The sequence below is a fragment of the Burkholderia reimsis genome (genome assembly GCF_003294055.1).
Taxonomy (GTDB): Bacteria; Pseudomonadota; Gammaproteobacteria; order Burkholderiales; family Burkholderiaceae; genus Burkholderia; species Burkholderia cepacia.
Map to the genome: position 1 here is coordinate 55,843 of NZ_QMFZ01000026.1, position 80,878 is coordinate 136,720.

An 80,878-nucleotide genomic window follows, 5' to 3' on the forward strand; every position below is an offset into this window, starting at 1 on the left:
CAGCGCGGCAGCCGAGCCGCTCGCGTGCGCAAGCTGCAGGAACTGGTTGAGCTTGCCGGAGATCTCGATGTCGTCTCGCCGCGTCAGCTCGGCGGACAGCGAGCGATACAGGTACGCGCCGGTCAGCGCGAACACGAGCGCGGCGACGACGGCGAACGCCAGCGTCAGGCGCCGCAGCAGCGAATACGAGGCCGGGCTGCTGCGCGTCACGAACGATCCTCGAGCACGTAGCCCATCCCGCGGATCGTGTGGATCAGCTTCTTCTCATGGGCGTTGTCGATTTTCGCGCGCAGGCGCTTGATCGCGGCATCGACGACGTTCGTGTCGCTGTCGAAATTCATGTCCCAGATCTGCGACGTGATGAAGGTGCGCGTCAGCACTTCGCCTTCGCGCTCGGCGAGCAACTGCAGCAGCGCGAATTCCTGCGCGGTCAGGTCGATGCGGGTGTCGGCGCGCCGCACGCGGCGGCGGATCAGGTCGACTTCGAGATCGGCGACATGCAGGATGTCGCGCACGTTGCGCGGCGCGCGTCGCAGCAGCGAGCGGATGCGCGCGAGAAACTCGGCATACGCGAACGGCTTGAGCAGGTAGTCGTCGGCACCCAGCTCTAGCCCGGCGACCTTGTCCTCGATCGCCTCGCGCGCCGTGAGCAGCAGCACCGGCGTCTGCTTCTGCGCGCGCAGGCGCCGGAGCACCTCGAAGCCATCCATTTCCGGCAGCATCACGTCGAGCACGACGAGATCGAAATCCTCGTGCAGCGCAAGGAACAGCCCGTCCTTGCCGGTTTCCGCAATGTCGACCGTGTAGCTCGCCTCCATCAGCCCTTTCCGGAGGTACGACGCCATCTTGGGTTCGTCTTCGACTATCAGTATCCGCATGGTGAGGCAGGCTGTCCGTGATTCCAGCCGGTCAGTGTAACGCGTGAGCATAGGGCGCCGAGCGTGCGCGAAGAATGACCGCCGGATGACGGAATGGTCATGAAGCGCTTGCGCCGCGTCGCCCGCGTTTCGTGAAAATCCGGTCATGTTTCGGCCATGTCGTCGTCACCGCGACGGCGCTAAGCTGCGGCCGTCTTGTCCCCCGGCACGCGCTGTCACGGCGCCGCGCCGGCCCATCCGGTCGTTGCCTGCCTGATTCCGCATCCATGTCGTACTGGCGCAAATTCCTCCTCGTCGTGCTGCTGGCGCTGAGCCTGCCGATCCAGTCGTTCGCGACTGTTTCGATGCAGTGCGAACGCGTTGCCGTCGCGCCGATGGAAGCGGCGTCGCACACGATGCCGAGCGCGCAGGACGGCCATCACGACGCCGACAGCCACGCCCGGCATGCGCCGGCGTGTTCCGCGTGCGTGTCCTGCTGCGTCGGCGCCGGCATGTCGGGCGCGCCCGCCGTCCCCGCCGCGGCCGGCGTTCGCGCGGCGATCGTCTCGCCGCCGCCCGCGGCCGGGGTCGTGTCGTTCCTGACCGGCGGCATCGACAGGCCGCCGCGCCGGCTTCTCGTCTAGATCCCGCCCGCGGCCCCGACCGGCCGTGCTCCGCAATCCGCTCCGGCGGCGGTATCCCGTCCGCCGCACGACACACGACGAGACCCATTCATGCGATTGATTACTGCGGCGCTGCTTGGCGCGGCGGCCCTCGTGCCGTCGCTCGCGCCTGCGCACACCCCGCTGCCCGATCCGGCGGACGCCGCCGCGGCGGTGCCGGATGTCACCGTGACGTCCGTATTCGACGGCTACCGGCCGTATCGGGACGACGAAGGCCCGGGCTGGAAACAGCTGAACCGCGAAGTGACGGAACGGCCCGCGAAGGGGCGCACGACCGGTCGTGCGGCTGGCGGCGCTACCCGTTCGATGCACGAGGAGGCCGCGCGATGACGATGCTGTCGATCTCGCCGAGGATCGGCGCGGCCGCGGCCGCGCTGGCCTTCCTCGCCGGCTGCACGACGTTTTCGAAGGACGGCGGTTTCGACGCGGTGTCGTCCGTCGCGTCGGAGCGCATCGGCAAGGACGCGGTCGTGGTCAGGACCGACGCCGACCGTGAAGCCGTCGACACGCGCACGAAGGAACTGCTCGCCAAGCCGCTGTCGATCGACGATGCGGTGCAGGTCGCGCTGCTGAACAACCGCGGCCTGCAGGCGTCGTATGCGGAACTGGGGCTGTCGGAGGCAGATCTCGTCCAGGCTGGCCGGCTGCCGAACCCGCGTTTCGCGTTCAGCCGCACACGCGCGGGCGACGGCGAGCTGACCCTCGGCCGCACGTTCTCGGCGAACGTGTTCGCGCTGCTGACCCTGCCGCTCGCGACGAACATCGAACGCCGCCGCTTCGAGCAGACCAAGCTCGAAACCGCCGACGCGATGCTGAAGGTGGCCGCCGACGCGCGCCGCGCGTATGTCGAGGCCGTTGCGGCCGAACAGGCCGCGAACTATGCAGGGCAGGTGCGCGATGCCGCGAGTGCGGCCGCCGAACTGGCGCAGCGCATGCGGCAGGCCGGCAACTTCAGCCGCCTCGATTACGCGCGGGAACAGGCGTTCCACGCCGATGCGGTCGCGCAGCACGCGAAGGCGCGCCAGCAGGCCGTGGCCGCGCGCGAGAAGCTCACGCGCGCGATGGGGCTGTGGGGCGAACGCACGCGATACGCGTTGCCCGAGCGCTTGCCCGACCTGCCGAAAGCGCGGCCGGACCTGCCCGATCTCGAACGTTTCGCGATGCGCAACCGCCTCGACATCCAGGCCGCGAAGCTGCAGACGCAGGGTGTCGCGTCGTCGCTCGGCCTGAGCAAGGCCACGCGCTTCGTCAATGCGGTGGATCTCGGCTACGTGAACGACTACGAGACCGGCAAGGGTCACGAGCACGGCTTCGAGATCAGCGTCGAGATTCCGTTGTTCGACTGGGGCGGCGCGAAGGTCGCGCGGGCCGAGGCCGTCTACATGCAGTCGGCGAACCGGCTCGCGAAAACGGCCATCGACGCGCGTTCCGAAGTGCGCGAATCGTATGCGGCCTACGTGACGAGCTACGACGTCGCCACCCACTACCGCGACGAAGTCGTGCCGCTGCGCAAGACGATCTCGGACGAGCTGCTGCTGCGCTACAACGGGATGCTCGCGAGCGTGTTCGAGCTGCTGGCCGATGCACGCGAACAGGTCGGCGTGGTGAACGGCTACATCGATGCGCTGAAGGACTACTGGCTCGCCGAAACCGATCTGCAGATGGCCGTCGGGGGCCGGCTGCCGACGCCGGGCGACGTGCCGCGTCCGACGCCATCTGCCCGGCCGGAACCCGCTTCCAGCGCCGACGCTGCGCCGCAGCCGGCTTCCACCCCCGCGGCGCAACCGGCGCCCGCGACGCAAACGCATCCTGAAGGTCATTGACATGGTGTCCCGTCGACAATTTCTCAGCCACTCGGGCGCCGCGCTGCTCGGTGCGGCGATGGTCAGCAAGGCCGGCGCCGCGTCGTTGCCCGAAGCGCCCACGATGACGAAAACCGGCACGCAGCCGCCGCTCGTGCCGCCGAACGGCCGGCCGTACACGCCCGTCGCGACGCTGAACGGCTGGACGCTGCCGTGGCGGATGAAGAACGGCTGGAAGGAGTTCCACCTGACGGCCGAGCCCGTCGTGCGCGAGATGGCGCCCGGCATGAACGCGAACCTGTGGGGCTACAACGGCCAGTCGCCCGGCCCGACGATCGAGGCCGTCGAAGGCGACAAGGTGCGCATCTTCGTGACCAACCGGCTGCCCGAGCACACGACGATCCACTGGCACGGGCTGCGGCTGCCGAACGGGATGGACGGCGTCGGCGGCCTCACGCAGCCGCATATCCCGCCCGGCAAGACCTTCGTCTACGAGTTCCAGCTCGAGGCGCACGGCACGTTCATGTATCACCCGCACGCCGACGAGATGGTGCAGATGGCGATGGGGATGATGGGCATGTTCATCGTGCACCCGAAGGATCGCGGCACGATGCCGGTCGATCGCGACTTCGTGTTCCTGCTCGCCGCGTACGACATCGATCCGGGCAGCTACACGCCACGCGTGAACGAGATGACGGACTTCAACATGTGGACGTTCAATTCGCGCGTGTTCCCGGGCATCGATCCGCTGCCGGTGCGCGCGGGCGACCGCGTGCGGATTCGTTTCGGCAACCTGACGATGACGAACCATCCGATCCACCTGCACGGCTACAGCTTCGAAGTCGCGGGCACCGACGGCGGCTGGATTCCGCCGGCGGCGCGCTGGCCGGAAGTGACGGCCGATGTCGCGGTGGGCCAGATGCGCGCGATCGAGTTCACCGCCGATCGCCCGGGCGACTGGGCATTCCACTGCCACAAGTCGCATCACACGATGAATGCGATGGGCCACCAGGTGCCGAACCTGATCGGCGTGCCGCAGCAGGATCTCGCGAAGCGCATCGGCAGGCTCGTGCCCGACTACATGGCGATGGGCAGCACGGGCGGCGCGATGGGCGGCATGGAGATGCCGCTGCCCGACAACACGCTGCCGATGATGACGGGCACGGGCCCGTTCGGGCCGCTGGAGATGGGCGGCATGTTCACGGTCTGCAAGGTGCGGCAGGGCCTCGGCCGCAACGACTATCGCGATCCGGGCTGGTTCAGGCATCCGAAGGGAACCGTCGCGTACGAGTACACCGGCGAACTGCCGGACGGTTGAGCAGCAGCATGCGGCGGCCGTACCGATGCGGCCGCCGGTTTCCATTCACTCACACGGGAGTCGACACGATGAAGCAGGGACTGGTTTTGATGGCAATGGGTTGGGCGCTGGCGTTTTCCGCCGCGTCGTACGCGGCGGGCGACATGGCCGGCATGGACATGAGCGGTGGCGCGAAGCAGGAAGCCGCGGCAAAGCGGAGCATGTCGCACGGCGAAATCCGCAAGGTCGACACGGCTGCGGCCAGGCTGACGATCAAGCACGGCCCGCTCGAGAACCTCGGGATGGATGCGATGACGATGGTGTTCAAGGTGAAGGACCCGGCGATGCTGTCGCAGGTGAAGGCGGGCGACAAGATCGACTTCGTCGCAGAGGACGTGAACGGCGCGCTGACCGTCGTCGAGCTGAAGAAGCCGTGACGCGAGGCATGAACATGAAGATCACGGCTCTCAGGCGGCTGGCCGCCTTCGCCGCGGCCGGCGCGATCGTCGCGGCCGCGCCGGTCGCCGCCTCGGCGCACGGCAAGCTGGAAAGCGCCGCACCGGCGACGGGCAGCACGGTCGACACGGCGCCCGACACGTTGCGGCTCACCTTCAACGAAGACCTCGAACCGACGTTCAGTTCGGTGAAGGTGTCGGACGCGAACGGCAACGCCGTCTCGCAGGAAAAAGCGAAGATCGATGCTTCGAACCCGCGTGTGATGACCATTGCGATGCCGAAGCTCGCGCCGGGCGCGTACACGGTGCAGTGGGTCGCGATGACGGCCGATGCGCATCGCACCAAGGGCGCCTATACGTTCCGGGTGAAAGGGTGAACGACGGCTTCGTCGGTCTCCTGCGGCTCGTGTCGGTGGCGATCCAGAATGCCGGGTTCGCCGTCGTCGTCGGCGCGCTGCTGGGCAGCCACTGGCTCGCGCGCGGCGCGTCGGCGTGGCAGCACGGCATCGGGCGGCGGCTCGTCGCGACGCTGCGCATCGCGTCCGTCGTATCGCTGCTTGCCAGCATCATCGCGTTCTGGGCGCACTGCGCGCTGATGAGCGACGTGTCGATGCTCGACGCCGGACCGTCCGTCCGCGCGATGCTCGCGGGCACGGGGTTCGGTCATGCGTGGCTGGCCGGCGCCGTATTCATGCTCGTCGTCGTGCTGCTGTCGTTCGTCAGGCGAGCGCACGATTCGCGCTTTCCGTTCGCGATCTGGGCCGCGCTCGCCGGTGTCGCGCTCGCGCGCAGCAACGGCGGGCATCCGGTCGACGCAGGGCTGTTCAGCGTGCCGGTGTGGATCGACTGGCTGCATCTGCTGGCGATCAGCGCGTGGGTCGGGCTCGTGCTCGTGACGGCGTTCGGCGTGATGCCGCGGCTCATCGGCCTGCCCGCGAGCGAACGCACGACGGGCGCATCGTTCGTGCAGTCGCTGTCCGATGCGTCGACATATGCGCTGATCGTGTTGTTCGCGACCGGCGCGTACAACGGCTGGCGCGGCGTCGATACGCCCGCCAACCTGCTCGCGTCGACGTACGGGCAGATCCTGCTGCTGAAGCTCGCGCTGGTGCTGATCGCCGCGGCGCTCGGCGGACACAACCGCTTCTTCGGGATGCCGAAGCTGTTGGCCGCGCTGAAGGACCCGGCCGCCGCGATGCCGGCTGTTTCGCTGCGGCAATTCGGTGCGGTGCTGCGGATCGAGGCGGTCGTGCTCGGCGGCGTGCTGATGGTGGCGGCCGTGCTCGTGTCGAGCGCGTTGCCGGGGACGGTATAGCGCGGCGGACCATGCGCGAAGGCACGCGGGGGAATCGTCGCGAGCACGACGAATTTATTGCCGGACGATTTCCCCGCATTTTCAGGCCCGAAGGTGCGAACGGTGGCGATCGCAGCGTGACGACGACAATTACATCGGCCTGTCTTTCGATTACCAAAAACTGTCATTGAGCGCCGCTAAGCTTTCGCCACCCTCACAACCGGGATTCCCCGTCATGCGCTCGACAATCCGCCTCTTCACCCCGTTATTGCTGCTCCCGACGCTCGCCGCGCCGGTTTTCGCCGCCACCGCCGCGCCCGTCAGCCCGAACTGCGGCGGCAGCACGACGCCGATCGCCGATATCCAGGGGCCGGGCGCGCCGTCGCCGCTCGCCGGCCAGAACGTGTCGATCGAAGCCGTCGTCACCGCCGATTTCGGCGGCACGGACGGCTTCGGCGGCTTCTTCGTCCAGCAGGCCGACGCGCAGCGCCGCAACCAGCCGGGCGTGTCCGAGGGCCTGTTCGTCTATGCGCCGAAAGTGCGCGCGAAAGCGGGCGACCTCGTGCATGTGACGGGCAAGGTCGAGGAGAAGTACGGGCAGACGCAGCTCACGCAGTCGGGCGCGATCGCGGTGTGCGCGAACGGCCAGAGCGTCACGCCCGCGACGCTCACGCTGCCGGTCGACAGCCCGAACGCATTCGCCGCGTATGAAGGGATGCTGGTGCGCCTGCCGCAGACGCTGAACGTCACCGACAACTACGAACTCGGCCGTTACGGCAGCGTGATGCTCAGCAACGGTCGCCTGCGCACGCCGACGAGTGTCGTGCCGCCCGCGCAGGCACAGACGCAGATCGATGCGAACGCACGCAACCGTCTCGTCCTCGACGACGGCTCGAACAAGCAGAACCCCGCGACCGTGCCGTATCCGGCGCCGGGCCTGTCGGCCGCGAACACGCTGCGTGCGGGCTACACGGTGCGCGACGTCGAAGGCGTGCTCGAAGTGCGTTACGGCGCATGGCGCGTGCAGCCGCTGCCCGGCGCGGCCGTGCCGGCATTCGATGCGCGCACGAACCCGCGCACCAACGCGCCCGCGCGCGATCCGAAATCGAACCTGCGCGTCGCGTCGTTCAACGTCCTCAACTACTTCAACGGCAACGGTCTCGGCGGCGGCTTCGACGATCCGAACAACCGCGGTGCGAAGAACTTCCAGGAATTCCAGCGCCAGGAAGCGAAGATCGTCAGCGCGCTGAAGGCGATCGATGCCGACGTGATCGGCCTGATGGAAATCCAGAACAACGGCTATGGCGAACTGAGCGCGGTGCGCCAGCTCGCGGCGAAGCTCGGCAACCACTGGCGCGTGGTCGATCCGGGCGTGTCGCGCCTCGGCGGCGATGCGATCACGGTCGCGATGATCTACGACAGCCGCAAGGTCGAGCCGGTCGGCCGCGCGGCCACGCTCGCAATCGACGACAAGAACCGCCAGCCGCTCGCGCAGTCGTTCCGGCTGGTCGGCGGCAACAAGCAGTCGCTGACGGTCGCGGTCAACCACCTGAAGTCGAAGAACTGCCCGGACGCCACGAACGACGATCTCGACCAGGGTGACGGCCAGGGTTGCTGGAACCCGACGCGCACGCGCGCGGCGGCGAAGGTGGCCGACTGGCTCGCCGGCAACCCGACGGGCGTCGCGGGCCAGGGCGTGCTGCTGATCGGCGACTTCAACAGCTACACGCACGAAGACCCGATCCGCACGCTCGAATCGCGCGGCTACCGCAACCTCGTCGCGCGCTGGATCGGCGCGAATGCGTACAGCTATGTGTACAACGGCGAAGCCGGTTATCTCGATCACGCGCTCGCGACACTGCCGCTCGCGTCGCACGTGAAGGCCGTGCACGAATGGCACATCAACGCGGACGAGCCGCTCGCGCTGCAGTACACGCTCGCCTACAAATCGGCGGAGCAGCAGAAGACGTTCTACGCGCCGGATGCGTATCGTTCGTCGGATCACGACCCGGTGCTGATCGATATCGCGCTGCCGGGCGGCGGGCATTGAGCGCGGGTTGAACCGGCTTCGCGATGGACGACGTGCGGCACGTGCGCACGTCGTCGCGCGGGCGGTGGCGGATGAATCGCACGCCGCTCGCGCATCGACGAACCCGACCGGATATCGGGTAAATAATTCCACTGGAACCGATGCAATTCCGCGAAATCGGTATTTTATGGATGGCGGGGAGGCATAAGCCCGGGATTGAAGAATGATTGAAGTGAATCGAATCTTCGAATCGAGCCTGCATTTCACCGCAATGCATTAATCGGTTGGAGATAATAAAAATGAAAGAAAAATCCTGTCGATCTGAAGGTATTGAGCGTGCTGCATCAATGCAGTAAAGGCTTCGTCGTTGTGCGCGAAAAGTAAAATATTCGGCGCGGCATTGCCGCCAAGACGCACCTTGCACGAATAATCCCGTTTTCTTTCAAATGCCAGACACTGGCGGCCCTTCGCATCATTACGGGATTTTTAATATCGGAATGATCTTTGACAACGCGGCGCAGCACCGCCTATTTTGTCGATGTCGTAAATTTCGGTAATCAGAAAAGAAGTCCAAACTGCAGGGGGCGGTTCAAGCACGATTCTCGCCAGCAGTTTGCTGTGTCTGTATCACGTTCAGTCTCTTGAAGCAGTCCGATCCCAACCGCCTTTGCGCGAGTGGCGGGTGTTGCTGCGCGTCTCGCCAGTGAGGGCGGCCTTTGTGAAGCGGTATCCGAACCAGCCACAAGGAACGAGATGAAACCAGACAGGAGCAGTACCGGCAGCCGCCATGGCCGTCGCGGCCGGATGGCCGGGCTAGGCGCATTGACCGCGATGACACTGGCGCTCGCGGCGTGCGGCGGCGACGATTCGTCGTCCGTCGGCGCATCGAGTCTCGCGCAGACAACGGCCAGCCAGCAGGCCAGCGCGCAAGCGGCCAGCAGTCAGGCGCCTGCGGCCAACCAGCCTTACGTCGACCCGGTCGCCTATTCGATGAACGCGACCGACGGCCTCGCCCCCGCGCAGGTGTCCGAGAAAGCGGCCGTCATGCATTACCAGTGGAAAAACGGCGGCACGACCGTCAACTACACGACGACCACCGGCCACCTGACCGCGCAGGACGCGAACGGCAATGCGGAAGCGTCGATGTCGTATGTCGCGTACACCGCGCCGAGCAAGAACGGCAAGCCTCGCCCCGTCACGTTCGTCTATAACGGCGGCCCCGGCTCGTCGTCGATCTGGCTGCGTCTCGGCTCGTTCGCGCCGACCCGCGTGGCCACGCCCGATCCGGGGTTCGGCAGCAACTGGCCGAACTATCCGCTCGTCGACAACGCCGACAGCCTGATCGACACCACCGACCTCGTGTTCATCGACCCGCCCGGCACCGGGCTGTCGGAAGCCGTGTTGCCGAACACCAACCAGAAGTACTGGGGTTCCGATGCGGACGTGAACATCATGCGCGACTTCATCCAGCGCTACCTGAACGTCAACAGCCGCAGCACGTCGCCGATCTACCTGTACGGCGAATCGTACGGCACGCCGCGTACCGACATGCTCGCGCTGGCGCTCGAATCGGCCGGCGTGCACCTGACGGGCATCGTGCTGCAGTCGGCAATCCTGAACTACTTCGCGGATGCGGTGGAAGCCGTGGCGATCACGCAGTCGACGGAGGGGCTGCTGCTCGAAACCGATACCGTGGCCGGTTACCTGCCCGGTTATGCGGCGGTCGCGGCGTACTTCAACCAGGTTTCGCCGGCACCGGTGAACCAGGATCTGTACGCACTGCAGACGGAACTGTTCACGACGCTGATCTACAACCAGCTGCAGAAGTATTCGCAGTCGTGGGTGTTGAGCCAGCTCGGCATTCCGGATGCGCTCGGCACGCCGGTGTTCCCGAGCGACGCGACGCTCAAGCTGTGGTCGATCCCGTCGAGCCTCACGCAACAGGCGCTGCGCGGCTACTTCAACGCGAATCCATTCGGCACGAGCCTGCTGCCCGGGACGACGATCGGCCGGTATGACGGACGCGTGTCGTTGCCGAATTCCGATCCGCGGCTGCAGAACGACGGCGACCCGTCCGACATCCTGATTTCGCAGCCGTTCACGAACGCGCTCGCGACGCAGATGCCGGATTACCTCGGCTACACCGCCCCGAACGCGACGTACCTGCCGCTGAACGACAACATCATCGGCGTCTGGGACTTCTCGCACGACGGCCAGCCGATGCCCGACACGATCCCCGATCTGCTCGGTGCGCTGCAGCTCAACCCGAAGCTTCGCGTGCTCGCGGAGAACGGTTTCCACGATCTCGCGACGCCGTTCTTCAACACCGAGAAGCAGCTCGCGCGGCTGCAGACGGTGAAGGGCCTGAATCCGAAGCTGCAGGTGAACTTCTTCCAGGGCGGCCACATGATCTACCTGGACGACGTCGCCCGTCCGCAGATGAAGCGGGACCTGAAGACGTTCTACAAGGGCGCGCGGATTCCGACGGCACTGACGCTGCATACGCTGCCGCCGCCGTGGCCGGATGAAAACCCGCCGAGCGTGCCGACCGGCAGCGTCCCCGGCGCGACGGCCGCGACGACGTTGGCGGCGGCCCCGTGAGCGACGGACTCCTTGTCAAAGGAACCCTCTATTCATCCATTGAATGCGAGTGATCATGTCCCTAATCAATTTGATGCGGCGTATGTCCCCGTTGATCGTCCTCGGTGCCGTGATGAGCAGTGCCCACGCGTTGCCGCCGCAGTCGGTGGCGCCGGTGAAGCTGCCGCACGGCGGGCACGGTGTCGACGGTCCGTTCTTTCCTGCCACGCGGGCGGCGCCGGTGCTGCCGTCGACCGGCGCGACGTTGCAGCAGCAGGCGCAGCAGCGTGTCGATGCGCGGCTCGGCGCCAATACGGTGTTGAGCAACGGCGCGGCCGTGACGAAGGCGCAGGCGCAGAGCAGCGGGCTCGGCTTCGTGTCGAAGCACTTCGACGAGATCGATGCGAAGCACACCGGCCGCGTGACGATGAGCGACGTGCGGCAGTTCATCCAGCAGCGGCAGGTGCAGGCGCAGCAGGAACAGCAGGACGAGTGATGTAGCAGGCAGGGCGGCGGCCGGTGCGGCATCGTTCGCACCGGCCGCCGGAAGGTGACAGGCGTTCAGGTTGCGTGGCGCGCGTGGCGCTTCGCGATGGCCGACGGCAACTCGCCGAACATCGCGCGATAGTCCCGCGCGAAACTGCTCAGGTGCCGGAAGTCCCATTGGGTGGCCGCAGACGTCTCGGAATCGCCGAGCCGGAACTCGCGGTATACGTGATTCAGGCACACGGCCCGCAGGTACGCGATGGGGTTCAGGTTCAACGTATCCTGGAACGCGTATTGCGCGGTGCGCCGGCTTACGCGATCCGCTGCCGGTCGCGCCTCGCGCCGAAGCGGGCGCGATAGTCGCGCGGCGAGACGCCGACCTGCTTCGCGAATGCGCGCTGCAACGCGTCGACGCTGCCGAATCCCGACTGCTCGGCGATCCGTTCGAGCGGCCAGTCGGCCCGCTCCAGCAGCGCCTTCGCGCGCTCGACGCGTGCCGCAAGGACGAACTGCGCGGGCGATTGCCCGGTTTCCTTGAGGAAGTTGCGCGCAAACGTGCGTTCGCTCATGTGCATCCGTGCGGCCAGCGCGGCGACGCCGAGGTCGCCGGTCGGATCGTCGGCGATCCCTGTGAGCAGCGTCCGCATGCGCGGCGTCGCGTTGGCCTGGATGTCGAGCCCGACGCTGAACTGCGCCTGCCCGCCGGGACGATGCACGAACAGCACGAGTTCGCGCGCGACCGCGAGCGCGGTCGGCGCGCCGCAGTCCGCCTCGACGAGTGCAAGACACAGATCGATGCCGGCCGTCACGCCGGCCGACGTATGAAACGGCGGATCGCTCACGTAGATCGCGTCCGGTTCGATTCGCGCGTCGGGGCACAGCGCCTGCAGCGTCGCACACTGGTTCCAGTGCGTGGTCGCGCGCTTGCCGTCCAGCCATCCGCCCGCGGCGAGCACGAACGCACCCGTGCAGATGCTCGCGATTCGCCGCGTGTCTGCGATCCGCGTGCGCAGCCACGGCAGCACGCCGGCTTCCGACGCGGCGTGTCGCAGCGCCGCTTCATTGCCGCCGGCGACGACGATCGTGTCGATCTGCCCCGGCAGTGCCGCCAGCGCGGCCGTACCGGCGAGGCGCAGGCCCGCGTGCGTGACGATGTCGTCGCCGTGTTGCGACGCGAGCGTGAGCCGGTACGGCCGCGCATGGTCGGGAAGATGACGGTTCGCGACCGCGAACACTTCCATCGGGCCCGTGATGTCGAGCGACTGGACGCCTTCGAAGCCGACGACAACGATGTCGCGTGCCGAACAGGTTGACTGGGACATGGCGGAAAGTGCGGTGGAGTTGTCCTTGTGACCGCGAGCATGATCCTTGTAATTTTCCGGACGTGCAATCGACGAATACGGATGGACGATGCGGTCAGGGAAGACAGGCGGGGCAGTGCTGCTCGTGTGCGCGATGCTGGGCGCGTGTGCGGCGGGGCTGGCGGCACCGGTGAGGGCGGAGGACACACCGCCGGTCGCACGAGCGCTTGCGGTCGGCGCGCCGAAGGCGGGCCGTGTGCGACCGCTCGTGGCGATCGTCGCGGACAATGCAGGAACGGAGACGACCGATTTCATCGTTCCGTACGCGATTCTGAAGACGTCCGGTGCGGCCGATGTCGTCGCCGTATCGGCCGACGAGGGCGAGGTCGAACTGATGCCCGCGTTGCGCATGCTGGCCGACACCACGTTCGACCGGTTCGACGCGACCGTTCCGGCCGGGGCGGATGTCGTGATCGTTCCCGCGCTGCACGGTGCCGACCGGCCGGCGGTGCTGGCGTGGTTGCGCAAGCAGGCCGTTGGCGGCGCGACGATGGTGGCGATCTGCGATGGGGCGGAAGTCCTCGCGAATGCGGGCCTGCTCCAGCAGCGCACGGCGACGTCGCACTGGTATTCGCGCGACCGCCTGCGTCGCCGCTTTACCGGGACGACGTGGGTCGACGATCGCCGCTATGTGATGGACGGCAACGTCATGACGACGACCGGCGTGTCCGCGTCGATTCCCGCTTCGCTGGCATTGGTGAGTGCGCTGGCCGGGCCGGCCGCGGCGCGCGAGACTGCGCGGCGCGTCGGCGCACAGGCATGGAGCGACGTTCATGACGGCAGCCGGTTCGTGTTGAGCGCGCCGGCGGTGGCGGTCGCATTGACGAACCGCCTCGCGTTCTGGCGGCACGAGACGTTCGATCTTCCGGTCGAAGACGGGTTCGACGAGCTTCCGGTTGCATTGACCGCCGACGCGTGGGCGCGGACCTGGCGCAGCGACGTCGTCGCGACGGCGGGCGCGCGCGTGATCGAGTCGAGGCACGGGCTGCGGTTGCTGGCGCAGCCGGCGAATGCCGGGCACGCGCGCGTGGCGATGCCGGCCGGACGGCGTGGCGAATCGGTGCTTCCGGGAGTGCTCGGAGACATCGCGGCACGCTACGGAGACGCGACATCGGGCTGGGTCGCGCTGCAACTGGAGTATCCGAAGTAGCGGCGCGTCGCGCGCGCTTACTTCACCCACTTTGCGAGCCTGGGATCGGGGTAAGGCAGGAGATCCTGCGACTGGGTCGGCTCGGCCGCCCATTTCTTCCCGTTCCAGTGGAAATCGGCCTGCGTTTCCGTCCCGTGGCCATTCGAGTAGATGACAGCGGTGCAGGCGGCCTGGCCCGGATAGGTCGGGTTTTTGGCGCCGATGCAGGACCCGAGAAATACCAATACGTCGCCGAGGCCGAACCGCTCCTGCATCGCGTAGGTCGCATCGAAGTCCGAGAGCCGGTCAGGGACGGGCGTCGCGTCGCACGCGGCGAGGCTCACGGCGAGCAGCAGCGCGGCGGCCCGGCCGGCACGCCGCCGGTTGCTCGGGCTGTCGGAGGAAGGGGCGTCGGCGTCGGCGCGCTTCCGCGCGCGGGAGTTTGACGGGCAGGGCATGCGGGTTTCGGGTGACGGACACGACGGGCATTGTGCCGAAATTCACTGGCGCCCGCGCTTGCCCGAGACGCCCGAGCGCGCCGCATGTTCGCGTCACGCGGCGGTGTGAGGGGTCAAGCCGAGACCGGGGCCGTGCGCCGGGCGCACAAACGATTCCACAGCATGCCGGCCCGGTTGCCGCTTCCGCAGTATGCGAGCACCGGTTTCGGCAGCGTGTCGACCAGCGCGCCGAATGCGTCGATGTCCGCCTCGCCGATGCGGTCGCGCTCGACCGGCAGGTAGCGCGCGTCGAGGCCCAGTTCGCGGGCCGCCGCGGCGATCTCGTCGAATGCGGGCTGGTCGGCGCCTTCGCCGTCGGGCCGGTTGCAGATCACCGAGCGGAAGCCGGCGTTGCGGATCGCCTTCAGGTCGGCCGGCGTGATCTGCCGCGAAGCGGAAAACCCGTTCGCGGCCGTCGCACGACGCTGCTCGATCGCGCGGCGGAAACAGGCGATCGCGAAATCGACGTCCTGCTCCGTCGTAAAGCGGCCGAAGCTCACGCGCACGGTGCGGCCTGCCGTCTCCGCGTCGAGGCCGATCGCGGTCAGCACGTGCGACGGTGCGCCGCTGGCCGAGTTGCACGCGGAGGTCGACGACACGGCAAGCGCTTCGTCGAGCATGAACGGGAAGAAGCCGGGCGCATTCACCGTCAGGCTCAGCGTGTGCGGGATGCGGCGTGCCGTGGCCGCGTTCTGCGTGACGTCGCCGAGCGCGGCGAGCGCGTTCGTCAGGCGCGCGCCGAGCGCCGCGATCCGCGCGGCTTCGCCGTCGAGCTTTTCCGCGGCCAGTTCGCATGCGACGCCCATGCCGACGATCTGATGCGTCGCGAGCGTGCCCGAGCGCAGGCCGCGCTCGTGCCCGCCGCCGTGGATTTGCGGGGCGATCCGGTTGGCGACGTCGCGGCGCACGAACAGCGCGCCGATACCCTTCGGGCCGTACACCTTGTGCGCGGACATCGACAGCATGTCGATGCCGAGCGCGCGCACGTCGATCGGCGTCTTGCCGAGCGCCTGTGCGGCGTCGACGTGGAGCAGCGCGCCGGCGGCGTGCACGATGCAGGAGATGGCGGCGATATCGGTCAGCGTGCCGAGCTCGTTGTTCACCAGCATCAGCGACACGAGGCCCGTATCGGGGCCGATGGCGGCAGCGACCGCGTCGGCGGTGATCTCGCCGTCGCGCGTGGGCGCCACGAACGTGACCGACATGCCGTGCTTCGACAGGTTCGCCATCGTGTCGAGGATCGCCTTGTGCTCGATGCGGCTCGTGATCAGGTGGCGCTTGTCGGTCGCGTTTTCCGCGTAACCCTTCAGCGCGAGGTTGTTCGATTCGGTGGCGCCGGACGTCCAGACGATCTCGTCGGCATCCGCGCCGATCAACGCGGCGACTTGCGCGCGGGCCTGCTCGACCTTGTCTTTCGCGAGCCGGCCGGCGGCGTGCGAGCTCGATGCGGGGTTGCCGAAGATGCCGTCGAAGCCGAGGCAGGCCGTCATCGCTTCGATCACGCGGGGATCGGCGGGCGTCGTGGCTGCGTAGTCGAGGTAGTGCAGCGTGGTGGGTTCGCTCATGTCCGTCTCTTGCTCTGTTCTTTCAGAATGGGAGAAATGATACGGGGGACAGAAGGGAAAAAGGATCCAAAATGGGTTGGTGTTTGGGCTTATCGTGGAATGTGGTTTTGTTTTTGTGGAGGTTGGGGGAATTTATTTCTTGATCAATGGCGCCGCGTGAGATGGCCCCGTCTCAGGGATGCGGGGGAAACGAGGGATACGTGGCACCGTCCCGCGACGTCTGCGAAACGGGGAAGGGCGCGCGGCGTTTCCCCCGGCTCGATCGGGTGGTCAGAGCGGATCGAGTAGCGTGGCCCGTCGGTGAGTGTCGCGCACCCATGCGTGCAATGCGCTTTCGTACCGGGCAGGGATCGTGATCGTCAGGGTGGTCAGGCGCGTGTCGTTGCCCGGCAATGCCAGATATCGCTGCCACGCTCTCCGTACCAGCTGCGACATGGCGGAATTGGTGATGCCGAGTTCGGCGGCGAGCTTGCGCTGCGACCGGCCCTTGACGAAGATTTCAAACAACGCCCACCGGTTCACCGGCTTGATCCGCGTATCGTGCAGCCTCAACAACCGAAACTGTTCGGCCGTCATGCGTCGAATCGGTGCCATTCAGATGCGCCCGGAAGTTTGCAGGGTGGATATCAAGGCCGCGCCGCAGGACGTCTTGTGATCGTGGAATGCGGCGGGGCGGCCTTCGACATTGAACGCCTCGTCTCCTTCAGCAATCACGCAGGCGCCGTGAAGCGGGCACGAACATGCATCGCCGACACGGGCGACCGCGCGTCCCATCACCTTGCTCGTCGCCGCTCCGGATTCGACCTTGCCGCCGTGAGTGTGCTGGTCGCCTACTCGAATGATTCCTCGCATATAACCCATTCCCAGTGTGATTTGGTGTGGCGGGCGCGTTTGTGCTCAACGCGCCGCGCGTCGGCATGCATCACCATGAATAGCCCTGCATTCCGTAGTTGGTGTCGTGACGACGCCCCCACCACGGCAGGTAAGCGTTGTTCCCGCCACGCGCACGGAACCAGTCCTCGTTCGGATCGATTGGCGTGAGATTGGCCGGTGGCATGACCACGACGGCTGCGGGGTGTTTCGGGTCGGTCGTGCCCGCGACGAGCGCGTTGCCGCCGTAGTGATTGATCCGGCCGATCGCCAGTGCAACGTCGGTCAACGCGCTGCCGGTTCCCATGTCGCCGAGCAAGGCCGCGGTGTTGAACGCCTGATTCTTGTGGTCGTACTCTGGCAGGATTTCGGTGAGTGTCTGCGATAGGCCGACAAGTCGCGCCGATGCGGCGTCGCTACCGGCACCCGCGTCGTGAACGATGTATCTGATATCTGGAATCGCGATCCCTGCGTTGCGCGCCGCCTGGTCGATGGTTGCCTTCCACGCTTGCACTGTTCGTGTCGTGCCGGACTTTTTCGAAAACGCGTCGGCGTTGCCAGTCGCTGCCTTGCCGATCCACGCGAGTGGTTCGCGCTCGGTGTTGAAGGTGGGACCGGCGAGGAACAGAACTACGAGGTTCTCGTTGATCTGCGCATCGGTGGGCGGGAAATTCGGTGCGTCCCAATTCATCACCCACACGCTCTTGTCGGGGTTCGCTTGCAGATAGTCCAGCGCGTTGTTCAGTGATGTGAAGCCGGCGTTTGCACCGCCTTGTGTGATCTGCACATCAGGGGGCGTACTGCGGCTCCATACCTTCGGAAAATGTGGGTTGCCGATGAAAAACGTTTTTCGAATCGAGTCTTGCAAGTAACTTTGAGATTCAGCTGCGTCCAGCCGATCGGGAATGGCAAGCTCGACACGAATACCCGCCAGCTCACGCCAGTCTTTTCGATCGTCAGGACTCACTGTGTAGAAGTACTTTGAGTTTGTCCCATATCGCTTGAAAAGCAGTAGCGGAAACTTGGTCATGTACTTGCGATAGAAGCCCCTGAACGTCTCTGCCCCTCGGTTGCCGTAGACCAGTGCGCCAATTGACCGAAGTGAAGAGAATTTTTCAGGCTTTGTTCTCACCATATCGTCGTTCTTGTTCGGGGTAACAAGTCCTTGCGCCCACAACAGCTGCCACTCTGTTGGGTAGTCCATACGCTGCAATGGATTCAACCAAATCAGGCCAACGACCTGTGCAACGAACGGCTTGTCAGGTTCTTCCGTATGGGTGGCTGAGCGAGTGGCTAGATCGGGAAGCGTCTCTGCTTGGGCTGGCCGTGCCATGGCCGTAGTGAATAGAAAGATCGTGAGCGCCAGCAAGCCGGGCACAGCTACGAATCGTTTCATCCAATCTCCCATTTCCAAGTGTGCCGGGTCCGGTTGTTCGACATGTGCCATTAGCGTGGCCATCAGCGGAATTGTGATTAACCAGACCAGAACGGCGATGGCGACGCGTTGGGATCGAGCAGCGATCAGAGCCTTCATAGCGCCCGTCCAACCGTCGGATAGAGTTGGTCTCCGCGCTCGTCTTGCTATTCGGATGGCTTTGTGGAGTGTCATCCTCGACGGGATTCGGTGTGGCGAGCGCGTTCGTGCTCAACGCGCTGCGCGTCGGCATGCATCACCACGAATAGCCCTGCATCCCGTAATTGGTATCGTGACGACGCCCCCACCACGGCAGGTAAGCGTTGTTTTCGCCGCGTGCGCGAAACCAGTCCTTGTCCGGATCGATCGGTGTGAGTTTCGACGGGGGCGTCACGACGACGGCAACTGGATGTTTCGGGTCCGTTGTGCCGGCAACCAACGCGTTACCGCCGAAGTGATTGATCCGGCCGATCGCCAGCACGACGTCCGTCAATGCGCTACCGGTTCCCATGTCGCCGAGCAATGCTGCCGTGTTGAACGTCTGATTCTTGTGGTCGTATTCGGGCAAGACTTCGGTCAGTGTCTGCGACAGTCCGACGAGACGAGCCGATGCAGCATCACTGCCGGCACCGGCATCGTGAACGATGTACTTGATGTCCGAAACCCCTATCCCTGCGTTGCGTGCCGCCTGATCGACAGTCGCCTTCCAGGCTTGCACCGCTCGCGTCGTACCTGCCTTTTTCGAAAACGCGTCGGTGTTGCCGGTCGCTGCCTTGCCGATCCACGCGAGCGGTTCGCGCTCGGTGTTGAAGGTGGGACCGGCGAGGAACAGTACGACGAGGTTTTCGTTGATCTGGGCGTCGGCGGGCGGGAAATTCGGCGCATCCCAATTCATCACCCACACGCTCTTGTCGGGGTTCGCCTGCAGGTAGTCCAGCGCGTTGTTCAGCGACGTGAAGCCGGCATTCGGGCCGCCTTGCGTGCCCCGCACATCGGGTGGGGTATCGCGACTCCATACCTCCGGAAAATACGGATTGCCGATAAGGAACGTTTTCCTGATTTCGCCCGCCAGGTACGCTTCCGACTCGGCAATATCGAGTCTCGGTGGAATCGCCAGTTCGACATGAATTCCGGCAAGTTCGTGCCAATCCTTGCGGTTATCCGGTTTCACCGTGTAGAAGTACTTCGCGCTCGTGGCATAGCGCGAACGCATAAACCGAGGGAACTTCTGCATATACTTGCGATAGAAGCCCCTGAACGTTTCGGCACCTTCGTTTCCGTAGGCAATTCCAGCGACCGATTGCAGCGTCTTGAACGACTTCGGTTTGGTGCGCACCATATCGTCGTTTCTGTTCGGCGAAACAAGGCCTTGCGCCCATAACGTTTGCCATTCTGTCGGGTAGTCCCGGCGCTGCAAGGGGTTCATCCAAATAAGACCAACGACCTGCGCAACGAATGGCTTGGCAGATTCTTCAGCCGGAACAGCCATACTCGCGTCTTGACCGGCGCGTGGCGCGGCTCGCGCCGGACGAGTCATCGCCGTAGTGAATACGAACACCACGAGCGCCATCAGTCCGGGCAAAATGACTAGTCGTTTCATCCAATCTCCAGTATCACGTACTACTAAGTTCGAATGTGCTGGATACTCTTTCAGCACAAGCATTAGCAAGACCGAGATCAACCACACCACGCTCGTCACGATGATGCGTCTCGGCCATGTGGCGATCAGCGTCTTCATAGCGGTCCCCCTGCCTTCAGAAAGAATTGGCCCTCGCGTTCGTCCGCTATCTTGCCGGGCATATTGCCTTCGCTGTCATTGGCATGTACCCACTCATGCATAGGTAGTTGATCAATCAAACCGTCCAGGAAGTACTCGTAATACTTCCCGACGGAGTTGCTGCCCGGGCTCTCCTCCCCCATCCGCCAATCAGCCTCAATCCGCAGCGCTCTCATCTGTTCTGGCGTCAGGTAACAAGGACCGATCGCCACGTCATACGCAAGCGCCTTTTCCGCATGCTCCGGGTTGGTCATCGTCGTTGAGTGGTTCGTCGGGCTGTTCGTCGTACCTCGATCAAGCCAATCCACGATCTGCTTATCTCGCCAATCCTTGTAGCCGTCAGGTAGAGCGCTTTTGCCGTCTTCACCGATGACGTGACCATCGCTGTCGACCCACTCCGTGTTCAACGTGCGGCGCGCTTCCATCCGCATCAGGGCGCGGTCCTCGTAACGCTGTCCGGCTTCACTTTCGGCCGTACCGTGAGCGTCACCGTCGGTGTTCTTCGCCTTGTAGCGGTCGTAAGGATCGTCGGCCTGTTTGTCCGCGTCGGCCTTGCTCGCATCGCGCCATGCGGATGGCGGATCGTTGCCTTCGTTGAAAGTACTGGTTGCTTCGCCATCCTCGGTCAGAATCGGCTTGTCGAACCTCAACGCCTGCGGCGGAAACGTCTCGTCCAGAGCCGGTGCGTCCGCCAATATCTCCCAACCCTTCGGCGGATCGGCATTCACGCGAAACATGTTCATTGCCGAACTGAACCCGGTCGCGACGAACATGATCGGCGCCGAGAACAGCGTTGCCGCCATCCCCCAGATCGACTCGTTTCCCTTGAGCGCACCAACCAGATTGAACTTCGCCGGCGGCGAGGGCGGATACCAGAAGCCCCGCTTCGTGCCTTTCTTGCCGTAACGCCAGTCGTCTTCCCAATAGCGATAGCGCTTCTGCACACCGACATCGAAGCCGGACGCAAACACGCGTTGCGTCAGGACACCGTGTACGCCGATATCCGCCAGTTCGTGCCTGTCGATGCCGCGCCAGCCGATACCCTGCACAGTGATCGCCGAAATCACCTGATCGTGCGGACAGCAATACGCCGTGACGCGCCCATACGTCGATCCGTTCAGACCGTGGCGTGCACGGTCGGCCTGTGCGGTAAACGACTTGTCGCTCGTCGGCGATACCCGGTTGTTTGCCATGTCGGCATCGACTGTGTCGGGTGACGGTTCATGGTCGGCGCGGTCGCCAATCATGGACAAGAACGTGCGAAGCGTTTGAGTGCGCGCCGCGTAGGTCTGCCGGCCGCGACGGCCCGTGGCGTCCTTCGTCAGACGTTGCGACCACGCGTCCATGAACGTGTCGGATTTGTGCGGGCCTTCGCTGTTTGCCAGGCTGTACGGTGCATTCGCCAACACATAGGCATCCGCGACGCATCGCCCCTTGCGTCCCCACGGATCTTCCACTTCCGGTAACGCGTCACCGAAAAACGCACCTGTGAGGCCGACGATATTCCCCTGGCTGTGACACACGACGGTGATCGGCACGTCGGCGCGCATCTTCCGGATCGACTCGATCAGTTTGGCGAGCCGCAACGCGGCAAGCACGCCATAGGCACGCGGCGGCGCGCGATACAGGGGCCGGTTGGTCGGGTTGATCCCCTGCACGGTTATCCAGCCCATGGCTCGGTCGTCGAGGCCGCCGTGCCAGAGATCGGGCAGGCTCGAACAGCCGTTGGTGAACGGCCCACCTCCCCAATAATCCTTCTCGTTGAGAAAGATCTTGTCGCCGTATTCCTTCAGTTCTTTCAGTGTCGCGCGGTAGCCCCACCGAAAATGGATGACCGGAGAAAACGATGGATCGGGCTTGACGTAGTTTCCCGCCCAAAGCTCCGGATTCAGAAACCCCTCCGGCGTCACGCTCTCGGTGTACTTCGCAGGCGTCAACTGCCCGGCATCGACCCCGTGATACTTCATCTGGTCGTCCAGGCGTCCCAGCCGACGATTCAGGCCCTTGCACAAACCCTCTTCGGACGCCTTGTACCATTCGCCCTCGGAGTTGACGCCGTGGACGAAGATGACGACGCCGGGCAACGGCAGTTGCTTGACGCAGATGAGCCGCTTGTCCTTGTCGAACAGCATCGGCCCTTGGGTTCGGCCGACGACGATAGGCGGTGGGAAAGAGCGCGATGCCGTCGCGTCGGGAGCATCAGTCTTCGTGACCGGCGCATGGGCGTGCGCACTCGCTACCGGCCGAGGATCGAGAATCGAATCGGTCATGATCTTAACCATCCTTCTTGATGAACTGCACCGACAGCGTGTCGAACCGATCGCCATGCACCGCCGGCAGCTCACCGGCCGCGTCGGTGGTCAGGTTCGACGGCGCACCGGCCCCCCTCTGCGTTTGCCCGTCGAACCCTGCCACCGCATCGCCGTCGGTCGAGCGAACGAGTTTCGGCACACGGCCGAGCGGGGCGTGGTCGAACGTCGGCATATCGGTGCTCATGCTGGCCGGGCCGCCCCACGCATGGCCTGCCGACTTCACCGTGAACGTGCCGGGGCACCCGAGTTCGATGTCGCCGCCGTTCAGCTTCAGGTACGCCCCGCCCGACGTGACGAACACGACCTGATCGTTCGCCATGCCGGCAAGCTTGCCGCCGGCCGCGGTCAGCTGGATGTTCTTCGCGGAATCCACCTGCGTGTCGTCGTCCTGCGACTGGATCGTCACCTTCCCGCGATTCGCGATGGCCGACACGCCGCCGCTGTGCGCGAACATCGCGACGCCATGGCCGGCGTGCAGATTGATGCGTTCGCCGCTCGCGACCTGCACGTGCCGCTGGGCAATCTGGTCGATGTTCTCGCCCGCATACATGACATGCGTCCTGGGCGTGACGTGCAGCGATCCTGCCTGTGCGCCGAACGCCATCAAGGCGGACGCGTCGCCGGCCGAACCGGCTTCCGCAAGGTCGGGCTTCCAGTGACGGAACGCCTCGACGATCTTCTCCTGCCCGGCGGTATCCGCGGCCCGTCCGCCGTGCTGGCCGGCATGGTCGCCGAGCGAGTTGAACAGCATCATGCACTGGTCGAGCAACTGAATCAGTTCGTCACGATCGAGCTGACCACCGGTCGCGCGTGTGCGCGCATAGGTCGAGAACAGGATGCCCTGGGCCGCGCGCAAGGCCGCCGCGGCATCGGTGCGCAACTCCGCGCCTTCGCCCCGATCGGCACCGTGTCCATCCTTGCGGGGCTGCGTCAGATAACCCAGGTTCAACTGGGTATGCGCATGCTCGCTCGCCAGCTGCGCGGATATTTGCGACGGCGTATCGTCCAGGCGAAGCTGGTTGTACCGATGGCCCTTGATTTCCTTCGTCTTGATCCCGGACACGTAGCGGTTGCCCGGCAGCGCGCCGGTATGCGTGAACGTCGCGGGCGGGTTCGCGCCGTTGCTTAGCACTCCGATGATGACCAGGCGATCCGGATCGCCCGACAGGCAGCCCAGCAAGACTTCCATCCCGACGCGGGGCAGAAAGAGCGTGCCGAAGTTTCCGCCCGCGAGACTCGCGCCGACGCGTATCGGTGCGCTGTCGCCGGCCGATCCGTTCGTTCCGGCGCCTTGCGCGTGTTCGTGATCGGCGGGATCGAAGCCATGAATCCGTACGCGCACGCGGCCGGCCGCGTCGCAGAATACTTCCTCACCCTGCGTGCCGACGATCGTGCCGGTCAGCAGGTGAGCCGGTGGGAGGTCGATTCTCGGATCGTAGGACGGTGTGAGCGGCACGCCGCGACGCACGCACGTGAAATGGTTTTCATAGCGCGTGTCCGACTGTTCCGGCGCATCGCCCGGCGTGGTCGGGTCGGCTTGCGCGAGGTTCCGGCTGGCCGCGTACAGCATGGTCACGCGGCTCGTCAGGTCTTTGGGAAGGTTGTTCCGGACATCGTGCCGTACCGACGTCACGACGAACTGCCGCTGCTCGGCCGGCTTCATGTCGAGTTCGGGGTCGCCCGTCAGCGTGAACCAGCAACCGACCGGCATGTCGCGAACGTGGCCGATACCGTCGTAGCGCTCCGCCGCGAACTGGTGGGCGAGTATCCGGTCGTGCGTGATGCGGTCGTGATCGTTCCACGAGTCGCCGACGTGCGGAATGTCGATCGCGACGTCGGTCAGCAGCCGGGCCAGGTCGTTGCCGGCGTCGCCTTGATCGATGCTCGTCGCGATCGCGGAATCGTCCATGCGCGCCTTCTTGTAGTCCCACGACGGCCGGCCGGCTTTGCCGGGGGACAGGCGCTGATGATGCGCAAACAACGTCACCGTATCGCGTTGCGCGGTTCCCGAATCGCGCGGATGAAGACGCACGGTGCCGGCAGGCGATTCCGGCAATCGCAGCGGGTCGTCGCAGAATACGAGCGTGTGGATCGGCCGCTCGTCGGTGGAGCCACGCGCGTTGTCGACCGCCCACGCCTTGGCAAAAACGGTGATGCCTTCGCGTCGCAACAGCCGGCGCACGAAACGGGCGTCCGACTCGTTGACCTGCCGCGTCAGTTCGCGCGCCGGATAACGTTCGGCTCGCAATCCCGACAGGTCGAAATCGAACGCGCGCGCGAGTGCGGCGCTGCGTTGCCGCCATTCGTTCAGCAGCGTGCCGAGGATGTCGATGACGTTTCGCGACCGGAAGACGCGGGAATTGATGCGGCGGTCCATCAACGACAGCGCATCGCAGATGCGCAACTGGTACACGGTCAACTCGCCGTCGGATTGGCCGGCCTGCACGTCGTGCACGATCGCATTGATCGCCCGCACGTCGCCCCGGTCGGTCGTCAGCCGGACCGACACCGGCAGGCCGAGAAACAGCGTGGGCGCCAGATGAGCGTGGGTGGATATGCAGGTCAGCTGCCCGTCGATTCCCGACATCAGTCCTTCGCGAATATCGGCGTGATGAAGCGCCAGCAGATGGCCGACCGCGTGTTGCGCCTGCCCGAAGTGCAGCGCGACGGGCCGGGTGTTCCAGTCGACCAGACCGGACGCAAAGTTTCGTAATGCTGTTGCTATCGACATAACGGCAATCTCGTTGCTTTTCTGGCTTGATCTTCTTTGAGCCGGATTCTCGGTGCGGTAAAGCAGTGGTGATCGTGATTTCGGTGCGCAGAATATCAAACAATGGGGGTTTTAAAGATTTATTGGTATTTTGAGATGAAAATCAATTCGCGCTGAAACGGTGTTCGACATTTTTATGGCTTGGCGGAGTATTTTGTTTTAATTGGAAAAGTCTTATATTGGTCCGTCAGGCGTGGTATTTGTCGCTATCCCTTTCTGGAAGGCTGGGAGATGAAGGTTGCGGGCAACTATGCCGAACCGGATTGGGTGTTTTTAACTGGAAATTAGATTTGTCTTAATTCGAGTATGGATAAGGCGGATTTGAAATATAAAAATCGATGTGTGCAGGATCGTGCTCGTGCATTCGGTATGCGCTATCTGCTTGACAGCAGTTTTGCCGTTTTTGGTTTGATAGTGTGGAAGGCGGGCTCCTTCACAGCTCGCCATGGCGCAACTGCGTAAGCGCGAAGATCGAAAACGCATCTTTTGTCATACGAAATGTGTTGCCCGCACGTATCGTCCGGCCTCGCCGGATCGGGCGCATGCCGGGCGTGAGCGAACCAGGCCCCGGTCATCCGGATGTCCATGAGGGATTTCCCTTGAGACGCACAATCGCGCGTCACGTCATCCCCACGGCCGTTCCTTCCGCGCCTTCCCACCGTCACTTCCGCCCACCGCCGCCGATTATTTGCATATCGCGAATGGCGCGTTCGCCGCCCGTTCGATACCCGATCCCTGGCGTTGCACCTATCGTTGTGCCGTCGGCTCGCCGGATTCGATACGTCGAACCGGAGTGGAAGCCGGCGCTTCCCGGCGATTCACATCGCACACAAAAACCATCGGACCTGGCTGATGCGCAGGCGCTCCGTCGCGCGCAGGCGAACCTGTGTCCACGGAGACGGAAATGAAAGCAAACGAGTGGGATACCTCCTATGAGTGGAAAGCGGTCACGCTGCTGGCGCTCGGCTTCGGGCTGGTCGGCCTCGACCGCTGGCTGATCGCGCCGCTGTTCCCTTCGATCATGAAGGACCTCAACCTGAACGCGCAGGACGTCGGCAACTGCATCGGCGTGCTCGGCCTGTCGTGGGGCATCTTCGCGGCGCTGATGGGCGGCATCTCCGACAAGGTCGGCCGCAGGAAGGTGCTGATTCCGGCCATCATCGCGTTCTCGCTGCTGTCGGGTTTCTCGGGGCTCGCGGGCGGGCTGCTCGGGCTGATGGCGATTCGCGGCCTGATGGGTGTCGCGGAGGGCTCGTTCTGCCCGACGAGCTTTGCCGCGACCGCCGACGCGTCGCATCCGCGGCGGCGCGGGCTGAACCTCGGCCTGCAGCAAAGCGGCTTCGCACTGTTCGGGCTCGCGCTGTCGCCGATCATCGCGACGCAGCTGCTCGGTTTCGTGTCGTGGCGCTGGGTGTTTGCGCTCGTGGCCGTTCCCGGCCTGATCCTCGGCGCGATCATGTTCTTCGTGATCCGCGAGCCGAAAGTCGCGAAGGAAGTCGCATCGGAACATGCGCCGGCATCGCTCGGCCATGTGCTCAGGAGCCGCAACATCCTCGTGGCGATGGCCGCACTGTGCTGCGCGATGACGGGCGTATTCGTGCTCGGTGCGCTGCTGCCGCTGTACCTGACCGACTACCTGGCGCTCGGCACGCAGAAGATGGGCCTCGTCGTGTCGGCGATCGGCTTCGGCGGCTTTCTCGGGCAGTTCGGGCTGCCGGGCCTGTCCGACCTGGTCGGACGCCGTCTCGCGAGCATCGTCGGCTTCGCGGGAACGGCCGTGATGCTCTATCTGTTCCGCGGCCTCGGCCCGGAGCCGTTCGCATTGTTCGGGGTGCTGTTCGTCGCGTCGTTCTTCACGCTCGGCCTGGTGTCGCTGCTGTCCGGCCCGGTGGCGACGGAGGCCGCGTCCGTCGGGCTCGTGTCGACGTCGATCGGCGTGGTGGTGGGTGTCGGCGAGATCTTCGGCGGCGGCATCGCGCCGGCGCTGGGCGGCTACGTCGCCGCACACTTTGGCATCCAGAACATTCTGTGGCTGCCGATGTGTGCGGTCGTGCTGGGCATCCTGGTCAGCCTGCTGCTGAAGGAAACCGCGCCGGCCGTGCTGCAGCGCCGCGTGGCCGTGCAGCCGGAACTGGCAGCCGGCGAGCAGTCGCGGTAAGGCCCGCGCGAACAAGGCAGGGCAGGGCATGCGGCATGCGGCGGGTGCCGCCGCCGGCGATTGACATCGATTGGGTGACACAGTGACGCCTCCCGCATGACACAACCCGATATCCGCACGGGTAGACTGCCGGTTTCGCTGTCGAAAAAGGGCGCGACATGGACCGGTTTCTGAGCATCGAGGCATTCGTCAGGGTGGCGGAGGCGAGCAGCTTCGCCGAGGCGGCGCGGCAGCTCGGCGTGACCAGCTCGGTCGTCACGAACCGCATCCAGCAGCTCGAGAAGTTCGTCAACGCGCCGCTGTTTCATCGCAGCACGCGCCACGTGCGCCTGTCGGAAGTGGGCGAGGCGTTTTATCGCGAGTGCGCGGAGGTCGTGGGGCGCGTCAACGAGCTGACGGACCAGATGCGCGAGCTGCGCGCCACGCCCACCGGGCGGCTGCGCATCCAGATGCTGCCCGGTTTCGCCCTCGATCATTTCGGCGCGCCGCTGATGGAATTCAACCGGCGCTACCCGGGCATCCAGATCGACGTCATCGTCAACGACCGTGTGGTGGACCCCGTCGAAGAAGGGTTCGACATCGCGTTCCAGATCTTTCCGCCGATCTCCGAGTCGCTGATCGAACGGCGCCTGTTCACCGTCAGGCGCCTCTTTTGCGCGTCGCCCGCTTACCTCGACGCGCATGGTGCACCACAACATCCGCGCGACCTGCTGCAGCACACCACCGCGCTGTATTCGGGTTATCCGTCGCGCAACCGCTGGACGATGACGCGCGGCGACGAGGTCGTCGAAATGGAGCTGCCGGGCATGATCCGCTCGAACTCCGTCCACCTGCTGCGCGAATACGCGCTGACCGGCGGTGGCGTCGTGTGCCTGCCCACTCTGGTGGCGAGCGATGCGCTCGTCGCGGGCCGCCTGGTACCGATCCTGACCGACTATCAACTCGCGCCGCTGAACTTTGCCGCCGTTTATCCCGCAACGCAGCGACAGGCGCTGAAGGTGAAGGCGCTGGTCGAATTCCTCGCGGAATATATCGGCGACGAATCCCCGTGGGATCGTCCCCTGCTGGAGCGCGGCTGGGTGCGTTGAGCCGTGCGGATTATTCGCGAAACGCAAATGCCGTAATCGCCGTCCGTTGCCTTGTTGCTGCTGTGCGTTGCCCCTAGAGTTGAATCCAACAAGCAGTTCAACTCAGGAGACAGCAATGACCGACACGGCATTCCACACCGTCTTTGGCTCGCTCGACCATTACCGCAAGGGCGAGATCGAAATCACCAGCGGCAGCGCCCGGCACTACGCGTTCTCGAACGTGTTCGAGGTCGCATCGAAATCGGCGCCGTATGAAAAGGTCGTCGCCGGCAAGAACCTCGAATACGTGATCGAAGTGCTGCGGACCGACGGCCAGTCGCCGTGGTTCGCGTGCCCGCACGACGAGTTCGTGATCCAGATGGACGGCGAGGTCCGGATCGACTTCATCAAGCTCGATTCGCCGCCGAAACCGGGGCGCGGCACCGTGAGCGCCGGCGCCCAGCCGGCCGGCCGCAAGATGGGGTATGTCGTGCTGCGCAAGGGCCATCAGGCGCTGCTGCCGGCCGGTTGTGCATACCGCTTCACCGCGAGCCGGCCGGGCGTCGCGCTGGTGCAGACCGTCCTTGGCGAGCTGTCCGTGGAGAAGTGGGCCGAGATCTGCCTGCACTGATTCGTCCGACCTCATTCGACATTCCCAGGAGACACGTTATGGCCACCCTCGACACCCTCGACCTTTCCACAGGCTTTGCCGCCGATCTGGTGCGATCGACCGAAGCCGATGCCGTCACCGGCTACCGCCGCTTCCAGCTCGGCGAATTCGCGTTCCAGCGCGACGAATACTTCGTGAAGATCAGCTGGCCCGCGAAAGGCCGGACCCGCACGCATGCGATGCCGGCGGACGCGTTCCTGCGCGCGATGATGCGCGACGTGGCGTGGGGCTTCTTCTACGGCTGGGTGAATTTCGACCACGTGTTCGGCACGCGCAATCACTACGGCAAGGTGGACATGTATGCGGGCACGTTCAACGGCATCCTGAAGGACGCCGGGGTCGACTACACCGAGACCTTCGAAACGCCCACGATCATGGCGACCTTCAAGGCGATGCTGCACGACTGGACGAACGAAGGCTTCGATCCGTTCGCGGCGCCCGAGGAAACGGGCACGGCGTTCGGGCGCAAGCACGGCGACAACGGCGCGGCGATCGAGCGCACGCGCATCGCGACGCGCCGCATGCCGGGCCTCGAGGGCGACTCGCCGCTGCGCGACGACCTGCCGGTCAACCGCGCGTTCCTCGACGTCGCGCAGGACGAACCGGAGGTGCATGTCGAGCCGGGCTTCGAAGGCGAACTGCACGGGTTCAACCTGTTCAAGTACCTGTCGCGTTCGGACGTCACGTGGAATCCGTCGGTCACGTCGGTCTGCGGGCGCAGCCTGTTCTGCCCGACCACCGAGGAATTCATCCTGCCGGTGTTCCATGGCAACGACCGCGTCGAATGGTTCCTGCAACTGTCCGACGAAATCGTGTGGGACATCGGCGACAAGAACACCGGCGCACCGCGCGCACGCGTCACGATGCGCGCCGGCGACATCTGCGCGATGCCCGCCGACATCCGGCATCAAGGCTATTCGACGAAGCGCTCGATGCTGCTCGTCTGGGAGAACGCGACGCCGGACCTGCCGCAACGCTACGAGAGCGGTGAGCTCGCGCCGTATCCGATCGCGTTCTGAGCAACGCAGCCGCTTCTGCTTCAGCACTGTACCGAGGACGATTCATGCAAACCCAACTCTTCATCGACGGGCGTTTCGTTGACGCCGTCGACCGCGGCACGATCGACGTGCTGAACCCGCACGACGGCTCCGTCATCACGAAGATCGCGGCAGCCGACGCGGCGGATGTCGATCTCGCCGTCGAAGCCGCCACGCGCGCGTTTCCCAAATGGTCGGCCCTGCCGGCCGCCGAGCGCGGCCGGTTGTTGCTGCGCCTCGCCGACGCCATCGAGGCCAACGCGGAGGAGCTGGCGCAGCTCGAATCGCTGGACACCGGCCATCCGATCCGCGATTCGCGTGCGCTCGACGTGCCGCGCACGGCCGCCTGCTTCCGCTACTTCGGCGGCATGGCCGACAAGCTGCAAGGCTCGGTGATTCCGGTCGAGACCGGCTTCCTGAACTACGTGCAGCGCGCGCCGATCGGCGTGGTCGGCCAGATCGTGCCGTGGAATTTTCCGCTGATGTTCACGAGCTGGAAAATGGGCCCGGCACTTGCCGCCGGCAACACCGTCGTGCTCAAGCCGTCGGAGATCACGCCGCTGTCGACGTTGCGCATCGTCGAGCTGATGGCCGAGGTCGGGTTCCCCGCCGGTGTCGTCAATATCGTCCCCGGCTACGGGCATACGGCCGGCCAGCGGCTCGCCGAACATCCGGGGGTCGGCAAGATCGCGTTCACGGGATCGACGGCCACCGGCCGCCGGATCGTCGAAGCGTCGCAGGGCAACCTGAAGCGCGTGCAGCTCGAACTGGGCGGCAAGGGCGCCAACCTCGTCTTCGACGATGCCGACCTCGACGCGGCCATCAACGGCGCCGCATGGGCGATCGTCCATAACCAGGGGCAGGCGTGCATCGCGGGTTCGCGTCTCGTGCTGCACGAACGCATCGCGGATGAATTCCTCGAGCGATTCGTCGCGCTCGCGTCGTCGATCCGCATCGGCAACCCGCTCGACGCCGATACCGAGATGGGGCCGCTGACCTCGAAGCAACACCTCGATCGCGTGCTGTCGTACGTCGACGTCGCGCGCGAGCAGGGCGGCCGCGTACTCACCGGCGGCAGCGCGCCGCAGGACCCGGCGCTCGCCGGCGGCTACTACGTGCGCCCGACGGTCATCGAAGCGAGGAGCGCGGCTGATCGCGTCGCGCAGGAGGAAGTGTTCGGCCCGTTCGTCACGGTGCTGCGCTTCGGCAGCGACGACGAAGCGCTGGCCATCGCCAACGCGACGGAATACGGGCTGGGCAGCGGCCTCTGGACGAAGGACCTCTCGCGCGCGCACCGGATGGCATCGCGGATCAACGCAGGCATGTGCTGGATCAACTGCTACAAGCGCGTCAATCCGGGCAGCCCGTTCGGCGGCGTCGGCAAGTCGGGTTATGGCCGCGAGATGGGCTTCGAGGCCATGCACGACTACACGGAAGCGCGATCGGTGTGGGTCAACGTCGACGGCAACGTGCCGCCGCACTTCAAGCGCTGAGGTTTTCCATGGATCGCTTCGTCTATCAGGGCACGCCTTCCCGCGTGGTGTTCGAATGGGGCGCACTCGCGCGGCTGCCGGACGAGCTGTCGACGCTCGGCGCCCGCCGCGCGCTTGTCTTGTCCACGCCCGAGCAGCGGCCGCTCGCCGAGCGCGTGGAGGCGATCCTGGGCGAGCGTGCGGCCGGCATCTGTGCGCAGGCGGTCATGCACGTGCCGGTCGAGGTCGCGCATGCCGCCCGCGAGATGGCCGGCGAGCTGGACGCGGACTGCTGCGTCGCGATCGGCGGCGGCTCGACGATCGGGCTCGGCAAGGCCATTGCGCTCGAGTCGGTGTTGCCGATCCTCGCCGTGCCGACGACGTACGCCGGCTCGGAAATGACGCCGATCTTCGGGCTCACGGAAGGCCGGCTGAAGCGCACCGGGCGCGACGCACGGGTGCTGCCGCGTACGGTGATCTACGACCCGTCGTTGACGGTGTCGCTGCCGCCGGACATTTCCGCGGCGTCGGGCATCAATGCGATGGCGCACGCCGTCGAGGCGCTCTATGCGGAAGACGCGAACCCGGTGATCAGCCTGATGGCGGAAGAGTCGATCCGCGCGCTCGGTGAAGCGTTGCCCGTGATCGTGCGCGATCCGGAACATCGCGCGATGCGCAGCCGCGCGTTGTACGGCGCGTGGCTCGCCGGAACCTGCCTGGGCGCGGTCGGCATGGCGCTGCACCACAAGCTGTGCCACACGCTCGGCGGCACCTTCAACCTGCCGCACGCGCAGACGCATGCGGCGATGCTGCCGCATACCGCGCACTACAACCATGCCGCCGCGCCCGATGCGCTGCGCCGCGTGGCGCGCGCCCTGGGCGGGAACGACGCAGCCGAAGCCGGCCCGCAGCTGTTCGCGCTGAACGCGCGGCTCGGCATCGCACCGGCGCTTGCCGACCTCGGGATGCCGGAGAGCGGTCTCGACGAAGCGGCCGACCTCGCCTGTCGCAATCCGTATGCGAACCCGCGGCCGATCGAGCGCGCGGCGATTCGCGCGCTGCTTCAGGATGCATGGGAAGGACGCGCGCCGCGGTGAGCGGCTCGCGCGTCAATGGAGACAGACATGAGCGATGACCACCATGACGGCGATGCCGGGTTGACCGGGCAGGTCGCCGCCGGCTTCGACGGCACGCCAGACGCGCGCCTGCGCGTGCGGTGCGTCGTACGGCCTCTTCGCGCGTTCGTCCTCGACCGGAGTTGATCGACATGGCGCGATTTTTTGCGGTGTTTGCGACGGACCAGCCGGGCATGCGCGACGTGCGCGACCGCATGCGGCCGATTCATCGAACCTACCTGCGCTCGGCCGACCAGCACGGCGTGGTCGTGCGGCTCGGCGGACCGACGCTGGACCCGCACGGCGACGCGATGAACGGCACGCTGCTCGTCGTGGAGGCGGACGACATTCACGCGGTGATGCAGTTCGTCGGCAACGATCCGTACGTGAAGGAAGGGCTGTTTTCGCACGTCGAAGTGCGGCCGTGGGACTGGAGCCTCGGCAATCCCGAGCAGCGGGTGTGAGACATGGAAGCCCGACAACTCTGCCGTTTTTCCGATGTGCCCGACGGCGGCGCGCGGGTCGTCGACGAGGCCTGCATCGGACGCCCCGTGATCGTCGTGAGACGCGGCGGGCAGGTGTGGGCGTACGTGAATCGCTGCCCGCACTTCTCGGTGCCGCTCGATTTCGTCCCGGGTAGCGTTTCCTGTTACCGGTCTCAGGTGTTGATGTGCGCCCATCACAGCGCGCTGTTCCGGTTCGACGATGGCGTGTGTATCGACGGGCCTTGCTCGGGTTCGGCGCTGGAGGCCGTGACAGTCGAGGTGGATTCCACCGCGTGGATCATCCATCGGGACGCTTGATTCGGGCGTTTCGATGAGTACGAGCGGGGCCGATTGATGTGGTTGTCATCGAGTTTATCAATCAGTAAAGCTAACAATGATTCAGGCGCTGTTCGATTCCGCCTGAATGAACGCAATTTCCTTTGAAGCACCGAGCGAGCACCCGCCACGTAGCGGGTGGCGGCCTCGCATTTTCATAAAAAAGACGGAGACGACATGAAACTCAGGTTTGGAGCAGTGATGATGCTTGCCGTGGCGCACGGCGCATCGGCGCAGAGCAGCGTGACGATGTTCGGTCTGATCGACGCGGGCATTTCTTATGTCAGCAACGAGGGCGGCGGAAAGAACGTCAAGTTCGACGACGGCATATTCGCGCCCAATCTCTTCGGCTTTCGCGGGACTGAGGACCTCGGTGGCGGGTATCGCGCGACGTTCGCGCTCGTGAACCAGTTCTCGATGGCGAACGGCAGCATCGTCGGGACGGGGATTTTCGGACGCAACGCGTATGTGGGCCTGGAAAGCAACCGGTTCGGCAGCATCACGCTGGGCAACCAGTACGACTTCATGGTGGATTCGCTCTTTTCGAAGGGCAATGCGATCGCACGGGATATCTCGGGGCTGTACGGCTTTCGCAACGGCCCGTTCCAGCGTCTCGCGCTGCCGGACAATCCGACCGGTGCGTTCGATTGGGATCGCACGGCAGGCAGCAAGCCGATCGCGAATTCCGTCAAGTACAGTTCGCCGACGATCGCGGGTTTTTCCGGCGGCGTGATGTACGCGTTCGGCGGGGTGGCCGGCTCGGTCGGCGCGGACAATGCGGTCAGCGCCGGGGTGAGCTACGAGATGGGGGCGTTCGGGATCGGTGCGGCCTACACGAACGAGAAGTACGGTCCCGCGCCTGGCGTGCCGTCCACCAGCGTGCGCAACTGGGGTGTCGGGATGCATTACGACTTCGGCGCCGTGACTGCGAGTGCGCTGGTGACGACCGTGCGCAACGCGTTCAACGATGCCGGCGTGTGGATGGCGGAGACCGGCGGGCTGTGGCACATCAGGCCCGATGTCGTGCTGGGCGCGAAGTACATGTACATGAAGGGCAACGAAGCGGTGAACGACAACCACGCGCATCAGGTCAGTGTGGCGCTTCAGTACCTGTTTTCGAAGCGGACGATGGTTTATGTGTCGGCCGACTGCCAACGCGCGAACAGCGGCGCGAATGCACAGGTCAATGGCGTGCTCGATCCGAACGGGGCTTCAGGTTCAGCGAACCAGACGGTGGCGCGGGTGGGGCTGCATACGGTGTTTTAACGGGGCGGCGGGCGGATCCGGTGCCAAGGTCGGCCCGCCAATGGATTACCCCGCCGCTGCGGCCGCCTCTTTGGCCTTGTCCTGTTCCGCCGCCAGCGCGGCATCTGCCGCCTGCGCGCGCTGGATGGCCGGGCGTGTTAGCACGCGGTCGATGTAGGCGCGAATGCGCGGCGTCTCGGGCACCAGCTTGAACATCGTGGTCCAGTTCAGCGCCGAGCCCCACAGCACGTCGACGGCGGTAAAGCGCTCGCCCAGCAGGTAAGGCCCCTTCGCCAGTTGCGCATCGATTGTGTCGACGACGGTATCGAAGTCGCCGTAGGGCGACGTCGAGTAGGGCGCGGGCGGGCGATTCATCGATCGGTCGACGACGGCCGGCTCGAAACACGAACCATAGAACGTCATCCAGCGCAGATAGGGGCCGCGCAGCGAATCGCCCGGCGCCGGCGACAGGCCGGCTTCCGGATACAGTTCGGCCGCGTACATGTAGACGGCCGCCTGCTCGGTGACGATCACGTCGCCGTGACGCAGCGCGGGAACCTTGCCCAGCGGATTGATGCGCAGGTATTCGGCGTCGCGGTGTTTTCCGGTGGAGAGATCGAACGCGTGTAATTCATAGGCGGCGCCCAGTTCCTCGAGCAGCATCCGCACGCCGGCCGAGCGGCTGCGCGGAGAGTGGAACAGGATCAGGTGACGGTCTTGCGGCATGGCGGGCTCCGGTGGTGCGTTCGTCGGCAGGGATTCGAATGTAGGACGGTTGCGCCCCCTCGTCTTGGAAAAACCCGCTGTGGCGGTGCATCATTGCGCCTTCACCTCAACGGTTCCCCGACCATGGCCGACCTGCGTAACGTGACCGACACGCCCAAGGGCGTGGTCGGCCCGAAGGCGATCAATCAGCGCTTCCGTCTCAATCGCTATTACCCGCGAGCCGAACTGGCCGGGGTGCTGGATCACCACTGGATCGTCGAATGGGATCTGCGCGGCCAGCCGCCTTACGTGCAGCGCACACTGCCGTATCCGTGCGTGAATGTGGTGTTCGACCGGCGGCAGACGGGGATCTTCGGTGTGGTGTCGGGGGCGTTCGAGACGACGCTCGCGGGCGCCGGCAGGGTGATCGGCATGCGGTTCCGGCCGGGCGCGTTCCGGGCGTTTATCGGCAAACCGGTGCATTTGACGACCGACAAGGTGCTGCCGGTGTCGACGCTGTTCGACTGCGGCGATGCGGAAGCCGAAGCGGCCGTGCTCGGCGCCGGGGACGATGCCGGGATGGTGGCGGCGGCCGAGGCGCTGCTGTTGCGGGTGCTGCCGCCGCCCGATCCGCAGGTCGAGCGTATTCATGCCATCTTGCAGATGCTGCAACAGGACATCGGGCTCACGCAGGTGCGCGACCTGGCCGAGCGCGCGGGGTTGAGCGAACGCACGTTGCAGCAGCTCTTTTCCAGCCATGTCGGGGTGACGCCCAAATGGGTGATCCGTCGTTATCGCCTGCACGAAGCCGCGGACAAGCTCGCGGGCGGCGAGGCGGTCGATCTCGCGGAGCTGGCCCAGGCGTTGGGATATTTCGATCAGGCGCACTTCACGCGCGACTTCCGGAAGCTGGTGGGGAAGGCGCCGGCGGAGTATCGGCGCGAGGACGGGCGGGGATGAGTGTGCGGATTCCTGACGGGGGGGCGCTTCGCGTTTCCCGCCGGTTGTTGTCGCGCGGGCAACACGGTAGTGTGTTCGTTGGCCTGCCGCCGTGCCGACGACGAACCCATGATGGGCGCGCCGGCCATCCGTGAATGTCAAACGGCGGGTGTGTTGCCGATCATTCCACCCTATAGTGCACGTCGTTGATCGATCTGCAAGAAACTCGGGAGTTCGTCGTGTTTTACCGGAAATCCACATTGGGTCGCTCGAACTTCGCGTGCGTCGTCGCCCTGACGATGATGCTGGCGCCGGTCGCGGCGCATGCAGCGGCGGAGGCTGTGGACGGCACGGCGCGCATCGCGTCGGCGGTCAGTCACGACACGTCGCCGGCACGACCGATAACCGGCGACGACCCGGTTGCAATCCGGGATGCGCTGAAGAAGCTGCACGTCAATACCCACTCACCTTCGTTGCCCGACCGGGTTCGCGGCCTGGTCTCCAGCGCCGTCGACCGGCATGGCCCGAATCCCGACCTGGCGTCCGTCGATCTGGATCGTGACGTGACGTTCGTGGTGCCGGTGCGGTACGGGCTGAGGTACTCGTCACGCCGGCACCTGTTGACGCTGGACGTCGACCTGTTCGACGCAGAGCGCAACGACCGCGCGGGCATCCTGCTCGGAAAAGTCACGACGGGGCCGCGAGGGCGCGGGCTCGTGATTGCGCCCGAAGCGAAGGCGAAAGGGTACATCCAGCACGTCGACATCATCGAACTCGATTCCGGCCAAGGTAAAAAGACCGCAATTCGTAGCCGCATGCGGCTATCGCCCGCCGAGCACGCACGAGCGGGTGGCGAATTCGCACTCGTTTTCTCCGGGCGGCTGGTTCGGCCTTACCTGACGGAACAAACCGAGCATGTCGATCCGAGTATCGACGAGCCGACCGACATCACGACGAGGATCTCCACGTTGCACATGGATATCCGTGACATCTCGCTGGTGAGTCAGTCGAGCGGCATCGTCGTGTCGAAGAAGCTGCATTTGTCGAAGTAGCGGGTTTCTCGAGCGGAGCTTCAACCGGCCACGAGGCCCCGCATGCGACGAAGGACGATGCTGCGGGGCGCGGACAGTTGCGTCGCCGCCGATCTGCCGCCCGTGCATCCATGAGGCTGCCTCGGCCCTCATGTAAGATGCGCACAGCTTCACCCGGTCTTGAGAGGGGCCGGTTCTCGCGCCACAACGGCAATCAGCCGCACAACAACAAGGAAGCCACGAGATATGCCGGGGATTCCCACAGAAAGCTTTACTGTCTGGCACACGATCCTGTCCGTGGCCCGACACGCACCGTCGCCGCACAACGTTCAGCCATGGCGGGTGCAACTGATCTCGGACGATTACGCCGAGCTGTTCATCGACGGCACGCGCACGCTGCCGAAAGAAGACACGACCGGCGCGTTCCTGCTGTCCGCGATGGGCATGTTCATCGACGCGATCGATCTGCTCGCGGCACCGCATGGCTTGCGCATCGAATGGCAACTGCATCGCCCGGTGCGGGAGTTCGCGGCCATCCTGTCCCGGCCGACGCCGCCGGGGCTGATTCCATTCGCTGCGTTACGGCTCGTCGCCAACACCCACGCGGATGCGTCGCGCGACGATCCGTCTGCGCTGATGCTGGCGCGCCGCACGTCGCGCATTTCGATGGACCCGACACCGGTGCCGGATGCCGCCGTCACGCAACTGGCGGCGCTGGCCGACGAATGGGGGCATCGATATACGCACCTGTCGGGTGCGGAACTGATCGAGCCGATCATCGCGGCGAACATCGACGCCGTGTTCCATGACATGAACGTCGCGGACTACCACGATGAAATCACGGCCTGGTTTCGGTTCACGGAACGCTCGACTGCCCGACATCGCGACGGTCTCGACTGGCGCTGCATGAATCTGTCGCGCGCCGAGTTCTGGATGTCCGCGCGTCTGTCGAAGATCCTGACGTTCAAGCCGACGCGCTTCTATTTCAAGCGCCGGTACCGGTCGCAGCTCGGCCATGTGCCGGCGATCGGCGTGTTGAGCGGCGATTTCTTCAATCCGGAGAAGGCGATCGAGTCGGGCCGCTTCCTGCTGCGCTTCTGGCTGGCGCTGACGAGCCTCGGCCTGTACCTGCATCCGTACGGCAACCTGGTCACGAACCCCGACGCCGCCGCGTGGTTCAGCGCGCATGCCGGAGTCGACCGCGCATGGCTCGTGTTCAAGGTCGGCTACTCGCGTACGCCGCCGCAAAGCCAACGCAGGGCGCTTGCCGACATCCTCGTCGATGCGCCGGTTCCGTCTCACTCGCCGAGATCCGCATGAACACGCTCATTCGCCTTTTTCTCGAAGCCGTTCTCTGGACGCTCTGGTTCCTTCGCCGCGTGATCAGCGTCGACGGACGTCTCTATGTGTTCCTCAACGCGCCGATTTTTCAGCCCTATCTGGCTTATGTCGGCCGCATGCGCGCCCGCGTCGCGTTCCTCAAGGCGAGCACGTCGTGCCCGGCCTACATCGAGTTCCTGAAGGCCGAAGGCTACAAGGCCGGCGGCACATGGCGGCTGTCGGACCTGCCCGCCATGACCAAGGAGAATTACATCAAGCGCTATTCGATCGAGCAGCGCTGCTACGGTGGCGCCATTCCGAAGTCGGGTGTCGTCATCGACGAATCGTCGGGGTCGACGGGGCAGCCGAACAACTGGGTGCGCAGCGCGGCCGAACGCAGCGACGTCAAGCGCATCCTGCAACTGAACTATCAGCTGGTGTTCCGCGACTCCGGCAAGATGCTGCTGAACTGCTTTGCGCTCGGGCCGTGGGCGACCGGCATGAACGTGTCGATGTCGCTCGTCGACGTCGGCATCATGAAGTCGATCGGCCCGGACAAGGCCAAGCTGATCAACACGCTGAAGCTGTTCGGGCCGAAATACCAGTACCTGATATTCGGCTACCCGCCGTTCATCCGCTCGGTGGTCGACGAATGCGATCTCGACCTGAGCGCGTACCACATCGATTTCATCGTCGGCGGGGAAGGGTTGTCGGAAGCGTTGCGCGACCATCTGCTACGCAAGGCGAGCACGGTGATCTCGTCGTATGGCGCGTCGGACCTCGAGATCAACATCGGCGTCGAGACGCCGACGACGATCGGCCTGCGGCGTGCGTTGCTCACGCGGCCCGAGTTGTGCCGCGAGCTGTTCGGCCGCGATACGCCGCCGATGATCTTCCAGTACAACGCGCTCGATTACGTGATCGAAACGAATGACGATGGCGAACTGCTGGTGACTATCGGAAGGCAGTCGGGCGCCGCGCCGAAGATCCGGTACAACATTCGCGATTCGGGTGGGACGTATCGATTCCGCGAGCTGAACAGGCGTCTGTCGGCACATGGCATGCGCCTGCAGGATTTTGCCGCGCGGACCAGCCATTTCCCGTTCCTGTTCGTGTACGGCCGCAACGATTCGAGCGTGCCGTTCTATGGCGCGAAGGTGTTCCCGTCCGACATCGAGCAGGTTCTGTCCGCTTCGCCGGTGCTGCATGACGCGATCAGCACGTTCCAGCTCGCGACGACCGAGGATGCGCAGTTGACGAGTTTCCTGCACCTCCATCTCGAACGGGCGTTGGGCAGTGTAGGGATGCCGCTTGACGATGCGGCGCTGCATGGCGAGTTGTTCGAGGGCATGAAGCGCGTGAACCAGGATTTTCGTGAGGTGTCGAGGTTGTTCGATCCGAAGCAGGTGGTCGTGCATCTGCATGAGCACGATACGGGGCCGTTCAAGGGGCGGGATATTCGGATCAAGAACAGGTATATCGCGTGAGGGCGTAGGTTTCGGGGTGTTTGGAGGGAGGTGAGGAGGACTGACACAGCTCTTCCTGTCGCGTCGCTTACAAGGGCTGGATCGGTGAGGTCATCCGGCTAAAGTGCCGCTCTCCCGACACTTCTTGCGCTACGCGTGCTTTTCGATATAATGAACCATCGTTCGGAATGTCGAACGAGAGAAACCAAGCATCCAGAGTCGGGTTATCCGACGCCAACCTGCCCTCCCGGGCAAGGTGGACGCCCTTGAGGCGATGCGGCCGATTTACGGCAACGAAACGGGAGCAGCATAGCTGGCACCGGTTCGATAACCACTCAACCGGAGCAATCATGCGCCATGATACCGCTGCTTCCCGCCAGACCGTCTGTGAAGACTGGTCGCACCTCCTTCCCGGTTTCACGCTCACGCATACGGTTCATCTCGTTTCGGGATTGAATCCCGGCATCGTGTCGACAGCGGCTGCCGTACTTGAAGGCGAAACCGCCACGGTCGACCGATGGGCCATCGCCCGCTGTGGTGACGTTCTCGAGCAGAAGATCGTTCTCGGGGAAATGACGGAAGGGCAAGCGGTTCGACTGCGCGATCGACTTGCCGCGCTCGATGGCGTGCTGCGCACGAGGATGGAACATCATTTCGTCCGGGCCGGTTCGGCCGCCTCCGGGAATTGAACGGAGGGTAGTGCTTCAATCGCATATGGTGTTGCGCTATCGTAGAATCGACCGTCGTGTTGAGGAGGTAATGTGCCAGTTCTGTATGGTGTAAAGCCTGCGGCGCCGTTTTTTACTGAGCTGGAATCCCGGATTGGTTTCGGTATTCCGGTGGAATATGCGAATTTTCTGAAGAAGTGGAACGGCTTGTTTGTCAGTGGCGCCGATTATCTCGATCTCGATTTCTCGGGTGTCGATAACGGAGTGATCTCCTTTTCGTCATTGTTTGGGCTCGCTGCCAATAATGATAATTTTGATCTGATTGAGCAGAATGAGCGCGTCAGGGATGAGGTCGGGTTCCTGAATGAATTCTTCGTGATCGGCGATGACCCGGGTGGAAATTACTATGCGCTTGCGAAGTTCGGCGATGCTCGAAAGGTTCTTTATTGGGATAGAACCAATCTGCATGCCGGCGACACCGCCAAGCCGGATATCGCAAAGGTGGCCGAATGCGGCAACCTGTACTGTGTAGCAGATGGATTCCCGGCATTCCTGGATACTGTTGTCGCTGGAACGAAGCACATGCAGTTCATTCCCGTCGATGACTGGCCCGGCTAAAAGGCGAATATATCGGCTTCCCGGAACGTAGTCGGTTTTCGTCGAGTTCGACGACGTGGGAATCCTCCTCCGGCGTATGCATTACCGGATGGCGGGGCGCGCAAACCAATTATTGAGTGTCCTGCTTTGCGCGTTGCTTGCGCTCTGTCGAAACGAGGTTGTAGTTGAGCGCGTGCTGAGTTTCATTAGTTTTAGTTGCACGTCGCCATCAGTTCTGGTCTAACGCAGATTTCGTTGGAAAATCAATGATTTCCTCGGCTTGCCCGGCCACACCCAAGCCGGTCGGTGTTTGCGTGCACGTCTTGAATATCGGTACCCTCGTTTTTCCAATAGTTTCGGTTACGGCCGGCCTCGCACAGAGCCTCGGTGTGTGCGAGGCTCCGTCCGAAGACTGGCGAGACGTGGTCTGGGCGCGGTCGTGCTCCGCTCTGGATTCACGACGCAAAGAATCGCGACCGTTTCCTCATCGCAAAGTAAGGCGTTAAGTTCGGCAAGACCGCGCGCATCAAAATTTGCGCGTGTGGCTTGGAGAACTCGTCTATGCGTCAGGCCTTGCGTTCAAACTCCCAGAGCGCAGGTTGGGAGCGGTATGCACCTGACCTGTCCGGAGCGAACACTTCTGGCATGCGCTCGCCCTGTTGCACCATCACGCCGGGCACATGGTGGCCCTGTGCTTTCCAGATACCGGTCTCCGGGCATACCTGACCGGTACGCACTGTCTTCGGCCCTTTGTTCTGAAGTGCCGGCGGATTCCCCTTCGCGGGGTCGAAGTTGCGCGCAAAGTCGGCTAGGTCCTTCGGATACAGCAGATGGTCCCGGAAGGAACTGTCGTCCAGTTCCAGCAGATAGGCAACCGCTGCGGCTTCGATTGCCCAATAGCCAACGTACGTCCCCTTGTCGCCCTTCTGTGCTTCGAGGTGGCCGTCATGCCACACCGCTGCGGCCATGCCCGGATACCAGGCTTCGAGATATTGCGTGATGTCGTCGACACACTCCTGTTTCGCTTCGCGGTAAAGGCTGAAGACGAGCGGCCGATACGGAACATCGTGAAACCAGCTGTCGACGTCAACACGCCCCTCGAGTTCATACGCGAGCAGGTCTTCGTAGAGTGTGTCCTTCCCGCGGTAGGCCGGGTCGAACATCGCGACGATGCGCGGCAGCAAGTCACGCCGATGCAGCAGGTAGCAAAAGCCAATCAGCTGCATCGCGGTCTCATAATCGCCGATTTCACTGAACGCGAGCGGCGGCTGCCGATCATCTGCCTGATGCACGCGCTCGGCTATCGTGAGTTGTTCGAATGCGGAGACCACCGAATCGAATTCGTCTCTTAGCAGGCTGATGTCCGCGCCGCCCGTGTACATGAGCAGAAAGCGACGATAGCTGTCGGAGGCAACAATGCCTCTGGTCAGCGCCTTCCTCTCATTTTCAGTATCGCCGATAGGGGTCAGCCTGTCTTCCCAACTCGCGATGTTTTCAGAAAAGGAGGCCAGCAGCCACTTGAAGTAGTCCTCGCCTAGAAAACGCTGTCGTCGCTTCGAATCAAAATCGCTCATTTCGAATATCTCGTGTCAGGTACGCGATTTTAGCCGCTCGGCTTTGCGCTTGACCGCTTCAGCCACCTCGCCGTCCTTGTAGTGGTGAGTGAATGGTAGTCAGATTCCAAGAGAAGTGATACGACACGTGCAACGCTGATTTCTGCCTCCGCCTTTGCGTCCGTCAGCCGAGTTGTTTCCGGCAAAGGCTTGAGTCCGCAGCCACAGTGGTGTCCTGCATGCAATGTGCGCCCAGGGAAATCCGTGTAGTTCAAACAGTCTTCGCACGGTACATGCAGCGGCACGTACCCTTTCTCGCGCAGCAATCCGAACGTCTTCGGCCAGAGCGGTTCACGCGGCATGACCTCGCTCACCGAGCACGAAAGCTGAGCGTAGCGGAGTGAGTTGTCAGCTCGTGCATGCCCTCCCGTGCTCGACATGAGCATCTCGAGCGTGCTGGATTCGTGCATGCAGACCAGGCGGCAGCCATGCCATGGGCAACGAGTTACATACGGAATACAGTGAGCGCAAAGGGAGGCTTGGCGGGTACGACCGCCAGGCAATTGGTCAGTGCACTCTGGGCAGCGCAGGCCGAAGCGGTTTCCCGACTCGACTCCTGGTAGTAATCGGGGGAACATGGTCCTCGACGCGGAGCCACGAGCGATGTTGCGTGTCGCTTCCTCGGCCATCTCCGATGACATCCCGCATGTGCCTTACGAGAGTAACGTGTGTTTGGCCAAGACCTCCATCGCGTCACCATATGCATTCTGGGTGTGGTTGTGCCGCTGTGCGGGCTCGTCGCTTCACTGGTGATTGCCCGCATGAAGCGCCGCTACATTGACGAGGGTAGCCTGTTCAGGTGTTCGTCTCGTTCGACGGGTGCTGCGGCACCGGGGGCGACGGGGCTTCATTGCTCGAGGAGGGGGGCAATGACACTCCGGAGGGGGCGATGCGAGTAGGGAACAAGGAAACCACGGGGCGGGATGGAGGGGGTTCCGACCGTTCTTGACATGACTGAGCGGAGAAAGAGATGCGCGCTCGCAACAAGCGGCAACATTTCACCTGTTACACGACGTTCTTCAGTTTTGTAGGCAAAAACTTGCTTGTAATTTCGCGCGTTAACGATATGGGGCTTCATGTCGGGGGGCGGCAATGCGCAACCGAACGGTACGAGAGTGGGAAGTTGAATTGGGTGAAAGCTTGAAAGCGCTCCGCCTCCATCGAAACCTCGACCAAGTGACTCTCGCGGCACGAGCGGGCATTAGCGTACGTTCGCTGCGAAATCTTGAAAGCGGAAATGGCTCGTCGCTGCACACGCTTATCGAAGTCGTACGCACCTTAGGCCGCGAGTCCTGGCTCGAGTTGATTGCCCCGGTCCCAACGGTCAATCCTTTGATGATGACGAGAAACGCGAGTCCGAGGCAGCGCGCAAGTAAGCGTCGACGCAAACCCCCATCACAAGCGATGTGACGAGAAGTCAGTTGCGCTCAATGATTCACTGTGGATGGGCGGACGCGGCCAATGTTTGGGCTCGATATGGAAAGTGATAGAAGTCTGCCGGTCCCAATGTCCGTTTTCGATTGCTCAATCCTGAATCGGAGGTCTACGCCATGCGCAAAGAGTTAAAGCCGCAGGCCCTGGTCCTGGACCAACCGACACTGTTGATTATGACGGAGCGCTCCATCGTGGCCATGCATTGCTTGATAAAAGTGGGCACGTGTCGCTCGACACCGGGAATCCGTCGTTCGAATTTCCTCCTCTCCTGGCTAGCCTGCTTGACCCTTACCCTGAGGTTGAAATTGTTCTGACCACTTCATGGCTCGGCACGTTGCCTTTGGAAACGGTCTTGTCATATCTGCCACAACAGCTTGCTAAACGGGTAGTCGGGACAACTCAGGGTATCAGGCCACGTTTCGGTTACGTGCAGGACGGCTCCGCGCGGACATACATCATTCGCTCGTACGTATTTGGGCACCGTCTCAAAAACTGGCTCGCGATTGACGATTCGGTTTACGGTGCGTATCACCTGAACACGAGCGCTCTCAATCTGGAGCCGCATCTCGTCCTGCTCGATGGCCAGCGCGGTATCGGGGATGCGGAGGCACAACAACGGATTCGAGACTGGCTGGCCGAAGCACACGGCTCGAGCAAGAGGTAGCGCGGCGTTAGTCATGCTGAGTCGCAGCGCGAAACCTTGAAGCCTAAGTGAGAGCTATTTGGTCCGCACTATGGCGATAAACCTGCCCGGATGGTAACGAACATCCCGCCCTTTGCGGTCGGTCCTAGGGCGCTGACGCACCGTGACGATTCCGCATCCACGCGCGAGTCTGCCGTTCCGATATGTCATGAGCGTTGCTGCCGGCACAAGGTGTTGGTCGAGAAGCACCGGCCGCAGCAAGGAAAGCGGATGCCGACCGAGCATGAGGCTCATCGAGCTGTAGTCTGCGACGATGCATTCACCTTCCGACGGGGCGCCGAGCACCGGCGTCCCGTCGTCGACGCGCGCATCGGCGAGGATGTCGCGGTCGGGCACTGAGGCGACTGACGCCCAGAGCGCTTCGCGCCGGTTGCTGGAGACGCGCAACAAGGACGAGAACGTCGTTCTCGAGTTTCGCCCCTGCCACCGGCAACTGATGTACGTCGCCTGTCTGTGGTCGCGATGGACCAAACCTGGTGAGTCGGACCTGCTGTCGTTCGCGGCTATCACGGATGACCTTTCAGACCACGCTACGCTAACAATTCGCCAACGCGGCCTGATGATGCTCGATGTTCGCCACTGTGCTTGCGCCTTTGTCGGACTGCAGCTATACCGCGGGAAGAGATAAAAATTGGGGTTCGAACTAACTGCTGGCGATGGTTTGTGCTGTGACCATCTGCCGCATGAGCGTCGTTTTCCGCGGCCTCGCGGCTCTCGTTGGGCGACGAGCGGAAATCCGCGAATCGAAATATTTTTTTCCTATACTGCGTAGGCAGCGACCCGTCTATCGAGTCGCGGAAGGACTGATGTATGATGCGACGCCCTGCGGATGCACTCCAGCTGCGCACGAGAATACCAGACAAGCACCGGTCCAGAATGCAAACCATGTACGCCCATATCGCGGGGGAGTTCCGCGAGCTGACCCTACCATCAGTGCATGAAGAAGTGCTCCCTGGCATCTGTTGGGGAGCGTTCGATGAGCTGATGACCCCCGCTTACTGGCGCGGGCAAGCTTGGCAACACACGGAATCCGGCACCTTCTGCGATTTTCGCCTCGGCCGCTCGCTTGAGGAGGAGGTTGCTGCTTGTCTGCTCGGAGGCTGGGGGATGCCAGCCGAATTGGCCTTGGCTGCCTATTCGCGCGTTCGCGAGCGAAACCTTCTGCGCGCGGGCACCTCTGCGCAAGAGCTCGAAGAAGCGTTGAGCGAACCGTTCATCTTCCAAGGTCGCGAGCGCAAATACCGATTCATACGACAGAAGGCGCGCTATCTGAGCGGCTGCCTGGAGCAGCTGGCCGATTTCACTCCACCCGATGACGACATTGCTTTCCGAGACCAGTTGAATGAGCTGCCGGGCATCGGTCTCAAAACAGCTTCGTGGATTGTTCGCAACCTTCGCCCGCAAAGCGAGGTTGCGATTCTGGACATTCACATTCTTCGAGTCGGCCAACACCTTGGTCTGTTCCCGGAAGATTGGCAGCCAGAGACTCACTATCGGCAGCTTGAAGCGCGTTTCATCGCATTCGCACGCGCAATCGATGTCTCTGCAGCCACGCTCGACGGTCTCATGTGGGACCACATGCGCCGCCTGGCCGCCATTATGCGAAAGACGCGTACGCAGGCCGAGCAACTCGAGCTCTTCGCAGACGACAGCGTCAATATTCACTAATCGAAACCGTGCCGGTCAGTCTTGTACCGGCAATCCGATTGCCGCAGCACCGACCGCGAGTAGTTGCTCCCCCGACGGAAGGGCTGCAACGACTTCGTTGCCGAGTATGCCCAGAGGGCAGAAGCCCAGGCTGAACAGCTCTGCTACAAGCGCAAGAGTTTGAAGCGTAGCGCCGGCGTCGCGCCAAACAAGCGTCTCGCTACGCGCGTACGCGCTCATCGGACGAGCCATGTCAGCGACGAGCGTGAGGAGCGCCCCGTTCGCGCTGGGAAGCACCTGTTGGCATTTGCTGACCCAGGCGTCGTGCACCTCAGACGGAAACGTGAGCTTCTCGAGCATGCACGAATCGGCATTGACGCGAAAAACGGCCGACTTGTCGAATAGCAACACCGAGATTGGATGGATTGCGCCGGCCGATAGTGCTGGACGACGGCTTCGTCGCAGCGCGTCACCTTCTTTCCAAAACCGAGGCGCTAACGCGAAAAGCAGCGCGCCGACCGTCAGCTCCAGCGGAGCTGGCGAGAGTGTGCGAGTGGAGCGGCGTTTCTCGAACACGTCGACAAACGCCCTTCGTGCGGGAGCGGTGAATGGTTCGAACGGCGCGCTTGATTCAACCGGCCATGCATAGTCCAAATACGGACCATCATCTAGCGGTTGTGGGTCTTCAATACGGGTCAAACCCAAGCTCCTCGAGCGTCTCGTAATGCTTTCTGCAGCCGCGGCACATTCCGCAAGCTTCATTGGCGACGTGACAGGAGTGGGCCCACGCGAGCAGGTCAGTTGGAACACCAGACGTCTTGATGAGCTCCGCGCCACTTAACTTGATAGCGGGAGCTTCGAGCGTTATCCCGCCTTCCTGGCATTGCAGCACTGCACTCATGGCTGCGATGAACTCAGGCTTGCCGTCCGCGTGGATGCCATCGGTCCGAAGTGAACCTATCAGGAGTTTGTTCACATTGAGCGTGACGGCCTTCATTGCAGCCAGAGTAACCAGCATCTGGTTGCGAAAGGGCCACCACTCCGATACAGGAGCGAGTGTCGTGGGCGCCAAGCCCGCCATGTCGCCGCTACCCAATGCGCTCAAGTCGGTTTCAATTACGTGGTGCTCGATGTTCAGCGCTTCACACACTGCAGCGGCCGCGCGTACCTCTGCTTGGGCTGCGCGCTGGCCATACGCCACCGTGATGCCGACTTCCGGGCGCACCCAGTAAGCAATGGCGACCGAGTCCATCCCCCCGGACAAAAGAAGTGCAGTCCTCATGCTTTCCACGCCGTGTGATGCAGCGCCGTCACAAAGTCGAAGAACATGTTGCAGTCCGAGCCAACCACCATTTTCAGGTTTTCCTCGTTGACTGCCTGTGCAAGCGCATATACGGGGATGCCCTTCGCGCGAGCGTATCCGACTTCGAATACGGTGCCTGCGTCGAGACCATCGAGAATCGCAAGGACTCGGTCGCATGAGTTCAAGGCTTCGATGTCCTTCGGCCCCACCTCGTGAGCAGGACCTCGACCGACATCATGAACCGGGGAGAATACCTCAAGGCCGAGCTCAGCCAGGCAGCGTCGCGCCTCATCCACGAGCCACCGTTGCCCAAGGTTGAAGAACGGGCTCGCGAGATAAACCTTCCCGGAAACCGTGGACGAAGGCGTGCGCTGAGCCTCTGACAGCTCCTGAGCTGGGGCTGCAGGCAATCCCATCGTTTCCGCGTATTGCGAAACGGCACGTGAAGCAAGTTCAGCCGCGGTAGCAGGGCCGACGCTGTGTACCGCCCATTGCGCTGCAAAGATGGCAGCAAACACGTCACCCGAGCCAATGGTCCATACCATGTCGCTACGGTAGGCAGGAATATGCGCCTCTGCGCCGTCTGTCGTGTACACGTACGCACCGGCTGGCCCCGACTTGACAACAACAACTTCAGCGCCGCGCTGCAACAGCGCCGCTGCCGCCGTCTTCGGGTTCGAGTCCCCCGCCATCGCGGTAATCTCGCTTCGGTTGGCGACAATCGCAAGATGCTCGGCGTGGCTGCCGTTATCCCAGAACGGTTCCGGATGAAATGCGGATTGCGGGTCGTAGACGCACCATTTCGCGTTCACCCTCCCTGAGCCCTCCAGCATCCCGAAACGCAGCACTGCGTCGGCGCTCACTTCGATTGGCTCGTGCGCATGAATACGCGCGAGAGCCGGCCGAATGACAGGCGTCGACATACAGTGCACGTATTCGAACGAAATACCGGCCCGAGCAGCGGTTATGACCAGGTCGAACTTGTACAGCGTTGCCGCAGTCTTAAATTCAGTTTCGACGTCCGGGTGCGCATAGGTGTGCAGCGTCACCTTGTTGACGTGACTGACAAGCGCGGTGGCCGCTCGCCCACCAGAGCCAAAGATTTGGTCCCATACGGGCCAGATGCAGTGTTCGTGATAGACGCCGCCAACGACAGTGATTTCGCTTTGAGTCATGCCAGTCGCACCCGCACTTGGCAGGAGCCACCTTGGATACCTAATACCTCTGCGACGTACCGACGGCCGCTCTGAATGCATTCGATAATCTGAAGCATGGAGCGCGAAGTAATAGACCCGACGATTTGCCCGGAGTTGTCCTGCACGACGAGTCGTTGGGGTGGCCCTGCCATAAACACCACGTTGAGCAGGCTGCCCGGTCCCACGTTACGCAATGCAGCCGGGGACACCGAATTGAGGGACGTCACTTCGTCGATGACACACGGGTCGCCTGCCACGACGCCTCCGCCTCCATCACCTCTCGGCTCCGGCACTGGTGCTTTCGGTTCCGGCCGCCAATCACCACTACCACCACCGCCTCCAGACATACGTCCCCCGCATTATTGGTGTGTAACGTTAAACGCCCATCGGGAATACCCGCATGTAAATCGTTTTACATGCCGACGCCGGCTTATGAATGTCAAAAGCCAACATCGCTTCCGAATCCTCTCGATAGGTGCGTGGACATCAATTCTAGACGGAGTCACTCAATAGTCAAACGAAAGTTTTCCAATGATGTCTTTATTGATTGACATCAACACTGTTGGCGCGCAACAGTAATAGACGCAAAATAATACCAGTTCGCTTCGGGCAACCTGGCATGGGGAGTCGTGATAACCGGTGCTCGAGAACGTGCTTAGTCATCAGCAGTTGAAGTTCTATTTCGCCTACTTTTTTTGGCTCTCTTCATAGTGGTCCAGCACCTTCATGACCCTATCAAGGATGGCCCGGAACTTAGTGAAGTCAATAGTATTCGCCTGCTTCGCCACGACATCCCGTGCAAATGCACCTTTCCCGTAGAACTTGTCTGAGTCGTCGGACTTGTTACTACGATTGAAGGTCTTTCCATTGAGCTGCGTCGCCAGAGTGTGTTCGTCGAAAAAATCCTCAATTGCAGTCTGCTTTTTCTTTGGCCCGAACGGTGTCGGAACGACGTAAAGATTACTGGTTACGTGAATAAAGTCAGCCCGCCCCTCTGGCTTAGGCTTCTTCGTGATACCGGCAATCGCCTCGTAAATGCTGTGCGCACCGTTGTCGTTGTCTATCAAGACGATGACCGGAAACTTGGAGACAGGAGCCTTGAACCATTCAGTTACGTCCTCATGGTAATTTTTCAAAAGTTTGCAGATACCACCTACACCGCCGGTTAAGTCGGCAATGTGACCTGTTCGCGTCTCGGCATGCTTAAAAAATCGAACCTCGAGCTTCGGCGGAGTACCTTTGTCAATCAATCTTGGATATTCTGTAGCGAGGCTTTTTATAGCACACCGCAGGTACACGTTATCGGTTTTTCCTTCACAAACAATAATAGGTTCGCGAGCAGCATAAAAAGTATCAAAATACAGAAAACGCCTGAACAACGCTATGCGCCCCTCTGTACTTGCTGGCTCACGACCATTGTCCGTACACAGCTTGTGATTGAAACGGTCTACTTGGTCGATATATGAAAGCATCCCGAGAAGTTGCTTGTTTTCACCAACGCAGCGATTCTCGAAAACGACGTTTCCTTGCGCATCCCTCTTCTTATGCACGAACTCGAATTGTCCAGTCTTGAAGAGCTTGTCGACCATGGCACGTACTGTATAACGATACGTTGCGGGGACATTGACCTTACGATTTACCGTTAAGCCGGTTACTTCTTGCCTTGAGTCTCGGTACTGCAATCGTGTTTTTGAGGGATTAAAACTAAACCCGTTTCTAGTAACGATGCGCTCAAGGTCGACACCAGGTATCCAGCTATGGGTATCCTTGAGCGTCGCTATTTCCGGCGGAAACTCTGGCCGGTTTGTGCTAAACGTAAGGTCGTCGGCATAGCGGGTGTATGTCGCGCCATGCTTTGCCGCCAGACGCACAAGGTGAATGTCGAGCGAGTGAGCGATTAGATTTGAAATAACCGGGGAACAGGGACTGCCCTGTGGGAGCTTGTTCTCAAAACAAGCAATTTGAGCAATTACCGTCGCAACCTCAGGGTGAAGGGCGAAATTTCTGTCCTTCAGAAAGAACCCTCGCACACGCCCAAAATTTATCGTGCCGAAGAAATCATGCAAATCCACGTTGAACACGTAGCGACGGGCGACATGCGCCCGCCCATTCGTCATGATAGTGTGGTTCCTCTTGAATCCGTGCGCGATTCCGAAGCGCCCCTCATCTTCAACGTGCCCGTGCAAAGAATTGATTTCAGCAATGCAGTCTTGCAAAAGCGTCGACAATCTCCGTTGAAGCAATTTCAACCCATTCTCAGGCGCGAGGATTTCGCGTTCGCCACCATGACGTTTTTTTATTTCGAACTTACGGTATCGATTAGCCTCTGGCGACTTATAAATTGCATAAGTGAGCATCCCCGGCTTGACATGCAGCAGTGCCGCGAGGTCCCGTCGGGCAGTTGCTGCTTTTAGGTCTTTGAGACTCGACATTTTTATCGGGAGGAGAAAAGACTCGCGGATACTCCTACGCATCGGCGCGCATCTGCAGTATCAGAGGGATACCGAGGGCATATCTCGGAACATTTGCTTCACATGCCATGAAACATGGCAAAAAATCTATCCGCGAGTCGAATTAAATATAACACGACAAACCCGAGACGACAATCACTCGTCTGCTATCGCAGAGCCATCCAATCTCATCGCCTCAATCCATGCAAGAGGCACCAGCTTTTTGCCGTTCCTCCACTCCTCGACGGGGTTAATGCCCTCCAGGCCGCCCCAAATGTCGCGGCTCGCGTGGTCAACCACGATGATTTGGAAATCCCCCTTGAAGGTAGCAGTTGCCATTCCAAATACTTCGAAGAACCGTCTCACCGCCTCTGCATCTTCGTCGTCGTCAATCTTCGGGTCCAAGTCCCCGCGCTTACTGGCGAGTTTTCGTGGGAAGTAAACCTGACTCGGCTGGTCGAAAGCGAGCAGCCCTGGGACCGGCGAGTTGGTCAGCCTAAGGAATAACGCATGCAAGGCAAGAGTGGCGGCCACATGGTAGGTAAGCCAATTCGCGCCACTCCCCAACTGCCAGAGGAAGTCGCTGCGCCCACTGGCATCACCTACCCTGACGGTCAACTCTTTGATGTCGAGATTGACCGAGGCGTCCGGGTCCTCCGCATCGAGCTTAGACGCGAGCTTCTCCATCGATTTCTTCAGTCGCTTCAATACGCTTGCAAGTTTCGCCTCATAGTTCTCTTTCGAGAGTTCAGATTGAAGGCTCTGGATGCGACCAGCGATTTCCTCAAGCGCCTTCGCGGCGCCTGGATTTTCCCTTCCGTAGTAGACCACGAGCGCTTGCTCCAGCGCTCCCAGGTAGCGCGCTACCTGATTGGTTGCGAGTCTCTGTTGCTTGGCTTTTGCGCTGCGTTGCTCAATACCTTTGCGACGTACGCTTACCGCATTCAGCTTGTCGGTGAGTTCACGCATTTTGTCATTGAGCACCACCCAGTCGCGGTCGAACACGGATGGCGCTCTCGAAACACGTCGCGCATCTGATTCGACGACCGCAAGCGCATCGCACATGGCGTCGACCGTCGCCGAATGCGACTTCAACGACTGCGCGCATATAGGGCAGGTTGCCTCGCTGACATCTTGGGCCTGATTGCGCAGCCATCGCGAAAGTGACAGACGGTCCTTTCTCGTCCCGAGCGAAATCTCATACTGACTGACCGAGCCCTTCAGCTCTGACAGACGGGTTAGCCTATGTCGCACTTCCGCGAGCTCGCCGTTCAGCGACGACTCCTCTTTCTGCAACTCGGCATACTCGATAGCCGAGTCCTCGAGCGCATCAGCCGAGATAGGCTTCTCCGGGACCTCGGATTCCACGAGCTTTGAGAGTATCGAGAGGACATGTGTTTCGTCCTTGCTTTTCAGGGCCTCCTTGTCAATCAAGCCAAGCTCATACGCTTCACGAACCCAATTCTCAAGATTGGCACGCCATGTCGCCGATGCTTTTGCGTAGGCCTCGACCTCCCTCTGCTTGACGCGCAACTCGCGTTTGAGGCAGTCGAGCTCCCATCGCTTCTCAAGACTTTCCGGCGTTGTTGCTCCGAGCACATACGGGAAAATGGCCCGAAGCTTCTCGCGATATTCTGTCGTGTCGGCCCGATAGAAGAGCACATCCGGGTTCGCCACGACGTTCTGTGGTTGGAAGCAAAACGCCATCAAGTCTCGGAAGCTTGGGCGTCCAGAGTATCCGCTACCCTGATTGTCCGCATCGGTACCGAGATTGGTGAGCTGCGCGACGCGGTCAAGCATGGTCTTCACCTGCTTTACCGTTGTGTTGCCTTCCGAGATGACAGGCGGAACGCTTATCTTCTCTGCCTCAGCGAGGTACATCTCCCCGGAGCTCGGTTGCTTGCCGGGCTCCGGTCGCGCAAGCAGCTTCTGCCCTTCATCGGTCTGCACCACAATGCCAAACCACGAAACGGTCTGGCGGATGAGTCCGACAGGAATCGAACAGCGGTCAGATGCAAGGCAGTAGTCGATGATGGGAATAATCGATGACTTGCCCGTCTTAGACGCCCCAGTAATAACGTTGGCTGAGTTAAGGGCGAACGGCACTCGCCGCGGCGCAAAACCGCCCTTGCGAGGCCACAATACGATTTCAACGACCTGCAGCTTCAATTCAAAGCTCCAAATGGAAAACGAAGCAAAACTCGCGAAGCGATACCTGACTAGCCCAGTGGCCCAATCGCTCCGCAGCTTGGAGAATTCGAGTTGCACCCTCACCTTGTGGGGCAGGACTGCTGGTGCTTCGCGGTTGGAACGTTGCACGGTCCGGGTCGACTGAAATAAGGCCAGTGCTCAGAGCCAAGGCGATGGCCTCTTGGGAGAGTCCCCTCATCGCCAGTGCACTGTCCTGTGACGTCGCTAGTATCGACTGCTCCGCGCGCAGCTTCTCCTCGACCTTTCGCAATCCCTTTTTTGTCTTTACGACAGTTTCCAGAATCTTCTTGTTGAAGAGCAGCGGAATGACCAAGAAGGCGTACGCAATCGGTGCGGCATCCTGCCTCACCTCAGCCGCGTATCCGCAGGCAAATCGCCAAATAAGCGCCGCGCCGAGGCCGGGGTTCTGAATCTCCTCGACTTCATCAATCAGCATCATCATCCCCTCGCGTGGCCTCTACGTTGAGAAGTTTCTTCCATTCAGGATGCCAACCTATACGAGGTTCGTCCGCCATCGCGTGATAGCTACCACGAGAAAAATACTGCGGCACCTTGAGAGATTGAATTTCCGCCGGGTCCTTCGCCATACATTGAAACAAGAGCTGTACACCGCGATTGATAGGGGATGTCGCGGTATCGGAAGACTTGACGGCCATTCGACAGAGCCGCCAGTGGTCCTCGAGCTCTTTTTTATATTTGCGAAGACCTTCTCTATCGAGATACCCCGAGGCACTCCACTCGGTGCGTGCAGTCGAGGCGCGGAGGTAGTCGCTGATGTGTTGCTCAAGGTCATCTTCGTCAAGATTGAGAAGATTCAATTGGTGAACATAGCGTCGACCGACGAGCTGAGCCTCGATTTCTGCCCTGGTCGGCTCGGCTTCACACGCTGGAAAGCTGGTCAGATTCCTATCGACGCGTCGCAAGACGGCGAGCCGCTGCCGCCTGAAATCGTCATACGATACCCGCACCGGTGTGCGAGCTTCAATATGCTTCATCAGTTGACGCTTAACCCATCCCAGTAGCTGTTCGGTAACCAAGTCCACGCTATCGTCGCTTGTACTCCGCGCGATTTCAGCTCGGACCTCGTCGAATGGAGACGCAGTTGCTATCTCAAGGGCGAAGTCGAGGACGATGGCAGCTATGGCGCCATCGCTGTGAGAGAACAAGCGACGCAATTGAGCCTTCAGCGATGCCTTGTCTTCAGCGTCGCCTTCTTGCGCATCCGCTGGCGCCAACCGCTTACGCAACTCTTGAACAAGCTCCGTTGCAGCAGCTGGTGAATTGCAATCGCTCAGCCTCTGCACGATTTGCCCTTCGTGCTGCTGCGCGACATACAGGATGTATTTGGAGGCGGCTGGGAGGTCTCCATTACGCCGCGCATCCGCCCAGTTTGCGAACGTCTTCCACAACGCACTGGAACCGTCCGCAATCGGATTGTGGGCAAGCCCGCTCTTGTCTTCCTCCGAAACGACGGTACCACCGCTCTCGATGGAGACGTCCCCCAGCGTTTCGAATGCGACGATGTCACCAGGGCTGGCACGAAGAAGGTGCCACATTACTCTCACTACCTGGACAATGTATCCGTAAGCCTGTCCCGGTGCCGTGGTCTTCCTCTTTCTCGGTTTTGCCATACCCGCTCGTTGATATTCCGCTACGACTGCGTTTTCTGAATTGCCCGTGCCAAGTCAATTGCGGCGGCCTGGACTACTAGCCATGAGATGCCACGGGTGTCTTCGTCCTGCATGGCTCCGGCCGTCATTTGCTCATAAGGATGAACCAATTTCCGGGGGCTGCGAAGCTCACGACCAAATCGTTTCACATCTAGGTCGAGCTACCCGGTGCTGTGGGCAACGTCAATCATCTCCGCCAACGACCACTCGAGGAAGCGCTTGACCTTGACAGATTGAGGCCGCTTTGGCGCAGCAACATACGCGTTCGCTGATTTCGGATTCCGCAAGCAGACCGCTAGCAGCCGGCCCTCAAGTAAGCGTCCCATCATAACAATTGCAGCCAAGTACGCCTTCGAATCAAGGCATCGCTGCGCTTCTGTCCAGCGCGCCCGAAGGACCGCACCGACTTCTGGCTCGAGGTCTAGCATCACCGCTATACGAGTTCATCCCAAGCGTTGGCTGGTGATTCGTAGTTCGTGCTTGCCATATTGCACCGACTTAAGAAATTATCGCCGATTCTTTTTCTTTATTGTTTGCAATTTATGCCAAATGATTGAGGGATTGTGAGATTTCAGTCCATCGCAGCCGACAGGTTAGGTCGAATCCATTGTCGACATAGGGATTACCCCGTATGATTTTGCTCAGCTTTGAGGGAGGCCATGACAAGGAAAATCAGCATGGGAGCGCAGGACATTATCTCATTAATCGACTCGGGGATACGGCAGTCTGACCGACTTGTGAAGCTGGATTCGCCAGTCGGGACTGACATATTGCTGCCGCAAATGGTGGTGGGCACCTCCCGGTTGGGGCGCAATTTCGAGATTTCACTCGACGTGGTCTCGCTGAAGGAATTGCTCGAGCTGAAAACGCTCATCGCGCAGCCGGTCACATTGTGGATTCAACAGGCCGATAAGAGCTATCGGCCACAACATGGTTACGTCCATACGGCAAGAAGACTGGGTGCGGATGGCCGGCTGACCAGCTACCAGCTCGTTTTCTCGTCATGGCTTCACTTCCTGAAGTTCCGCAAGGACGCGAGGATTTTTCAGGATAAGACTGTCGAGACCATCCTGGAGGTCGTATTCCAGGGACATCCTCAAGCCATCGGCGCCTACCGATTCGATATTCGTAAGCCATCACCCACGCGCTCGTTCTGCGTGCAATACGAAGACGACTGGAATTTCGTTCACCGACTGCTTGAGTCGGAGGGGTGGTATTACTACTTCGAGCACGCCGATGACGGCAAGTCGCATACGCTCGTCATCACCGACGACCTGTATTCTCTGAAGCCGCTCGCGCCGGAGCAGGTCGAGTTCTGCCGTGCCGGCACTTCAAGCGAAGCAGATGCGTTTGTGCAATGGGCGGGCACCCGTACTTTGCAGAGCACGTCGTATTCGACGCGTACTTTTGACTACAAGAGTCCTGATGGCCGCAAGGAAAAATCACTTCCGACCGTCGATAACCAGGGTGAGCTTCCGCAGCAGGCTGAAGTCTATGAGTACACCGGGCCCTACACGTATCTCGAGGATGACCGCGGCGACAAACTGACAAAGCTTAAGCTCGAGGAGTGGGAGTCGCGAGCCAAGCGCTTCTTCGGTGTTGGAAGCGTGCGCAACATCGACGTGGGGCGTTGGTTCTCGCTTGGGTTCCATCCGGAACACGACCAGGATTCTGTCGACGACCGCAAATTTGCCGTTGTCGAGGTTACCTGGTACGTGCAAAACAACATTCCAGTTGCCGGTGACAAACCATATCCGCACAGCCTGGCGTCCCGTATTGCTGACGTTCGTGATGCACACGAGCAGTCCGCATCCGCATTCACGGTGAAGGATGAATCGGGCAGCGATGGCTTCTTTCTCGTCGAGGTTGAAGTCCAGCGCCAGAAAATCCCATTCCGCAGTCCGTTCGACCACAAGAAGCCTGTCATGCACCTGCAGACGGCGACTGTCGTGGGCCCGGAGAATGAGGAGGTCTACACCGATTCCCTCAACCGCATACTCGTTCGCATGCACTGGGACCGCCGAGAGGGTATAGGCGCGACATGCTGGGTGCGCGCCGCTTTTTCCGACACTGGCAGCGGCTACGGCAGCGTGCACATACCGCGCGTTGGCGAAGAAGTCACTATCGATTGGGTCGGCGGCGATTGCGACCGACCGTTGGCGACGGGCCGCGTATACAACGGGGCGACTCAGCCTCGCTGGCACTCGAACGGTATCCTGTCTGGATTCCGGTCGAAGGAGTATGGCGGCGGCGGATACAACCAACTGGTGATGGACGACGCGACAGGCCAGAACCGATTGCAGCTCTTCTCGTCACAAGCTAGCTCCATGCTCCACCTGGGATACCTGATTGCCCAGGACGGTAACGTTCGTGGCAACTACTTGGGAAGCGGTTTCGACCTGCGTACTGACACCTACGGCGCCATTCGCGCCAACCGCGGGCTGTTCCTGACGACGCATCCCGGCTCGGGCGCCGCGGCCCAACAGCTTGAGGTCCAGCAGGCTCAGCAGCAGCTAACTGCCGCACACAACCTGGTTGAGTCGCTTTCCGATGTCGGCACGCAGCACCAGGCCGAGAGCCTGAAGGCGGGCCAAAACGCGCTCAAGGCTTTCACCGACGCCACGACTGACAACGTTCAGGGGCAAGGCCAGGGGAACGGCGGTCGCACTGCGGGAGGCGGCACGGGCTCGGCCAACGCGTTCAAAAAACCGATTCTTCTGGCCGCGAGCCCGGCGGGAATTGCACTGTCGACGCAGCAGTCGGTGCACTTGGGCGCGGACGAACACGTGAACGTGGTCAGCGGCCAGAGCACCCACATCGCGGCCGGAAAATCGCTGCTCGCGAGCGTCGCCGAGCGCATCAGCCTGTTCGTCCAGAACGCAGGGATGAAGCTCTTCGCCGCGAAGGGCAAGGTGGAAATCCAGGCGCAGTCGGACAACATCGAAGTGACCGCGCAGAAGACGGTCAAGGTGCTATCGGCGACCGATAAGGTCGAAGTCGCCGCGAGCCAGGGCGTTCTACTGACCTCAGGTGGCGCGTACATCCGAATCCAGGGCGGCAATATCGAGATTCACGCTCCGGGCAAGATAGACATCAAGGGAGCGCAGCATGCGTTCGCCGGCCCCACGAGCACCCCTTACGATTTACCGGTCCTGCCCAAGGGCGACCTGCACAACAAGCTCGAACTGAATCTCACTGACGACAACCTGAAGGCTGTGCCTCAAGCCCCCTACAAAGTCGTGTTTGAGAACGGGACGACTCTGGCCGGCAAGCTCGACGGAAATGGTCACGCGGTCCTGCGCGACGTACCAGACGGCACCGCAAAAGTTTTCTTCGGGGAGGACGCCCGCCCATTCACGCCACAGCCTGTTCCTGCGCCCACGGAGCTCGCGCAGCCTGATGTTCTCAAAGAACTGCATGCAGCCGGGCACGAGGGCATTACGGAGGAAAACCTCTACAGCCTGTTCAACAAATTTTCTGGCCGGCCGGATGTGAAATGAACGAAAGCGACCAACAAGCAATTGAAGAAGCCGTCAAAGAGATTGGCTGGTCGATGGCCGCCAACGCTGTCCCACTGTTCTATGTCGCGCAGAACGTGTACGACACCACGGAGAGCGTCTGGACCGTCTGGAATGCCCGCGAGAGCGTGGACGAGATGACGAAAATCGAGGCCGGCATCGACCTTGTATTCGCTGTCGTGGGCTGGGTCCCTGTCGTCGGCGCCGGCGTCAAGCGCACGTTTCGCCTCGTCAACCACAAGTCTGAAATCTACGGCCCGCTGCTGTTCGACATTCTGCGTCTGGTGCTCCAGCAAGCGCACATTCAGACCAGTCCGGATGCGCTGATTGACAAGCTGTTCGATGCCACGGGCGTCAAGAAGTATCTGACCGAAGCGCGCGAGCACATCCAGAAGTCCTGGCTGTATCGTGAAATGCCGTCTGGAATGCAGGTCACATTCATGCAGGCGCTGACCTTCGTTGAAACGAATCTGCCGTACTGGCTCGGACAATTTGTCCAGCGCAAGCTTCTTCACTGGCGAAAGAAGCAACCGAATTCTTCCGCGGTCAGCACGCTGGAAGAGCATCGGACAACCGAGAAGCCCGGCGCGAAAGGCGAAGAGGCGAAGGCAGGACATGACCGTCCAGTTCCGACACCCTCTCGAGGTGTGGTGAATGCCAAACTTGCGGTAACCGACATTACGACTGGCATCACTGGCATTTTGGGCGAGCACATCGGCGACTACTACTGCTATGAGAAGCTCAAGTGGGGCAATGGCTGGAAGGACCACGACAAGGGCTTGAGTGGCAAATGGAGCGAGCAGCCAGGCCTAAGGGTCATGGGTAAGCTCAACGACAACGGTAAGCTGAACAAACTCTTCGACCTCAAGGCCCGCGGCCACGGTATTGACGGTGTTTGGCGAGCTGCTCCGTTCAGCAATCAGACGAAGGACTTCGCTATCGTCGAAATCAAGGCCTCGACGACGACACGAAAGCTGAAAGACCCAAACGCCAAGCATAGTATCGCCAGCAAACTCGGAACCGTGAAGGAAGCCGTCCGGCCGCCGGCAAACGACCTTCTCGAGCCGCCTGAGGATGCGGGCCCAACCGTACCCACCAAAGGTGGCGGCAAACCAGGGGGCGGGGGCAAGCCCGGGAGTGGAGGAAAGCCGTCCGGTGGGGGCAAACCAACTGTTGGCGGTGGTGCTGGAGAGGCTCCGGCACCAGGCCAGCAGAAAGCCCCACCCACGGCACCGAAAACGGACTCCGGCACAGCAACTGATGCGGGCGTAACGGACGTAGCCAAGGGCGACAAGTCTGTCGATAGAGTCCAAATGAGCTCCGCCTGGATTCAGCGGAATCTTCCGCAGGCGGTGCCGGAAGCATTGGTTTCGTCAATCTTAAGGGCGGGGTATTCTCGACACATCCTGTACGTTCCTTTCTACCTCCCAGCTGCCGCGCAGCATGTTGAAGCATTGGCGGTGGGTGACGAACACGGACACACGGACCACGACCTTCCCTTCACGCACCATTACAAAGAAGGTGAAGTGGCAGAAGCTGTCAAGCTCAAAGCCAGCAGGTTAAAATCGCGGACGTGACTTGAGAGGGTAGACATGAGCGACGAGTTTGATTCGCAGCGGCGACAGCGGTTTCTGGGCGAAGACTATTTCAAGTGGTTGATGGCTTCATTGAGTGACGACATTACATACTGGTCGGATAATATTGCGCCAACCGGCGAAACCGAAAGTGAGCGTAAAGCGACAACGGCCCTGTATCTATCATCGTACCGTTATCGTCGTTTCTTGCTGATGTACACGGGTGGCGTTGATATTTGGTTATTGCGCGACGAACTTGAATCAGTCGTCGATTCGTTCGAGCAATACACCAAAGCTAAGCGCCTTTATGAGGCAGACGCAGAGCAACCCCCGCTGGCTTTTAGCGTCATCGGTGATTACGAGACCGTCATGCAGCTAATTGGTTGCTGCTATCTCATGCATCGACGTGACCTGCTGCCCCGAATCGTCGAGATGTTTGACCCGGCCTATCGAGGGCAAGACACCCTCTATGAAGACATCTTGTCGTATGAGTTTGCGGGTCGCGTCGACGTAGACAGCTGGTTCCATGACGTTCCTTATCGTCCCCTCGTTTTTTCCCTGTATCGCGAGACGAAAGATGAATGTGTGAGCGACATCAGCGAATATCTTGAGGCCTGGTACCCGGGTATGGCCGGCGCACCCTGGCATGACGGTCACCTCGAAGCCAAGAAGAACGGCAAAGGGGCGTATGTCGGCTACTGGGCGATAGAAGCCGCTGCCGCGGCCTACCTGTTGAAGGTAGATGACAGCGCATTCCGAGACCATCTTCTGTACCCGAAGGACCTTGCTGACTTTGCGCGCAACGTCGACCCTGTGACGGGGCGTGCGCCGTCACGTCAGGACAACGAGCCGAAGACAGTGCGCACCGGTCAGGTCTGCCCAGAAACCGGCATCTGGAGAGCACAAGGCCATCACGTGCCCGGTGTGCGAGTGCAGCAGGGCGAGCGCATGCCCGAGGTGTTCGCTCCCGACCGGTCCGGTGCTTACCGGTCGCAGCCCGCGCTCTGGGAGTTCGAACGCAAGGGTTGAGTGCTGCCTGGTCACGCGAATCTGGCAGTATGGTGGCGCCTGCCGTCCTGGGCAGTCGAATTGCCGTACTTGCGACTGCGTGTGTCTCCAACGACCTTCACGCGCTCCGGAGGCAGATGGATGCGCTTCCGCTCAACTCTCGGCTGCCGCCATGCGTCCTTTTATACGAAAAAGACGTTGGCGAATATCGAACCTCACCGCTACAACTCGACGAGCGTCGCCGGCAGCACAGCGATGACGAGCCGCTTGCTGACAGCCGGGACCTCATGGTCAGGTACAGGCGTATGCCTTTCTGCAGCTTGGGCTTCGTACATGAAGGCGTGCTGCGAGCCACGCGCCGCGAAGCCTAGCGGATTCCGTGCCGAGCGAGCAATCTGTCGAAGAATTCGGCCACACGGCGCTGCGCTTCCTGACCTACCTTGCGGGCGCCGAGGTCGACATCGCGGAATTCGTAACCACCGAAGCGATACACCTCGTAGCCCATCAATCGCAGTCGCCGGTCCTCTGATGCCATCTCGGCGTACAGTTCGGCGTTCGCGATGTAGCGCGCGGGCGCGCCTTGGTCTTGCACGGCATAGTGGTGGCGACCGTCTATCTCGATGACGATGCGGACACCCTGCTCGAGCATGAGAAGAAAGTCCATGCGCTGTCGCGCCAAGAATTTCTCATCGCCACGCTCGCGACGCGTGTATGGGTCGTAATGCAGGTAGACCTGAGGAATTAAAGCGGGAAGTCTATCGCCAAGCTGTTTCCCGAAACGCTTGTAGTACCCGTGGAAAAGCGCGTATTCACCTGGCGAATTGGTGCCAATGACTGACTGGTGCAGGCGCCTGTACAGCATCTTCGAGCCCTCGGCGCTGTCTACGCCGTGCATTTCGGCGTACCAGCCACGAAGGTCGTTCCACAGCAGCATACCGGAGCTGGGAAGCGGTTGGTCGTAGATGAGTACCTTGTCCGCGTGCTTTGTGATTTCGACGTCATTGTTCAGCGCGTCGCGAAAGACTATCTCTGGCTTCTCACCGGTCGACGCGAAAATCAGATTCTTCATCGTACCGGCGACACCCGCTTGAGCGCGAACGACTCCGTAAATCGCGTATCCAGACTCGACAGAAGTCTGCTTCAGCGTAAATCCGTCTCGCTTCAGTGCGTCGCTGATGGCGCCGGCCAACGCCGCCTGCTCAGCGTCGCGGCGCGTCATCGGATGGACGAGCTTTTCAAGCAGAGCGAAGAAGCGAAACTGCGTGCACGTCAACGCGCCGCACTGAATGAGCATTTCCTCATTGGACCAATCTGGGTTACGCAGATAGTGCTGCTCTATCTGAGCTCTGACGCTGGAGTTGTCCACCCACCACGAATTGCCTTCGCGCAAAGCCGCGGCGCCGAATACTTCCTCTAGGCTATCGAGGGCCGAGAAGTCACCGAACAGCGATTCAAGCCGATTCAGAACTTTGAGGACATCGCAGCGAACAAGCTTGCTCACGCGGTGCTGACCATGCTCGGTCAGCTCGGCAAGGGCCTCCGTGAGGTCCTCGCTCGGATATTCGCGGAGTATCTTACGCGCCAGTTCGATGAGCGCTTCCTCGCTGAAATCGAGGATTCTCCGACTGATATAGGTCCTTTTGCTACTGTGAGCCTCTGCTTCGTCATCCGGTCCAACGGCCGGCTGGATGCCCAGCCGCATACATACGTGCGGAAGCTTGTACGATTTGACGTCGTACAGAACGTCTGTAATCAGCTTCCGTATCGTCTCGAAAGGAACTACCGGGAGATTGACGCTCGAACCGACCATGAAAGTTGCCTCCATGTTTCGCGCTTGAGCATCGCCTTACTCGATGCCTTCGCAAAAGCGTGCCTTGTTTCTGCAACGATAACAGGCGGCGAGATAGCGAGGACGCTGGCCATTGCGTTGGCCGCCGGAACCGCATCCCATGGTGAGTTGCGCGCCGGCCGCGCGTTGGCAGACGCCAATCTGAGTGGAGTCATCGGATGGAAATCATCGTTGAGACGTATGTGCCCTCTGGCGAACCTTCGTCGGCAAGCTTGCGCGTGAGGCCGCTTCCTGGGCAGGGGGTAGACCCAGACCTCAAAGTCGAGTGCAGTCGTTCCATGCGGCGGCAGTATCCAGCAGGCTCGCTGTTCCGGCTCTCGGTCACGCTGACTGACCGCAAAGGCACCCTATTTTTGTACGCTCATCATGCTGCGCCGTTCGAGCATGTGAGTCGCGAAGAAGCGAAACGATTCATTTCAACCATGTTCGGCGCCTGACAAGTCGAAGCGCCCACATAGGAACACGAGGACGATGCAGCAGGCTACCCAATGGTGCCACGAAGTGAGTGCGCGCGGTTGCCAAGGGAAGCGACGCGGCGGGCGCGATGATGTAGGGTGGAAAGATACGGAAACTGCGGGGGAGCGGGAGGGAGAGACCGGGGCCGAAGCCCGGTCCGCCCGCTTGGCAGATTCATCCCGTGACACTTTTTTCGGAATTTCCCTTCGAAAACGGGCGATTTGGTGCTGCCGGATTGGAAGCGTTTACGTTGAGAAATCAAGCGTTTGGAGCCAAAAACTGGTTCCAGACAGGATAGAAGCGTTTACGTGTAAACGCTTCTAATCTGGATTGCCACGCTCCCCGCCCCTGTCGCCCCCCTCACTCCACCGTCACCGACTTCGCCAGATTCCTTGGCTTATCGATATCCGTCCCCCGCGCCAGCGCCGCGTGATACGCCAGCAGTTGCATTGGCACCGTATGCAGAATCGGCGAAAGCGGTCCGTAGTATTCGTTGAGCCGAATGACTTCGATCCCATCCCCCGGCACCAACCCGCAGTCCACATCCGCGAACACAAAAAGCCGGCCATTCCGCGCACTGACCTCATGCATGTTTGACCTGAGTTTCTCGAGCAGCATGTCATTCGGCGCGACCGCAATCACCGGCATCTCGTTACTGACAAGCGCCAGCGGCCCGTGCTTCAGCTCCCCGGCCGGATAAGCCTCCGCATGAATATAAGAAATCTCCTTCATCTTCAGCGCGCCCTCGAGCGCGATCGGATAATGCATCCCGCGCCCGAGAAACAGCATGTTGTCGCGCCTCGCGAGCAGTTCCGACCACGCCATGATCTGCGGTTCCAGCGCGAGCACTTTCGACATCGCATCGGGCAGATGCCGCAGCGCCCGCAGATGTTCCTTCTCCGCGTCGTCGCTCAACCGCCCACGCACTTGCGCAAGCGATAGCGTGAGCAGGAACAGCGCGACGAGCTGCGTCGTAAAGGCCTTCGTCGAAGCCACCCCGATCTCGACTCCCGCGCGCGTGACGAACTGCAGCGCACATTCCCGCATCAACGCGCTCGTCGCAACGTTGCAGATCGCGAGCGTATGCATCATCCCGCTTTGCTTCGCGACATGCACGGCACCGAGCACGTCGGCCGTCTCGCCGCTTTGCGACACCGCGACGACGAGCGTGCGCGGGTTCGGCACATTGTCGCGATAACGAAACTCGCTCGCAATTTCCACGCTGGCCGGCAGCTTCGCGATGCTCTCGATCCAGTACTTCGCCGTGAGCGCCGCGTGATAACTCCCGCCGCATGCGAGCAACAGCACCGAATCGACGTCGTTGAACACTCGCCACGCACCATCGCCGAACAGCTCCGGCATGATCGAAGACACATCGAGCAGCGTATCGGCCACCGCCTGCGGCTGCTCGAAGATCTCCTTCTGCATGTAGTAGCGATACGACCCGAGATCGGCCGCGCCGCTATGCGCGGCGACCCGCTGCACCGCGCGCTCGACGCGCTGGCCGTCCGCATCGACGATCCAGTAGCGATGCAGCTGGATATCGGCAACGTCGCCGTTCTCGAGGTACGCGATCCGATCGGTGATCCCCGACAGCGCAATCGCGTCGGACGCCAGAAAATTCTCGCCCTCACCGACACCGACGACGAGCGGCATCCCGTCGCGCGCGCCGACGATCCGGTGCGGCTCGTCGCGGCACATCACCGCTATCGCATAGCTGCCGCGCAGTCGCGCGACCGCGCGCCGTACCGCATCGAACAGATCGCCGTCATACAGGTGGTCGACCAGGTGCGCGATCGCCTCGCTGTCGGTCTGGCTCGCGAACACGTAGCCTTGCGCCTGCAGTTCGGCGCGCAGTTGATCGCAGTTCTCGATGATCCCGTTATGCGACAGCGCGATGCGCGCGTTCGCGTCGCTCGGCGAAAAGTGAGGATGCGCGTTGAGCGTGACGGGTGCGCCATGCGTGGCCCAGCGCGTGTGCGCGATGCCGGTGTAGCCCGACAGCGCTTGCCCGGCGATCTCGCGCTGCAGGTTCGCGACGCGGTCGACGCTGCGGGCGCGCGCCAGCGCCCGGTCGCGGTAGACCACCACGCCGCATGAATCGTAACCGCGGTATTCGAGCCGCTTCAGGCCGTCGACCAGGTTCGGCAGGATGTCCCGCTGGGCGACCGCCCCGACAATTCCACACATATCGCGCTCCGTAAATGTCCTGTCTGGATCAGTGAGATCGATGGTAGAGGGCGTCGAATGGAATTAAATTTCAAAATATACGAATAAATGAAATGGATAGCGGATCATCTATCATGTTGAAATTAAATTTCACACCCTGACCGAAAGGAGCCGCCGATGGCCGGCATCACCCTCGACGATCTCGACCTGCGCATTCTCGCGATCCTGCAGGACGACGCGTCGGTGTCGAACCTGCAACTCGCCGAGCGCGCGCTGTCGTCGCCGCCCACCTGCATGCGCCGCGTGCGGCGGCTGACGGAGGCGGGCGTGATCCGCCGGCAGGTCGCGGTGCTCGACCCGGTGGCGATCGGCACGGCCGTCACCGCGCTGATCGAGATCAGTCTCGACCGGCAGACGGCGGAAGACTACGACGCGTTCGAAGCGTACGTGTGCGCGGAGCCGGCGGTCACGCAGTGCTACCGCGTGTCGCCGGGGCCCGATTTCGTCGTGGTGGCCGATCTGGCCGACGTCGCCGAATACGACGAATTCGCGCGGCGACTGTTCACCGGCGCATCGAACGTCCGCAACGTGCGGACGTTCTTCTCGACACATCGTGCGAAATTCGAGGCGAACGCGCGGGTCACGCATGCGATGCGCAAGCGCGCGTGAAGCGATCGCAGGGTTCGCGAGGCGTGCGCGATGCGCTCGCGATTCGATTACGCGGCAGCGTCAGCCGCATCCACCAGCTGCAGCGGCTTGCCATATCCGAAGCAATGCGCGGGCTCCGGAAACACGTGTTGCCGCACGTCGTGCGCATACTGGCGGATCGCGTCGCGCATCACGGTGTTCGCATCGGCGTAACGCTTCACGAAGCGCGGCGTGTACGCATCGAAAGCGCCGATCATGTCCTCGGTCACGAGCACCTGCCCGTCGCACGCCGGCGATGCGCCGATGCCGATCGTCGGGATCGTCAGCGTTTCGGTGAGGTGGCGCGCGAGCGCTTCGGCGGTGCCTTCGATGACGACGCTGAACGCGCCGGCCCGTTCGGCCGAGCACGCGGCGTCGAACACCTGCGCGGCCGAGCGCGGGTCCATCCCCTGCGCGCGGAAGCCGCCCGTCGCGTTGGCCTGCTGCGGCATGAGGCCGACGTGCGCCATCACCGGGATGCCGCGCTCGGTCAGGAAGCGGATCGTGTCGGCCATCTCGCTGCCGCCTTCGAGCTTCACGGCCTGCGCACCGGTTTCGGCGAGCAGGCGCGCGGCGGAGCGATACGCTTGCGCCGGCGATTCCTGATAAGTCGAGAACGGCAGGTCGACGACGACGCATGCCTGCGCGGCACCGCGTACGACGGCCGCACCGTGTGCAATCATCATGTCGAGCGTGACGCGCAGCGTATCGGGCATCCCGTACAGCACCATGCCGACGGAGTCGCCGACGATGATCACGTCGGCCACTTCGTCGACGAGTTTCGCCATCGGCGCGGAGTAGGCGGTCAGCGAGACGAGGCTGCCGACGCCTTTGGTCGAACGGATCGCGGTGACGGTCTTGCGGGTGGTGCGGGTATGAGCGCTCATGGGCTGAAGCCGTGTGAAAGAAGAGCCGCCACGGTAGCATCGCGCTCGTTCGTGCAATGACCTTCGGAGGACGTCTTATGTTGCTGGCGGGACAATCGGGTGACCCTTACGCGGTGCCGCCGATGGCACGCCTGCCGAGGCCGCTGTATGTGCGTGCGTTCGAGATTCCCGGCAACGCGAGCGTCGACGCGCACAGTCATCCGTGGGCGCAGCTGATGTATGCGACGAGCGGCGTGCTCGAGGTGTCGACGCCGTCGGGCCGGCAGCTGTTGCCGCCGCACTATGCGATGTGGATACCGCCGCACGTGCCGCATGCGGTGTCGACGCGCGATTGTGTCGCGTTCCACAGCCTGTATCTCGATGCGGCGATCGCGCGCGACGACGTGCACGACGATTGCGCGATCCTCTGCATGACGCCGCTGCTGCGCGAGCTGGTGATCGCCACGGCCGAATTGCCGGTGAACTACGACGAGACGGGGCCGGACGGTGCGCTCGTCTGCCTGATCGCCGACCGGATCGCACGGATGCGGGCGGCGCCGCTGACGGTGCCGCTGCCGCGCGATCCGCGTCTGCTGAAAATCGCGCGTGCGTTGCATGCGTATCCGGGCGATACGCGCAATCTCGACGAATGGGGGCATCAGGTCGGTGCGACGCGACGGACGCTGTCGCGGCTGTTCCGGCAGGACACGGGGCTGTCGTTCACCGAATGGCGGCAGGCGGTGCGGCTGCTGGCGTCGCTGCCGCTGCTCGATGCGGGCGAGCCGATCGGCGCGGTGGCGGCACAACTGGGCTACGACTCGACGTCGTCGTTCATCGCGCTGTTCCAGGCGAAATTCCGCGTGACGCCCGGCGCGTATGCGAAGCGTGAAGCGCGCCGGCCCGTGCTGAGCGCGTGACGCGGCGGCCCGCCCTCGCTCAGAACGCGAGCGCCTGCTGTACCGGATCGCCGGCGCCGCGCTCGAACGCCGCGCCTTCGAGCGACAGCAGCGCACGCTTGCGGTCGATCCCGCCCGCATAACCGGTCAGGCTGCCCGATGCGCCGACCACGCGATGGCACGGCACCATGATCGACACCGGGTTTCGCCCGACCGCGCCGCCTACCGCGCGCGCGCCGCTCATCGGCAACCCGACGCGCTCGGTGATGTCGCCGTACGTCACGAGTTCGCCGAACGGAATCGCGAGCAGTTCCTTCCATACACGTCGCTGAAACGCGGTGCCGCGCAGTTGAATCGGCACCGAGAACGTTTCGCGCGTGCCGGTGAAGTACTCGGCGATTTCTTCCGCGACCTTGCGCGCGATCGGTGGCGTCGCGAGCGCGTCCGCTTCGGTCACGATCGCAACCGGCGGGAAGTATTTCTGGCCGACGAAGTAGAGGCCCGTCAGCGCATCGTCCTCGATACGTACCGCGATGTCGCCTAGCGGGCTCGGAATCAGGTGAGCAGGAGTCATCGCAACATTTCTCCGTGAAGGGGCCGCACGAGCGGCATACGCGCACCACGGCGCCCGGCGCGCCGCATGCGTCGCGGCAGGCGAGGGGAATCGACGCGCATGGGGCGACTGTAAACCATCCCGGCCCCGATCCTGGCCGGATTCGGACATGTGCATCCGTGACCGTGCGCTCGCCCTGGTGGCGGGAAAATCCCGGAAAAACGGTTAATGCCACATTGCAAAACAGTCGTCTCTTTTGCCGCGACCAATTTGAGATGACTCATCGAAATCCCCGACTGACAGGGCGCCGGCTGACGACCTATCCTTTGAAAAACGTTTTCCAGATTGATCGGCGGATTCGGCCGTGCGCGACAGCGTGCCGCCGTCCGCCCCGGCGCCGGTCGCCGGTCAACGAATACCGTGCGGCGCGACGGGCGCGGCCGCGCATCGGAGACATTCATGCAATCTGCCGTCGTCGGCGCCGTGCGCGCGGCCGCCAGCCGCTACCGCTGGACCGTCTGTGCGCTGCTGTTTTTCGCGACCGTGATCAACTACATGGACCGGCAGATTCTCGGCCTGCTCGCACCGATGCTTCAGCACGACATCGGCTGGACCCAGGTGCAGTACGGCCGGATCGTGATGGCGTTTTCCGCGTTCTATGCCATCGGCCTGCTCGGCTTCGGGCGGATCGTCGACTGGCTCGGCACGCGCGTCTCGTACGCGGTCGCGATGCTCGTGTGGAGCATCGCCGCGATGCTGCACGCGGCGGTCGGCTCGGTCATGGGTTTCGCGTTCGTGCGTGCGCTGCTCGGGATCGGCGAGGGCGGCAACTTCCCGGCCGCGATCAAGACGACGGCCGAATGGTTTCCGCGCCGCGAACGTGCGCTCGCCACCGGCATCTTCAACTCGGGCGCGAACATCGGCGCGGTGTTCGCGCCGGCGATCATCCCGGCCATCGCGGTGGCCTACGGCTGGCGTGCGGCGTTCGTGATCATCGGCGCGATCGGCATCGTGTGGCTCGCGGTGTGGCTCGTGCTCTATCGCCAGGCCGATACGCGCGCACTCGCCGCGGAATACGACGAGCCGCGCGACGAAGCGGAAGCGCTCGACGCGGCGAACGCGAACGCCGGCGCGCCGCGCTGGGGCGAACTGATCCGCAAGCGCGAAACGTGGGCGTTCCTGATCGGCAAGTTTCTGACCGACCCGGTGTGGTGGTTCTACCTGTTCTGGCTGCCGAAGTGGCTCAACGAATCGCGCGGGATGGACATGCAGCACATCGGCCTGCCGCTCGTCTGCATCTATGCGTTGACGACGGTCGGCAGCATCGGCGGCGGCTGGCTGTCGTCGATGCTGCTGCGCGCGGGCTGGAGCGTGAACCGCGCGCGCAAGACGGCGATGCTGATCTGCGCGTGCTGCGTGCTGCCGATCGCGTTCGTGTCGCAGGTGCAGAGCCTGTGGGTCGCGGTGCTGATCGTCGGCCTCGCCGCCGCCGCGCACCAGGGCTGGTCGGCGAACCTGTTCACGACGGCGTCCGACCTGTTTCCGCGCCGTGCGGTTGCATCGGTGGTCGGGATCGGCGGGATGGCCGGTTCGATTGGCGGCGTGCTGTTCTCGGAAGTGATCGGCCAGGTGCTGCAGCGCACGGGCCACTACTGGGTACTGTTCGCGATCGGTGCGTCGGCCTACCTGCTCGCGCTGGCCGTGATGCACATGCTCACGCCGAAGATGAAGCCGGCGCAACTCGACGCGTGAAGGCGTGATCGCATAGTCACGCCGTCACGCCATCACGTAGTCACGTCAGCGCATGCCCGCAAACGAACGCGCCGCCCTTGGGCGGCGCGTTTTCCTTTGGAGGCGCGAGGCAGGGCACTCAACCGGCCGCGGCCGTCGACGCGCGCATGATCAGCCGCGGCTCGAACGTCGAATAACTCGCATCGGTGCGTCCCGCGAGCGCGTCGATCAGCTTCTGCATCGCGAGCTCGCCCATGTTCTCGCTCTGGATGTCGACGGTCGTCAGCGCGGGCGCCGCGTATTCGCCGTACGGCACGTTGTCGATGCCCGCGACCGACACGTCCTGCGGCAGCCGGAAGCCGAGCGACGCGGCTTCCTTCATGAAGCCGAGCGCGATCAGGTCGTTGTAGCAGATCACGGCTTGCGGACGCTGCGGCCCGAGCATCACGCGCGAACACGCGCGCTCGCCGGCCTCGGCGGTCGGCGCATGCGCATCGTGCACGTCGAGCGTGAGCCCGGCTTCGGCGAGGCAGTCGCGCGCGCCCTGGATCCGCTCGTCGTTCACGCGCGCGGTGCCGAAGCCGAGATACGCGATGCGCGTGTGGCCGAGATTGAGCAGATGGCGCGCGAGCATGTAGGTCGACAGCCGGTTGTCGATGCCGACGCTCGGAATCGGCAGGCCGGGGCTGCGGCGCAGCAGCACGAGCGGCTTGTTGAGGTCGAGCATCCAGCCGGCTTCGTCGTCGGGCATCCGCGTGCTGACGATCAGCCCGTCGACGCGCTGCGCGAGCGCCTCGATCAGCGAGCGTTCGCGTGCCTGGTTCTCCTCGGTATCGACGAGCAGCAGCGTGTAGTCGTGCTGCAGCGCGACGCGGTTCGCCCCCTTCACCACGTTCGTGAAGTGCGGGTTGCTGATGTCGAGGATCACGAGGCCGATGGTGCGCGTGCGGCCGGTGATCATCGAGCGCGCGAGCGGGTTCGAACGGTAGCCGAGCCGCTCGATCGCCTCCTTGAGCCGGGCCTCGACGGTCGGCGAAAAGCGCTGCGTGCCGTTCACGTACTTCGATACCGTCGCGACCGACACGCCGGCTTCCGCCGCCACGTCGCGGATCGTCGGGGAAACTTTTTTCATGCGGAGGGTAACGTTTTCGTTCGATAACGCCGGATTGTGGCAGAAAACGGGGCCGTGCGGCCACGCGCCGATATCGGGAAAGTGCGGATGGCTGCGAGCAGGTTCGACCATTGACGTTCGGCTGCGCTCCCGCGTATAGTTGGAAAACGTTTTCCGATCCAGTCAGATTTCAGGTCAGATTCAAGGAGATTCGATGAACGCCTCATCCACCGGCGCGCGCAAACCGTTCGGGCGCCTGCTGCTGACGGGCGCGGCCGGCAACCTCGGCCGCCAGTTGCGCGGCGCGCTCGCCGACTGGGCCGACGTCGTGCGCGTCAGCGACATCGCGACGCTCGGCGACGCGGCCGCGCATGAAGAAACCCGCGTCGTCGACCTGGCCGATCGCCCGGCCGTGATGCAGCTCGTTGACGGCGTGGATGCGATCGTCCACCTCGGCGGCATTTCGGTCGATGCACCGTTCGACGATCTCGTCGGTGCGAACATCACCGGCACGTACAACCTGTACGAAGCCGCGCGCAAGCATGGCGTGAAGCGCGTCGTGTTCGCGAGCTCGAATCATGCGATCGGTTTCCATCCGGTCACGGAAGTGCTCGATGCCGATTCGCCGCTGCGCCCGGACAGCCTGTATGGCGTGACGAAGTGCTTCGGCGAATCGCTGTCGCGCTATTACTTCGACCGCTTCGGGATCGAGACGGTATGCCTGCGGATCGGTTCGTCGTTCGAAGTACCGAAGAATCCGCGCATGCTCGTGACGTTCCTCAGCTATCGCGACTTCATCGAGCTCGTGCGCTGCTCGCTGCTGACGAACCGCGTCGGGCATGCGATCGTGTACGGCGCGTCGGACAACCCGGTGAAGTGGTGGGACAACACGAAGGCCGGCTTCCTCGGCTTCCGCCCGCGCGACAGTTCGGAGCAGTTCGCCGGGTTGTTCCCGGTGGCGGCGCCGACCGCCGACTACGACGATCCCGCGCAGCGGTTCCAGGGCGGCGGGTTCGTCGTCGGCGAGCCGATGGAGCGCAACGCGTCGTAAGCGCCGCCGGCGTCGCGGCGGCGGCGGTTCAGCGCAGGATGTCGGTCGCGCGGTGCCGCGCGTCGACGCCGTCGATCAGGATCAGCGGGCCGCTCGCGTGACGCGCGCGCAGCGGCTGGATCTGCCGGTACGCAGCCGATTCGTACCACGCACGCGCGGTGGCGAGATCGGGGAACGCGATCGCGATCAGGTCGCCGCGCCACACGCCTTCGCGTATCTCCGGCCGCGCGCCGTGAATCACGAAATGGCCGTCATACGGCGCGAGCGTGCCGTCGATGCGCTCGAGGTACTCGACGATGTCGTCGCACATCTCGACGTCGTGCAGGTGGGCGATGGCGTAGGCGGTCATGGCGGGCTCCGTGGCGTGAGGTGAGTCGATGGAGCCATGATCGCGGTGCGGGCGACGCGCGTCGATTACCTGCGACGTAAGGAAATCCGCACGGCCGCTAACGATGGCACGTGCCGGCAGGCACGTCGCCCTTGTGGTGCGGCAGCATCCACGCATATCGCTCGCCCCGCAAGCGCGCCCGCACGCAGCGTCATTCGTACAGCTACGCATTCGTCAACGCGGCTTGCTGCAAGCCGGATCGGTTCCGCGCTGCTCGGCCGAATCGCACCAGTAACCCGGCCGCCACGCTTCGAACGTGACGGCTTTCGCCGCATCGGCGCGCGTGACGCGCACCGGGTCGGCTTTCAGCGCATCGCCGTTCGGGGCGTCGCTGAGCCGCCAGTTCCGCATGACTTCGCGATGGAACACCCACGTGCGGTGCGCGGCGTCGTAGCGAAACGTCACGCGGTCGCGCCAGTGGCTCGGCCCCGCGAATACGCCCTGTTCGACCGTGAAGGTGCGGGGTTCGACCGTGAGCGCATTCTCGGCGACGCCATCGAGATACGGGTCGCCCATCCCGCCTTCGTCGGCTTTCATGATCACGGTGTCGTTGCGCGCCGCGAGCCGGTAGTGCCCGTCCTTGCCCGGCAGGAAGATCATCAGCGGACGTAGCGATGCGTTGCGCATCGAATCGCCGGGCTGGTGCGCGACGACCACGTAGCCGATGCGGGAGCTGTCGGTCAGGCGCCCCGACGCGGCATCCAGCGCTTCGTAGCCGGCGGGAAGCTGCGCGACGATGTCGTCCGGAAGGGCGGGTGTATCCGGGCAACGGATTGAAGAAGGCGTGTCGCCGCACGTCGCGGCGTAGGTGCCGCCGATGCCGAACGTCAGCAGCGCGGCGACGAGGCATCCTGTGATGCGGGAGATCGTCATGCGGATCGGGTCTGGAGGTCGCGCCGCGAAAGCCGGCGCACACGCGCCGACTCGTCTCGCCGCAGCGCGGGTTGATTGTTCGTCGGGGGCGCAGTGTAACCGGTCATGCGCGCTTGCGCGTCGGCCTCGGGGCCGGCACGGGCGCGGGCGCCGGCGGTGCGTCGGCCTGCGCGCACAGCCGGTCGAGCATCCGTTGCGCGGTGCCCGCGCAATCCTCGCCCGCCGGCTTGTTCTCGATCTCGTCGATCAGCGTCTCGAGATGTTGCCGGTTCTGCGCGAGACGCTGTTCGAGCAGCACGATTTCGTCGACCTTGTGGCGCAGCGCGACCAGCAGTTCGTCGCGCGGCCACGCGCCGAGATCGGGCGGCAGCACCGCGCGGATTTCGTCGAGCGTAAAACCCGCGCGCTGCGCGCGGTCGATGATCGCGAGCCGCGTCAACGCTTCCGACCCGTATTCCCGATAGCCGTTTGCCTGCCGTCGGGCCGGTTCGAGCAGGCCGCTCGCTTCGTAGAAGCGGATGCGCGACGCCGCGATGCCGCTGATGCGTGCCAGTTCGCCGATTTTCATGCGGTGCTCCGAGGGGGCTTGACCTTGAAGTTGACTTTAAAGTTATCGTTGGGCATCGTCAATCGAGGGTGCCCTCCATGAACCTGTTTACGCCGCTGACACTGCCCAACGGGGCGGTGATTCCGAACCGTCTGGCCAAGGCCGCGATGGAAGAGAACATGGCCGATGCGAACCACGCGCCATCCGACGCATTGCTGCGCCTGTACCAGGCGTGGGCCGACGGCGGGGTCGGCCTGATCCTGACCGGCAACGTGATGGTGGACGGTCGCGCGATGACGGGGCCGAACGGGGTCGTGCTCGAGAGCGACGCGCATCTCGGCCGCTTCCGTCGCTGGGCGGAGGTGGCGCGCTCGGGCGGCGCGCATGTATGGATGCAGATCAATCACCCAGGGCGCCAGATGCAGGCGGCGCTCGGCCAGACGACGCTCGCGCCGTCGGCCGTGCCGCTCGCGCTCGGCGCGCTGTCGAAGCAGTTTCCGGTGCCGAAGGAAATGACGGCAGCCGATATCGCGGACGTGCAGCAGCGCTTCGTGCGCGCCGCGCAGCTCGCGGAGCAAAGCGGCTTCACCGGCGTGCAAGTGCACGCGGCGCACGGCTATCTGCTGAGCCAGTTCCTGTCGCCGCTGACGAACCGTCGGCAGGATCAGTGGGGCGGCAGCATCGAGAATCGCGCGCGCCTGCTGCTCGACATCGTGAAGGCGGTGCGCGCGGCGGTGTCGCCGGCATTCGTCGTCGCGGTCAAGCTGAACTCGGCCGATTTCCAGCGCGGCGGCTTCAGCGCGGACGATGCGAAGCGCGTGGTCGAACTGCTGAATCCGCTCGGCGTCGATCTCGTCGAACTGTCGGGCGGCAGCTATGAAGTGCCGGCGATGCAGGGCGAGGCGCGCGACGGGCGCACGCTGGCCCGCGAAGCGTATTTCCTCGAATTCGCGCGCGACATCACGGCGGTCGCGCAGATGCCGCTGATGGTCACGGGCGGCATCCGGCGCCGCGCGGTGGCCGAGCAGGTGGTGGACAGCGGCGTGGCGATGGTCGGCATCGCGACCGCGCTGTCGATCGACCCGAACCTGCCGCGCGACTGGCGGGCCGGCAAGGACAGCGCGCCGGTGCTGCAGCCGATCCGATGGAAGAACAAGGTGCTGGGCTCGCTGGCGAACATGGCCGTCGTCAAGTTCCAGCTGACGCGGCTCAGCGAAGGCCGGCGCACGCATCCGCAGGTGTCGCCGCTGCGCGCGCTGGTCGGGCAGCAACTGGCCGCGCAGTGCCAGACACGGCGCTACCGCAAGTGGATGGCGGGGCGCGCGCCGGCCACGCGTGCGTGATGTGCGCGCCGCCGTGCCTGTGCCGGCGGCACGCGCGCCGCGTCAGAACCGGTAGTTCGCGAGCACTTCGAGCCGCCGGTCGTTGCCGAGCAGGTACTGCGTCTCGTTGTAGTACGCGGACTGCACGAAGCGGCGATTGAACACGTTGTACGCGCGCGCCGTGATCGTCGTGTCCTTGCGCGGCTTCCACGCGAGGCCGAGGTCGACGGTGGTATACGACGGCATCACGAGCTGGTTCGCGGTATCGGCGAAGCGCTTGCCGACGTACTTGACGCCCGCGATGCCCGTCCAGTCCGGCGCGAAGCGCCAGCTCACCCACAGGTTCGCGAGCCGCTGCGGCACCGACACCGGCACGTTGCCCGCGCGCGAGACCGTCGTGCCGCCGGACGTCTGCTGGAAGTCGTCGTATTTCGCGCGCAGGATCGACACGTTCGCGTCGACGCGCCAGTCCTTCGCGATCTCCGCGCCGACCGTCGCCTCGAGCCCGCGCGACGACTGCCGGCCGACCTGGATCGACTGGTTCGGGTTCAGCGGATCGGCCGTCAGCAGATTGCTCTTGACGATCCGGTATGCCGCGAGCGTCCATTCCGCCTTGCCGTCCAGGAACGACTGCTTCACGCCGATTTCGATCTGCCGGCCGGTCGCGAGCGTGAAGTTCGCCTTCGACGCATTCAGCGACAGCAGCGAGCTGATCGGGTCGGCCGCGACCGAATACTGGCCGTACACGGCGAGGCCCGGCTGCACGTCGTACACGGTGCCGATGCGCCAGCCCGTGTTCGCGAACACCTTCGTGAACGCGCCGCCGTTCACGAGATCGTCGCGATTTACGCTCGCGTGGTCGTAGCGCAGCCCGCCGATCACCGACCAGCGCGGCGTGATGGCCAGCCGGTTCTCGGCGAACAGTGCGTACTGGTTCGCCTGGCTGCGGTACTTCGGATAGGTGCCGGCCGTGTTGATGAAGCTGCCCGGATCGAAGCTGAACGGATCGACCGTCGACGTGCCCGAATAGGGCGAGTTGTTGTCGTGCTGGAACGTCGTGTGATTGAACTCGACACCCGTCGAGAACGTGTTGCGCATGCCGAGCAGCGCGGTGGTCACGGTCGCCGCCGTCACGTTCCCGTACTGCTCCTGGTCGTGGAAGATTTCCGTATAGCTGCTGCGCCGGACCTGCGTGGTCGACGGCAGATACGTGTAGTACTCCGCATCCTTCCAGTGACGGTTGCTTTTCATCCGGTACAGCGTGCTCGTCACGTTCAGGCTGTCGCTCGGCTGCCAGTTCGCCGATACCGTCGCCCAGCTGTCGCGGAACGCGATGTCGCTGTCGCCGACGTTGTAGTTTTTCTTGTCGAGCGCACGATCGCGCGCGCCGTTGACGAGCGGCACGCCGAAATACTGCATCGGATGCTGGAAGCCCTGCGCATACGACGCCGTCACGTACAGGTCGGACGTCACGTCGTAGCGCAGCGCACCGGAGATCGACAGGTTGCGGGAGTTGCCGCGGTCCACCCAGTTCGACGAACGGTTGCCGCTGATGTCGAAGCGGTACGACAGCTTGTCGTTGATCGCACCGCCGCTGCCGAACGCGACCCGCGCGGTGCCCTCGGTGCCGCCGCCCGCCTGCAGCTCGTTACGGATCGGGCCGCGCGTCGGCTTCTTCGGGACGATGTTGACGACACCGCCGATCGCCCCTTCGCCGTAGATCACCGAAGCGGGGCCGCGCAGCACGTCGATATGGTCGACCGACCACGTATCGAACGGAAAGGTGATGCCGATCGCGCCGTACGGGCGCACCCCGTCATAGAGCTGCGTGACCGACGACGCGCCGACGAAGCCGCGCGCGCCGAGCTCCGAGCCGCCGTTGCCGGGATGCGGCGATGCGCTGATGCCGGCGGCGCGGCTCACGGCGTCGACGATCGAACTGTCGCCGCGCGTGTCGAGCGTCTTGCGATCGATCTGTTCGACGCTCGCGGGCGTTTCGAGCGACGACAGGCCGAGACGGCTGCCGGTGTCGAGCGGTTGCGTGAGCGGCGTTGCCTTCTGCGCGTTGACGCGAATCGGCGCAAGCGTGGCGCTGGTGTTCGCGGCGTCGCTTTCCTGGGCCTGCCCGGCCGGCGCGAAGGCCGCGAGCAAGGCGGCGGGCAGCATCGAACTGAACTTCATGTTTCGGTTTCCTTTGAATCTGTGTAACGTGCGATGCCGCAGGCGGCGCATCAGAACGCGTACCGCATGCCGGCGAACACGCTGCGTCCTTCGCCCGGATAGAAGATCGCGGTGTTCGCGGTGCGCGCATTCGCGACGGTGCTGATGTCGCTGACGTAGCGCTTGTTGGTCAGGTTGCGCGCGTCGAAGAACAGCGACAGACCGTTGCGGAAGTCGTAGCCGGCCTGCAGCCCGAGCAGCGCGTAGCTCGGCACGCGCAACGTGTTCGCATCGTCGGCCCACGCGCCCGACGGCACCCAGTCGAGCGTGGCCGCGATGTGGAAGCCGCTCGGGCGCGCGTAACCCAGCGTCGCGCGCAGCACGTTCAGCGGCACGCCCGCGATCCGGTTGTTGCCGTACTGAGGGTCGTTCTTGAAGCGGAAGTCGTTCAGGTTCCAGATGCCGGACAGCGTGATCTTGTCGCCCACGCCACGGCCGGTGACGTTGCGCAACAGCTCGACCGACGCACCGGCCTCGATCCCCTGCAACACCGTCCTGTTCGCATTGAACGTCGCCGCCGGCACGTCCGGGTTCGTCGTGTACTGCAGCAACTGGTCGCGCACGAGCGAGCGATAGGCGGTCACGTCCCAGCTCACGCGCTCGCGCGAGCCGCGCGTGCCGAACTCGATCGTCCATGCGTGCTGCGCCGCGAGCGGCGTGAAGCGCGTCGTGTTCGAGAAGGTCTGCGTGAGGTCGGTGAAGTCGGGCACGTCCTGGCTGCGCGTGATGTCGACGTAGGCCTGGGTGTTCGCGTCCGGCAGCCACAGCAGCCCGAGCTTCGGATTGACGCCGCTGTAGCTCGCGTTCGTCGACCGGTAGTTCGGGTCGCGCGGCAGCCCGCCGTTGTCGATGTACTCGCGCACCGAGTGCAGCGCCTTCACGCCGGTCATCAGCGCGACGGTCGGCATGAAGAACAGCCGGTTCTCGACGTACGCTTCGTAGTTGAACGCCGTCTGCGTCGAGTCGAGCGTCTGCGCGCCCTTGTTGCCGTTGACGTTCACGTACTGGTTCGCCTGCGTGCGGCCGCCGAAGAAGCGCGCGCCGACGATCAGGTCGTTGCGCATCCCGCCGAGCGTCAGGCGGCCGGTGTAGCGCGGCGCGAAACCGTAGGTCCAGCCGTCCTGGTCGAGCGCCTGGAAGATCGGGTGATAGAGGCTCTTGTGAATCGCCCACGTGTCGAATTGCAGTTCGCCCGAATCGAGCTTCACCGTCGTGCGGTTGGCGATCCGCTCGGTGCGCGTGTTGCGCGCCTGATCGCCCGATATCGCGTTCGGCGCTGCCCTGGTCGGATTGTTCAGCGCGTCGGACAGCGACAGCGTGCCCGGCAGCAGCTGGTCGACGACGTACACGCCGACGTAGAAGCGCGTCTCGACGGCCGGGCTGAACCGGTAGCCGACGTTCGCGTTGAACTGCTCGTATTGCCCTTTCGAATGATCGCGATAACCGTCCGAATGATTGACGCTGAAGTTCGCGAGGAAGTCGAACGGGCCGATCACGCGCGAGATCTGCGCGCTCGTGCGCACCGTGCCGTAGCTGCCGCCTTCCACGCGCACGATGTTCGGCGCGTCGGCGGTGTGGGCGGTCGGCGTGACGAAGTCGATCGCGCCGCCGAGGGTCGATGCGCCGTACGCGAGGCCGTTGCCGCCCTTGTAGACCTGCACCGCCTGCAGCGCGAGCGGATCGATCTGGTAGTAATCGCCGCTGCCGTCCGCGAGGTTGGTCGGGATGCCGTCCTGCAGGATCTCGAGGCCGCGCGTGTGATACGAGCGAGCAATCCCCGAGCCGCGGATCGACAGGCGCAACTCCTGGCCGTAGCGGTTCTCGACGAACACGCCGGGCACGTCCTTCAGCACGTCGCGCAGCGTGAAGGCGTAGGTGTTCTGGTAGCTGTCGGCATCGACGAAGCCCACCGAGCCGACCGTCTGGTCGAGCGTGCGCTTCAGGTCGACGGTCGATTTCGACGTCAGCGAGTCCGCCGCGCGAGTCGCGTTGACGTTGATCGCGGGCAGCGTCGATGCGGTCGGCGCGTCGGTCGGCGCGGCGCCTTGTGCGCATGCGGCTGACGCGGAGAGCACGGAGATCGCGCCGGACAGCGCGACGGCAATACGGGTCGAGGGAAACATGTCGTTGTACGTAGGGTTGGAATGACGATGATGAAACGGACACGCATGCGCACCATGCGCGGCACCGGCCGCCGCGCGTGGTCACGCGCGCGGGCTCGGCATCGGGCAGCGGCAAGGCGGGCAGGCGAAGCGGACGGCGCCGCGCGATGTGCGGCGATGCGGTCGCGAGGTGCGTCAGGCGCGGGCGGAGGGTGGCCCGCGGGCGGCGAGCGCGTAGCGC

The 80,878-nt window shown here is 63.1% G+C and carries 70 protein-coding genes, 3 pseudogenes and 1 riboswitch (1 of these 74 cut by a window edge); of the genes and pseudogenes, 41 read left to right on the top strand and 32 right to left on the bottom strand.

The features are described 5' to 3' along the window. A protein-coding gene (locus tag DPV79_RS26670) for a heavy metal sensor histidine kinase (RefSeq protein WP_113046878.1) crosses the window boundary here: on the bottom strand, nucleotides 1–210 show its beginning. It extends 1,203 nt beyond the left edge of the window; the window shows 210 of its 1,413 coding nt (coding positions 1–210); it begins with the start codon at nucleotides 208–210; the stop codon falls past the left edge of the window. Continuing rightward, nucleotides 207–878 carry a heavy metal response regulator transcription factor gene (locus tag DPV79_RS26675; RefSeq protein ID WP_027789830.1) on the bottom strand — a complete coding sequence of 224 codons (672 nt, stop codon included), beginning with the start codon at nucleotides 876–878 and terminating at the stop codon, nucleotides 207–209. Before DPV79_RS26675 ends, DPV79_RS26670 begins: the two co-directional genes overlap by 4 nt. Nucleotides 879–1,144: 266 nt before the next feature. Here DPV79_RS26675 and DPV79_RS26680 point away from each other — a divergent pair, with 266 nt between their 5' ends. The 10 genes from DPV79_RS26680 to DPV79_RS26735 all read left to right on the top strand — a co-directional run bounded on the left by DPV79_RS26680 (nucleotide 1,145) and on the right by DPV79_RS26735 (nucleotide 11,493). Beyond that, entirely contained in the window at nucleotides 1,145–1,501 is a 357-nt protein-coding gene (locus DPV79_RS26680; RefSeq protein WP_113046879.1) for a hypothetical protein, read from the top strand. A 90-nt stretch (nucleotides 1,502–1,591) separates the two neighbouring features. Then, the gene (locus tag DPV79_RS26685; RefSeq protein ID WP_113046880.1) at nucleotides 1,592–1,870 is read left to right on the top strand and encodes a hypothetical protein; all 279 of its coding nucleotides are present in this window, start codon (nucleotides 1,592–1,594) and stop codon (nucleotides 1,868–1,870) included. Further along, complete coding sequence (locus tag DPV79_RS26690) at nucleotides 1,867–3,363, top strand: TolC family protein (protein WP_113046881.1); 1,497 nt, start codon at nucleotides 1,867–1,869, stop codon at nucleotides 3,361–3,363. Before DPV79_RS26685 ends, DPV79_RS26690 begins: the two co-directional genes overlap by 4 nt. 1 nt (nucleotide 3,364) lies before the next feature. Next, nucleotides 3,365–4,660, top strand: a complete 1,296-nt coding sequence (locus tag DPV79_RS26695; RefSeq protein WP_059589267.1) for a multicopper oxidase family protein — start codon at nucleotides 3,365–3,367, stop codon at nucleotides 4,658–4,660. Nucleotides 4,661–4,728: 68 nt separating this feature from the next. Continuing rightward, entirely contained in the window at nucleotides 4,729–5,076 is a 348-nt protein-coding gene (locus tag DPV79_RS26700) for a copper-binding protein (RefSeq protein ID WP_113046882.1), read from the top strand. 14 nt (nucleotides 5,077–5,090) lie between these two features. Next, complete coding sequence (copC, locus tag DPV79_RS26705; protein WP_113046926.1) at nucleotides 5,091–5,471, top strand: copper homeostasis periplasmic binding protein CopC; 381 nt, start codon at nucleotides 5,091–5,093, stop codon at nucleotides 5,469–5,471. Beyond that, nucleotides 5,468–6,409, top strand: a complete 942-nt coding sequence (locus DPV79_RS26710; protein WP_113046883.1) for a CopD family protein — start codon at nucleotides 5,468–5,470, stop codon at nucleotides 6,407–6,409. Before copC ends, DPV79_RS26710 begins: the two co-directional genes overlap by 4 nt. A 214-nt stretch (nucleotides 6,410–6,623) precedes the next feature. Next, nucleotides 6,624–8,438, top strand: coding sequence for an ExeM/NucH family extracellular endonuclease (locus DPV79_RS26715; RefSeq protein WP_113046884.1), 1,815 nt, complete (start codon nucleotides 6,624–6,626; stop codon nucleotides 8,436–8,438). Between the two features lie 732 nt (nucleotides 8,439–9,170). After that, nucleotides 9,171–11,018 (top strand): S10 family serine carboxypeptidase-like protein, encoded by a 1,848-nt coding sequence (locus tag DPV79_RS26730; protein ID WP_048024534.1) that lies wholly within the window; start codon nucleotides 9,171–9,173, stop codon nucleotides 11,016–11,018. 43 nt (nucleotides 11,019–11,061) lie between these two features. After that, nucleotides 11,062–11,493 (top strand): hypothetical protein, encoded by a 432-nt coding sequence (locus DPV79_RS26735; protein WP_051392297.1) that lies wholly within the window; start codon nucleotides 11,062–11,064, stop codon nucleotides 11,491–11,493. Between the two features lie 65 nt (nucleotides 11,494–11,558). Here the strand turns inward: DPV79_RS26735 and DPV79_RS26740 are convergent, their stop codons facing one another. Beyond that, nucleotides 11,559–11,759, bottom strand: coding sequence for a helix-turn-helix domain-containing protein (locus DPV79_RS26740; protein ID WP_244321814.1), 201 nt, complete (start codon nucleotides 11,757–11,759; stop codon nucleotides 11,559–11,561). Between the two features lie 35 nt (nucleotides 11,760–11,794). Continuing rightward, nucleotides 11,795–12,805 carry a GlxA family transcriptional regulator gene (locus tag DPV79_RS26745; RefSeq protein WP_021160012.1) on the bottom strand — a complete coding sequence of 337 codons (1,011 nt, stop codon included), beginning with the start codon at nucleotides 12,803–12,805 and terminating at the stop codon, nucleotides 11,795–11,797. A gap of 88 nt (nucleotides 12,806–12,893) precedes the next feature. Between DPV79_RS26745 and DPV79_RS26750 the strand changes: the two genes are divergently transcribed. Beyond that, a complete protein-coding gene (locus tag DPV79_RS26750; protein WP_113046885.1) occupies nucleotides 12,894–13,994 on the top strand; it encodes a DJ-1/PfpI family protein in 1,101 nt (366 codons plus the stop codon). A gap of 17 nt (nucleotides 13,995–14,011) precedes the next feature. On the opposite strand, the gene DPV79_RS26755 is transcribed toward DPV79_RS26750, so the two are convergent. From DPV79_RS26755 to DPV79_RS26790, 8 genes are all read right to left on the bottom strand, one after another. Then, a complete protein-coding gene (locus tag DPV79_RS26755; RefSeq protein ID WP_113046886.1) occupies nucleotides 14,012–14,431 on the bottom strand; it encodes a hypothetical protein in 420 nt (139 codons plus the stop codon). Between the two features lie 113 nt (nucleotides 14,432–14,544). Further along, nucleotides 14,545–16,035: an aminotransferase class V-fold PLP-dependent enzyme gene (locus DPV79_RS26760; RefSeq protein ID WP_113046887.1), complete on the bottom strand. Its 1,491-nt coding sequence runs from the start codon at nucleotides 16,033–16,035 to the stop codon at nucleotides 14,545–14,547. Nucleotides 16,036–16,305: 270 nt separating this feature from the next. Next, the gene (locus DPV79_RS26765; RefSeq protein ID WP_113046888.1) at nucleotides 16,306–16,611 is read right to left on the bottom strand and encodes a TrfB-related DNA-binding protein; all 306 of its coding nucleotides are present in this window, start codon (nucleotides 16,609–16,611) and stop codon (nucleotides 16,306–16,308) included. 18 nt (nucleotides 16,612–16,629) lie between these two features. Continuing rightward, nucleotides 16,630–16,887 (bottom strand): PAAR domain-containing protein, encoded by a 258-nt coding sequence (locus tag DPV79_RS26770; RefSeq protein WP_081052751.1) that lies wholly within the window; start codon nucleotides 16,885–16,887, stop codon nucleotides 16,630–16,632. 70 nt (nucleotides 16,888–16,957) lie between these two features. Next, the gene (locus DPV79_RS26775; protein ID WP_425267364.1) at nucleotides 16,958–18,439 is read right to left on the bottom strand and encodes a virulence factor; all 1,482 of its coding nucleotides are present in this window, start codon (nucleotides 18,437–18,439) and stop codon (nucleotides 16,958–16,960) included. Nucleotides 18,440–18,575: 136 nt separating this feature from the next. Beyond that, nucleotides 18,576–20,057 carry a virulence factor gene (locus tag DPV79_RS26780; protein WP_208866750.1) on the bottom strand — a complete coding sequence of 494 codons (1,482 nt, stop codon included), beginning with the start codon at nucleotides 20,055–20,057 and terminating at the stop codon, nucleotides 18,576–18,578. Beyond that, nucleotides 20,054–22,228 (bottom strand): T6SS effector phospholipase Tle3 domain-containing protein, encoded by a 2,175-nt coding sequence (locus DPV79_RS26785; protein WP_165843577.1) that lies wholly within the window; start codon nucleotides 22,226–22,228, stop codon nucleotides 20,054–20,056. The genes DPV79_RS26780 and DPV79_RS26785 overlap by 4 nt, the downstream gene beginning before the upstream one ends. A 142-nt stretch (nucleotides 22,229–22,370) precedes the next feature. Then, entirely contained in the window at nucleotides 22,371–25,139 is a 2,769-nt protein-coding gene (locus DPV79_RS26790) for a type VI secretion system Vgr family protein (RefSeq protein WP_113046891.1), read from the bottom strand. A gap of 943 nt (nucleotides 25,140–26,082) precedes the next feature. Here DPV79_RS26790 and DPV79_RS26795 point away from each other — a divergent pair. The 10 genes from DPV79_RS26795 to DPV79_RS26835 all read left to right on the top strand — a co-directional run bounded on the left by DPV79_RS26795 (nucleotide 26,083) and on the right by DPV79_RS26835 (nucleotide 34,784). Beyond that, a complete protein-coding gene (locus DPV79_RS26795) occupies nucleotides 26,083–27,336 on the top strand; it encodes an MFS transporter (protein ID WP_113046892.1) in 1,254 nt (417 codons plus the stop codon). A 158-nt stretch (nucleotides 27,337–27,494) separates the two neighbouring features. Beyond that, entirely contained in the window at nucleotides 27,495–28,424 is a 930-nt protein-coding gene (locus DPV79_RS26800) for a LysR family transcriptional regulator (protein ID WP_059817496.1), read from the top strand. Nucleotides 28,425–28,539: 115 nt separating this feature from the next. Further along, nucleotides 28,540–29,034 carry a cupin domain-containing protein gene (locus DPV79_RS26805; protein ID WP_021160026.1) on the top strand — a complete coding sequence of 165 codons (495 nt, stop codon included), beginning with the start codon at nucleotides 28,540–28,542 and terminating at the stop codon, nucleotides 29,032–29,034. 38 nt (nucleotides 29,035–29,072) lie between these two features. After that, nucleotides 29,073–30,092 (top strand): hydroxyquinol 1,2-dioxygenase, encoded by a 1,020-nt coding sequence (locus DPV79_RS26810; RefSeq protein ID WP_113046893.1) that lies wholly within the window; start codon nucleotides 29,073–29,075, stop codon nucleotides 30,090–30,092. 44 nt (nucleotides 30,093–30,136) lie between these two features. Continuing rightward, on the top strand, nucleotides 30,137–31,603 hold the full coding sequence (locus DPV79_RS26815) for an aldehyde dehydrogenase family protein (RefSeq protein ID WP_113046894.1): 1,467 nt from the start codon (nucleotides 30,137–30,139) through the stop codon (nucleotides 31,601–31,603). Between the two features lie 8 nt (nucleotides 31,604–31,611). After that, nucleotides 31,612–32,679, top strand: coding sequence for a maleylacetate reductase (locus DPV79_RS26820; protein ID WP_113046895.1), 1,068 nt, complete (start codon nucleotides 31,612–31,614; stop codon nucleotides 32,677–32,679). Between the two features lie 27 nt (nucleotides 32,680–32,706). Then, nucleotides 32,707–32,844 carry a hypothetical protein gene (locus DPV79_RS42800; RefSeq protein ID WP_165843571.1) on the top strand — a complete coding sequence of 46 codons (138 nt, stop codon included), beginning with the start codon at nucleotides 32,707–32,709 and terminating at the stop codon, nucleotides 32,842–32,844. Between the two features lie 5 nt (nucleotides 32,845–32,849). Next, nucleotides 32,850–33,161, top strand: coding sequence for a YciI family protein (locus DPV79_RS26825; RefSeq protein ID WP_021160030.1), 312 nt, complete (start codon nucleotides 32,850–32,852; stop codon nucleotides 33,159–33,161). A gap of 3 nt (nucleotides 33,162–33,164) precedes the next feature. Continuing rightward, on the top strand, nucleotides 33,165–33,500 hold the full coding sequence (locus tag DPV79_RS26830; protein ID WP_059688639.1) for a Rieske (2Fe-2S) protein: 336 nt from the start codon (nucleotides 33,165–33,167) through the stop codon (nucleotides 33,498–33,500). Between the two features lie 195 nt (nucleotides 33,501–33,695). Further along, nucleotides 33,696–34,784: a porin gene (locus tag DPV79_RS26835; RefSeq protein ID WP_113046896.1), complete on the top strand. Its 1,089-nt coding sequence runs from the start codon at nucleotides 33,696–33,698 to the stop codon at nucleotides 34,782–34,784. A gap of 45 nt (nucleotides 34,785–34,829) precedes the next feature. Here DPV79_RS26835 and DPV79_RS26840 read toward each other — a convergent pair whose 3' ends face one another. After that, entirely contained in the window at nucleotides 34,830–35,489 is a 660-nt protein-coding gene (locus DPV79_RS26840; RefSeq protein WP_059589296.1) for a glutathione S-transferase family protein, read from the bottom strand. A gap of 123 nt (nucleotides 35,490–35,612) precedes the next feature. On the opposite strand from DPV79_RS26840, the gene DPV79_RS26845 reads away from it, so the two are divergent. From DPV79_RS26845 to DPV79_RS26875, 7 genes and pseudogenes are all read left to right on the top strand, one after another. Beyond that, complete coding sequence (locus DPV79_RS26845; RefSeq protein WP_060225250.1) at nucleotides 35,613–36,428, top strand: helix-turn-helix domain-containing protein; 816 nt, start codon at nucleotides 35,613–35,615, stop codon at nucleotides 36,426–36,428. A gap of 218 nt (nucleotides 36,429–36,646) precedes the next feature. Next, a complete protein-coding gene (locus DPV79_RS26850; RefSeq protein WP_113046928.1) occupies nucleotides 36,647–37,459 on the top strand; it encodes a hypothetical protein in 813 nt (270 codons plus the stop codon). Nucleotides 37,460–37,735: 276 nt separating this feature from the next. Further along, nucleotides 37,736–38,758: a nitroreductase family protein gene (locus tag DPV79_RS26855; RefSeq protein WP_165843572.1), complete on the top strand. Its 1,023-nt coding sequence runs from the start codon at nucleotides 37,736–37,738 to the stop codon at nucleotides 38,756–38,758. Next, complete coding sequence (locus DPV79_RS43450) at nucleotides 38,755–40,245, top strand: phenylacetate--CoA ligase family protein (RefSeq protein WP_113046898.1); 1,491 nt, start codon at nucleotides 38,755–38,757, stop codon at nucleotides 40,243–40,245. Before DPV79_RS26855 ends, DPV79_RS43450 begins: the two co-directional genes overlap by 4 nt. Before the next feature lie 183 nt (nucleotides 40,246–40,428). After that, nucleotides 40,429–40,532, top strand: a riboswitch (SAM-I-IV-variant riboswitch). 42 nt (nucleotides 40,533–40,574) lie between these two features. Then, the gene (locus tag DPV79_RS42805; RefSeq protein ID WP_165843573.1) at nucleotides 40,575–40,913 is read left to right on the top strand and encodes a hypothetical protein; all 339 of its coding nucleotides are present in this window, start codon (nucleotides 40,575–40,577) and stop codon (nucleotides 40,911–40,913) included. A 72-nt stretch (nucleotides 40,914–40,985) separates the two neighbouring features. After that, nucleotides 40,986–41,510: an SMI1/KNR4 family protein gene (locus tag DPV79_RS26870; protein ID WP_113046899.1), complete on the top strand. Its 525-nt coding sequence runs from the start codon at nucleotides 40,986–40,988 to the stop codon at nucleotides 41,508–41,510. A 381-nt stretch (nucleotides 41,511–41,891) separates the two neighbouring features. Further along, a pseudogene (locus tag DPV79_RS26875) lies at nucleotides 41,892–41,987 on the top strand (H-NS family nucleoid-associated regulatory protein); the annotation flags it as partial. 68 nt (nucleotides 41,988–42,055) lie between these two features. On the opposite strand, the gene DPV79_RS26880 reads toward DPV79_RS26875, so the two are convergent. After that, nucleotides 42,056–43,063, bottom strand: coding sequence for a PoNe immunity protein domain-containing protein (locus DPV79_RS26880; protein ID WP_113046901.1), 1,008 nt, complete (start codon nucleotides 43,061–43,063; stop codon nucleotides 42,056–42,058). 1,131 nt (nucleotides 43,064–44,194) lie between these two features. Here DPV79_RS26880 and DPV79_RS26885 point away from each other — a divergent pair. After that, nucleotides 44,195–44,512 (top strand): helix-turn-helix domain-containing protein, encoded by a 318-nt coding sequence (locus tag DPV79_RS26885; protein WP_113046902.1) that lies wholly within the window; start codon nucleotides 44,195–44,197, stop codon nucleotides 44,510–44,512. Nucleotides 44,513–44,636: 124 nt separating this feature from the next. Further along, a complete protein-coding gene (locus DPV79_RS26890; RefSeq protein WP_113046903.1) occupies nucleotides 44,637–45,200 on the top strand; it encodes an HAD domain-containing protein in 564 nt (187 codons plus the stop codon). A gap of 89 nt (nucleotides 45,201–45,289) precedes the next feature. On the opposite strand, the pseudogene DPV79_RS43455 reads toward DPV79_RS26890, so the two are convergent. Further along, nucleotides 45,290–45,614, bottom strand: a pseudogene (locus DPV79_RS43455) (error-prone DNA polymerase); the annotation flags it as partial. 10 nt (nucleotides 45,615–45,624) lie between these two features. On the opposite strand from DPV79_RS43455, the pseudogene DPV79_RS43885 reads away from it, so the two are divergent. Beyond that, nucleotides 45,625–45,756, top strand: a pseudogene (locus tag DPV79_RS43885) (SOS response-associated peptidase family protein); the annotation flags it as partial. Between the two features lie 368 nt (nucleotides 45,757–46,124). Further along, nucleotides 46,125–46,907: an 8-oxoguanine DNA glycosylase gene (locus tag DPV79_RS26900; protein WP_208866751.1), complete on the top strand. Its 783-nt coding sequence runs from the start codon at nucleotides 46,125–46,127 to the stop codon at nucleotides 46,905–46,907. A 15-nt stretch (nucleotides 46,908–46,922) separates the two neighbouring features. Here DPV79_RS26900 and DPV79_RS26905 read toward each other — a convergent pair whose 3' ends face one another. From DPV79_RS26905 to DPV79_RS26935, 7 genes are all read right to left on the bottom strand, one after another. After that, nucleotides 46,923–47,585, bottom strand: a complete 663-nt coding sequence (locus tag DPV79_RS26905; RefSeq protein WP_165843574.1) for a nitroreductase family protein — start codon at nucleotides 47,583–47,585, stop codon at nucleotides 46,923–46,925. Beyond that, nucleotides 47,572–48,168, bottom strand: a complete 597-nt coding sequence (locus DPV79_RS26910) for a 7-cyano-7-deazaguanine synthase (protein ID WP_113046905.1) — start codon at nucleotides 48,166–48,168, stop codon at nucleotides 47,572–47,574. Before DPV79_RS26910 ends, DPV79_RS26905 begins: the two co-directional genes overlap by 14 nt. Next, a complete protein-coding gene (locus DPV79_RS26915) occupies nucleotides 48,165–49,364 on the bottom strand; it encodes a PfkB family carbohydrate kinase (protein WP_113046906.1) in 1,200 nt (399 codons plus the stop codon). Before DPV79_RS26915 ends, DPV79_RS26910 begins: the two co-directional genes overlap by 4 nt. A 707-nt stretch (nucleotides 49,365–50,071) precedes the next feature. Continuing rightward, nucleotides 50,072–51,817, bottom strand: coding sequence for a retron Ec67 family RNA-directed DNA polymerase/endonuclease (locus DPV79_RS26920; RefSeq protein ID WP_165843575.1), 1,746 nt, complete (start codon nucleotides 51,815–51,817; stop codon nucleotides 50,072–50,074). 174 nt (nucleotides 51,818–51,991) lie between these two features. Continuing rightward, nucleotides 51,992–54,004 (bottom strand): DUF3732 domain-containing protein, encoded by a 2,013-nt coding sequence (locus DPV79_RS26925; RefSeq protein WP_113046908.1) that lies wholly within the window; start codon nucleotides 54,002–54,004, stop codon nucleotides 51,992–51,994. 1 nt (nucleotide 54,005) lies between these two features. Further along, the gene (locus DPV79_RS26930) at nucleotides 54,006–54,488 is read right to left on the bottom strand and encodes a three component ABC system middle component (RefSeq protein WP_069263386.1); all 483 of its coding nucleotides are present in this window, start codon (nucleotides 54,486–54,488) and stop codon (nucleotides 54,006–54,008) included. Further along, nucleotides 54,472–55,602: an ABC-three component system protein gene (locus DPV79_RS26935; RefSeq protein ID WP_113046909.1), complete on the bottom strand. Its 1,131-nt coding sequence runs from the start codon at nucleotides 55,600–55,602 to the stop codon at nucleotides 54,472–54,474. Before DPV79_RS26935 ends, DPV79_RS26930 begins: the two co-directional genes overlap by 17 nt. Nucleotides 55,603–56,393: 791 nt before the next feature. On the opposite strand from DPV79_RS26935, the gene DPV79_RS26945 reads away from it, so the two are divergent. From DPV79_RS26945 to DPV79_RS26955, 3 genes are read left to right on the top strand one after another with little or no spacing between them, the layout of a single operon-like run. Next, nucleotides 56,394–59,216, top strand: a complete 2,823-nt coding sequence (locus tag DPV79_RS26945) for a type VI secretion system Vgr family protein (RefSeq protein ID WP_113046929.1) — start codon at nucleotides 56,394–56,396, stop codon at nucleotides 59,214–59,216. Further along, nucleotides 59,213–60,811: a hypothetical protein gene (locus tag DPV79_RS26950; RefSeq protein WP_113046911.1), complete on the top strand. Its 1,599-nt coding sequence runs from the start codon at nucleotides 59,213–59,215 to the stop codon at nucleotides 60,809–60,811. Before DPV79_RS26945 ends, DPV79_RS26950 begins: the two co-directional genes overlap by 4 nt. A 15-nt stretch (nucleotides 60,812–60,826) precedes the next feature. Beyond that, nucleotides 60,827–61,837: a PoNe immunity protein domain-containing protein gene (locus DPV79_RS26955; RefSeq protein WP_113046912.1), complete on the top strand. Its 1,011-nt coding sequence runs from the start codon at nucleotides 60,827–60,829 to the stop codon at nucleotides 61,835–61,837. A 346-nt stretch (nucleotides 61,838–62,183) separates the two neighbouring features. Here DPV79_RS26955 and DPV79_RS26965 read toward each other — a convergent pair whose 3' ends face one another. Then, on the bottom strand, nucleotides 62,184–63,641 hold the full coding sequence (locus DPV79_RS26965) for an AbiJ-related protein (RefSeq protein WP_113046914.1): 1,458 nt from the start codon (nucleotides 63,639–63,641) through the stop codon (nucleotides 62,184–62,186). Nucleotides 63,642–63,823: 182 nt separating this feature from the next. Between DPV79_RS26965 and DPV79_RS42250 the strand changes: the two genes are divergently transcribed. Continuing rightward, nucleotides 63,824–64,102 carry a hypothetical protein gene (locus tag DPV79_RS42250; protein WP_133295728.1) on the top strand — a complete coding sequence of 93 codons (279 nt, stop codon included), beginning with the start codon at nucleotides 63,824–63,826 and terminating at the stop codon, nucleotides 64,100–64,102. A 379-nt stretch (nucleotides 64,103–64,481) separates the two neighbouring features. Here DPV79_RS42250 and glmS read toward each other — a convergent pair whose 3' ends face one another. After that, nucleotides 64,482–66,311 (bottom strand): glutamine--fructose-6-phosphate transaminase (isomerizing), encoded by a 1,830-nt coding sequence (glmS, locus tag DPV79_RS26970; RefSeq protein ID WP_059687513.1) that lies wholly within the window; start codon nucleotides 66,309–66,311, stop codon nucleotides 64,482–64,484. A 156-nt stretch (nucleotides 66,312–66,467) separates the two neighbouring features. Here glmS and DPV79_RS26975 point away from each other — a divergent pair, with 156 nt between their 5' ends. Next, nucleotides 66,468–66,959 (top strand): Lrp/AsnC family transcriptional regulator, encoded by a 492-nt coding sequence (locus tag DPV79_RS26975; protein ID WP_021160045.1) that lies wholly within the window; start codon nucleotides 66,468–66,470, stop codon nucleotides 66,957–66,959. Between the two features lie 47 nt (nucleotides 66,960–67,006). On the opposite strand, the gene panB is transcribed toward DPV79_RS26975, so the two are convergent. Then, entirely contained in the window at nucleotides 67,007–67,864 is an 858-nt protein-coding gene (gene panB / locus DPV79_RS26980) for a 3-methyl-2-oxobutanoate hydroxymethyltransferase (protein ID WP_113046915.1), read from the bottom strand. Nucleotides 67,865–67,941: 77 nt separating this feature from the next. Between panB and DPV79_RS26985 the strand changes: the two genes are divergently transcribed. Continuing rightward, entirely contained in the window at nucleotides 67,942–68,760 is an 819-nt protein-coding gene (locus DPV79_RS26985) for an AraC family transcriptional regulator (protein ID WP_059692789.1), read from the top strand. Nucleotides 68,761–68,779: 19 nt separating this feature from the next. On the opposite strand, the gene DPV79_RS26990 is transcribed toward DPV79_RS26985, so the two are convergent. Further along, nucleotides 68,780–69,313, bottom strand: a complete 534-nt coding sequence (locus tag DPV79_RS26990; protein WP_113046916.1) for a methylated-DNA--[protein]-cysteine S-methyltransferase — start codon at nucleotides 69,311–69,313, stop codon at nucleotides 68,780–68,782. Between the two features lie 438 nt (nucleotides 69,314–69,751). Here DPV79_RS26990 and DPV79_RS26995 point away from each other — a divergent pair, with 438 nt between their 5' ends. Beyond that, nucleotides 69,752–71,044, top strand: a complete 1,293-nt coding sequence (locus DPV79_RS26995) for an MFS transporter (RefSeq protein ID WP_059489083.1) — start codon at nucleotides 69,752–69,754, stop codon at nucleotides 71,042–71,044. A gap of 118 nt (nucleotides 71,045–71,162) precedes the next feature. Here the strand turns inward: DPV79_RS26995 and DPV79_RS27000 are convergent, their stop codons facing one another. Continuing rightward, entirely contained in the window at nucleotides 71,163–72,266 is a 1,104-nt protein-coding gene (locus tag DPV79_RS27000; RefSeq protein WP_059589314.1) for a LacI family DNA-binding transcriptional regulator, read from the bottom strand. A gap of 82 nt (nucleotides 72,267–72,348) precedes the next feature. Here DPV79_RS27000 and DPV79_RS27005 point away from each other — a divergent pair, with 82 nt between their 5' ends. Then, entirely contained in the window at nucleotides 72,349–73,185 is an 837-nt protein-coding gene (locus DPV79_RS27005; protein ID WP_021160051.1) for an NAD-dependent epimerase/dehydratase family protein, read from the top strand. A gap of 28 nt (nucleotides 73,186–73,213) precedes the next feature. Here the strand turns inward: DPV79_RS27005 and DPV79_RS27010 are convergent, their stop codons facing one another. The 3 genes from DPV79_RS27010 to DPV79_RS27020 form a co-directional block, all read right to left on the bottom strand. Continuing rightward, nucleotides 73,214–73,534, bottom strand: coding sequence for a DUF1330 domain-containing protein (locus DPV79_RS27010; protein ID WP_059817521.1), 321 nt, complete (start codon nucleotides 73,532–73,534; stop codon nucleotides 73,214–73,216). A 213-nt stretch (nucleotides 73,535–73,747) separates the two neighbouring features. Next, nucleotides 73,748–74,446: a hypothetical protein gene (locus DPV79_RS27015; protein ID WP_113046917.1), complete on the bottom strand. Its 699-nt coding sequence runs from the start codon at nucleotides 74,444–74,446 to the stop codon at nucleotides 73,748–73,750. 103 nt (nucleotides 74,447–74,549) lie between these two features. Continuing rightward, the gene (locus DPV79_RS27020) at nucleotides 74,550–75,014 is read right to left on the bottom strand and encodes a MerR family transcriptional regulator (RefSeq protein WP_113046918.1); all 465 of its coding nucleotides are present in this window, start codon (nucleotides 75,012–75,014) and stop codon (nucleotides 74,550–74,552) included. Nucleotides 75,015–75,091: 77 nt separating this feature from the next. Between DPV79_RS27020 and DPV79_RS27025 the strand changes: the two genes are divergently transcribed. After that, nucleotides 75,092–76,336 (top strand): NADH:flavin oxidoreductase/NADH oxidase family protein, encoded by a 1,245-nt coding sequence (locus DPV79_RS27025; protein WP_113046919.1) that lies wholly within the window; start codon nucleotides 75,092–75,094, stop codon nucleotides 76,334–76,336. Between the two features lie 42 nt (nucleotides 76,337–76,378). Here DPV79_RS27025 and DPV79_RS27030 read toward each other — a convergent pair whose 3' ends face one another. Both DPV79_RS27030 and DPV79_RS27035 read right to left on the bottom strand, forming a co-directional pair. Continuing rightward, nucleotides 76,379–78,496: a TonB-dependent receptor gene (locus tag DPV79_RS27030; protein ID WP_113046920.1), complete on the bottom strand. Its 2,118-nt coding sequence runs from the start codon at nucleotides 78,494–78,496 to the stop codon at nucleotides 76,379–76,381. A 50-nt stretch (nucleotides 78,497–78,546) separates the two neighbouring features. Beyond that, nucleotides 78,547–80,658, bottom strand: a complete 2,112-nt coding sequence (locus DPV79_RS27035) for a TonB-dependent receptor family protein (protein WP_113046921.1) — start codon at nucleotides 80,656–80,658, stop codon at nucleotides 78,547–78,549. Nucleotides 80,659–80,878 lie beyond the last annotated feature (220 nt).

Bases quoted from the DNA above. Each gene is read 5' to 3' on its own strand.
- DPV79_RS27020 (WP_113046918.1), bottom strand. From the start codon at position 75,014: ATGAAAATCGGCGAACTGGCACGCATCAGCGGCATCGCGGCGTCGCGC.
- DPV79_RS26750 (WP_113046885.1), top strand. From the start codon at position 12,894: ATGCGGTCAGGGAAGACAGGCGGGGCAGTGCTGCTCGTGTGCGCGATG.
- DPV79_RS26765 (WP_113046888.1), bottom strand. From the start codon at position 16,611: ATGACGGCCGAACAGTTTCGGTTGTTGAGGCTGCACGATACGCGGATC.
- DPV79_RS26700 (WP_113046882.1), top strand. From the start codon at position 4,729: ATGAAGCAGGGACTGGTTTTGATGGCAATGGGTTGGGCGCTGGCGTTT.
- DPV79_RS26690 (WP_113046881.1), top strand. From the start codon at position 1,867: ATGACGATGCTGTCGATCTCGCCGAGGATCGGCGCGGCCGCGGCCGCG.
- DPV79_RS26800 (WP_059817496.1), top strand. From the start codon at position 27,495: ATGGACCGGTTTCTGAGCATCGAGGCATTCGTCAGGGTGGCGGAGGCG.
- DPV79_RS26695 (WP_059589267.1), top strand. From the start codon at position 3,365: ATGGTGTCCCGTCGACAATTTCTCAGCCACTCGGGCGCCGCGCTGCTC.
- panB (WP_113046915.1), bottom strand. From the start codon at position 67,864: ATGAGCGCTCATACCCGCACCACCCGCAAGACCGTCACCGCGATCCGT.
- DPV79_RS26950 (WP_113046911.1), top strand. From the start codon at position 59,213: ATGAACGAAAGCGACCAACAAGCAATTGAAGAAGCCGTCAAAGAGATT.
- DPV79_RS27005 (WP_021160051.1), top strand. From the start codon at position 72,349: ATGAACGCCTCATCCACCGGCGCGCGCAAACCGTTCGGGCGCCTGCTG.
- DPV79_RS26785 (WP_165843577.1), bottom strand. From the start codon at position 22,228: ATGCTGTTCGACAAGGACAAGCGGCTCATCTGCGTCAAGCAACTGCCG.
- DPV79_RS26825 (WP_021160030.1), top strand. From the start codon at position 32,850: ATGGCGCGATTTTTTGCGGTGTTTGCGACGGACCAGCCGGGCATGCGC.
- DPV79_RS26930 (WP_069263386.1), bottom strand. From the start codon at position 54,488: ATGATGATGCTGATTGATGAAGTCGAGGAGATTCAGAACCCCGGCCTC.
- DPV79_RS26755 (WP_113046886.1), bottom strand. From the start codon at position 14,431: ATGCCCTGCCCGTCAAACTCCCGCGCGCGGAAGCGCGCCGACGCCGAC.
- DPV79_RS26780 (WP_208866750.1), bottom strand. From the start codon at position 20,057: ATGAAGACGCTGATCGCCACATGGCCGAGACGCATCATCGTGACGAGC.
- DPV79_RS26920 (WP_165843575.1), bottom strand. From the start codon at position 51,817: ATGTCGAGTCTCAAAGACCTAAAAGCAGCAACTGCCCGACGGGACCTC.
- DPV79_RS26760 (WP_113046887.1), bottom strand. From the start codon at position 16,035: ATGAGCGAACCCACCACGCTGCACTACCTCGACTACGCAGCCACGACG.
- DPV79_RS26975 (WP_021160045.1), top strand. From the start codon at position 66,468: ATGGCCGGCATCACCCTCGACGATCTCGACCTGCGCATTCTCGCGATC.
- DPV79_RS26915 (WP_113046906.1), bottom strand. From the start codon at position 49,364: ATGACTCAAAGCGAAATCACTGTCGTTGGCGGCGTCTATCACGAACAC.
- DPV79_RS26995 (WP_059489083.1), top strand. From the start codon at position 69,752: ATGCAATCTGCCGTCGTCGGCGCCGTGCGCGCGGCCGCCAGCCGCTAC.
- DPV79_RS26880 (WP_113046901.1), bottom strand. From the start codon at position 43,063: ATGAGCGATTTTGATTCGAAGCGACGACAGCGTTTTCTAGGCGAGGAC.
- DPV79_RS26965 (WP_113046914.1), bottom strand. From the start codon at position 63,641: ATGGAGGCAACTTTCATGGTCGGTTCGAGCGTCAATCTCCCGGTAGTT.
- DPV79_RS26830 (WP_059688639.1), top strand. From the start codon at position 33,165: ATGGAAGCCCGACAACTCTGCCGTTTTTCCGATGTGCCCGACGGCGGC.
- DPV79_RS26735 (WP_051392297.1), top strand. From the start codon at position 11,062: ATGCGAGTGATCATGTCCCTAATCAATTTGATGCGGCGTATGTCCCCG.
- DPV79_RS26770 (WP_081052751.1), bottom strand. From the start codon at position 16,887: ATGCGAGGAATCATTCGAGTAGGCGACCAGCACACTCACGGCGGCAAG.
- DPV79_RS26715 (WP_113046884.1), top strand. From the start codon at position 6,624: ATGCGCTCGACAATCCGCCTCTTCACCCCGTTATTGCTGCTCCCGACG.
- DPV79_RS42800 (WP_165843571.1), top strand. From the start codon at position 32,707: ATGAGCGATGACCACCATGACGGCGATGCCGGGTTGACCGGGCAGGTC.
- DPV79_RS27025 (WP_113046919.1), top strand. From the start codon at position 75,092: ATGAACCTGTTTACGCCGCTGACACTGCCCAACGGGGCGGTGATTCCG.
- DPV79_RS26775 (WP_425267364.1), bottom strand. From the start codon at position 18,439: ATGAAGGCTCTGATCGCTGCTCGATCCCAACGCGTCGCCATCGCCGTT.
- DPV79_RS26795 (WP_113046892.1), top strand. From the start codon at position 26,083: ATGAAAGCAAACGAGTGGGATACCTCCTATGAGTGGAAAGCGGTCACG.
- DPV79_RS26935 (WP_113046909.1), bottom strand. From the start codon at position 55,602: ATGTGGCACCTTCTTCGTGCCAGCCCTGGTGACATCGTCGCATTCGAA.
- DPV79_RS27030 (WP_113046920.1), bottom strand. From the start codon at position 78,496: ATGAAGTTCAGTTCGATGCTGCCCGCCGCCTTGCTCGCGGCCTTCGCG.
- DPV79_RS26730 (WP_048024534.1), top strand. From the start codon at position 9,171: ATGAAACCAGACAGGAGCAGTACCGGCAGCCGCCATGGCCGTCGCGGC.
- DPV79_RS42805 (WP_165843573.1), top strand. From the start codon at position 40,575: ATGCGCCATGATACCGCTGCTTCCCGCCAGACCGTCTGTGAAGACTGG.
- DPV79_RS26955 (WP_113046912.1), top strand. From the start codon at position 60,827: ATGAGCGACGAGTTTGATTCGCAGCGGCGACAGCGGTTTCTGGGCGAA.
- DPV79_RS26815 (WP_113046894.1), top strand. From the start codon at position 30,137: ATGCAAACCCAACTCTTCATCGACGGGCGTTTCGTTGACGCCGTCGAC.
- DPV79_RS26820 (WP_113046895.1), top strand. From the start codon at position 31,612: ATGGATCGCTTCGTCTATCAGGGCACGCCTTCCCGCGTGGTGTTCGAA.
- DPV79_RS26985 (WP_059692789.1), top strand. From the start codon at position 67,942: ATGTTGCTGGCGGGACAATCGGGTGACCCTTACGCGGTGCCGCCGATG.
- DPV79_RS27000 (WP_059589314.1), bottom strand. From the start codon at position 72,266: ATGGTCGAACCTGCTCGCAGCCATCCGCACTTTCCCGATATCGGCGCG.
- DPV79_RS26805 (WP_021160026.1), top strand. From the start codon at position 28,540: ATGACCGACACGGCATTCCACACCGTCTTTGGCTCGCTCGACCATTAC.
- DPV79_RS27015 (WP_113046917.1), bottom strand. From the start codon at position 74,446: ATGACGATCTCCCGCATCACAGGATGCCTCGTCGCCGCGCTGCTGACG.
- DPV79_RS26835 (WP_113046896.1), top strand. From the start codon at position 33,696: ATGAAACTCAGGTTTGGAGCAGTGATGATGCTTGCCGTGGCGCACGGC.
- DPV79_RS26910 (WP_113046905.1), bottom strand. From the start codon at position 48,168: ATGAGGACTGCACTTCTTTTGTCCGGGGGGATGGACTCGGTCGCCATT.
- DPV79_RS43450 (WP_113046898.1), top strand. From the start codon at position 38,755: ATGAACACGCTCATTCGCCTTTTTCTCGAAGCCGTTCTCTGGACGCTC.
- DPV79_RS42250 (WP_133295728.1), top strand. From the start codon at position 63,824: ATGGAAATCATCGTTGAGACGTATGTGCCCTCTGGCGAACCTTCGTCG.
- DPV79_RS27010 (WP_059817521.1), bottom strand. From the start codon at position 73,534: ATGACCGCCTACGCCATCGCCCACCTGCACGACGTCGAGATGTGCGAC.
- DPV79_RS26945 (WP_113046929.1), top strand. From the start codon at position 56,394: ATGGGAGCGCAGGACATTATCTCATTAATCGACTCGGGGATACGGCAG.
- DPV79_RS26990 (WP_113046916.1), bottom strand. From the start codon at position 69,313: ATGACTCCTGCTCACCTGATTCCGAGCCCGCTAGGCGACATCGCGGTA.
- DPV79_RS26685 (WP_113046880.1), top strand. From the start codon at position 1,592: ATGCGATTGATTACTGCGGCGCTGCTTGGCGCGGCGGCCCTCGTGCCG.
- copC (WP_113046926.1), top strand. From the start codon at position 5,091: ATGAAGATCACGGCTCTCAGGCGGCTGGCCGCCTTCGCCGCGGCCGGC.
- DPV79_RS26680 (WP_113046879.1), top strand. From the start codon at position 1,145: ATGTCGTACTGGCGCAAATTCCTCCTCGTCGTGCTGCTGGCGCTGAGC.
- glmS (WP_059687513.1), bottom strand. From the start codon at position 66,311: ATGTGTGGAATTGTCGGGGCGGTCGCCCAGCGGGACATCCTGCCGAAC.
- DPV79_RS26845 (WP_060225250.1), top strand. From the start codon at position 35,613: ATGGCCGACCTGCGTAACGTGACCGACACGCCCAAGGGCGTGGTCGGC.
- DPV79_RS26675 (WP_027789830.1), bottom strand. From the start codon at position 878: ATGCGGATACTGATAGTCGAAGACGAACCCAAGATGGCGTCGTACCTC.
- DPV79_RS26810 (WP_113046893.1), top strand. From the start codon at position 29,073: ATGGCCACCCTCGACACCCTCGACCTTTCCACAGGCTTTGCCGCCGAT.
- DPV79_RS26790 (WP_113046891.1), bottom strand. From the start codon at position 25,139: ATGTCGATAGCAACAGCATTACGAAACTTTGCGTCCGGTCTGGTCGAC.
- DPV79_RS26900 (WP_208866751.1), top strand. From the start codon at position 46,125: ATGTACGCCCATATCGCGGGGGAGTTCCGCGAGCTGACCCTACCATCA.
- DPV79_RS26885 (WP_113046902.1), top strand. From the start codon at position 44,195: ATGCGCAACCGAACGGTACGAGAGTGGGAAGTTGAATTGGGTGAAAGC.
- DPV79_RS27035 (WP_113046921.1), bottom strand. From the start codon at position 80,658: ATGTTTCCCTCGACCCGTATTGCCGTCGCGCTGTCCGGCGCGATCTCC.
- DPV79_RS26840 (WP_059589296.1), bottom strand. From the start codon at position 35,489: ATGCCGCAAGACCGTCACCTGATCCTGTTCCACTCTCCGCGCAGCCGC.
- DPV79_RS26745 (WP_021160012.1), bottom strand. From the start codon at position 12,805: ATGTCCCAGTCAACCTGTTCGGCACGCGACATCGTTGTCGTCGGCTTC.